Below are 100,178 nucleotides of genomic sequence, written 5' to 3'. Positions count from 1 at the left end.
GGGCGGGGTGGGCCCCCTTCGGGGTGCGCGGCTTTTGTGGTGCGCCGCCTTTGTGGTGCACGGCCTTTGTGTGTCCGGCCCTTGTGGTGCCCGACCCCCTGCGGTGCCCGGGGGAAGGCCACAGCCCAGCACCATCGGGCTGCGACCGCCGTCCTCAGGCGAGCACCAGGTACACCGCGGAGACGACCACGAAGAGGGTGACCAGGCGGGCGAACCAGACATCGTCCAGCCGGCCGACGACGATCCGGCCGACCCAGGCGCCGAGCCAGACGACCGGGACGAACACCAGCCCGGTGAGCAGCACCGGACGGGTCGCCATCCCCAGACCGATCATCACCGGCAGCTTGAGCGCGAGGTTGACGGTGGCGAAGAACCACGCCGTGGTGCCGAGGAAGGCCAGCTTGCCGTACCGGGCGCCGAGCAGGTAGAGGCTCATCGCCGGCCCGCCGGCGTTGGCGACCATGGTGGTGAACCCGGCCAGGCCGCCGTACGCCCGGGCCGCCCAGCTCCCCGGGCGGTGGCTGCGGGTGAGCAGGCCGACCAGCAGCAGGACCAGCAGGATCACCCCGATGGTGCGGCGCAGGAGGTGGTCGTCGACCCGGCCGAGGAACACCGCACCGGCGGCCACGCCGACCACCACCGGCGGGATGAGGCGGACCAGCAGGCGCCAGTCGGCGTCGCGACCGTACGTCCACAGCGCCCAGGCGTCGCCCGCCAGCAGCATCACCAGCAGCACGGCGGTCGATTCCTTCGCCGGCAGGGCGAGGGCGGCGAGCACCACGGCGGCGGTCGTGGCGCCGGAGAGGGCGGTCTTGGAGAAGCCGCCGATGAACGCGGCGGTCGCCAGCAGCAGCCAGCCGACAAGCGTGAGGTGAAGCATTCCCCCATTATGTCTTTACAAGATTTTCACTTGTAAGCACATGTGATGGAGCGTACGCAGCGGTGGAACGCCGCTAGAGTGACCTGAATCACATGTCGTGTCGAGGAGGAACCGCCGTGAGCAGTCACACCTATCGGGTCGTCGAGATGGTCGGGACCTCCCCCGACAGCATCGAGGACGCCATCAGCAACGCCGTCGCCGTGGCCGAGACCTCGCTGGGCAACGTGGACTGGTACGAGGTCGTCCAGCTCCGCGGGCACGTGGTCGAGGGCGCGGTCGCCCACCACCAGGTCACCCTGAAGATCGGCGCCCGCCTGCCGCAGGAGTGACCTGGGGCAGGCGGGCGCAGACCGGCGGACGACGTCAGGGCTCGACGGTGACCTTGATCGCCTCGCCCTTACGGACGATCTCGAAGGCGTCCAGCACCCGTTCCAGCGGCAGATGCGCGGTGATCAGGTCCTTGACCGGGACCTGACCCGAGGCGATGTACTGCAGCGCCCGCTTGTTGTGCTCCGGCGCGGAACCGTTGGCCCCATGGATGTGCAGCTGGCGGTAGTGCACCAGGTTGGAGTCCAGGGTGATCGTCGGGTCGGTCTTCGGCAGGCCACCGAAGAAGGAGATCCGGCCGTTACGGGCGGCCATCGCCACCGCCTGCTCCTGGGTGAGGTTCGCCGGGGTGGCGGTGATCACGACGTCGGCACCGCGACCACCGGTCATCTCCAGCACCCTGGCGACGACATCCTCGGTGGAGGCATCGATCGTCGCATCCGGGTGGACCGCGTCCGCCGACATCTTCAGCCGTTCGGCGTTGATGTCGACCAGCACGATGGTGCCGGCCCGGTGCACCCCCCGGGCGATCCGGATGTGCATGCAGCCGATCGGGCCGGCGCCGAAGACGACGACGACGTCGCCCTCCTCGATGCCGACCTGCTCCTGGGCGTTGATCGCGCAGGCGAACGGCTCGGCCGCCGAGGCCTCGTCGTAGCCGACGCCGTCGGGGATCCGGTTGAGGCCGTCGACCTTGAGGACCTGGGCCGGCACGATCATGTACTCGGCGAAACCGCCGTCGTACTGGTAGCCGACCGAGGTCTGGTTCTCACAGACCTGCATCCAGCCCTTCCGGCACTCGTAGCACTCCCCGCAGGGGACGGCGGCGATCGACTGCACCCGGTCGCCGACCGCGAAGCCGCCCAGTGCGTCCGCCCCGACCTCGACCACCTCGCCGGCCACCTCGTGACCCATCGTCGTGGTGCCGGTGATGTTCGGGTGCCCGTTGTGGTAGATCTTGACGTCGGTGCCGCAGGTGGAGCAGTTCCTGACCCTGATCTTCACCTCATCGGGTCCGCAGACCGGCTCCGGCACATCCTCGATCCGGACGTCCTCGGGGGCGTAGAAGCGCAACGCCTTCATCGTCTTCACTCTCCTTCTTCCGGAGCCAGCAGCTCCATCACTTCATCGGGACTGGTCGCCTTGCGCAGCTTCTCGGCGCTGGCGGGATCGGCGAGCACACCGGCGAGGGCTCCGAGGATGCCCACGTGCTCGTCGCTGTTGGACGCGATCGGGATGGCCACGTACACCGTGTGACCCTCCCACTCGACCCCCTCGGGGAACTGCAGGAAGCCGAGCGCGGTCCGCTTGACATGGGCCCGGGCCTCGTTGGTGCCGTGCGGGATGGCGAAGCCGTTGCCCATGTAGGTGGCCACCTGGAGCTCACGGGCGAACATCGCGTCGGTGTAGGCCGGATCGGTCGCCCCGATGCCGACCAGGATGTCACCGCACAGCCGGATCACCTCATCCTTGCTGCGGGTGGGCAGGCCGAGCCTGATCGCCTCCCGGGGCAGGACGTCGGCGGGCAGCTTCTTGCGGCGCCGCGGACGGGTGGCCGTGCCCGCGGTCGCACCGGCAGCGGCTGCCGCTGCACCGGTCGGGGCCGTGGTCGCCGGAGCGGTGGCTGCCGGAGCGGTGGTCGCCGAGGCTGCGGCCGCGGGGGCCGGCCCGGTCAGCAGGTCGGGCCCGATCGGGCTGCCGGCCCTGATCGCCTGCTCCACCTTCGCGAAGGCGGGATCGCCCATGTAGACCGTGAACGGGACGATGGCCGCGTTCGGCACCTGGCGCCGGGCGCGCTCCGCCAGCCCCTCCTGGGTGAGCACCACCTGCGCATCGGCAGGGATCTCGTTCACCGGGGTGTGGATGACGGTGACGCCGTACGGTGAGAGCTGCTTCTTCATCGCGCTGGCGACCATCACGCTGGAGCCCATCCCGGCGTCGCAGGCGATGACGACCTGACGGACGTCCTTGCCGCTGATCGTCGGGCCGGCGGCGGCGACCGCCCTGGCGGCCACGGTGGCGGCCTCTCCCTGGAGCGGTTCGGCGGCCTCCTCCTCGAGGGCCTCGGGCTCCTTGCGCTCCGCCTTCAGCAGCAGGAACGCCACGATGAAGGCGACCGCGGTGGCGACGGCGAAATCGGCGAGGTTGGCCAGGTACTTGCCCCGCGGGGTGACGGCCATCCAGGCGATGATGGACCCCGGTGAGGCCGGCGCAACCAGGCCGGCGCCGAGCAGGGTGCCGGTGAACACCCCGGACATGCCGCCGAGGATGGTGGCGGCGATCAGCTTCGGCTTCATCAGCACGTACGGGAAGAAGATCTCGTGGATGCCACCGAAGAGGTGGATGATGATGGCGCCCGGGACCGATCCGCGTACCACGCGAGGCCCGGCGACCCAGTACGCCAGCAGGAGGCCGAAGCCGGGGCCGGGGTTGGACTCGACCATGAACAGGATGGAGCTGCCGGCGGACTTGGCCTGCTCGATGCCGAGCGGGGTGAGGATGCCGTGGTTGACGGCGTTGTTGAGGAACAGCACCTTGGCCGGCTCGACCAGGATCGAGGCGAGCGGCAGCAGGTGGTTGGCGACCAGGATGCTCACGCCGGCGGCCATCCAGCCGACCAGGGTGGTGACCACGGGCTCGATCAGCAACCGGCCCGCGATGGCCAGCAGCATGCCGAGGATGCCGAGTGAGAAGTTGTCGATCAGCATCTCGAAGCCGGTCGGGATGTGGTCCTGGATCAGCTTGTCGAACCGTTTGAGGATCCACGCGGACAGCGGCCCCATGATCATGGCGCCGAGGAACATCGGCACCGAGGAGCCGACGATGACGCCCATCGTCGCGATGGCGCCGATCACGGCACCGCGCTGGCCGTGGACCGTACGGCCGCCGGTGTAGCCGATCAGCAGCGGGAGCAGGTAGGTGATGATCGGGTCGACCATCTTGGCCAGGTCGGCGTTCGGGGTCCACCCGGTCGGGATGACGAAGGCGGTGAGCAGGCCCCAGGCGATGAACGCACCGATGTTCGGCATGATCATCCCGGCCAGGAACCCACCGAACTTCTGCACTGTTGCCCGGAACCCGTGACCTTCGAGGTTCTTGTTGACACTTGCGTCGGGGAGAGCGAAAGACATCTCAACTCCGTTGGTATGGCTGTCCGCCGTGGCGGACAGGATCGTCTTTGATCGTGTTACCCAGACTCCGCTGCCCGTTTGTGTTTGTCAAGGGCGCCCGTTTTCCTTCGGTTCTCGACATCCTTGCCACATTCCGGGAAGGCTCCTCATTTATCCCACACAATCGGGCATCAGCTGAGGGCATCCTTCCCCGAATGGCGGAACGGCGGCCCGGGAAGCGGGCATCGGGCGGTCGACCGACGTCCCCATAAGCCGATTTGCGGCGACCGATAACCTCCACTAATCTTCCGTCCGGGCCATCAGGCCCCAGCAGGAGGAATGATGACCGTGAGCTCCGCCCCGCGTCCGCAGCGCCGCCGTGCCACCGGCACGGTGATGTCGAGCTGCCACGCGATGTCGCGGCGAATGCTCATGCGCTGAGGACCCCGCTCCTCAGCGCATCCCCGCCAGCCCGGTCCGGGCGTCGGCGGGTCCCGGCCACGCCCGGACCGCACGCTGGCCGCTTCCAGGCCGTGGGCGGTGGGATCGCGGGTCCCGGCCACGCCCGGACCGCACCCACGGCCCCGGACGGCCCGTACCGCGGCCTCGACCGGCCCGCCTCGACCCGCCCGGCCACGAGCTGGCATTCTTCTGACCGTACCTACCCCCTGAGGACAGACACCCATGACCTTCCGTTTCCGCACCGTCACCGCCGCGTTGGCGGCCCTCGCCCTGTCGACCGTGGGCCTGTCGGGCTGCGCCAACAGCCGGGAGACGCTGACGATCTCCGCCTCCGCCACCCCGCACGCGGAGATCCTGTCGTACGTGCAGGACTCCGGCCAGCTGAAGAACGCCCGGATCAGCGTCCGGACGATCTCCGGCGAGGTCGACCCGAACCAGCTGCTGGAGTCGGGCGACGTGACGGCGAACTTCTTCCAGCACAAGCCGTACCTGGACGACTGGCAGCGTCAGCACCGGACCGACAACCTGGTGATCGTCGCGTCGACGCACCTGGAGCCGATGGCGCTCTACTCGCACAAGTACAAGGCGATCGCGGACATCCCGGCCGGCTCGACCATCGCCGTGCCGAAGGACCCGACGAACTACGCCCGGGCCCTGTACGTGCTGCAGACCGCCGGGCTGCTGACGATGAAGCAGCCGGCCGCGCAGGCCAACCTGTCGACGATCACCGAGGCCGACATCGCCACCAACCCGAAGGGGCTGACGTTCGTCGAGCTCGACCGCCCGCAGCTGCCGCGGACGCTCGACGACCCGCAGGTCGCCGCGTCGGTGATCAACTCCAACTACGCCATCGAGGCCGGGCTCAACCCGGCCAAGGACGGCCTGGTGATCGAGTCGACCACCGACAACCCGTACGCCAACATCCTGGTGACCACCACCGCCAAGCAGAACGACCCGGGCATCAAGGAGCTGGCGGCCGCGCTCGAGTCCCGGCAGACCGCGGACTGGATCAAGCAGAAGTACGGCGACGCCATCGTCCCTGTCCATGAGAGTGCCAAGTGATCGAGATCGACAGTCTCGCCAAGACGTACACCACCCGACAGCACGGTGACGTCGAGGCGCTGACCGGCGTGACGCTGAGCGTGCCCGACGGTGCCGTCCAGGGCATCGTCGGGCCCTCGGGCGCCGGCAAGTCCACCCTGCTGCGCTGCCTGAACCTGCTGGAGCAGCCCACGCGTGGTCGGATCGTCCTGAACGGGGACGACCTGACCACGTTGTCGTCCGCGGACCTGCGGGCGGCCCGGCGTCGGATCGGGACGGTCTTCCAGCACTTCGAGCTGCTGCACTCCCGCACCGTCGCCGACAACATCGCCCTGCCGCTGGAGCTCGCCGGGACGCCCGACCAGGAGCGCCGCGACCGAGTGGCCGAGCTGGTGGAGCTGGTCGGCCTGCAGGGCCGCGAGCGGTCCTATCCGTCCCAGCTCTCCGGCGGCCAGCAGCAGCGGGTCGGCATCGCCCGGGCACTGGCCGCCCGGCCCGACGTGCTGCTCTGCGACGAACCGACCAGCGCCCTCGACCCGGCGACCACCACCCAGATCCTCGACCTGCTGGTCCGGGTCAACCGGTCGGTCGGCGTCACCATCGTGCTGATCACCCACGAGCTGTCGGTGGTCCGCCGGATCTGCACCCACGCCGCGCTGCTGGAGCACGGCCGGATCAGCGAGTCCGGGCCCGTCGTCGACCTGGTCACCGACGCCGGCTCGGCGCTCGGCCAGCTGATCTCCCCCATCCCGCCCACCCTCGGCGGGCGGCCGGGGGTCGCGCTGATCACCGCGCTCGACGAGACCGCCGACCAACCGTGGCTGAGCGAGCTGGCCCGTACGTACGATCTGGACTTCTCCGTCGTGGCGGGCGGGGTGGACCGGATCGGTGAGCGCCGGGTCGGCAAGATGGTGCTGCAATTCGCCCCGGACGTGGACCGCGGGCTGGTCGAGGGCCACTTCGCCCGCCACCCCCAGGTGCACCTGACCTGGCTGGACCGGGAGGACCACCGATGACCGACAAGATCACCTGGATCCAGGCGCTGCCCGAGCTGTGGACAGCGTTCCTGGAGACCGTCTACATGGTCGGGGTCTCCTTCCTCATCGCCTTCGCCGGCGGGGTCGTCCTCGGGGTGCTGCTGCACGTCACCGACCGGCACGGGCTGCGGCCGAGCGTGGCCGTCAACCAGGTGCTGGGCACCATCGTCAACATCGTCCGGTCGATGCCGTTCATCGTGCTGCTGATCCTGCTGCTGGGGCTGACCCGGCTGATCGTCGGCACCGCGATCGGCCCGACCGCCGCGATCGTGCCGCTGAGCATCGCCGGCATCCCGTTCTTCGCCCGGGTGGTGGAGAGTGCCCTGGCCGAGGTGCCCCGGGGCCGGGTCGAGGCGGCGGCCGCGATGGGCGCCACCGACATGCAGGTGATCCGCAAGGTGCTGCTGCCGGAGGCGGCCAGCGGCATCATCTCCGGGTCCACCCTCACCCTGGTGATGCTGGTCGGATCGTCGGCGATGGCCGGGGTGATCGGCGGCGGCGGCCTGGGTGACCTCGCACTGGTGTACGGCTACCAGCGGTTCAACAACCAGGTGCTGATCGCCTGCGTGGTGGTGCTGATCATCCTGGTGCAGGGCATCCAGATGATCGGCGACGGCTGGCTGCGGGCCCGGGCGCACAAGCGCTGACCGGGCCTGCGCCCTGCCCGGGTCGGCAGCCCTGGTCGGCTCGGCAGCCCTAGTCGGCCCAGAAGCCGCGATCGGCCCAGCCGCCGTACGGGTCCCGGCGCGGGCCGCGTGACCGGGAGCCGAGGTAGCTGCCGACGACGGCCGCGCCGAGGTCGTCCAGTTCCGGCGCGACCGTACGGCCATCGGCGCGGCGTGCCATCGAGTCGACGAAGCGGGCCAGCCCCGGGTCGTCGCCCAGCCGGAAGAAGGTCGTCTGCGCGCCGAGCCGGCGCGACGCGTCCAGCTCCTGCACGGTGCGCGCGATCGTCAACGGGTGCGGCGGGTAGTCGAACCACACCTCGCCGTCCGCCTCCAGGTGCGAGGTCGGCTCGCCGTCGGTGACGATCAGCAGCACCGGCTGGGCGTCGGGGTGCTTGCGGAAGTACCGGTTGGCGAGCAACAGCGCATGGTGCAGGTTGGTGCCCTTCTCCCACTGGCTGTCCAGGCCGATGAGTTCCTCGATGTCCATCACCCGGGCCACCCGGCCGAACCCGATCACCTGCAGCAGGTCGCCGCGGAACCGGGTGCGGACGAGGTGGTGCAGGGCCAGCGCCGTACGTTTCATCGGCACCCAGCGCCCGTCCATCGCCATCGAGAAGCTGGTGTCGACCAGCAGCGCGACCGCGGCCCGGGTGCGGGCCTCGGTCTCGGTCACCTCGATGTCGTCCAGGCTGATCGAGACCCCGCCGGCCGCCGAGCCGCCGGCCGCGACCGTGCGCAGCACGGCGTTGGTGACCGTCCGGGTGGCCGCCCACGGCTCGGTGTCGCCGAACTCCCAGCTGCGCGAGGCGCCGGTCGGTTCGCCGAGCTGGCCGGCGCGGCGCGCGTCACGCTGCCCGGCGCGGGCGGCCAGTCGGGTCGCGACGTCCTTGAGCAGCTGGCGGCCGAGCTGACGCATCGCCCGCGGGCTGAGCCGCAGGTCGCCCTCGGGGGCCCGCTTCAGGTAGCCGGAGTCCCGCAGGGCGCGTTCCAGCTCGGCCAGGGCACGGGCGTCGACGGCCGCCTCGGCGCCGAGCTGGCGGGCCAGCGCGTCGAGGTCGATGTCGTCCGGCCGGGAACCCTCGCGGGACTGGGCCAGCTGGTCGGCGAGGTTGTCGAGGTCGGCCAGGTCCGCCAGCACCCCGGTGCCCTCGCCGAGGCCGAGCCCCTCCTCGCCCCCGAACCGCTCCGAGCCCTGCCAGTCCTCCCCCGGCCGCAACGAGCGCAGGTTGGCCTCCATCCGGGTCAGCTGGTCCATCAGCTCCGCCGACCCGAAGGCCTGCTGGGACAGCTGCATCAGCTCGTCGCGCTGCTCGGGGCTCATCGAGTTGAGCATCCGCTGGGCGGCGGCGCTGCGCTGCGCCAGCGTGTCGAGCAGATCCTCGATGTCCTGGGGCTGTTCGGGAAAGAACTCCCCGTGCCGGGCCATGAAGTCCTCGAAGTCCTCGCGCGTGTCCTCGCCGCGGCGGTGCTTCTCCAGCAGCTCGTTGAGGTCACGGAGCATCTCACCGATCCGCTCCCGGTCCTCGTCGGTGGCGTTCTCCAGCGCCTGCTTCATCCCGGCGAACCGCTGGTCCAGCAGCTCCCGGCCGAGCAGGTCCTTGATCCGGTCGTACGCCTCTTGGGCCCCACTGCTGCGCCAGTCGTACGAGGACAGCTCCTCGACCGCGGCCGAGGTGGCCGCCGGCAGGTCGTCGAGCTGCAACTGGCGGAAGGCCCGGTCGCCCTCGTCCATCATCGGGTCGCGGGCGAGCTGCTTGCGCTCGGCCAGCACGGCCCGGTCGAGCAGCTCGCGGACCTGCTGCAGGGTGCCGTCGAGGGAGTGCCGGTCCAGCAACTCGCGGCGTCGCTGCGCCACCCGGCGGGCCAGGTCGTCGAGACCCGTACGCGGCCGGCCGTCACGCCCCTGGCCACCGCGGCGGAGGAACTCGCGCATCGCCCGCTCGGGCGACCAGCCGGCCATCACATCGTGGCCGATGGCGTCGAGGGCCTCGCCGAGGTCGACCGGCGGAGCGAGGGGGTCACCGCCGGAGTAGCGGATGTAGCGGCTCATCGCGTGCTCATCCGTACAGCGCCTCACCGGCGCCGGACTCCTTGCCGATCCGGCGGGCCAGGTAGAGGCCCTCGAGGGCCAGTTCGATGCCGGCGGCCACCTCGCCGGGGGTGTCGGCGCCGAGCCGGGTGGAGATCTCGTCGTAGAGCGGCGACTCCCCCAGCCCGGGCAGCCCGCCGAGGAACTCCGCCGCGGTCATCCGGACCCCGGTGGCGACCGTACGACCCTCCTCCAGGGCGGCGACCAGCAGGCCGAGATCGACACCGCGCAACCGCTCCCGCACACAGCCGGCCACCGCGGTCCGCAGCAGGTGCTCGAGGACCTCGGCCTCCCGGCCCTCCTCGCCGGTCTCGAACTCGATCTTGCCGCGCAGCACGTCCACCACGGTGTCGAGGTCGACACAGCGGGCGACCGGGTCGGTCTCGCCACGGATCGTGGCGCGGTGCAGTGCCGAGGCGGCGACCGTCTCGGCGCCGGCGATCGCGAACCGGGCGCTCACCCCGGAGCGCTGGTCGACGGCGGCGGATTCGCGCAGCGCCCGGGTGAACCGGGCGACGATCTCCAGGATCGGATCGGGCACCTCGGCGACCAGGTGCGCCTCCTGGCGGATCACCGCGATCTCGTCGGCGAGGGTGGTCGGGTAGTGGGTGCGGATCTCGGCACCGAACCGGTCCTTCAGTGGGGTGATGATCCGGCCGCGGTTGGTGTAGTCCTCCGGGTTGGCCGAGGCGACCAACAGCACGTCGAGCGGGAGGCGGAGCACGTAGCCGCGGATCTGGATGTCGCGCTCCTCCATCACGTTGAGCAGCGCGACCTGGATCCGCTCGGCGAGGTCGGGCAGCTCGTTGATCGCGACAATGCCGCGGTGGCTGCGCGGGACCAGCCCGAAGTGGATCGTCTCCGGATCGCCCAGGTGGCGGCCCTCGGCGACCTTCATCGGGTCGACGTCACCGATCAGGTCGGCGACGCTGGTGTCGGGGGTGGCGAGCTTCTCGGCGTAGCGTTCGCTGCGGTGGCGCCACTCGACCGGCAGGTCGTCGCCCAGCTCGGCGGCGCGGCGGCGCCACTCCGGGCTGATCGGTTCGTACGGGTGCTCGCCGAGCTCGGAGCCGGCGATCACCGGGGCCCACTCGTCGAGCAGCCCGACGAGGGTCCGCAGCAGCCGGGTCTTGCCCTGGCCGCGCTCGCCGAGCAGGACGACGTCGTGGCCCGCGATGAGGGCGCGCTCCAGTTGGGGGAGCACCGTGTCGCGGAAGCCGTGCAGGCCCGGCCACGGGTCCTCACCCCGGCGGAGCATGCCGAGGAGGTTGTCGCGGATCTCCTCACGCACACCCCGCAGCCGGTGCCCGCTGGCACGCAGTTCGCCGAGCGTACGAGGAGTCGGTGGAGTCGGTGCAGCCGATGAGATGCTGGTCACACCGCCGAGGCTAACCCGGGGATGGCCGGGACAAAAGGGCCCGGCGTGGCAAGCCCGTCCCGAGGGGGCGGCAGACCGGTCATAAGGGGACGGCAGGCCCTCAGGGCGGGGCACCATCGACGGGCCGGTGCCCCGGGCAACAGGTCATCCTCGCCCGTCGGACACGGTCGTCAGAGCACCGCCGCCAGGGCGAGACATCCGGTCAGCAGGTTCGCCCCGGCGTGAAGCATCCAACCGGGGATCAGCGAGCCGCCCGCGAGGCGCTCATTGAGGTACCCCAGCAGGGCGCCGATGGCACCGGTCAGCACCCCGATCGCCAGGCCCCAGCCCGCATTCACCACGAGCCCGAACGGCACTGCATGCACGAGCGCGAACACGACCGCCTGGATGGCGTTCGCCGGCCAGAACCCGAGGCTGACCGCCACCCGTTTGAGCAGGAACCCACGGAACAGCGACTCCTCGGCGAACGCCGTCTGCAGCAGGGCGTAGGCGATGACCTCGGGGAGCCCGGCCCATCCGAGCCCATGGAACTGGGAGGTCGCCGCGGACGAGGCGACCCGAGGCGCGATCACGAACGCCGGGACCAGGAACAGCAGGAACGCGCCGACCATCACGGCCACCAGCACCGTCGGCCGGGTCACGACCGGCCGCTTCCACCCCAGCCACGCGAAGAAACCGATCCTCCGGCGCGCGGTCACGGTCCACCACACGAACGGCAGCACCAGGAACAGCACAGCCTGCAGGACCGCAGAGATCACCACACCCATCCGCTGACCCTATCGACCCGGCGGATCCGTCGAACCGGCGACCCTGCCGGCCCCACGACCCTGCCGACCCGAAGGCCCACGACGGATCGACCGTCAGGCGAAGACGCGGAACACCGCGGCGATGTCCTCGTTGCCCTGGCCCTGCTCCTCGGCGGCGGCGTAGAGACTGCGGACCGCATCCAGGATCGGGAAGGCCCCGGCGTCGCCGGTGGCGTCCTCAGCGAGTTCGAGGTCCTTGTGCAGGCCGCGGAGCTGGAAGTTGGCCGGCTGGAAGTCGTCGGCCAGCATCAGCCCGCCCTTGGCGTGCGCGTACGCGGTGTCGGACTGGCCGCCGCTGATCGCGTCGAGGAAGAGCTTCTCCTCCAGCCCGAGCATCCGCAGCATCGCGAAAGCCTGCCCGGTGCCCGCGGTGAGCAGGCCGATCCAGGTGTTGCAGACCAGCTTCAGCCGGCTGCCTGCCCCGACGGCAGGGCCTGCCTGGACGCGCTTCTGGCTGATCAGTGCCAGCAGTGGCTCGAGGGCCGCGAGCCGGTCCGGGTCGCCTCCGGTGAGCAGCACCAGGGTGCCGGCCTCGGCCGGTCCCTTGGTGCCGAGCATCATCGCCTCCACCAGGGCCAGGTCGTGTTCTGCGGCGACGGCCACGACCCGGTCGGTGCCGTCGACGCCGATGGTCGACATCTGCACCCACACCGCGTCAGCCGGAGCCGAGGTGGCGGCCTGGCCGATCACCGAGACGACGGCATCGGCGTCGAACAGGGTCATCAGCACGACGTCGGCGTCGGCGACCGCCTCGGCCGGTGTGGCGGCGACGGTCGCGCCGAGCTCCGCCAGCGGCCGGGCACGCTCGACCGTACGGTTCCAGACCGTCACGTCCACGCCCTGGCCGAGCAGGCGCTCAGCGAGCGCCCGCCCCATGATCCCGGTGCCGAGGATGACGACCTTGCCGAACGCACTCATGCTGACCTCCTGGACATCTGCTTGGACCGCCACCCTACGCGCCACCCTCGCACACCCCGGACCCGCGGAGAGATCCCGCGGACGACAGCGCCGAGACTGCGGAGACCCGGAGCTGCGGAGACCACCGAGCCCGCCGGGACCGCCGTAGATCAGCCCGAACGATCAGGAGTGCGAGGTCGGGCGCTCCGCGTGGCGATGCCGGCGGCGCGAAGGACGCGCCACGGACCCGGAGCCGTCCGGACGGCCGGCCGCCTGCGGCGCGGCCGCCGTCCGCCCCTGCGCCGGCCCCGACCCACCGCGACCGGCAGCCCCCCGACCCGAGTCACCACGACCGGCAGCCCCACGACCGGAGCCGCCCCGGCCGCCGCGGCCGGAACGGGAGGTCGCCCCGGACCTGGCACCGGACCCTGACCGCGCGCCCGAGCCGGACCGCGAGCCGGCGGCCGAGGTGGCCGGCGGCTGCGGGTTCGCCAGAGCGCGGGCCTCGTCGGCACTGAGCACGACGCGCTGCCCCGGCGCGAGCGACTCGAGCACGGAACGCTCCGGCTCGGCCACCTCGGGCGAGATGCCGGCCTTGCGCATCATCTGGCGGACCTCCTGGCGCTGGTCGGCGGTCACCAGGGTGACCACCGTGCCGGAGTGGCCGGCCCGGGCCGTACGCCCCGACCGGTGCAGGTAGGCCTTGTGCTCCACCGGCGGATCGGCGTGCACGACCAGGGCGACGTCGTCGACGTGGATGCCGCGGGCGGCGATGTCGGTCGCGACCAGGGTGGCGACCGTACCCGACTCGAACGCGGCGAGGTTGCGGGTCCGGGCGTTCTGCGACAGGTTGCCGTGCAGGTCGACCGCCGGGATGCCGTGGTCCACCAGCTGCTTGGCGAGGCGCTTGGCGCCGTGCTTGGTCCGGGTGAACAGGATCGTCCGGCCCGGCGCCGACGCCAGGTCGGCGAGCACCCGGCCGCGGGTGTCCTTGTCGACGCGCAGCACGTAGTGCTCCATCGTCGACACCGGGGACTGCGGGGAGTCGGCCTCGTGGGTGACCGGGTGATGCAGGTAGCGCTTCACCAGCACGTCGATGCCGTTGTCGAGGGTCGCGGAGAACAGCAGCCGCTGGCCCGTGGCAGGCGTCCGGTCGAGGATCTTGCGGACCATCGGCAGGAAGCCCATGTCGGCCATGTGGTCGGCCTCGTCGAGCACGGTGATCTCCACCTCGTCGAGGGAGACCGCACCCTGGCCCATCAGGTCGAGCAGCCGACCGGGGCAGGCGACGAGGACGTCGACACCGCGGGCCAGCGCCTGCACCTGCGGCCCCTGGCCGACGCCGCCGAAGACGGTCCGGCTGGTCAGCCCGGCGACCGCCTCGAGCGGCTTGAGCGACTCCTCGATCTGGGTCGCGAGCTCACGGGTCGGGGCGAGCACCAGTGCGCGGGGGCGCTTGGGGCGGGGCCGGCGCGGCTCGGCGACCAGCCGGGCGACGGTGGGCAGGAGGAAGGCGTACGTCTTCCCGGAGCCGGTACGGCCACGGCCGAGGACATCGCGGCCCGCCAGCGAATCCGGCAACGTGGCCGCCTGGATCGGGGTGGGCACGGTGATGTCACGCTCGGCGAGGACGTCGGACAGGGACGCGGGCACGCCGAGGCGTACGAAAGCTGAAGTCAAGGAGATTCCTTCGAGTGTCTTGCCGGGGGATCGCATCGCCCTCTGGGACAGACACGGCGCATCATCGGGAGGGTTCCCGGGCGCCCGGCGGCCCGGGGCAAGACTCAGCGGGCCGACCACACGAACGTACCCGTCGCCCCACCGAAAGCCAACTCGCGGGCCGCCGTGCGGCCCGCACGGACGCCGCTTTTCTCCGGTTAATAAACACGGCTATAGTGTGCAAAAAACCGAACGGAGGACCCTATGTCCAACTCCACCGGGTGCCGCTGCGGCGAGCACAACGAGACCACCGTCCCGTCGATCAACGTGCTCGACATCCCCCACGCCGTCCGCCACGGCGCGGTCATCGGCGCGATCACGCAGCTGCCGGTCGGCGGCGAGCTCGACGTCGTCGCCCCGCACAACCCGCTGCCGATGATGGCCCAGCTCGAGGACCTGGCCCCGGGCCAGTTCGCCCGGACCTACCTCACCGAGGGGCCGGAGCAGTGGACGGTGCGGTTCACCCGGGTCTGATCGGCGGCGCCGCCGACGCGGCACCGCAGCGCACCGACAGGGGTCATGTCACCCACCTAGGCTGGGTGACATGACCCCTTCTGCGTCCGCAGGACCCGTGGCCACCTACGACGTCATCGTCATCGGCGGCGGCGCCGCCGGGGAGAACGCCGCCGACTATGCGATCCGGGGCAGTGACCGCACCGCCGCGCTGGTCGAGTCCGGCCTGCTCGGGGGCGAATGCTCCTACTACGCCTGCATCCCCAGCAAGGCCCTGCTCCGTCCGCTCGACGTGGCCGAGACCGCGGCCAACCTCGAGGGCCTGTCCACCCCGTCGCTGGACCGGGCGGGCCTGCTGGCCCGGCGCGACCGCTGGGTGGCGGACTACCAGGACGCCGGCCAGGTGCGCTGGGCCACCGGGGCGGGTCTCGACGTGGTGCGGGGGCACGGCCGCCTGGTCGGGGACCGCACGGTGGAGGTGTTCGGCCGATCCGGTGACGTACGACACCTGGTGGCCCGCGAGGCGGTCGTGTTGGCGACCGGCAGTGTGCCGGTGATCCCCCCACCGCTCGCCGGCGTCGCACCCTGGACGACGCGCGAGGCGACCGGGGTGACCGCGGTGCCCGACCGGCTGGCGATCGTCGGCGGCGGGCCCGCGGCGTGCGAGGCCGCGCGCTGGATGAGTGCGCTCGGAGCGGAGGTGACACTGCTGGTCCGCCACCGCCTGCTGTCGCGATTCGAGGACTTCGCCGGCGACGACGTGGCCGACGGTCTGCGTGCGGCGGGTGTCCGGGTGCTCCTCGACACCGCGGTCGACAGCGCCGAGCGGGCCACCGACCCGGCAGCCCCGGCCGGAGCCCTGACCCTGCACCTGGACGACGGGGCGGACCTGACCGTCGACGAGGTGCTGGTCGCTGCCGGACGCCGGCCGAACACCGACGACCTGGGGCTGGACGCCCTCGACCTGACCGCCGCCGATCTGCAGGGACGTACGCACGGCGGCACCCTGCCCGACTGGCTGTACACCGTCGGGGACGTCAACGGCGAGGCGCTGCTCACCCACTGGGGCAAGCACCAGGCCCGGATGGTCGGGCGGCGGATCGCCGCCCGCGCCGAGGGCCGGCCGGCCCCCGAGGAACTGCCCGCCCCGGTGCCGACGGTGGTCTTCACCTCGCCGCAGGTCGCCGCGGTCGGCCTCACCTCGCGCGAGGCCGCGGCCCACGGCCTCGCGGTGCGGCTGCTCGACGTCGACTACACGTCGGCGGCCGGTGCGAGCCTGCTGCGCGACGACGCCCACGGTCAGGTCCGCCTCGTGGTCGACGCAGCGACCGACGTGCTGCTGGGAGCGACGTTCGTCGGCCCCGAGGTCGCCGAGCAACTGCACGCGGCCACCATCGCGATCACCGCCGGACTGGACCTGGCCACGCTACGCCGGGCGGTGCCGAGCTACCCGACCGCGAGCGAGGTGTGGCTGCGACTGCTGGAGCAGTGAACCGGGACCACTGGAGCAGCGGAACGGAAACACTAGCGACGGATCACGGGAGCGTCCAGCCCCATTCCCGCGACTGGAAACTTTCGGGCGAAGAGCTTTCTCAGGGGTCCATCTGGGAGAACCATTTCGGTGCACCGACAACGTCGTCGGACACACGAAGGAGTTCCCCATGGTCATCAACGAGACGACGGCTGCGCCACAGGCGGTCAGCCACCCCGACCGGCCAACCCGCTACCGCGTGGTCCTGGCGGCCATCCTCTTCATCACCCTGCTGGTGTCCTACCTCGACCGTACGAACATCTCGGTCCTGGTGGCCGACCCGAAGTTTCTGCACGACATGGGCATCGCCGGGCAGCCCGCCAAGATGGGCATGTTCCTGACGGTCTTCCTGCTCGCCTACGGCGTCGCCAACATCGTCCTCGCCCCGCTCGGCAACGTCATGGGCCCACGATGGGCCATGCTGCTCGCCGTGGTCGTCTGGGCCGTGTCGGTGATCCTCGGCGGCCTCGCCGGCGGGTTCGGCATGATGATCGCCACGCGGGTGCTGCTCGGCGCCGGTGAGGGCCTGCACTGGCCGATGCAGAGCCTGTTCGTCACGAACTGGTTCCCACCGCGAGAGCGGTCGAAAGCGAACGCGGCGTGGCTTCTCGGCCTGATGGTCGGCCCGATGATCGCGATGCCGATCATCACCTCGGTGGTGGCCGCGAACGGCTGGCGGTCGAGCTTCTGGCTGCTGGCCGGCCTCAGTGTCGTCCCGATGCTGTTGCTGTTCTTCTTCACCCAGGACATCCCGGCCGCGAGCAGGTTCGTCGGCCGTCAGGAGCTCGACCACATCGAGACGGGCATCCGCGCCGCCAAGGCCTCGGCCGCAGCCGAGACGGGCGCCCACCGCGCCTTCGTCGCCGACTGGCGATTCTGGCTGATCGTGCTCGGCTTCCTCTGCTCCTCGAGCGTGTTCTGGGGAGTCATCGGCTGGCTGCCCAGCTACCTGAAGTCCGCCCGTGGCTTCTCGTTCGCGCAGCTCGGCACCTTCGCCAGCCTGCCGTACATGCTCGGAGCCATCACGGTGGTGATCTTCGGCTTCGTCGCCGACCGCTACCGGCACAAGGGCGTCTTCCCGACGATCGCCCTGTTCGGCGCGGCGGTGTGCATCTACGCGGGCGCCACGGTGAAGAGCAACATCGCCAGCGCCCTGATCCTGTCCCTGGCGATGGGCTTCATCGGCGTCGGCCTGTCCAGCTACTGGACGATGATGCAGACGATCGTGCACCACGCCCAGATCGGCGCCGCCGCCGGCGTCATGAACGGCGTCGCACAGATCCTCTCGGCGTTCGTGCCGACGATCGTCGGGGCGCTGATCGGGTCCGCTGGGCACTACAGCAACGGCCTCATGTTTCTGGTCGGCGCGGGCTGCCTGGGCGGAATCAGCATGGGCATACTGGCCCTCAAGCGGGTCTGACCGCCCGGTCCGGGGGGATCGGATGGCCGTAGCGGTGCATGGTGATCGAGACGGTCTGCTCGTGGACGTACGGCAGCAGGGCGACCCGTCCGGCGTCGACGACCGGACCTGCGTACACGGCGGTGTCGATCGCCGCCAGCGGGTCGACCGTCCCGGCGAGCACCGTCGCCACTGCTGTCCGGTCCCCGCCGAGCAGGCGGATCCGCCCGTCCGGGCCGAACATCCGCTCCGGGAGGCGGGCCAGGAACGCCGCGTCGGACTCGACGACGACGGGGACGGCCTGATCGGCCAGGAAGCCGGCCAGCGGCGCGGGCAGCGGGATCGCGGTGGAGACCCGGTGACCGGCCCCGGCGGCGCCCGGCAGGGCGAGCGCGGCGGAGAGCTCCCGGACCAGGTCGAGCAGCGGCCGGCCCTCCCCCAGGCGGATCAGCACCGGAGTGGGCAGGTAGCGCAGCACGTTGCGCTCGACGCCCAGGGCGGCGGGGTCGTGACCGACGCCGAACTCCTCGTCCACGGCCCGCTGGTCGAGGCCGACGGCCACCTCGAGCCGGACCGCGTCCTCCGACGGCAGCACCGTACGGCCCACCGTGAGCAGCCGGCGCAGCAGCGGGGAGGTCGGCTCGCCGACGAGTTCGGTGACCGGAGCGGGCACCACCTCGCCGAACCCGAACAGATAGTTCGGCCCGCCGGCCTTCGCGCCGGGACCGACCGAGGAGCGCTTCCAGCCGCCGAAGGGCTGGCGCCGGACGATCGCGCCGGTGATCGTCCGGTTGACGTAGAGATTGCCGGCCCGGACGTGGTCGAGCCAGTAGCGGACCTCGTCGGGGTCGAGGGACTGCAGGCCCGCGGTGAGGCCGTAGTCGGTGCCGTTCTGCACCTCGACGGCGGTCTCCAGGTCGGGCACCGTCATCACCCCGAGCACCGGCCCGAAGTACTCCACCCGGTGGAACTCGCTGCCCTCCTCGACGCCGGCCCGGATGCCGGGGGTCCACAGCCGGCCGTCGGCGTCGAGCCGGCGCGGGATGAGGATCCAGTGCTGGCCCGGCTCAAGGGTGGTGAGGCCGCGGAGGACCTTGCCGGCGGCCGGTGCGGTGAGCGGCCCCATCCGGGCCGACGGGTCGGTCGGCGGGCCGACGGTGAGCGACCGGGTGGCGTCGACCAGCTGGTCGCGCAGCCGGGTGGAGCGGGCGGCCGCCCCGACCAGGATCACCAGGGAGGCGGCCGAGCACTTCTGGCCGGCGTGACCGAAGGCGGAGGCGACGATGTCGTGGACCGCCTGGTCGCGGTCGGCGGACGGGGTGACGACGATGGCGTTCTTGCCGGAGGTCTCGGCCAGCAGACCGAGGTCGGGGCGCCAGCGGCGGAACATCGCGGCGGTGTCGGCCGAGCCGGTGAGCACCACCCGGTCCACCAGTGGATCGGTGACCAGCCGGCGACCCAGCCCGGCGTCGGCCGGCACCACCAGCCGCAGCACCTCGGGCGGCACCCCGGCGCGTCGACAGGCCTCGACCAACAGGGCGCCGCAGCGCCGGGCGGCGGTGGCCGGTTTGAGGATCACCGCCGAGCCGGCGGCCAGCGCGGCGGCCACCCCGCCGAGCGGGATGGACAGCGGGAAGTTCCACGGCGGGGTGACCACGGTCAGGCCGACCGGCCGGAACGTGCCACCCACCAGGCCCCCCAGGTGCAGTGACTCCGCGGCGTAGTGGCGGGCCAGGTCGACGGCCTCGGACACCTCGGGGTCGGACTGGTCGAGCGTCTTGCCGCACTCGGCGGCGGCCACCTCCAGCAGCTCGGCCCGGGCGGCCTCGAGCTCGTCACCGATCCGGTGCACGATCGCGGCCCGTTCGGCCGGGGTGCGGGCCGCCCAGCCGGCCCCGGCCCGGGCGGTCCGCTCGACGATCGCGGCCAGCCGGGCCGGGTCGTCGACCCCGGCCCGGGCCACCGCGGTGAGGCCGAGGCGGGAGTCGGGCACCCGGGCGAGGATCGCCCGGCCCCAGGCCTGGGCGGCCGGCAGCGCCGGGTCGGTGTCCGGGCTGTTGCGGAAGCCGTGGCGCAGGTGGTCCTCCGCCGCGACACCGGTCGGCGGTGGGGGCGTCGTACGGTCCTGGTGACGGCGTGGCCCGACCGCCTCGGAGCCCTGCGCCCAGCGGGCCAGGGCGGCGCGGAACCGGTCCCGTTCCCGGGCCAGGCCGGCCTCCGGGTCGGGGTCGGCGAGCGAGGCGAGGAAGTGGCCCGGGGCGGCGTTCTCCTCCAGTCGGCGCATCAGGTAGGCGAGCGCGACGTCGAACTCCTCGGGCCGGACGACCGGGACGTAGAGCCGCAGCCGGCCGACCTCGGCCCGGACCACCTCGGCCTGGGCCGGGGCCATCCCGGCGAGCATCTCCACCTCGATCCGGTCGCGTACGCCGCGGATCCCGGCGAGTTCCCAGGCCAGCGCGAGGGTGAACAGGTTGTGTCCGGCGATGCCGAGGCGGACCGCGTCGGTGGCCTGTGGGGTGAGGGCCCGGTCGAGCAGCCGCAGGTAGTTGGCGTCGGTGGCCTCCTTGGCGCCGGTGGTCACCTCCGGCCAGCCGTGCAGCACCGCGTCGACGGTCTCCATCGCCAGATTGGCGCCCTTGACCAGGCGCACCCGGATCGGGGCACCGCCGGCGTCCACCCGGCGCCGGGCCCAGCCGGCCAGCTCCTCGTACGCGGGCAGGGCGTCCGGCAGGTAGGCCTGCAGCACCACCCCGCCCGACCGGTCGGCCAGCCCGGGCAGGTCGAGCAGCCGGCGGAACACGGCGAGGGTGAGATGCAGGTCGCGGTACTCCTCCATGTCGAGGTTGAGGAAGACCGGCCGGGGCTGCTCGGCGGCCAGCCGGTAGAGCGGCGCCAGCCGGATCACCGCCCGGTCGACCGCCTCCTCGAGCCCCCACGGGTTGTACGGGCCGAGCACCGAGGAGACCTTGAGGGACACGTACGACACGTCGTCGCGGCGCACCAGTCGCTCGACCTCGGCCAGCCGGCGGGCGGCCTCGGTGTCGCCGAGCACGGCCTCACCGAGCAGGTTGACGTTGAGCTCGGTGCCACGGGTGGCGGACAGGTCGGTGCCACGGGTGGCGGACGGGTCGGTGCCCGGCGAGAGCCGGGCCAGGGCGGCGCCGAGCCGGTCGTCGGTGGCGTCGACGACCAGGTCACCGACCAGGGCGCGCAGCACCCGGCGGGCCAGCGGCACCACGACGCCGGGCGCCTCCGGGCCGGCGGCGCCGCCGGCGTCGAGCACGCCGCGCAGCGCGGCCGGCAGCGAGTCGGGCATGCTCCGGGCCAGCCGGTGCAGGGCGTGCGCGGCGGTGCGGTCGTCCTCGGGGCGGACGACGCCGTCGACGAAGTCGAGCAGGAACCGCAGCCCGGCGGGATCGGCGACCAGCCGGGCGAGCAGCGCTCCCGGCACCTCCCGGAGACCGGGCTGACCGTGCTGACCGTGCTGACCATGCGGGTCATGGCGGCCGTGCTGGCCCTGGTGCGAGGCGCGCCACCAGCGCTCGGCGGTCGGCACGGCGCGCTCGGCCGCGACGGCCAGATCCCCACGCCCCCGGTCGGCAGCCGTCGGCTCAGAGCTCATCGCAGCCTCCCGGTCCGCCGCGGGCCCGCAGGATCCCATCGGCGGCCTGCACCAGGCCGAGGTGGCTGAACGCCTGCGGGTAGTTGCCGGCCAGCCGCCCGGCGGTCTCGTCGTACTCCTCCGACAGCAGTCCCAGGTCGCCGGCGTACGACACCAGTGTCTCGAACAGCGCGTCGGCCTCCGCCAGCCGGCCGGTGTGGGCGTACTGGTTGACCAGCCAGAAGGAGCAGATCAGGAAGCTGCCCTCGTCGCCGGGCAGCCCGTCCACCCCGGTCCGGGTCCGGTAGCGGCGCACCAGGCCGCAGCTGTCGCGCAGCTCGGCCTCGATCCGGGCGACCGTACGCAGCATCCGCGGGTCGTCCCAGGCGACGAAGCCGCACTGCGGCAGCACCAGCAGCGCCGCGTCGACCTCGGTGGTCGCATAGTGCTGGGTGAAGGTGCCCAGGTCGGCCCGGTAACCGTGCTCCTCCACCTCGGCGCGGAGCCGGTCGCGCAGCGCCCGCCAGTGCTCCACCGGGCCGTGCAGCCCGAAGTCCTCCACCGCCCGCACCCCGCGGTCGAACGCGGCCCACATCATCACCCGGGAATGGGTGAACGACTGCGGCTCGCCGCGGATCTCCCAGATCCCCTGGTCGGGCCGGTCGACGTGGGCGGCGGCGTACCGCAGCAGGTGGCGCTGCAGGGACCAGGAGAAGTGGTCCTCGGGGATGCCGACCCGGCGCAGCCGGTCCAGGGCCATCATCACCTCGCCGACGACGTCGGCCTGGTACTGGGCGGCGGCGCCGTTGCCGATCCGGACCGGGCGCGAGCCGGCGTAGCCGGGCAGGTGCTCGAGCTCCTGTTCGGGGCCGAGGTGCTCCCCGGCCAGCCCGTACATGATCCGCAGGTGGCGGTCGTCGCCGGCGATCGCCCGCAGCAGCCAGTCGCGCCACTCGTGATGGGCCGCACCGTGGGTGGCCATCGCCTGGATGGTCAGCGCGGAGTCGCGTAGCCAGCAGTAGCGGTAGTCCCAGTTGCGCACCCCGCCCAGGTCCTCGGGCAGCGAGGTGGTCGGGGCGGCGGCGATCCCACCGGTGTCCCGGTCGGTCAGGGCGCGCAGCACCAGCAGCGAACGGCGCACTTCGGGGCGGCAGCCCTCCAGGGCGATCGCCCGGCTCCAGTCCTGCCAGCGGGTGGCGGTCAGGGCGAGCTCGGCGTCCGGGTCGAGCCGGGCCGGCACCGGTCGGTAGCTGGGGAACCAGGTGAGCGTCCAGCACTCCCGTTCCCCGGCCCGCAGCGGGTACCGGCCGGCGTGGTGGCGGTCGACCGAGTGCGGCAGCGGGCCGTCGAGGACCAGCCCGTTCGGCCCGGAGACGGCGACCAGCCGCTCCCCCGCGTCCCCGGCCAGCCGGTGCACCCACGGCACGCTGGACCCGTAGTCGAACCGCATCACCAGGTCCAGCTCGATGTCGACGTGCCCGCCGGTGCACTCGACCATCCGGACCAGGTCGGTCCGGTCGTCGTGCTCGGCCATGAAGTCGGTACAGACCGCCTCCCCGGTGGGCGTACGCCACCGGGTGCGCAGGATGAAGGTCTCCGGCACGTACGACCGGTCGACCACGGTGCCGTCGACCGGGCGGACCGACCAGTGCCCGTTGCCGTGGTCGCCGAGCAGGGCGGCGAAGACCGCCTCGTCCGCGAACCGCGGCAGGCACAGCCAGTCGACGCTCCCCTCGCGGGACACCAGCGGCCCGGTCCGCCGGTCGGCGAGGAGCGCGTAGTCCTCCAGTCGCGGCTGCGTCATGACCCCATCGTGCCCCCGCGAGGACGATCGCGACAGGGAACCGGGCAGGACGGCTGCACGGCACGACCCGGTGGTCAGCGGGCGAGGTAGCCGCCGTCGACCGGGTAGTGGCCACCGGTGCAGTACGACGCCGCCTCGGAGCAGAGGAAGGCGATCAGCGCGGCGACCTCGGCCGGCGCCGCCCACCGGCCGAGCGGGACGACGTCGCCGACCATCGCCCTGGCCACCGGGTCGTCGGCCTGGCCGAGGTTGGGGCGGGTCAGGGTCGGGCCGGGGGCGACCGCGTTGACGGTGATCCCGTCGGCGGCGAGGTCCACCGCCAGCCCGCGGGTGAGGGCCAGCACCGCGCCCTTCGTCGCGGCGTACGCGGACCGTCGCGGGGCGCCGGCCGAGGCGAGCACCGAGGAGACGGTGACGATCCGGCCCCAGCCGTACGCCCGCATACCGGGGATGACGGCCCGGCAGGCGTGCATCACACCGAGCACGTTGGTGGCCAGCAGGCCGGTCAGGTCCTCGTCGCGGTGGTCGGTGAGGTCGCCCTTGAGCAGGGTGCCGGCGGCGGCGACCAGCGCCGTGGGCGCTCCGGCGCGGGCGCGGATCTCGTCGGCGGCGGCCCGGACACTGTCCGGGTCGGCGGTGTCGCAGCCGATCGCCAGGTGGTGGCCGCCGAGCAGGTCGGCGGCGGAACGGAGCCGGCCGGGGTCGCGGCCGCTGACGACGACCCGCCAGCCGTCGTCGGCGAGCCGGCAGGCGGCGGCCAGGCCGATCCCGGAGGTGCCGCCGGTGACCCAGGCGAGGCGTGGGGTGGTGCTGGAGTCGGTCATCGGGATCCTTCCGGTGGCGGGGCGGCGGGCCAGGGCCAGTGCGGGTCCAGGTCGTCGGCGAGGCGGGCGAGGTTGGCGGCGACCCGGGCGAAGATCCGGCGGCGGGCGGTGCCGGAGCCGCCGGCGACGTGCGGGCTGAGCAGAGTGTTCGGTGCCGCGCGCAGCGGGTGGTCCGGCGGCAGCGGTTCGGTGCCGAAGACATCGAGCGCCGCCCCGGCCAACCGGCCGGTGCGCAGCGCCTGCGCCAGCGCGGACTCGTCGGTGACCGGGCCGCGCCCCACGTTGACCAGCAGGGCACCGGCGGGCAGCCGGGCGAGCTCCGTGGCACCGAGCAGGCCCCGGGTGTCGGGGGTGAGCGGGACGGCCACCACCAGGACGTCGGAGCCGGCGAGCAGGTCGGGCAGCGGGCGCCGGTCGTACGCCAGCTCGGGGCGCGGCCGGCGGGAATGGTAGGCGACCGGGCAGCCGAAGGCGGCGAACAACCGCAGGCAGGCTTCGCCGACGGCGCCGCCGCCGAGCACCCCGACCCGGCGCTCGGACAGGTCGCGGATGTCCGCACCGGAGGTCCAGTGCCCCGTCCGCAGGTCGTGGTCGAGTGCGGGGAGGCGGCGGGCGAGCGCGCCGGCGGCGAGCACGGCCCATTCGGCCACCGAGGCGGCGTTGGCCGCGGGAACGTGACAGACCGCGGCCCCGGCGCGCCGCCAGGCGTCGACGTCGACGGAGTGCAGCCCGGCGCCCGGGTACTGGACCAGCCGGACCCGGCGCCCGGCCCGGGCCGCCGCGGCGTCCAGCACCAGGTGCCCGGTCCAGTCCGCGACCACCGCGCCGGCCACCGCGAGCTGGTCCAGCATGGTCGCCCGGTCCTCGGCGAGCAGCAGGTCGGGTGGCTGCGCCAGGTCGGCGAAGGCGGCGGTCAGGTCCGGCAGCGCCGCCCGGCCGAGGACCAGCACGGGGAGTCGCACGGCGTCAGGCCCGGTCCGCAGCGGCATCCGGCGTGATCGTGATGACCCCCATCCCGGTCAGCCAGTCGGGCACCGGGGCGTACGCGATCCGCTCGGCCGGGGCACCGCCGAGCAAGGTGGCCATCATCAGCCAGGACCGCAGCTCCTGGGAGCCGTTGCCGCCGTCGCGTTCGAGGTCCGCGGTGGTGTACCCGTACAGCTCCTCGGCCCGGCCGGCGACGAAGGTGTCGATCACCGCTTCGTCCCACTCCGGGCTGATCGCCGACGTCGCGGCGCGGATGATCCGGCGCCGGCGGACGTCGTAGTCGGACCAGTTGAGCCTGCCGTCCAGCCAGGCGCGGACCATGAACTCCTCGTCGTCGCCCTCGGGGGCGCGCCAGTCCGGCCAGGGCAGCCGGTGGGAGAGACCGCCGGAGCCGATCACCACCACCCGCAGGTCCTCGGGGTAGCTCGCCACGGCGTCCCGGATCGCCTCGGCGACCTCCCGGCAGCGCTCCAGCGGCGGCAGCGGCTGGGCGAACACGTTGACCACCAGCGGGATGATCGGGACGTCGAGCCCGGCCAGCAGGTACTGGATGGCGTGGCTCTGGCCGTGATCGATCTGCAACCGCGCGGAGAAGGCCAGGTCGCCGCGGCCGGAGCCGACCACATCGTCCAGGATGTGCCGGGCCAGCCCGGTGTGCACCGGCTGGGGGCCCTTCGGGGTGCCGGACTCGCCGCTGGCCAGGCACTCCCCCACCCCGAGGGTGAAGCCGGGGATCAGGTCGAGCCAGAACCCGCGGAAGTGGTTGGACCCGATGATCAGCGCCACGTCCGGCCGGGCCGCCTCGACCCGGCGGCGGGCCTGTGCCAGCCCGTCGCGGAAGGTGACCGCGTCCTCCCTGTGGGTGGTCTCCTCCCAGTGGGTGTTCATCAGCGTGCTGTGGGAGGCTCCCACGCCGAGGACGATCTGTGCCATCAGTGCACCTCCGCGGTGTCCAGGTCGCTCGAGGCGACCTCGAGCGCGAATCGGATCAGGAATCGGGTGAAGGCGACGGCCTCGCGCAGGTCGACGGCGTTCATCCCCATCGCGAAGTCGACCGGGAACGGGGCGTCGGTGATCTTGGGCATGCCGATCCGTACGGTCGGGATGCCGCGGCTGCGCAGGATCGCCGCGTCGGTGGCCCCCGAGCCGTTGTCGGTGCGCGGATGCTCCCGGCCGGTGACCGCCTGCCAGGCGTCGACGGCACGCCGGACGAACCAGGAGTCGGCGTCGGTCGTGCCGCCGGGGACGGCGAGGACGGGCCGTACGTCGATCGTGGTGCCGAGCTCCGCGGCGATCCGGGTGACCTCGGCCGTCAGCTCGCGGCGCACCTCGCTCGGGGTGGAGCGCGGGCTGATCCGCAGGTCGACCATCAGCCGGACGTTCTCCGGGGTGAAGGAGGCGGTGCGGGTCCAGCCGCCGTGGACGGTGGCCACCATGCCCTGCGGGGCGACCTGCCCGTCGGTGTGCCGGGCGGTGTAGGTGGGGAACCAGTCCTCCAGCCGGCAGATCACCTCGGCGGCCAGCCGGACGGTGTTGCGGTAGGGCAGCCGGTGGCGCGAGCCGGTGTAGGTGTGGGTGCCGTGCACGATGATCTCGAACCAGGTCAGGCCGACCTCGTCCCAGGCGACGGTCCAGCCGGGCTTGGCGATCACCGCGTAGTCGGTGTGCGCGCCCTGCTCGAGCAGGAAGGAGCAGCCGGCGCCCTGGCCGGTGGTGAGCCGCGGGTTGTCCACGCCCGGGCGGGCGTTGGTCGGCATGCCGCCGGCGCCGAAGGCGGCGACCAGGTCGCCGCGCAGCGGGATCCCGGCGGCGGCGATCGCCTCGACCGCGGCCAGCACGCAGGCGGCGTGGCCCTTCGGATTGGACGCGCCCAGGCCGATCACGTAGTCGTCGCGGACCTCGGCACGCGCCAGCAGGTCGGGGCGCATCGCCCCGATCCACGGCAGGTCCTCGGCCGGGTCGCCGGTGGTGACGGTGTCGGTCGGCGCGTACAGCATCAGCGACGGGCCGGTGCCGTCGCCGGGCAGCCGGGCCCAGGCGTTGGCCTGCCGGTCGTCGAGCGGCATCAGCTCCGCCGCCAGACCGGCGTCGGTGAGCCGCTCGACGAGGTGCTCGGCGACCGGCCGCTCGTCGCCGGTGGGGCTGGGCACGTCGACCAGCCCACGGACCAGCTCGGCCAGCCGCCCGGCGGTGACGAGGTCGGCGGCGGCCCGGACCCGCTCCCGCAACGCCCCGTCGAGGCCGCGCAGGTGGGCGTCACCGTCGGCCGGGATGGAGGCATTGCCGAAGACCGGGACGCTCGGCGCGGTCATGCCCGGTCCCCCTCGCCGGGCAGATGCTGGGCGAGGAAGCCGGAGACCATCGTGTAGTAGTCGTGCGGGCGCTCCTCCTGCAGGTGGTGGGAGGCCTGGTCCATGATCCACAGCTGGCCGTGCGGGATCATGCTCGCCAGCATCAACGGGTAGTCGGGGGTGAGGAAGGCGTCGTACATGCCCCAGGCCAGCAGCACCGGCACCTGGATCCGGCCCAGGTCACCGGCGATGTCCTGCCAGTCCCCGCGCGGGTTGTCCGACGCGCCGGCCAGCGCCATCTCCTCGGGGTCGAGGCTCTGCCGGTAGCGCATCTCCAGCGTCTCCTCGGGCAGCCGGTCGCCGTCGTACCACTCGAGCCCGGTGATCAGCGTGCGCATCTTCTCCTTCGTCGGGCCCTCGCCGCCGTAGTAGCGGTCCCGCGCGCTGCGGCCACGGTGGCCGTTCTCGGGCAGCGGGCCGAGCGGGCCGCGGAAGACCGGCATGCTGCCGGTGAGGGTGACGGTGCGGACCCGGTCGGGGTGGTCCGCGGCGATCTTCAGGGCCATGTGGCCGCCCCACGAGTTGCACACGAAATCCGCCTGCGCCAGGCCCAGGTCGTCCATCAGCGCGATCAGCTTGGCCGCGTGATGGTCCCACATCGGGCCCTCGATCTCGCTCTTGTCGGACCGGCCGTACTGCAACAGGTCGACCAGGATGCAGCGCCGGTCGGCAGCGAACAGCGGGGCCACCGGGCCGAAGTCGGACCAGGCGGTGCAACCCGGCCCCCCGCCGTGCAGGAAGATCGTCGGCGCCCCCTCGCCGATGTCGTGGTAGTGGTACGTGACGCCGGCGACGGTGCTGAAGTGGCTCGCGGGAGGCTGTGTCATGGCCCGATGGGACCCCATCGGGCCCGGTCCGCACCACGATCCAGGTCCGACCAGCGGACCCCGCCGACGGGTCCGCTGAGCAGTCCGGTGTCCTCGGGGACGGCCGGCCGGGCTGCCTACCATCCGGCCATGACGCCCTCCACGCAGGAATCGACCTCACGCTTCGTCAGCGTCGGCCCGACCCGGATCCACTACCACGAGGCCGGCACCGGCCCGGTCCTGCTGTGCATCCACGGCGGCGCCCCGGGGGCGTACGGCTGGGGCAACTTCGGGCAGAACCTTGACGCCCTGGCCGCCCACCACCGGGTGCTGATCGTCGACCTGCCGGGCTACGGCCGCTCCGACCCGTACGAGGCCGAGGGCGGCCGGTACGCCGGGCTGGCCGCCCTGTTCGCGCGGATGCTGACCGAGCTGGGCATCGAACGGGCCGATGTGGTCGGGATGGCCACCGGCGGCGCGGTGGCGATGAAGCTCGCCGTCGACCACCCCGACCGGGTGGACCGGCTGGTGCTGGTCTCCAGCGCCGGCGGGCTGCCGCTGTTCACCACCATGCCGTCGGAGGGGCAGAAAGCGATCCGCGGCTACTACGCCGGCGAGGGCCCCTCGCCGGAGCGGATGGCGGCGTACCTGAGGCTGATGATGCACGACCGGGCGCTGATCACCCCCGAACTGGTCCGCGACCGCTACCAGGAGTCGATCCGGCGCACCACCTCCGACCGGCCGGCCGCACCCGTCGCGGGTGGCCCGGCGGTCGAGGAGCCGTGGCGGGAGGCCGACCGGATCACCGCCCCGACGCTGATCGTCTGGGGCACCCACAACCGGATCCAGGGCTACGACAACGCCCTGTTCCTGCTCCGGCGGATCCCCGGCGCCCGACTGCACCTGTTCGCCGACACCGGCCTGTGGGTGCCGTACGAGCGGGCCGCGGAGTTCGAAGCGCTGCTCGGGATGTTCCTCGCGGAGGGCCGATGACCATGACGGCCGCCCGCATGAAGGCCGCCCGCCTGCACGCCTTCGGCCGCCCGCCGGTCGTCGAGGACGTCGGGACCCCCGTCCGCCCCGAGGGCAGCACCCTGGTCCGGGTCGGCGCGGCCGCGGTGGGCCACCTGGACCTGACCGTCGCGTCCGGGACGTTCGACGTCCGCCCACCGCTGCCGCACATCGGCGGCACCGACGCCGCCGGCACCGTCGTCGCCTCCGACACCCTGCCGATCGGGCAACGGGTCATCGTCCGCGGCGGCGGGGTCGGGCTCACCCGGCCCGGCTGCTGGGCCGAGTACGTGGTGGTCGGTGACCGCCACCTGATCCTCGACGACGGGGCCCTGCCGCTGCCGACGGCGGCGACCTTCCTGGTGCCCGCCACGACCGCCTGGGTCGCCGTCCACGACGTCGCCGCGGTGCGGGCCGGCGAACGGGTGATCGTCGGGGGCGCCGCCGGCGCGGTCGGCCGGGTGATCGCCCAGCTCGCCGTCCTCGCCGGCGCCGAGGTGATCGGCGTCGTCGGCCGGGAGTCCTCGCTGGCCCGGGTGCCTGACGGGGTGAGAGCGCTGACCGCCGAGGCACTCCCGGACCGGCCCTGGGCCGACGCGGTGATCGACACCATCGGTGGCGAGCCCCTCACCCGGGCGCTGCGCGCCACCGTACGCGGCGGGCGGGCGGCGCTGATCGGCTACACCCGCTCCCCAGCCCTCACCCTCGACCTGCCGAACTGGCTGCTGTCCGAGGTGGCCCTGCTGCCGGTCAGTATGATCCATCGGGCCGAGCGCCAGCAGCAGCTGCTGCCCACCCTGACCGGGCTGCTGGTCGACGGCTCGATCAGTGTGCCGGTCACCACCTTCCCGCTGGACCGGACCGCTCAGGCCTGCGCGGACCTGGCCGCCGGGCGGATCGACGGTCGCGCTGCGGTGCTCCCGGTCGCCTGACCACCCCTCACCCTCGACACCCGGAGATCCTGATGACCCGCATCCTCGTCCTCGCCACCGGCGGAACCATCGCCAGCCGGCCCGGCGCCGACGGCATCGTCCCCACCCTGTCCGGCGCCCGGATCGTCGAGGAGGTGCTGGCCGACGACCCCGGCCTGCGGGACTCGCTGCAGATCAGCGTCGAGGAGCTCTTCCGCCGGCCCAGCTACACGATCGGGCCCGCGCAGATGCTGCAGCTGGCCCGGCGGTGCCGGACGGCCCTCGACCGGAGCCCCGACGACCGGGACCATGACGGGGGCCATGACGGCGTGGTGGTGCTGCACGGCACCGACACCGTCGCCGACTCGGCCTGGCTGACCCATCTGCTCACCCTGCCGGCGACCGGCGGGCCGGTGGTCTTCGCCAGTGCGATGCGGCACGCGGCCGAGCCCGGTGCCGACGGGCCCCGCAATCTGCTCGACGCCCTGCGCGTCGCCGCCCACCCGCAGGCCGCCGGACGCGGCGCGCTGCTCGTCGTCAACGGGGAGATCCACTCGGCGGCGCGGGTGGTGAAGTCCCACACCAGCGCCCTGCAGGCGTTCAGCTCCCCCGGCGCGGCACCGGTCGGGGGGCTCACCGCGGGGGACGTACGTTTCACCCGGCCGCCCGCCGGCCCGTTCGCCGACCCGGGCCCGCTCGAGGCCCTGGCCGACGTCGGCGTGGTCACGGCCTGGGCCGGCCACGGCGACACGGTGATCGACGGCCTGCTGGCCGACGGCGTACGGGGCCTGGTGGTCGAGGGCACCGGTGCCGGGCACGTCCGCCCCGATGCGGTCGCCGGCCTGGAGCGGGCCTTCGCCCGCGGTGTCGCGGTGACGGTGACCTCCCGGGCCGGGGTCGGCCCGGTCCATCGCGGGTACGGCGGCGGTCCCGGCTCGGGGCGCTGGCTGGACACCACCCCGACGCTGGACAGTGGCGAGCTCGGCACGGCCCGGGCACAGCTCGCCCTGGCGGTGGGCATCGCCGCCCACGGGACCGGGGCACCGCTGGCGGACTGGTTCGGCGCGGTGGTCCGCCACCAGGCCGGGCTCGTCTGAGGCCACGGGGCCCCGGAGGCTACTCGGCCCGGGCGACCAGGTCGGCGGAGATCGCGGCGGCGGCCTGACGCAGCTGCGGGATCAACCGGGACTGGGCGGGGCTGAGCCGCTGAACGGTGCCGGTGACGGACAGCGCGGCGACGACGTCGCGCTCCCCGTGGTGGACCGGCACGGCGATGCTCATGTAGCCGAGCCGGGTCTCCTCGACCTCGCGGGCGAAGCCGTCCGCCCGGATCCGGTCCAGCTGGCGCCGCAGCACGGCGAAGGACGAGGTCGTCCGCCGGGTCAGCGGGGTGAGGCCGCGGAAGGCGAGCGCCTCCAGCACGGTCCGGTTCGAATGGGCCAGCAGCACCTTCCCGGTCGCGGTGGCGTGCGCCGGCAGCCGGCCGGCGACCCGGGACACGTCCTGCAGGCCACGGTCGCCCTCGAGCTTGTCGACGTAGATCACGTCGAGGCCGTCGCGCAGCGCCAGGTGGACCGTCTCCTGGGAGAACGTCATCAGCTTGCGGACGTAGGGTCGGCCGACTTCGCGCAGGGTCCGCTGGCGCGGGACGAGCTGGCCCAGCTCGAACAGGCGCAGCCCGAGGCGGTAGTGGATGCCGGTCTTCTCCAGCAGCCCCACACCGACCATCTCGCCGGCCAGCCGGTGGACGGTGGCCTTGGCCAGGCCGCTGCGGGCGGTGAGCTCGGTCAGGCTCTGCTGCCAGGTGTCGTCGTCGAATGTGGACAGGATGAGGGCCACCTTGTCGAGCAGCGTGAGGATGTCACGCCCCGCGACCGGCTCCGCCACGGGCTGGGCCATGTTGTCACCTTCGGGTACGGGTCGGGTCGGCCATCCCCCCACCGGACGGCCGCCCGGCTCAGTCGGGCAGGTCATCCAAGAAGTCCGCGATCATCCCGCCGACAGTAGCCGGTTTTTGTTGCGGAAGGGCCACGGTTCCTCCCTCGACGACGATCGGGCCGCGGACGGTCGTCGCCGTCAGGGCCGCCTCGAGGGGCGCCAGCGCGGGCAGGGCGAACGGGTCGGCGCCACCGGCCATCAGCAGGACGGGCGCGCGCACCTCACCGGCCCGGTCCTCCATCCGGTAGTGGGCGCAGGCCCGGTGGCCCTCGGCCGGGTCGAGGCCCGGGCGCAGCGCATCGGCCAGGAACCGGTCGAGCAGGGCGACGTCGCCGGCCGGATAGTACGGCCGGCGGCCCTCCCACAGCGCTGTCAGGTGGCCCCCGTCGGGGGTGCGGTCGACGTCGTCGACACCGCGGACACCGGCGCGGGCGGCGCGGAACTCCGCGTCGGTCCACGGGCAGGAGGAGAGCACCAGGGCGCGGACGTCGCGGCGGACGGCGGCCAGCTCAAGGGCGACCGCGGCACCGGTGTGGTGGCCGACCAGGGCGACCGGCCCGAGGGCCAGGGCGTCGAGGAACTCCCCGACGCCCTGAGCGTACTGCTCGATGGTCTGCGGGGCGGGCAGCCGCGGGCTGTTGCCGAAGCCCGGCATGTCCACCGCGATCGCCCGGTGCCCGCGGGCGGCGAGCAGTGGCAGCACCTCCCGGAACTCGTCCCAGGACTGCGGGGTCTGATGCAGCAGCATCACCGGGCGGCCGGTGCCGGCCTCGGCACAGTGGATCTGGCCGAGGCCGGTGTCGACGTACGCCATCCGGACGTTCATCGGTGGTTCGCCGCCAGGTCGGTGTCCACCCCGATGACGCCGGTCCTCGCCGCGCCGCCGGGATTGCCGAGCGGCGCGTCGCGGCCGGGCAGGACGACCTCGAAGAAGGCCCGGTTGTCGGCCTTCCACTCCGGGGCGGCCTTGCGGTCGACGGCGATCGCGCCGTGCGGGCAGGCGACCTCGCAGTTGCCGCAGTCGATGCACTCGGTGGGGTTGATGTAGAGCTTGCGGGCGCCCTCGTAGATGGCGTCGACCGGACATTCCTCCATGCAGGAGCGGTCCATGTGGTCGATGCAGCCGTCGCCGATCACGTACGTCATTGTTCAGTCTCCTTCGGTCGAGTGGCCCGGGAACAGGTCGAGTCCGGGGTCGAGCAGCACGGCGGCGTTGTTGACCGCCGTGGCCGCCTCGCCGAAGCCGACCGAGATCAGCCGGACCTTCCCGGGGTAGTCGGTGATGTCGCCCGCGGCGTAGACCCGCGGGATCGCGGTCTCCATCCGCGTGTTGACGGGGATCCGTCGATTGACCAGGCCGAGGCCCCAGTCGTTCATCGCGCCGAGGTCGGCGGTGAAGCCGAGCGCCGCGACGATGGACTGGGCGGCCAGCGAGACCGCCCGGTCCTGCCCGGCGACGCGCACCTCGGCGCCGCTGACCCAGCCGTCGCCGCGGACCTCGGTCACCTCGGCGTTGACGAGCATCCGGACGTTGCTGTCGCGGACCCGGTCGACCGACCCCTTGTGGGCCCGGAACCGGTCGCGGCGGTGCACCATCGTCACCGACCGGGCGATCGGCTCCAGGTGCAGGGCCCAGTCGAAGGCGCTGTCGCCGCCGCCGACGATCACCACGTCCTTGTCATCGTGGACGGTGAGATCGGGGACGAAGTAGCTCACCCCGCGGCCCAGCCAGTCGAGGCCGGGGGTGAACGGGCGGGGGGTGAAGGTCCCGATCCCGCCGGCCAGCACGACCGCCCCGGCGTGGACGGTGCGACCGGCGCTGGTGGTCAGCACCACCTCGCCGGCGCCCGGGGTGGAGGTCAGCCCCTGCACCTCCTCGTCGAGCCAGAACTCCGGGCCGAAGGTCTCGGCCTGCAGCACCAGCGCGTTGATCAGGTCGCGGCCGCGGACCGCGGGATACCCGGCGATGTCGAGGATCGCCTTCTCCGGGTACATCCCGACCACCTGACCGCCGATCTCCGGCAGGGCGTCGACGACCGCGGTCCGCAGGCCACGGAAGCCGGCACAGTAGGCCGCGTACAGCCCGGCGGGGCCGGCGCCGACGACCAGCAGGTCGACATGGGAGGTGGTGGGCCGGTCATGACGCCTGGTTGCGGTGGACATGTCCGCTCACTCTCCTGCCGGGGTCCGGAGCCAGTGCCCGAAGAGATCGGGCTCGTGACGGGCGATCTTCTGGATGATCGTGGCGTACGCGAACCACCCGACGTCCTCGCCACCGACGGCGGCGTACGTCTCCGCGGCGGTCCGCGCGCCCAGCGGGACCGGATCACCGGCGGCGAGGGCGAGCAGCTCCGACTGCATCGAGCGCTCCATCGAGACGAACCACCACACGGCGCTCTCGACGGTGGTGCCGACGGTGAGGTGGCCGTGGTTGGTGAGGATCACCGCCTTGTGCGGGCCGAGCGCCGCGGCGATCCGCTCACCCTCCTCCTCGAGCAGGGCGACGCCGTGGTACTCGTCGTACCGGCCCTGGTCGCCGTGGAAGGCACAGGCGTCCTGGGTGAGTGGTGAGACCGGCCGGTGCAGCGCGGAGAAGGTCCTGCCGTGCAGGCCGTGGGCGTGCACCGCCCCGATCACCTCGGGGCGGGCGGCGTGCACCCGGGAGTGGATGATGAACGCGGCCCGGTTGAGCCGGCCCCGGCCCCCGTCGGGCAGGATCTGCCCGGTGGCGTCCACGTGGAGCAGTTCCTCGGGGCGGACCAGGCTGAAGTGCCGGCCCCACGGCGCGGTCCAGAAGGTGTCCGGATCGTCCGGGTCGCGGCAGGTGATGTGTCCGGAGATGCCCTCGTCCAGGCCGAAGGCGGACAGGATCCGGTAGCCGCCGATGACGGCGTTCTTCCGGCGGGCGAGCTCGTCGGCGAGGGACAGCCCGGTGGGCGGGGCGGGGATCCCCGCGAGGGTGATCACGTCGGCCCCGGTGGTGTCATCGGTACGGGTGGTCTCGATCATCACTTCACCCCGTAGCGGTGGAACAGCCGGTGGGTGACGATCCGCAGCACCCGGTCGAAGATGAAGCCGAGCGTGCCGAGCACCAGGATGCCGGCGAAGATCCAGTCGATCCGGCCGTAGTTGCGCGCCGACCAGATCAGCGAGCCGAGGCCGACGTTCGCGGCGACGATCTCGGCCGAGACGATGGTCAGGAAGCTGTTGCCCATCGCCAGCCGGGCGCCGGTGACGATGCCGGGGATGGTGGAGGGCAGGATGATGGTCCGCAGCAGCTGCCAGCGCCCGGCACCCAGGTTCTGGGCGGCCTGGATCCGCAGCGGGCTGATGGTCACCGTCGCCTGGATCGTGCTGACCACCACCATGAACACGGAGGTGTAGAAGATCAGCGCGACCTTGCTCAGCTCGCCGATGCCGAACCAGACGATGGTCAGGGTGACGAAGGCGATCGGCGGGACGAACCGGAAGAACTCCACGTACGGGTCGAGCAGGTCGCGGACGAACGTCAACCGGCCCATCAGGATGCCGATCGGGGCGCCGAGGACCACGCCGGCCAGCCAGCCGACCAGGATCCGGGCGCAGGAGGCCCCGATCGAGGCGGCCAGGGTGCCGTTCGCCCCGAGCTCGACCAGTGCCCCGACGGTCTGGACCGGGGAGGCGATGATGCTCGGCCCGAACCACCAGGACAGGTAGGTCCAGAACAGCAGCCCGCCGATCAGCGAGACGGTCCAGATCGCCGGGACCCGGGCCCAGGCCGGCAGGGCCCGCCGGCCGGCCGTACGGGTCGCGGGCGCGGTCGGGCGGACCGCGGTGTCGGTGGTGGTGCTCATGACCTCTCCTCCAGGCCCTGGCCGGCCAGGCTGCGCTCCACCTCGACGCTGATGTCGGCGTGGAGCTGATCGAACAGTTCGGTGACGCCCGGGGTGTGCCGCTCGCGCGGTCGGTCGATGTCGACCCGGTAGACGCTCTTGATGCCGGCGGCCGGGCCTGCCGTCATCACCACGATCCGGTCGGCCAGCACGATCGCCTCGTCGATGTCATGGGTGACGAAGACGACCGTGCTGTTCGTCCGCCCGCAGATCCCGCTGAGCTCCTCCTGCATGACCAGCCGGGTCTGGGCGTCCAGGGCCCCGAACGGCTCGTCCATCAGGATCAGCCGCGGTTCGTTGGCGAGCACCCGGGCGATCTGGACCCGCTGGCGCATCCCGCCGGACAACTCGCCCGGGTACTTGTGCTGGGCGTGCCCCAGGCCGACCATCGTCAGGTAGTGGTCGGCGATCCGGGCCCGGGCATCGGCGCTCGCGCCGTGCATCCGCGGGCCGTAGCCCACGTTCTCGGCGGCGGTCATCCAGTCGAACAGCACCTCGGTGCTCTGGAAGACCATCCCGGCGTGGCTGTTGTTGCCGGTGACGTGCTCGTCGGCGCAGTGGATCGAGCCCTCGGCGAGGGGGACGAAGCCGGCCAGGGCGGACAGCAGGGTCGACTTGCCGCAGCCGCTGGGGCCGAGCAGGCAGACGAACTCCCCCGGCTCGACCTGCAGGTCGACGCCGCTGACAGCGGTGAAGTCCCCGAACCGGATCGCCGCGTCACGGACCCGCAGCGAGACGCCCTGGGCCCGCACCGGCGGATCGACGACGGTGCTCATCGGTCAGGCCCCCTTGTACCAGCCGAGGACCAGCGCCTTGTTCAGGTCCGGCCGGGACTTGATCGCGCCGACGCTCTGGTAGAAGTCGACGATCTCGGTGGTGCTCTTCACCGACTCGGCGTCGAGGCTCCGGACCGCGAAGTCGATCTGGTCGATCGCGACCTTGGTGTCGGCCGGCTTGATCTTCACCGCCTTCTCCGTCACCGTGGCGGCCAGCGCGGGATCGGCCTCGGTCTTCTTCGCGGCCTCGTCGAGGACCTTGGTGAACTTCTGGGCGGCATCCCCGTGACCGGAGAGCCAGGCCTCGTTGGTGACCAGCCAGTGGTGGTAGGAGAAGCCGAACGCCGCCGAGGCGGCGTCCACGTGACCGATCTTCTGGTCGAGCGCGGTCTGCGGCCACGGCTCCCACATCACGTAGCCGTCGATGTCACCGCGGCGCAGCAGCGCCGGCATGTCGGCCGGGGCGGCGGCGACCAGTTCGACACTCTTCGGGTCGATGCCGTTGGCCTCGAGGTACTTGTTGGTGGCGATCTGGCTGAGGCCCTGGACGTAGCCGAGCTTCTTCACGTTCTTGGGCCCCGCCACCCCGTCACGCAGGACGGCCTTGACGTACTGGCCGGAGGACTCGTAGCTGGCGATGGCCCGCAGCTTGTCGCTGGAGGCCATCTGGGCGCTGGTGGTGGTGTCGGAGTTGCCGGCGATGTTGATCTCGCCGGCGTTCACGGCGTCGACGGCCTCGCCGCCGCGGCCGAACTGGACCAGCTCGACCTTCAGGCCGGCCTTGGAGAACATCCCCTCGGCGTCGGCCACGAAGAAGGGGGCGTACGCCGCGTCGATGCCCACCCCGACGCGCAGGGTCGTCTGGTCGGCGGCTGCCTGGGCCTGGTGGTCGGCGGGACGGGAGCAGGCGGCCATGGAGACCACGAGCACCAGGCCCGAGGCAGTGACGGCAGCGGTCTTGAATGGACGGAAGGACTTCATTGCGGTCGACTCCGAATCGCTGGGGGGCCCGCCCTTCGACGGGATTGCCGAGAAAGCTAGCCGGGTCCTCCCGGATCGGCCGCGCCCCCCGGTCCGGTCACCGAACCGCATTTGACATCGATCGTTTCCATTTTCGTCACACACCGAGTGTGATACGGATCACCAGGCGACGAAGGCCCAGACCGCGGTGCCCAGACCGATGCCCACCACGGCCCCGCGCAGCACCCGGTCGGGCAGCCGGCGGGCCACCCGGGCCCCCAGCAGACCGCCCGCGACACCCCCCACAGCGATCCCGGCGCAGAGCGCCCAGGGGATGTCGGCGCGCACCATCAGCAGGATCGCAGCGACCAGGTTGGTCGCGGCGTTGGTGAGGTTCTTGACCGCGTTGGCGGCCTGCAGACCACTGCCCAGCACCGCGAGCAGGGCGAGGGTGAGCAGGCCCTGACCGGCCCCGAGCAGAGCGCCGTACACGCCCAGCAGGACGAAGAGCAACGGGGTCAGCCAGCCGGGCAGGGCGTACGCCGATCGACCGAACGACGCGGAGATCCGGGGCTGCAGGGCCATCAGCAGGGCACCGGCGAGGATGAACCACGGCACCACTCCGGCGAACACCGCCGACGGCATCCACACCAGCAGGCCGGCCCCCAGCGCTCCACCGAGGGCGGCCGCGGGCGCCAGCAGCCAGGCGCCCCGGCCGGCGGTGACCAGTTCGCGGCGGTACGCCCAGGTGCCCGAGACGGTGCCGGGCAACAGCCCGACCGACAGCGCGATCACCGCGGCCCGCGGGTCGATGTCGCGGACCACCAGCAGCGGCAGGGCGACCAGTGCCCCCGACCCCACCGCGGTGTTGACCAGGGCGGCGGCGAGCCCGGCGACCCCGCCGACGAATTGTGCGGTGACATCCATGTGATTCCTCCGGTGGCGGGAGCGGTGGACCGGGAATTCCCGGTGCGAATACCCATGGTCGGCAAGGAATTCCGGGGCATCGTCACTTCGGGTTCACTCATCGGACCCGGCCACGGGCCAATTCCCGCCGGCCCGGGCAATACTCGCCGCACCCCCACCATTCGGGAGTCGTCGGAGAACAGACCACGTCGGAGTACGACCACGAGGAGACCAGACATGACAGTGCAGACGGACGCTCCCGCACGGGAGCGGGGGCAGACGGACACTCCCGCACGGGAGCGGGGGCAGACGGACGCTCCCGCGGAGCGGGTGAGCCACGCCGGCGAGGAGGAGAAGCGCCGCCAGGCCCGCTATCCCGGTCGTCAGACCTGGGCAGCCTGGCCCGCGTACGACGCGGCGGAGCTCGGCTTCCGCGGCTACTGGTACCCGGTGGCCTGGTCCAGCAACGTCGCCGAGGGCCGCCCGGTCCGGATCACCCTGTGCGGGGAGAACATCGTCCTGGTCCGCGACTCGAACGGCCTGCACGCTCTGTACGACCGCTGCCCGCACCGCGGGGTGCCGCTGTCGTGCGGCAGCCAGGAGTTCGACGGCACCATCAGCTGCGCCTACCACGGCTGGACCTTCGACACGACCACCGGCCGGCTCGGCGCGGTGATCACCGACGGCCCCGACTCGCCGATCTGCGGCAAGGTGTCGGTGGCGACCTACCCCGTCGAGGAGCACCTCAATCTGATCTGGGTCTACATGGGCGCGGACGGCGAGGAGCCCACCCCGCTGCTCGACCAGATCCCCGAGGAACTGCGGGGCGCCGCGTTCAACCTCGGCGGCCGGATCAAGGTGCGCAAGGGCGACTGGCGACTGACCTGCGAGAACGGCTTCGACGAGGGCCACGCCAAGTTCCTGCACCGCAACGCGATGTGGCGCCGGTTCAAGTCGATGCCGGTGTGGAACCTCACCACGCTGGAGAAGCGCGGCCGGTGGTTGTTCCGGGTGCAGACCGAGCAGCACTGGACCGCCGAGTTCCCCGGCTACGGCACCTGGCCCCCGCAGCGGGAGAGCCGGTTCCGGATCAAGCCGTCGACCGACGGTACGCAGTCGATCAGCAACACCGGCAACCCCAGGGCCCCGCACCCGCAGATCGCCGCCCAGGACTTCCCCGGCTTCGTCTCGGTGTCGCTGCCGGGTGTGCTGCGCGTCGTCTACCCCGACTTCATCCACTACGAGTTCTACGTGCCGTACGACGCCGAGCACCACCGCTACGTGGGCCTGATGGTCAACTTCGACTCGGGCATCCGCAGCCTGCTCTTCAAGGCCAAGTACCTCGGCTTCGTCCGGTGGTTCTTCCACGGCCTGTTCGCCGCCCAGGACGCCTGGATGGTCGACGAGACCGACGCCCCGCCGGAGCGTCTCTACCGCCCGGACGTGTCCCTCACCACCTGGCGCTCGATGTGCGAGGACGCCGCCGAGGAACGCGCCACCCGGCTGAACCCCACCGCCTGAAACCACGCCTGCCCCTACCGCCTGAAGACCCCCACCGCCCGGAACCCCAGGAGACCGACATGACCAGGATCAGCGCCTTCATCCTCCCCGCCGTCACGGTGGCGTTCGCGATCGCGACGTACCCGACGATCCGCAACTTCCTCGCCAACAACACCCGCACCCAGGTGCACCGGATCAACGTCTGAGACCCTCAACGTCCGGGACCACCGGAGCGTCCGGAACACCACCGGAGCCGACCCTCCCCGAAGGGTTGCGTTCCGCGCCTGCGTCGCGTAACGTCATGTTCCACGAGCGGGTCTCCCGCTCACCAGGATTGTTACTCCGCGGAGGCAAGACCTGAAGTGCACACCAGTGCGCTTCAGGTCTTTTTTTGTTTTCCGCCCAGAGTCAAGGAGGACTCCCGATGGGGACCGTGAACTACGCCGATCTGGCCCACCGGATCGTCGACGAGGTGGGCGGCGAAGCGAACATCGCCACCGGCACCCATTGCGCCACCCGGCTGCGCCTGACGCTGAAGGACACCTCGAAGGCCGACACCGGCGCGGTCGAGAAGCTCCCCGGCGTCATCACCGTGATGCAGGCCGGCGGCCAGTACCAGATCGTGATCGGCAACAACGTGCCGAAGGTCTACGAGGAGCTCACCCGCTTCACCCGGATCGGCGGTGATGATGCCGCCTCGGTCGACGCGCCCAGGGGCAACATCCTCAACCGGTTCATCCAGCTGATCAGCGCCATCATCCAGCCGATCCTGTGGCCGCTCGCCGGTGCCGGCCTGTTCAAGGCCTTCCTGGCCCTCGCCACCAACCTGCACTGGCTGGACGCGACGTCCACCACGTACGCCATCCTGAACGCCTCGGCCGACGCGCTGTTCTACTTCCTGCCGATCTTCCTGGCCCTCACCGCTGCGAAGCGGTTCCGGGCCAACCACGTGACCGCGATGGCGCTCGCCGGCGCGCTGGTCTACCCGGGCATCGTCGCGCTGGCCTCCTCGACCGACCCGGTGACCTTCTTCGGCATCCCGGTGGTGATGACGAGCTACGCCAGCTCGGTCATCCCGATCATCATCGCCGTGTGGCTGCAGGGCTACCTCGAGCGCTTCCTCGCCCGGCTGCTGCCGGACGCGATCCGCAACTTCACCACCCCGCTGATCGTCCTGCTGGTGATGGTCCCGCTCGTCCTGCTCACCGTCGGCCCGCTGACCACCTACGCCGCCAACGGGATCTCCGCCGGCGTGAACGCCATCTTCCACTTCGCCCCGTGGCTGGGCGGCGCCATCATGGGCGGCTTCTGGCAGGTGTTCGTCCTCTTCGGCCTGCACTGGGGCTTCGTCCCGCTGATGATGAACGACCTCGCCACCCAGGGCTACACCCTGCTCGGCGGCCCGCTGGTCGCCGCCGTCCTCGCCCAGGCCGCCGCCACCCTCGCCGTCTTCATCCGCACCCGCAGCGCCAAGCGTCGTGAGGTCGCCGGCCCCGCCGCCCTGTCCGGGATGCTCGCCGGCATCACCGAGCCGGCGATCTACGGTGTGAACCTCCCGCTCAAGCTCCCCTTCTACTTCGGCATCGCCGGTGGGGCCGTCGGCGGGGCGATCGCCGCGGCCGGTGGCAGCGCCAACAACGCCTTCGTCTTCCCGTCCCTGATCGGCCTGCCCGCCTACATGGCCGTCGGCAACTTCACCCTGCAGCTGATCGGCTCCGGCATCGCGGTCGCCATCGCCTTCCTGCTCACCCTGTTCTTCTGCCCCCGCGAGGAGAAGGACGCTGCCCAGGCCCCGGTGACCGGCGCCGCGACCACCGCCACGTCTCCGGCCACCGCCACCGCCACCGCGGACAGCGCCGCCGGGTACGGTGACGCCGTCGTCACCGCCCCGGTCGCCGGCACCCCGGTCCCGCTGGCCGAGGTCAGGGACAAGGTCTTCGCCTCCGGCGCGATGGGCCAGGGCGTGGGCATCCTGCCGGCCACCGGCCGGATCGTCGCACCGGTCGCCGGCACCGTGATCGCCGCCACGAGGACCGGCCATGCGTTCGGGATCAAGTCCGACGACGGCATCGAGGTCCTGGTCCACATCGGCATCGACACCGTGCAGATGAAGGGCGAGGGCTTCACCTCGGGGGTGACCCGTGGACAGCACGTGGCGCAGGGCGACCTGCTCGCCCTGGTCGACCTCAGCACCGTCGAGCAGGCCGGCTTCGACCCGACCGTGGTGATGATCGTGACCAACTCCGCCAGCCTCGGCGCGGTGCGCGCGGTCACCGGTAGCACCCTCGCCGTCGGCGACCCGGCCCTGCTGATCACCGCCGGCGCCGCCGAGCCGGTCAACGCCTGACCCCGACCCACATCCGTACGAGCTGAGGAGACCAGCAGATGACCACCGCACGATTCCCCGACGGCTTCCTCTGGGGCGGCGCCACCGCCGCCAACCAGGTGGAGGGGGCGTACGACCGGGGCGGCAAGGGCCTGTCCATCCAGGACGTGATGCCGCACGGCATCGCCGGCGCCCCGACCGAGGAGCCCACCCCGGACAACCTGAAACTGACGGGGATCGACTTCTATCATCGCTACGCCGAGGACATCGCCCTGTTCGCCGAGATGGGGTTCACGGTGTTCCGCTTCTCCATCGCCTGGAGCCGGATCTTCCCGAACGGCGACGAGGAGACCCCCAACGAGGAGGGCCTGGCCTTCTACGACCGGGTGCTCGACGAGCTGGAGAAGCACGGCATCGAGCCGCTGGTGACGATCAGCCACTACGAGACCCCGCTGCACCTGGCCACGGCGTACGACGGGTGGCGCTCGCGCGAGCTGATCGGTTTCTACGAGCGCTACTGCCGCACCCTGTTCGAGCGGTACGGGACGCGGGTGAGGTACTGGCTGACCTTCAACGAGATCAACTCGATCCTGCACGCCCCGCTGCTCTCCGGCGGCATCCGGACCCCACCGGAACAGCTCGCCGAGCAGGACCTCTACCAGGCGATCCACCACGAGCTGGTCGCGTCGGCCACGGTGACGAAGCTGGCGCACGCACTCATGCCGCAGGCGAAGGTCGGCTGCATGATCATCGCGATCCCGACCTACCCGCTCACCCCCGACCCGGCCGACGTGCTCGCGGCGCTGGACGCGGACCACGCCAACCTCGCCTTCGGCGACGTGCACTGCCGCGGCGCCTACCCGGGCTACTTCCTGCGTACGCTCCGGGAGAAGGGGGTCGAGCTGGAGATCACCGACGCGGACCGGGAGGTGCTGCGCAACACCGTCGACTTCGTCTCGTTCAGCTACTACATGAGCGTCTGCGAGACCGCCGATCCGGCCCGGCGGGCCGCCGGCCGGGGCAACATCATGGGCGGCGTGCCCAACCCGACCCTGCCCGCCTCCGAGTGGGGCTGGCAGATCGACCCGACCGGCCTGCGGATCATCCTCAACCAGTACTGGGACCGCTGGCAGAAGCCGCTCTTCATCGTCGAGAACGGCCTGGGCGCCACGGACCGGCTGGTCGAGGTCGACGGACGGACGACGGTGGTCGACGACTACCGGATCGCCTACCTCAACGACCATCTCCGGGCCGCCGCGGAGGCGATCGAGGACGGCGTCGAGCTGCTCGGCTACACCAGCTGGGGGTGCATCGACCTGGTCAGCGCCTCCACCGCCCAGATGAGCAAACGGTACGGTTTCATCTACGTCGACCGCCACGACGACGGCAGCGGCACCCTGGCCCGCTACCGGAAGAAGTCGTTCGACTGGTACCGCGAGCTGATCGCCGCCAACGGCGCGACGCTGAGCTGACCGGGCGCCGGCGCCACGGCCACCGCAGAGGCAACGACACCAGCAGGACGGAGAAACTCACCGTGGAGATCCTCCGCGTGTTCAACAACAACGTCGTGCTGTCGCGGGACGCGTCCGGCCAGGAGGTCATCCTGACCGGACGCGGCCTGGGCTTCCGGGCCCGGCCCGGCGACAGCGTGGACCCGGCCCGCGTCGCGCGGACCTTCGTCCCCCACGACGGCCGCGACCCGGACAACCTGGGCACCCAGATCGCCGCCATCCCGCCCGAGCACATCGTCCTGGCCGACGAGGCGCTGGAGATCGCCCGCCACGAGCTCGACACCGAGCTGCCCACGCACGTGGTGGTGGCTCTGGCCGACCACCTGAGCTTCGCGATCAAGCGGGTGGCCGCCGGGATGGTCCTCGACTACCCGCTGCGCTCCGAGATCTCCCACCTCTACCCCAAGGAGCTCGCCGCCGCCACCCACATCGTGGCGTACGTCAATGCACGACTCGACCAGCCGATCCCCGACGACGAGGCGATCGCCGTCACGCTGCACCTGGTCAACGCCGGGTTCGCCACCGGTGACCTGTCGGAGACCTACCGGATCACCGGCCTGTTCCGGCAGCTGTTCGATGTGCTGGAGCAGGCGTACGGCCGGCCGTTCGACCGCGACACCGTCAGCGCCGCGCGGTTCATCACCCACCTGCGCTATTTCTTCATCCGGATGAAGAAGGGTGAGCAGCTGGCCGAGGGCCACGAGATCCTCGCCGCGGCGATCCAGCAGGCCTATCCCGAGGCGTACGCCTGCGCGCTCAAGCTCACCGCTGTGCTGGAGCTGCGACTGGGCGACGAGATCACCGACAACGAGGTGCTCTACCTGACGATGCACGTCGCCCGCCTGGCCAGTGAGAAGGAGGCCTGAGCCAGGTCACAATCCGGCAACGTCGTTGCCGGCGGTGCGACCCAGGTGTTGTGCTGGAGGTGCGACGTTCCCTTCGGAAGAGCAAGCTCATGACCACGCAGACCTTCCATCTGATCGACCGCCGCCTCGGCGCACCGGAGCAACACGGCTCGAACGAGCACAGCCGGCAGCACCTCGGCCTGCCGGAGCACAGCTGGGCGCGCAGGCAGTCCGGCCTGCTCCGGGCCGGCTCCGCCTGTCTCACCGTCGCGGCCCTCGGGGTCGTGCTGGGCGCGTTCAGCGCCAATGACGCACTGCTCTCGCTCGGGGCCCTGGTCGGCGTGGTCGGCGCCTTCCTGCTGGCCTGCCGGGAGCTCACCGGGCCGCAGCGGGTGGAACCGGGCGCCACCTCGGCACGGGTGCCCGACAGCCAGGATGCACCCCCGGCCAGGATGAACACTCGGTGAACTTCTCCTGAATGCACGTCGCCGGGGCGCCGGCACGTCGCGCCCTCGCCCGGCTCCTCACTGTGAATGCCCCATGAAGCTCCCCGAGGACCCTGGCCCTGGTCGATACAGAAACGCCTCGTGTGGTCAGATGGAGACGGCTCCAGGGAGGGTCCCTCTCTGGCGCAGCGCCGCGCCGAGCTCCTGACCTGGCGCCGCCGTACGATCCCGTACGGCCAGCAGTAACGGAGCCCACGGCCCACGAGCAGCCTGCGCTGCTCGGGTCAGGAAGCAGGAAGCATGTCGACCACGACACTGGACCAGCAGTCCGCCAGCACCCTTGTTCCGTCCCGCACCACCACCCCACGCACCGGCACGTCCCTCGTCGTGGCGTCCACGGCAGAGCGTCCGCCGTCCTCGCCGCACCGGGTCGGCCGGGTCGGGGTGGCCGGTCTGCTGATCGGCGCGTCCGCCGTCCTCGTCACCGTCGGCCTCCTCTCCGGCACGGCGGCCGCGACCGTCACCGGCGTCACCCTCGTCGTCGCGACCGCGTTCGTCCTGGCCAGCCGTGAGATGGGCGCCCTCCGGGACCAGCATCGGACGGAGCCGGGCCCAGGTGGCGAAGATGATCCCGACGATGAGCAGGACGATGCCCGCCCACAGGTTGGCGTTGATGCCGCCGGTCTTGTCCAGGGCCTTGTCGGCGAAGAGCCCCATCAGCAGCAGGATCACGCCGTAGAGGCCGAGGAGCAGCCCGATCACGTTGCGGATGTCGAACAGTCCGGCCTGGTGCTTGGCAGCAGGTGCATTGGTTGCCATGGTCGCTCCTCAGAAGGCGAAGTTGAGTGCGATGACAAGGACCAGAGCGATGCCCGCGAGCGGGACCGGACGGCTGATCCAGGACATCGACGCGAGGGCCGGGTCATGGAAGTGGGACTTCGGGGTCTCGGAGTAGACGAAGCCCACCAGCTCCGAGGCCGGCTTCGGCTTCGTGACCAGCGAGACGAGCACGCTGACCAGGACGTCCATCACGAAGCCCGCCGAGGCCGCCACGAACGCGGTGCCCTGGCCGGGCAGGTGGATCACCCCGCCGAGGCTGAGCAGCCAGACGAAGACCGCGGACAGCGTACCGACGATCAGGCCGACCCAACCGGCGGTGGGAGTCATCCGCTTCCAGAACATGCCGACGATGAAGGTCGCGAACAGCGGGGCGTTGAAGAACCCGAAGAGGGTCTGCAGGTAGTCCATGATGTTCGAGAACTGGCCGGCGATCAGCGCGGTGAAGATCGCGATGACGGTCGCGGCCAGGGTGGCGTACCGACCGACGGTGACGTAGTAGTGATCCGGCTTGTCCTTGGCCACGTACGTCTGCCACAGGTCCACCGACAGCACCGTGTTGAAGGCCGAGATGTTGGCCGCCATACCGGCCATGAAGGCGGCCAGCAGGCCGGTGATGGCCAGACCGAGCAGGCCGTTCGGCAGCAGGTCACGCATCATGTAGAGCAGCGAGTCGTTGTACTGCACGCCCAGGCCGGAAGCGCCGCCGGCGATGTGGGCGCCGTTCTTGACCTGGCCGATCTCGCTCACCAGCACGGCGGCCAGCATGCCCGGCAGGATGGTGATGAACGGCACGAACATCTTCGGGAAGGCGCCGATGATCGGCGTCTTGCGGGCCGCGGTCATCGACTCCGAGGCCATCGCCCGCTGGACCTCGACGAAGTTGGTGGTCCAGTAGCCGAAGGACAGCACGAAACCGAGACCGAAGACGATGCCGATCACCGACAGCACCGGGGAGTGGAAACCGGACAGCGCCTGGCCGGGCCAGGAGTTCAGCTGCTCGACGGCCGGGGCCACGTGGGCGCTGGCCGGGGCGGCGGCCGCAGCCTCGGTGATCTTCTCCTTCAGGCCCGACCAGCCGCCCACGCGGTGCAGGCCGATCAGGGTCAGCGGCAGCAGCGAGGCCACGATCACGAAGAACTGCAGGACCTCGTTGTAGATCGCGGCGCTCAGGCCGCCGAAGGTGATGTACGCCAGCACGATGACGGCGGCGATCAGCAGCGCCACCCAGAGCGGCCAGCCGAGCAGCGCATGCACGATGCTGCCCAGCAGGTAGAGGTTGATGCCGGCGATCAGCAGCTGGGCCAGCGCGAACGACAGCGAGTTGACCAGGTGTGCGCCGGTGCCGAAGCGCTTGCGCATGAACTCGGGGACCGACCGCACCTTCGAGCCGTAGTAGAAGGGCATCATCACGACGCCCAGGAACAGCATCGCCGGGATGGCGCCGATCCAGAAGTAGTGGACGGTCGGCAGGCCGATCTGGGCCCCGTTGGCCGACATGCCCATGATCTCCACCGCCCCCAGGTTGGCGGAGATGAAGGCCAGGCCGGTCACCCACGCGGGGAGTGAACGGCCGGACAGGAAGAAGCCGATGGCATCCGATGCCTGCCTGCGGGCGATCAGGCCGATGCCGAGTACTGCCACGAAGTAGACCCCGATGATCAGGTAGTCCACCCAGTGGGCTTGGATGAGTGTTGCCATCCTCGTTGATGTCCTCTCGAACGCTTGGCGCCACACTCGACGGGAGACTCCCCCGGCGCCGAATGTTCACGTCAACATTTTCGCAATGGAACGATGTTGACAAATCTCGACAGCGCTGTCAACCGACTTGCGCAGCGCAGATGTTTACGTCACCATTGTCGGCAGTACGGGGCACAGCCGCCCGCAGGTCGCCGTTTCGGAGCGCCCCGGGCACCGAGGATCGCCCCGCTCCAGGAGGCACACGACAATGACGACAGGGACGATGACGACGGGCATCCCCAGCTGGTCCGGCGAGGAGGGCGTACGACGCGCCCGGGACCTCTTCCGCGAGGCGTACGGTCAGGAGCCCGACACCGGCGCCGCACCCGACGGGGTCTGGGCGGCGCCCGGACGGGTCAACCTGATCGGTGAGCACGTCGACTACAACGGCGGCACCTGCCTGCCGATCGCGCTGCCGCACCGCACGTACGTGGCGCTGCGCCGCCGCGACGACCGAGTGGTCCGGCTCGTCTCGGCCGACGCCGACCCGGCGCGCTGGGAGGGCACCCTCGACGACGTCCGGCCCGGCGGTGCCATCCCGTCCTGGGTGGGCTACGCGGCCGGCCCGGCCTGGAGCCTGGGTCAGCAGGGCGAGCAGCTGGGTGGCTTCGACGTCGCCATCGTGTCCTGCGTGCCGTGGGGGGCCGGACTGTCCTCCTCCGCCGCGATCGAGTGCGCGATGGCGCTCGCCCTGGACGACACCTTCGGCCTGGGCCTGGCCGGTGACACGACCGGCCGGGCGAGGCTGAGCGCCGCCTGCGTACGGGCCGAGAACGAGGTGGTCGGGGCACCCACCGGCGGGATGGACCAGGCCGCGGCCCTGCTCACCACGGAGGGCCACGCCCTGCTGCTCGACACCCTGGACGGCTCGGTCACGCAGGTGCCGTTCGACCTGGGCCGGGTCGGGCTGGCGCTGCTGGTGATCGACACCCGCGCCGAGCATGCCCTGAACGACGGGCAGTACGGCGCCCGGCGGGCGACCTGCGAGGCGGTCGCCGCCCGCGAGGGGGTCCCGACGCTGCGCGAGCTGCCCGATCCGCAGGCCGTGCTGGCGCGGCTGACCGACCCGGTGGAGCAGCGCCGGGTCCGCCACGTGGTCACCGAGATCGACCGCGTCGGCCGGTTCGTCGAGCTGCTCCGCGCCGGTCGGTACGACGGGCTCGGCCCGGTGCTCGACGCGTCCCACACCTCGCTGCGCGACGACTACGAGGTGAGCTGCGCGGAGCTGGACGTGGCGGTGGAGACCGCCCGCGCCGCCGGGGCGCTGGGCGCCCGGATGACCGGCGGCGGCTTCGGCGGCTCGGCGATCGCCCTGGCCCCGGCCGACCGGGTGGATGCGATCGCCGCCGCGGTGACCGCGGCGTTCGCCGGGCACGGCTGGACCCCGCCGCAGTTCCTGGTGGCCCTGGCCGCCCCGGCCGGTGGGCGGGCGGACCGATGAGCGCCGACGGGCTCCGGCACGCCACCGACCGGATGCGCGCGGCGGGCATGCCCGACCTGGCCATCGAGGTGTTCGCGCACTACTACGCCCAGCTCGAGGAGGGCCGGACCGGGCTGATCCCGGAGGACTCGATCGAGCCGGTGCTCGACGTCACCGACATCGCCGAGGTGGAGGTCTCCCCCCAGCAGCAGCGCGAGGCGCTGGCCCGTACGGTGATGATCAAGCTCAACGGCGGCCTGGGCACGTCGATGGGGATGGACCGGGCCAAGTCGCTGCTGCCGGTGCGCGACGGCCTGAGCTTCCTCGACATCATCGCCGGCCAGATCCGCCACACCCGGGCCTCCAGCGGAGTCGACCTGCCGCTGCTGCTGATGGACAGCTTCCGCACCCGGGACGACTCGCTGGCGGCGCTGGCGGCCCACCCGGACCTGGCGTACGAGGGGCTGCCGCTGGACTTCGTGCAGCACCGGGAACCGAAGCTGCTGGTCGACTCACTCGAGCCGGCGGACTGGCCGGCGGACCCCTCGCTGGAGTGGTGCCCGCCCGGCCACGGTGACATCTACGTCGCTCTGCTCAGCACCGGGCTGCTCGACGAGCTGATCGCCCGCGGCTACCGGTACGCCAACACCTCCAACGCGGACAATCTCGGTGCCGCCCCCGACGGGCGGATCGCCGGCTGGTTCGCGGCGAGCGGGGCACCGTACGCCCCGGAGGTGTGCCGGCGGACCCCGGCGGACCGCAAGGGCGGCCATCTCGGCCGGCGGAAGGCCGACGGGCGGATGATCCTGCGTGACACGGCGCAGACGCCCGAGGACGACATGCGCTGGTTCACCGACGAGCACCGCCACCCGTACTTCCACACCAACAACCTGTGGTTCGACCTGGTCGCGCTGCGCGACGCGCTCGCCGCGCGGGGCGGTGTGCCGGGGCTGCCGCTGATCCGCAACCGCAAGCACGTCGACCCGACCGACCCCTCCTCGCCGGAGGTGTACCAGATCGAGTGCGCGCTGGGGGCGGCGGTGGAACTCTTCGACGACCCGGCGCCGGTGCTGGTCGAGCGGGCCCGGTTCCTGCCGGTCAAGACGACCGACGACCTGTTGCTGCTGCGCTCCGACGCGTACGACCTGGGCGCGGACTACCGGCTGCGGCTGGTGCCGGAGCAGGCCTGCCTGGTCCGGCTGGACCCGGCGCACTACCGGCGGATCGCCGACTTCGACGCGCACTTCCCGGCCGGCGCACCGTCGCTGCGGACGGCCACCCGACTCACCGTCGAGGGCGACTGGACCTTCGGCGCCGGCGTCGTCGCCACCGGTGACGTACGTCTCCCCGACACCGGCGAGCCACGGACCGTCCCCGACGGCACCGTCCTGGCCTGAGACAGGAGGCCCAGATGACCCTCTCCCCCAGCCCTACCGGGCGCCAGTTCACCATCACCCACGGCGACCAGGAGGCGGTGATCACCGAGCGCGGCGCGGCGTTGCGGTGCTACCGGGTCGGTGACCGTGACGTGGTGGTGCCGTTCGGTGCCGATGAGCTGCCTCCCTCGATGCACGGCGCGATCCTGCTGCCGTGGCCGAACCGGCTGGCCGACGGGCACTACCGGTTCGACGGCGGGACCTACCAGCTGCCGATCACCGAACCGGCCCGCCACGTGGCGAACCACGGGCTGGTGCACAGTGTCGCCTGGCGGCTGGTGGGGCACTCCGACAGCCACGTCGAGCTCGCCCTGGATCTGCTCCCGGTGCCGGGCTACCCGTTCCGCCTCGACGTGCACCTGCACTACCGGCTCACCGACGACGGGCTGACGGTGCGGCTGTCGGCCACCAACGACGGGGAGCGCCGGGCGCCGTACGGGGTCGGCTTCCATCCGTGGCTGTCGCCGGGCACCGCGAGCGTCGACGAGTGCCGGCTGCAGGTGGACGCGGCCAGCTGGCTGCGCACCGACGACCGGCTGCTGCCGGTGGCGGCCGAGGCCCTGCCGGCGGACCGGGACTTCTCCACCGCGCGGGTGCTGGGCGCCATCCGGCTGGACGACGGGTACGGCTCGGCCACCTACCGCGACGGGAAGTCGTGGGCCCGGCTCACCGCGCCGGACGGCTCGACGGCCGCCGCGTGGATGGAGCGGCCGCTGGGGTACTGGCAGGTCTGCACCGGTGACTTCAAGGAGGCCGGCCGCTACCGGCGCACCGGGGTGGCGACCGAGCCGATGTCCTGCCCGGCGAACGCGTTCGTCAGCCGCCAGGACCTGGCGGTGATCGAGCCCGGTGCGACGCACACCGTGTTCTGGGGGCTACGCCTGGAAGGCGGGTCCCGAGGGACGCCGGCATGAGCGGCGCGTCCGTCCGCCGCCGGGTGGACGCCGGACGGACGGTGTCGATGGCCGACGTCGCCCGGGTCGCCGGGGTGTCGTCGCAGACCGTGTCCCGTGTCGCCCGGGGCGAGCAGTCGGTCCGGCCGGCGACGGCGGAGCGGGTCCGGGCGGCGATGCGCCAGCTCGGCTACCTGCCGAACCGGGCCGCCCGGGCGCTGCGGTACGGCTCGTTCCGCACCATCGGCGTGGTCGGTCACCAGTTGTCCCGGACCGGTGAGGCGCACATCACCGAGGCGGTGATCGAGGCGCTGCGCGACGAGGACTACGCGGTGATGCTGATCGACACCCCCTCGACCAGCGCCGAGGACCTGCTCGAGGCGTTCACCAAGCTGGGCCAGTCGGTCGACGGCATGGTGGTGCTGCGGCTGGAGACGCCGACACCGGCCCGGGTGGAGCTGCCGCCCCGGATGCCGATCGTGGTGGGCGACTTCCGCTACGCGGACAGCCACACCGCGGTCGGCACCGACCAGGCGGGCGGGACCCGCCAGGCCGTCGAGCACCTGCTCGGTCTCGGGCACCGGACGGTCCACCACGTGGCGGGGCCGACCACCTCGGTGCAGGCGACCGCACGTGAGGAGGCGTGGGTGGCGGCCCTCGGGGCGGCCGGACGGGCCGTCCCGCCGGTGCTGCGGGGTGACTGGACGCCGCGGACGGGATACGCCGCCGGGCAGGTGCTGGCGGCGGACCCGTCGGTGACGGCGATCTTCTGCGGGAACGACGAGATGGCCCAGGGGGTGCTGCGCGCCCTCCACGAGGCGGGTCGGCGGGTGCCGCAGGACGTGTCGGTGGTCGGCTTCGACGACCTGATGGCGGAGTGGCTCTGGCCACCACTGACCACGGTGGCCCAGGACTTCGTCACCATCGGTCGGGAACTGGTCTCGGCGCTGATCGAGCAACTCGACGAGCCGGACACCAGCGTCACCAAGCGCATCCTGGTGCCGACCCGGCTGGTCGTCCGGGCCAGCACCGGCCCGGCGCGGTGAGGGTGGGGCCGCCGGACCCACCCTCGCCGGGGCCAACCGGTGCCGCCGTCACCCGGTGGTCCGCTCGACGCGGAGGTGGGCGGCGCGGGCCCGGCCGAAGACGTAGAGCGCCAGTTCGATGGGGTGGCCGGTGACCGTCACCAGCCCGGGGCCGCTGCCCACCACGACCTGCCGGCCGCTGCGCTCGTCCACCAGGACCGTACGGACCCGCCGCGACCGCAGGGTCAACCGGGCCGGCCCGACCAACCGGGCCACGATCTCCGCGTCGTCGGCCGCGGTCAGCTCCCGCTCCGGAACGTCGTACGTCGCGCCGCGGCGCAGGTCCTCGTGGTGGATCAGGTATTCCAGCGTGTTGATCATCCGGTCGGCGGGGCGCAGCAGCGCCGGGGGGCCCTGACGGACCCGGGCGACCAGGTCGTCGTACGTGTGGCGACGCCGGGCCCGGGCGATCCGGGCGTCGTGCAGCCACCCGAGCGCGGGCACGGCGATGCCGAGCCCGGCGAGCGGGTCGGTGTCACGGACCCACAGGTGCGCGACGAGGTCGTACGCCACCCAGCCCTCGCAGAGCGTGGGAAGGTGCGGATCGACCTCGAGGAACTGGTCGCACAGGGCGTGGCGTTCGCGCTGCGCCAGGGACTGGGGGTCCATGGTGGTCCTCTCCGGAGGTGGTGCCTCCAGGGTAGAGGGCTATCGTCGGTCGGCCTCCGCCAGCGGCAGGCGCATCGTCACGACGGTGCCGGACGGGCGCTGACGCTCGATGGTGACCGTGCCGGCGTGGCGCTCGACGATCCGTTCGGAGAGCACCAGGCCGATCCCCGATCCGTCGACCTTGTTGGAGAACGCGCTGGAGAGCAGCCGGTCGCCGGTGACGGCTGCCATCCCGCGGCCCCAGTCGGTGACGGCGCAGCAGGCCCGGCCCTGCTCGCGGCGGCTGGTCACCCGGATGCGCTTGTCGGTGTTCTCCGGCCGGGAGACCTCGTCGATCGCGTTGAGGCAGAAGTTCAGGATCACCTGGCCGATCAGCACGCTCTCCCCGTTGATCGGCAGTGACTCCCCGCAGAGCTCCTCCTCGACCGTCACGCCCCGTTCGGCGGCGCGCAGCCGGACGAAGTAGAGGCTCTCGGCGATGATCGCGTTGAGGTCCTGGCGCCCGGCGGTGCTCTCGATCCGCTGGACGTAGCGCTTCACGCTCGCCACGATCTGGGCCGCCCGGGCGAGCTGGCGTTCGGCCCGCTCGACGGCGTACCGGGCGTCGTCGCGATCGAGGGTGTCGGCCGTCAGCCGGGACCTGATCCCGGTGAGGAAGTTGCCGGCGGCGGCGAGCGGCTGGCCCAGCTCGTGGGCGATCACCATCGCCATGTCGCCCATCGCGTTGTACCGGCTCAGGTACTGCAGGTTGGCCTCCTGGTAGGCGTGTCGCTGCTCCGACTCGACCTTGGCGGTGATGTCGCGCAGGGACAGCAGGCGGGACTCGATCCCGTCGTGGGCGACGTCCTCCAGCTGGCCCGACAGCCACACCGGCCCCTCCGCACCGGCCACTTCGAGGCGGAACTCCACCGGGCCGCCGGATCCGGTGCCGCCAGCCGGTGCGGCGTCGGCGAGCGGAGGGTCGAGCACGGCGATCTCGGAGAGCCGGCGCCCGACCAGGTCCGCGGCGGGGGTGTGGAACAGCCGGGCGGCGAAGTCGGAGATGTCGACGATCCGGTTCTGCTCGTCGAGCAGGACGATCCCGGCCGAGGCGTACGCCATCAGCCGCTGCAGATAGTCGGTGGTGCGGGCCAGCTCCGAGGCGACCTCCACCTCGGCGTCGATGCTGCGGAACTGCACCAGCACCGCCGGGCCGTCCCGGAAGTCGACCAGGGTGGCCACCGCGTCGGTGAGGAAGTCCCGGCCGTCCTTGCTGCGGTACTTCCAGCGTCGGTGGCTGCTCCCGTGGTCGACCGCCTCCTGGAGCCAGGCCACGCCGATCTCGCGGCGGAACTCCTTCTCCCGCCCACTCATGTGGTGGGCCTTGAGCGGGCGCAGCTCCTCGAGGGTGAAGCCGAACATCCGGCAGGCCGAGGGGTTCGCCCAGATGATGTTCTTCGAGACGGCCTCATGGACCAGGATGCCGGTCCTGGTGTGCAGCGCCATCTGCTCGTAGTCGTCGCAGCTGGGGAACATCCGGGCCTCCTCCGGTCGGCCGGGCCTCCTCCGGTCGGCGCAGCCTCCATCGTCCCCGATCACCCAAGTCACCGGGCAATAGGGAATACCTTCAGTGACCGCCGGGGAAGTACCGATGGTGCCTGCCGGGGCGTCCTCCGTACGTTGGCAGCACCTCGGAAACAGACACGGAAACGGAGACCCGGATGCGCAACAACCGGAACCTGGCCGCACCGGCGGGACCGGCTCGCGAACGTGCCTTCCAGGAGGCCCTCGAGGTCCTCCGGGAGCGCCGCGACGAGTTCAACGAGCAGGGCTATGTCCCCCGCGACTACATCGACCTGCTGAAGAAGGCCGGCATCTACCGCGCCTCGACGCCGACGATGTTCGGCGGGGAGCCGCTGCCGCCGGCGGAGTTCCTCGACCGGATCGAGCAGATCGCGGCCGTCGACCCGGCCACCGGCTGGGTGGCCAGCTTCGGCTCGGCGCTGGTCTACTTCGGCGCACTGCCGCTGGAGTCGCAGGCCGAGATCTACGCCGACGGCCCCGACGTCGTCTTCTCCGCCGGCCAGTTCCCGATGCAGGAGGTCGAGGAGGTCGACGGCGGCTATCGGTGCACCGGGGTGTGGCAGTTCGCCAGCGGCTCGGCCGGTGCGGATCTGCTCGGCATCGGCCTGAAGGGCGGGCCGGAGGCCCAGGGCCGGCCGCGCACCGCGGTGTTCGACGCGGAGGACGTCCGGATCGTCCCGAACTGGGACGTCTCCGGGATGCGGGCCACCGGCTCCAACGAGCTGCACCTCACCGATGCCTTCGTGCCCGCCGGGCGCACCTTCATCCGCGGCTCGGCGTCGAACATCGACGAACCGCTCAACCGCTACCCGGTGGTGGCGTACGCCGCCCAGGTGCTCGCCGTGGTCGCCCTCGGGGCGGCCCGTGGCGCCCTCGACCATCTCCACGCCGTCGGCCGCAGCACCAGTGTCACCGGCGGGCGCCGGCGCGGCGCCCAGGGCACCTTCCAGATCGGCCTGGCCCGGGCCGAGGCGCAGCTGCGCTCCGCCCGCGCCTGGTTCTACCAGGCCAGCCGCGAGGTCTACGCCCTCGCCGAGGCCGGGACCGAGATCAGCGACGAGACCACCGCGCTGCTCCGGCTGGCCGCGACGAACGCCGCCCATGTCGGGCGCGCCGTGGTGCTGGCCGTCTTCGATCTGGCCGGCACCGGCGCGATCTACACCACCCACCCGCTGCAGCGCTACCTGCAGGACGGCCTGGTGCCGCCGCAGCACGCGATGTTGGCCTCGGCGACGTACGAGGCCGCCGGCGCGGTGCTGCTCGGCGAGCAGCCCGCGGTGCCCAGTTTCCCGTGACCGACTCGATCCCGATGGAGTGACCGATGACCGACCAACCACTGCGCGTGCTCTTCTGCATGGGCATCAACCAGAACTTCTTCGACCTTCCCAAGAGCCAGATCGGCATGGTGTGGACCGCCTTCGCCGGCATGCTGGCCGAGTTGGCGGCCACTGAGGGCGTCACCGTCCTCGGCACCATGGACGACGACTCCCACCTGGTCGGCCCGTCGGCCGGCTGGCCCTGGACCTGCTACGTCCTCGCCGACGTCGTCGACCAGCCGACCGTCCGCGACGTCTGCAACCTCTTCCGCACCACGATGATCGGCGAGCACGCGCTGTGGCGCTACGCCACCATCGAGGCCCGGATCGGCCGGGAGCTGACCATCCGGTCGGACGTCCCCACCGCCTGACGATGGCCACCCTGGAGACCCGGCTGGCGCGACTGGAGGCGATCGCCGCCGCCACGTCCTGCCTCACCCGCTACCTGGACCTGTGCGACGTGCCCGGCCCGCTCACCGACCTCGACCGGATCGGCGCCCTGTTCACCCCGGACGCCATCTGGGAGGGCCTGGGCCCCGAGTACGCCGGCACGTACGGCCGGGCCGAGGGCCGCGAAGCGGTCCAGGCACTCGTCGGCAGCTACCTGCCGCCGGCCGACCACTTCGTCCGCAACGCCCATCTGCTGGGCACCGGACAGGTCGACCCGGTGGGCCGGGAGCGGGCCGAGGGCCGCTGGCTGATGCAGCAGCTGTCGCTGCACCCCGACGGGCGCGCCGAGCTGCGCTGCGCCCGGCTGCGCATCTCCTTCGCCCTGACCGCCGAGCGGCACCAGCCACCCACGGCCCTGATGCACCACTTCACCACCGAGCGCCTCTTCGCCACCCCGGTCGCCGCCGAGGCGATGGCGCACCTGCTGTCCTGACACCCGACCAGATGGAGCCGACATGACCACCACACCCCGGGTCGTCGACACGTACCCCGACCTCGCCGAGGCCGACCGTGTCGCCGGCCAGCTCTACACCGACCCGGCGATCTTCGACGAGGAGATGGAGAAGATCTTCTACTCGACGTGGGTCTGGGTCGCCCACGAGAGCGAGATCCCCGAGGCGGGCTCGTTCAAGACGACCTACGTCGGGCGCCAGCCGGTGATCGTCACCCGTGACCGCAAGGGTGGCTTCAACACCCTGCTGAACCGTTGCCGGCACCGTGGCGCCACGGTCTGTGACCAGTCGAACGGCAAGGCCAACGGCTTCACCTGTCCGTACCACAACTGGTCGTACGCCCTGGACGGCAAGCTGCGCGGCATCCCGTACCCGGAGGGCTACGAGGGAGTCGTCGAGAAGGAGGACTTCCCGCTGCAGCGGCTGCGCACCGAGTCGTACGCCGGGATGATCTGGGCGACTTTCAACCAGGACGCCGAGCCGCTGGAGGACTTCCTCGGCGATGCGAAGATCTGGATCGACCGGTTCTTCAAGCAGACCAACGGGTACCCGACCAAGGTCACCGGCATCCACAAGTTCCGCTTCCGGGGCAACTGGAAGATCCAGCTGGAGAACACCACCGACGGCTACCACTTCCCGATGGTGCACAAGTCCTGGATGGCCTCGATCGACGCCGAGACCGCCGAGATGATGTCGTTCATGAACGACCCGGCCGCGGTCACCCACGACCTCGGCAACGGGCACAGCGTGGCGGTCATGGCGCCGGCCAACGCCGACCTGGACATCGACGACGGCGCCCCGCTGCAGCCGCGGTTCGACGACCTGGTGGCGGAGCTGGAGGCCTCCGGGGAGTACACCCCCGAGCAGATCCGCCGGTTCGTCCGCTCCATGCACGGCTCGGGGTTCAATCTCAACACCTTCCCGAACGTGTCCTTCTCGCTGGCCTTCTTCCGGGTGCTCATCCCGATCTCCGTCGATGAGACCGAGATCTGGCACATGTCGCTGGGGATGGACGGCGGACCGGAGTGCGTCAACCAGGAGCGGCTGCGGATCCACGAGCACTTCCAGGGCCCGTTCGGCTTCGGCAGTCCCGACGACGCCGAGGGCTGGGAACGGGTCCAGCTGGGCGCCGCCGGCGCTCCCCGGATGCCGATCCTGGTCAACCGTGGCCTGAACCGGGAGACCCCCAGTGCCGAGGGCTGGCCCACCTCGCACGTCACCGACGAAACCGGCATGCGCGGGGCCTATGCCATGTGGAAGAAGATGATGAGCCATGACTGAACTCGCCCTGACCGACGTCCGCGCCGGCTCGCTGGCCGATCCCCGGGTGCTGCGCGCCGTCGAGCTGATCTGGCGTGAGGCCCGGATCCTCGACGAGAAGGACTACCTCACCTGGGAGACGCTGTTCACCGACGACGGGATGTACGTCATCCCGATCGACCCGGCGACCGAGGACTTCGCCGCCTCGCTCAACATGATCTACGACGACGCCCGGATGCGGCGGATGCGCGTGGAGCGGATGATGCAGGGCTACTCCCCCTCCGCGGTGGCCGCGGCCCGGACGGTCCGGACGATCTCCCGGTTCACCGTGGACGAGGTCTCCGACACGGCGGTGACGCTGACCTCCGCCCAGGTGCTGGTGGCGTACAAGCGGGGTCGGACCGACACCCTCGGGGCCGCCCTCAGCCACACCATCGCGTTGTCGGATGACGGCGACCGGATCGCCCTGAAGGTGGTCCGGCTGCTCAACAGCGACGACCCGGTCAACGCCTCCGGGTACCTGCTGTGAGCGTCGCCACCACGCGGATCGCCGTCGTCACCGGCGCAGCCGGCGGGATGGGTGAGCTGATCACCCGCCGGCTGCACGGTGACGGCCACCGGGTGCTGGTCACCGACCTGGCCGAGGACCGCGCCGAGGCGCTGGCCCGCGACCTGGATCCGGCCGGCCGTACGGCGCTGCCGCTGCGTCTGGACATCGGCCGCAAGGCCGACTTCGAGGCCGCCCTGGCCCGCGTCCGGGAGGCCTGGGGAGAGCCCACCGCCCTGGTCAACAACGCCGCGATGACCCAGGCGGCGGATCTGATGACCCTCCCGGTCGAGGACTTCACCCGGGTGCTGACGACGAACACGAACAGTGTCTTCCTCGGCTGCCAGGTGTTCGGCGCGGCGATGGCGGCGAACGGCCACGGCCGGATCGTCAACCTGGCCTCGCTGGCGGGTCAGAACGGCGGCACCGCCACCGGCGGCCACTACGCGGCGTCGAAGGGGGCGATCCTCACCCTGACCAAGGTCTTCGCCCGCGAGCTGGCTGCCGCCGGGGTCACGGTGAACGCCGTCTCCCCCGGCCCGCACGACCTGCCGGTGGTGCGTCGTACGGTGCCCGAGGACAAGCTGGCCGCCGTGGTCGCCGGCATCCCGGTCGGTCACCTGGGCGATCCGGCGTTCATCGCCGACATGGTCGCCCTGCTGGTCTCCGACCGGGCCGGCTTCGTCACCGGCGCCTGCTGGGACGCCAACGGCGGCCTCTACCTGCGCTGACCCCACCCCCACCCACCAGATACCCGACCCACCGAAGGCCCACCCCACCGAGGCCCCCGTCCCAGGAGGATCCCCACATGGCACTCATCGACGTACGCATCGCCGAGATCATCGACGAGACGCCGACGATCAAGTCGTTCCGGCTGGTCCGGACCGACGGTCGCCCCTTGGGGGTCTACCAGGCGGGGGCCCACGTGGACGTGGTCGGCCCGACCGCGATCACCCGCCAGTACTCGCTGTGCAGCAAGCCCGAGGACCCTGACGCCTACACCGTCGCGGTCAAGCGGGAGGAACACTCCCGCGGCGGCTCCGCGGCGCTGCACGCCCTGCAGGTCGGCGACGTGATCTCGATCAGCGAACCGCGCAACCTGCTGGGCATCGACACCGATGCCGCCCACCACATCCTGATGGCGGCCGGCATCGGGATCACGCCGATGCTCAGCATCGCCCGGTACCTGGACCTGCACGGCCGGGACTTCACCCTGCACTACTTCGCCCGCAGCCACGAGGAGGCCGCCTTCATCGGCCTGCTGGAGGAGAAGTGCCCGCAGAAGCTGCACACCCACCTCGGCATCCCGCGGGCCGAGCACGAGCCGATCATCCGCGCGGCCCTGGCCGATGCCCCGACCGGCAGCCACGTCTACCTGTGCGGACCCGAGGGGTTCATGGACACCGTCGCCGGGATCGCCGCGGAGACCTTCCCCGACGACCGGATCCACCAGGAGGCGTTCACCGCCGCCGAGCAGCCGGGCCCGGAGGGCAATCGGCCCTTCGAGGTGGAGCTGGAGGGGGAGGTCTACCCGATCCCGGCCGACCGCAGCATCGTCGAGGTGCTGCAGGAGGCCGGCTGCGGGGTGGACACCTCGTGCCAGGAGGGCATCTGCGGCACCTGCATCATGACGGTGCTGGAGGGCACCCCCGAGCACCGCGACAACGTGCTGACGAAGACGGAGAAGGCGGCCGGCGAGACGATCGCGGTGTGCGTCTCCCGGGCGCTGACCGACCGGCTGGTGCTGGACTACTACTGAGCTGCCGCGGGGCTCACTCCCGGATCCGCGCCCCGTACCGCAGCACGTCGCGGACCAGGGTGCTGATGCTGTCCGCATCGGTCTTGGCCTTGATCCGGGCCCGGTGGACGTCGACGGTCTTGACGCTCATGCTGAGCCGGCGGGCGATGTTCTGGCTCGGCAGCCCCTCGACGACCAGGCGCAGGATCTCCCGCTCGCGCGGCGTCAGACTGTCCACCTTCTGCTGGACCTCGGTCCGGGCCCGGAAATCCTCGAACCGTTCCTTCGCCCGGCCCATCGCCTCCTGGACCACGTCCAGGAGGCGTTGCGGTTCGTACGGCTTCTCCAGGAAGTCGATCGCGCCCCGCTGCATCGTCCGCACCGACATCTTGATGTCGCCGTGGGCGGACACGAAGATGATCGCCACGTGCGGGGCGACGGCGTTGAGATCCTCCTGCAGCCGGGTGCCGCTCATCCGGGGCATCCGGACGTCGAGGATCACGCAGGCGGGGTGGCTGCCGTCGTACGCCGCCAGGAACTCGTCAGCGGCGTTGAACACCACCGGGTCGACCCCGATGCTGCCGAGCAGCCAGGCGACCGACTCACAGACCTCGGGATCGTCGTCGACAAGATAGACGACGGTGGCCGGGGTGGTGTCCGGGGTCGCCATCGGCCCATCTCCTTCTCACGACGTTGTCGGGGACCAGCCTAGGCGGATCACGCAACATCGAGACGGTGTTCGCGTCGGTGTTCCGCACCGGCGCAAGGAGAGCGGGAGACGAGCGTGCGGCCGCAGGTGCTCAGGCGGCCGCTGCGGTCCGCCAGCGGGCCTCGGCGGTCCAGTACTCCATCCCGGCGGCGCTGACCCCGTGCTGCCACGAGGTGGTGCGCTCCAGGTCCGGCTCGATCTTCGCGATGGAGCGGTCGGCGGCGTCCGGGCCGTCCTCCGGGACGCCCCAGTGCACCCAGTTGACCTCGCGTCCGTACTCGTCGTGGACGAACAGGTCGACGTGGTGCCAGCCGTAGCCGAAGGTGTCGAGGTAGCAGGTGAGGAACATCCGGTGGTAGTGGGTGGGCCGGGGATCCATCGGTCCGCCTTTCGTCAGGTCATCGGGGATCAGCAGAGTCAGATCAGAGAGGTCGTGCCCGGTCGGGGCTGTGTCGCGGGTCCGGGGGCCGCGGCGGGCGGTCGGAGGCGGGACGGGCGGTCAGCCGGCCAGCAGGCCCTCGAGGAGGCCGGCGACGGCGAAGAGGTCGGCCTCCCGGCCGGGCCGGCCGATCAGCTGCAGGCCGAGCGGGCGCCCGTCGTCGGCGCGCCGGCCCGGGACGGTGATCACCGGCCGGCCGCGGGCCGGCCAGGGCCGGCTGAGCAGCGGGGAGCCGGTCGCCGCCAGGCCGGCGGGGGCCGGGCCGAGCGCTGCCGGGCCGAGGATCACCGCGCCGTCGCCGAGCAGGGCGTCGAGGTCGTTGCGGGAGACGTCGCGGCGGACCTTGGCGTCGTGGTAGTCGCTCGCGGAGGTGGCCACGCCGGCGGCCAGCAGCTCGCGCAGTGGGGCGCTGATGTCGTCGGGCCGGTCGAGCAGCGCGCGCCGCTCGCGGGCCGCCTCGTACGCCATGATCACCGGGTGGTCACCGAGCAGGGTGCGCAGATGGTCGTCCCACTCCAGCGGACGCACCGGGCTGCCCGCCGCGGCCAGCAGCCCGGCGGCACGCTCCACGGCCCGGTCCATCGCCGGGTCGAGCGGCTCGCCGACCTGGGGTCGCCAGGCCAGCACCGGCACCGGGCGGTCCGCCGGCCCGGGCCGCTCGAGCCGGTCGCCGGTGAACGCCCGGTACACCGGGGCCAGGTCGGTGACCGTACGGGTCAACAGGCCCAGTGAGTCGAGGTCGGTGCTCAGCCCGGTGACGCCGGCCAGGTCGGCCGTGCCGTGGGCCAGCACCATCCCGACGACACCGCAGTAGGACGCGGGTCGGGTGAGTGAGCCGGCGGTCTGGGTGCCGAGCGCCAGCGGCACCATGCCGGCCGCCACCGCGGCCGCCGAGCCGCTGGACGATCCGCCGGGGGTGTGACCGGGCGCGGCCGGGTTGTCGGTCGGGCCGGGCGCGAAGTAGCCGTACTCGGTGGTCACCGTCTTGCCGATGACCACCGCGCCGAGGTCCTCGAGGCGGCGTACGCATGCCGCCGAGGTGGCCACCGGGTCGGGGGCGGTGGTCCGCGGTGATCCGCAGCGGGTGGGCAGCCCGGCGACGTCGATGATGTCCTTCACCCCGACGGTGAGGCCGTGCAGCGGGAGCGGGCCCTGCTCGGCGGCCCGCCGGTCGGCCGCCTCCGCGTCGGCGAGCGCCCGTTCGGAGAGGGTGACCCAGGCGTGCACCGTGTCCTCGACGGCGTCGATCCGGGCCAGCGCCCGCTCGACGGCATCGCGGGCGCTGTGCCCCGCAGGGGTGGTCGTTGGCGCGTCGTGCACGGGCACTCCTCATCCTCGGCGTCGTTACCCAGCTCACATAGTGCCCGCTGCGGTGGCGCGGGGGAAGTAAAGGTTTCTCGCCTGTGCCGGTAGTGATCCAGTTCATACGCTCGGGCCTACTCGGCGACCCCCCGGTCCGCCGCGACCACCACTGTCACCTCCCCCGAAGGACCTGAATCGATGGTCATCACCCAGACGCAACGTCGCGTCCGTCCCAGTTTCAAGAACATGACCGTACGGGCCTGGATCGTCACGGCCATGCTGGTGCTGTTCCAGATCGTCGCGTTCGCGGACAAGGCCGTCCTCGGCCTGGTGGCCCGCGACGCCATGGCGGACCTGGGGATCTCCCCGGTCCAGTTCGGCTTCATCGGAAGCGCTTTCTTCTTCCTCTACTCGATCGTCTCGATCGTCACCGGCTTCCTCGCCAGCCGCTACTCGGTGAAGTGGATCCTCTTCACCATGGGCGTGATCTGGGCGGTGATGCAGTTCCCGATGCTCGCCGGTGGCGGCGCCGCGGTGCTGCTGATGACCCGGATCGTGCTCGGCGGGGCCGAAGGGCCGGCCACCGCCATGTCGCTGACCGCGGCCCACGGCTGGTTCCGCCCGCAGCACCGCGCGCTGCCCAGCAACCTGGTCGCCGCCGGCTCGACCCTCGGCCCGGTGATCGCGGCGCCCGCCCTGGCCGCCGTCATCGTCACCGCCGGCTGGCGCTGGGCGTTCGGCATCCTCGGCATCGTCGGCCTGCTCTGGGTGCTGGCCTGGCTGTTCCTCGGCGCCGACGGCCCGTACGCCGGCACCCGCAAGCCGGAGGCCGCACCGGTGAACGTCGAGCACGACGCCGCCGAGACCGCCGCGGAGGAGGCCTTCGACGACCGGATGGTCGACGTCGACAACCAGAAGCCGGTCCGCACCTGGGCCGCGCTGCTCAACCTGACCGTGCTGGCGGCCGTCATCGGCGGCTTCTCCAACTTCTGGGTGCAGGGCTTCCTGACCACCTGGCTGCCGCAGTACCTCAACGGGGTCGTCGGACTGCCGATGCAGCAGGTCGGTGTCGTCACCACCTTCCCCTGGCTGATCGGTGCCGGCGTCCTGCTGCTGCTCGGCCTGCTCGGCCAGACCATGATGAAGCGTGGCCGCAGCGTGCACCTGGCGATCTCGCTGCCCTTCGGCATCTCGGCGATCGTCGCCGGTGCCGCGTTCCTCGCCGTGCCGCACGCCCACGGCGCGCTGTCCGTCGCCCTGCTGTCGATCGCCGGTGGCTGCAGCCTGGTCTACCCGATGACCGCCTCGGCACTGGGCTACACGGTCGGCGCCAAGCAGCGGCCGATCCTGATGGCCACCCTCGGCGGCGTCGCCTCGGTGGGCGCGATCATCTCCCCCACCCTGGTCGGCTGGCTGATGGGCAACGCCGGCTACGTCGCCCCGCCGAAGGGCAAGCCGATCTCCCCCGAGATGGTCGCCCACATGGCCACCGGCATGCACCAGGCGTACACGGTGACCGGCATCGTGCTGCTGGTCGGCGGCGTGATGGCCGCGCTGTTCCTGCGCCCCGGCCGCACCGGCCGCCGCCTGCAGCGCGACCACCTGCGCCCGGAGGGTGCGCGGGTCATCTGACCCGCACCCGTACGCCCCGACCGCGTACGCCTCACCCCGTACGCCTGACCGACCCAGCCTGACCGACCCGTACGCCCGACGGATCCGACCCCTACGGAGCACACCATGACCCAGACCGCAGTGACCTTCGACGACCGACTGTTCCGCGACGTGATGGGCCACTACCCGACCGGGGTGGTCATCGTCACCGGGACCCACCCCGACGGTGAGCAGCTCGCGATGGTGGTGGGGACCTTCAGCTCCGTCTCGCTGCAGCCGGCGCTGGTCTCCTTCCTGCCGATGAAGACCTCGCGGACCTTCCAGCGGCTCCGCGAGTGCCCCTCGATGTGCCTCAATGTGCTCACCGGGCGCCAGGAGCACGTCGGGCGCACGATCGCGGGGCGGCGGGCGGACAAGTTCGAGGGTCTGGACTGGTATCCCTCACCGTCCGGTGACCCGATCCTCGCCGGGTCGCTCGCCTGGATCGACGTCCGTCTGCAGGACACGATCGAGGCGGGCGACCACTGGATCGCGCTGTGCGAGGTGGTCGACCTGGCGGTCACCAACCCGGAGGCGCCGCTGATCTTCTTCCAGGGCGGGTACGGGCGGTTCGCCGTCCCGTCGCTGCTGGCCCGGATCGACGAGGAGATCATCGGCGCGGTGCACCAGGCCGAACGGGCCCGGGAGCTGCTGGAGTCGATCGCCACCCGGCACGGCTGCGAGGCCTCCCTGCTCACCGTGGTGAACGAGGACGAGCTGGTCGTCCTCGCCTCGGCGGTGGCACCCGGGGTGGACCTCGCCGACGGTCTGGGGGTCCGGGTGCCGATCGCGCCGCCGATCGCCGACGTCTGGGTGGCCGAGCAGCCCGCCGAGGTCCAGGAACGCTGGCTGGCCAAGGCGGTCACCTCCGACACCATGCGGGAGGTGTTCCGCGACCGGCTGGCCTGGGCCACCGAGCGGGGCTACCTGATGTCCTTCCTGCCCGCGGGACAGCTCAACCCGTACACCGAGCTGACCCGCGCCACCCGGCGCTACGCCGCCGGGGACCTCACCCCGGCCGAGGAACGCGACATCCGACGCAGCATCGCCAGCTCCGAGGTCAGCTACCGGATGGCCGACCTGGACCCGGCGGAGACGTACGACGTCGGGATGATCGTCGTCGCCGTCCACGACCCCGAGGGGCGGGCGGTGCGGATGCTGCGGCTGGCGCAGTTCCCACGGCAGGCCTCCGGGGCCGAGGTCCTCGGGTGCATCGCCTCGGTCAGGGCCGCGGCCGTCGAACTGGAGAGCACGCTGTTCGGGCCGGCTCACCACCGCGGCCCGGGACGATAGGGAGTGCCCGGCTCCTGCGGCGAGGCGTACGCGGAGATCGGCTCGGGGCCGGCCAGCACCCGACGCTTGACGTGCAGGTAGCGGTTCGCGTCGGGCTCGATCCGCCAGCCGATCAGCTGGATCTGGTCACCGACCAGCTCGATCCCGGTGATGTACGCCGGGAAGGTGCAGCACCCGGTGTTGAAGTACGGCACACCGTCGCGGGGGAACTTCTGCCGGTGGGTGTGGCCGCAGATCAGCGCCGTCCCGTGCTCCAGGATCCACTTGCGGTAGTTCCGCTCGACCTTGTGCCGCTTGAACAGGTTGCGGGTCGGGCTGGATGGGCTGCGGATGCCGAACGCATGCATGTACTTCCAGAAGACCCGGAAGGTCCACATCGTGAAGGGCCAGATCTGGTCGTTGGCGAAGTCGCCCTGGTGGCCGTGCACGACGAGGATCTCCTGGCCGGTGGCGCGGTGGCGCAGCACCAGTGACTCGATCGGTGTCAGGCCCGGCATGAACGGGGTGGGTCGGCCGAGGTCGTCCGGGATGGTGTCGAAGCAGGCCCGGGCCACCCGCGGGTCACGCAGCTGGATGTTGTGGTTGCCGTAGAGGTAGATCAGCCGGTCGTCGTCGAAGAACCGCTTCAGCCGCCGGTAGGGGGAGCCGTTCGCCCAGAGGATGTGCTTCCACTGCTGGTTCTCCCACAGCTCGTCGCCGTCGCCGACCTCGACGTAGGTGTAGCCGTGGGAGTGGTACCACTCCAGGGCGGCGATGTAGATGTTCTTGTTCTTCGCGAACTCGTCGGCCATGCTGCCGTCGCCGCGGTGCACGTCGCTGAGGAACACGTACTTGGAGTCGTCGCCGAACTCCTCGACGCGGGCCCGTTGATAGGCCTCGGTGAGCCGTCCCATCGTCTGCATCCGGACCTCACTGCATCCTCTCCCGGCCACGGCGGGCGCCGGGCCGGATCAACAGTCCCACTCCGCCGAGGACCCCGGCGAAGCACCCCACGATCCCGAGCACCAGGACCACCCGGACGACACTCGCCCACGGAAATGAACTCCCGGCGACGTCGAACGGGAACACCCGCCACAGGGCCAGCATGGCCGCCAGGCCGACGGCCGCAGTGACCAGGGTGCCGAGCGACCGCAGCCAGCGTGGCTCCGCCAGCACATAGACGAGCTCGACCACCATCCCCACGATGATCGACGCGTTGACGAGCGGAAGCACCTCGGTGGTCGCCGGGGTCAGGAACGGCACCGCCTGCCAGCCGGGGCGCACGTTGACCAGGTAGTAGATCACTGCGCTGACCAGAGCACTTGTCAGGTGACCGCCGCGGCGGGCGGCACGGTTCGGGGCCGCGGATCGCGGCGTACGAGTGGTGCCTGGCATCGGGCCTCCCTGAGGTCACCCTGCCTCCCCAGCCTAAGCCCCGGCGGCCGTCCCGTCACGGTCCGGAGGTGTCACAGGGTTCTCCTAGACTGTCGACCGCGGTCGCACGGGGACGGCCGACATGGGGAAGCACAGGGGGAAGAGTGGCCGCACCGGATCCGATCGTTCTGGAGTACGAGCAGGACGTGAACACCGCGTACCTGTCCAACCTGGAGCGCCGCTGCGGCGGCTACGAGATCGACGACCGCACCCACTGGGCACCGAAGATCGCCATCGGTCCGCTGATCGGCCGGGTACGGATGCGCTATGACGGCGACGACGCGGACGAGGAGTTCTACGTCGCTGAGACCTCCGCCGACCTCGACGGCCTTGAGGTGATCAGCTGGGCCGCCCCGGCGGCCGCCGCCTATTACGGCAAGCGGTACGGCGCCGAATCCGGACTGAAGGTCCGCCGCCGCTTCGTCAAGGGCCCGTATCACGGCATCGCCGGGTATGTCGACGAGTGGATCACCACCCCGGACGGCGCGGAGTTCAGCACGCCGCGGACCGGATCGTCCGCTCCCGACGCCGACGCCCCCGGCGCCGGCGTCTCGGGCGACCGGGCCGGAGGGCACGACGTCCTGCCCGGGACCGAGCAGGAGCTGCGCAAGCCCCGCACCTCGCTCACCGCCCTGCTGCGCACGTTGCAGCCCGAGCAGTACGACCTGGTCGCCGCCTCCCCCACCGAGTCGCTGACCATTCAGGGCTGTGCCGGCACCGGCAAGACGGTCGTCGCGACCCACCGCGCCGCCTGGCTGACCCACCCCGACCGCCCCGAGCCGCTGAAGCGCGTCGCGTTGATCGGGCCGACCCAGACCTGGGGCCGCCACATCGGCCCGGTCATCGACGAGCTCGCCACCCCTGGAACGGTGAGGATCACCTCGCTGCCCGACGTGATGCGGACGATCATCGGCGCCCCGGAACGCCGCGCGTCCAGCGACGACTTCATCGACGCCTACTCCGCCCAGCTCGGCACCACACTCGCCCGGATCGTCAACGCCCAACGCGCGGCCGATGCCGGCCTCACCCCGGCCCGGGCGTACGAGGTGTTCCTGCGCACCAACAAGGTGGCGATCCCGCCCTCACGGCGCCACGAGTTCTTCGGCTGGCGCGACACCCTGCCGCAGACGTACGACGGCGCCCTCGGGGATCGGAAGCTGTGGCCGCTGTTGGCCTACCTGACCGTGTTGCTGGTCCCGCAGGCGACGTACGACCATGTCATCGTCGATGAGTCACAGGACCTGCGGCCGCTGGAATGGCTGATCCTCACCCACCTCAATCACGGCGCTTGGACGCTGGTCGGCGACATCCACCAGCGGCGCACCAGCCACTCCGCCCGCGGCTGGAAAGACATCCGCAAGCTGCTCGGCCTGGCCGCGGGGGACGAGGAGGCACTGCTGGGCGGCTATCGCACCACCCGGTCGATCATCGACTTCGCCGCCTGCCTGCTGCCGGGCTCGGCCGGCCACCGTGCGTACGACGTGCTCGGCGAGGGCACGCCACCGGTCCTCCTCGATGCTCGGGCACTGCGCCGGCCGCTGGAGGACCTCGCCCTCGACCAGGCCGAACGCCTCTCGGCCGCCCATCCCCAGGGCAAGATCGCGATCATCAGCCCGTTGACCCGCCAGATCGGCGTGTCTGCCCAGAAGAGGAACTGGGCCAAGGGCACCGACCACTACTGGTCACAGGCCGGTGGGCGCCGGTTCACGCTACTGACCTCGGAGGAGGCCCGCGGCCTGGAGTTCGACGCGGTCGTGGTGGTCGAGCCGGCGGCGTTCAAGGCGCTCGCCGGGGACAACGGGCCGCTCTACACCGCGCTGACCCGGGCCAACCTCGAGCTGGTGGTGATCCACGACCGGTCACTGCCCCCGGCGATGGTGATGCACCTGCGCAAACATCCGCTGAGCTGATCCTGAGCGGCCCGTACGTCCCCGACCTCGTCCACTCCGAAGGAGCATCGCCCCCGCAATGACGCACGTCATCTCGATCCTGAACATGAAGGGTGGGGTGGGCAAGACCACCACCACGGTGATGCTGGGCGAGTTCCTGGCCGGGGAGCATGGCAAGAAGTTGCTGCTGGTCGACATGGATCCGCAGATCAGCCTGTCGATCACCATGCTCGGCGAGCAGCAGTGGAGCCTGGTCAACGACGCCCAGCGCACGCTGGTGCCGATGTTCCGTGATGCCCTGGACGCCGGGCGCCAGGAACGACGGTTCGACGTCTACTCTGCGGTCCAGCGCAACGCCTCGAATGTGAAGTCGATCGCCGACGTCGACCTGCTGCCCTCGTCGTACGACGTGATCCCGCTGCAGCGCCACCTCGCGGTGATGAGTGTCGCCAAGCGCGGGGCGGTGAAGGCCTGGGACATCCTCGGGCCGGGCATCGCGCCGATCCTGGACGACTACGACTACGTACTGATCGACTGCCCGCCGAGCCTGGAGGTGATGACGATGAACGCGCTGCGGATCTCCGAGGGCTACGTCATCCCGACGATCCCGGACGTGCTGTCGACGTACGGCATCCCGCTGATCCAGGAGCAGGTGAAGGCGTTCGCCGACGAGGTGGGGATGAGACCCCCGGCCGAGCTCGGCGTGATCGTCACCAAGCACCTGAAGAACTCCCCCGTGCACCGCGGCCAGCTCGCCCGACTGCGCAACAACCACACCATCCCCGAGCTGCTGGCGCCGTGGGTGCCGGAGACGAGCAAGGTCTCCGCAGCAGCGGAGTGCCAGCCGTACTCCACGCTGAAGACGAAGTACGGCCACACCAACTTCCAAGGCCTGTGGCAGCTGACCGAGGCGTTCCGCCAGCGGGTCGAGGAGGGCGAATGAGCGGCGTGACACACACAGACGTTGTCAACGCCGCGGCGTCGGCGCTGCGGGCGCTGAGCGAGACCGAGGGCGGGGACAGACTCGCCCGGCAGCTGTCCCGACTGGTGATGGCGATCGCCGACGAGGCCGCCCGGACCAAGCGCTTCCGCGGTGACTTGCTGGCCGCACTGACCCTCGAGCCGCCGGCCGATCCCGCGGCATCCGGGCCGCTGACCCGCACCCGACTGCAGCGCCTGACCAAGGCCGACCTGAGCAGGCTGATCAACCGTGACCGGATGGACCCGGACCGTACGCTCAAGTCCCGCTCCACCAAGGGCGAGATGATCGAGCTGATCCTGGCCTTCCAGGCATCACAGGTCGAGATAGCCGTCTCGACCGACGACTCGGTCCAGGACGCTCCGATGGAGCCGACGGCCGCGGCCACGCCGGCAGCGACCAGCGTGCAGGCAAGCCCGCCCCTCGCCCCGGAACGTGTAGCGGAACAGGCTTCGGAGTCCGCCCCCGACGAGTCCACTGCCCCGTTACCCCCGACCAACCCGCCGAAGCGTCGTCGTCAGCCGAGCCCGCTCGACCCGTACGCGGTCGCGGCGGCCGATGGTGCCGACGGGCTGCGCGATCAGCTGATGCGGCTGGACATCGAGCAGCTGAAGGACGTGATCGCCGAGTACGGGATGAACTACGACGGACGCGCGATGAGCTGGCACGACCAGCACCGGCTGGTGAACCGGATCCTCGAGAAGACCGACTTCGGGGCGACCCAAGGCGCGGTGTTCCGATCAGGCACGACGTTCAGATCGGGCACGGCGTTTGGTGCAGAGAGGTCATGATGGCCGAGGGTGAACCGCTTCCGGAGGGGATGTACGACGCCCTGGTGACCACCGCGCTCCTGCGCGGGCTGCACGTCAGCCCGCTGGAGGCGAAGCTGATCACCCTCACAGCAGCGGACCTCCCCGCCCGGCTGGCGGATCACGTCGAGCGCGCCCTGGCGCGCCGTCTCGACGACCAACGATCGGCTGACCAGGTCTCCCTCGTGAACGACCTGCTGGAGCGGCTTGGCGACAGCGATGCCCGGGTGGCGAGCGAGCCTCAGCTCCTCACCTCGCTGTTGCGCACCCCCGGCCCCGGTCAGCCGCCGCGCTACACCGGCCTACCACGTACGCCCCTGTCACAAGCCGATCTGATGACGAACGGCATCGGGGAGCCGTCGCTGGAGGCCGAACTGACCTCGGAGCTCGCCAGCGCCGACGCGGTGCTCCTGCTGTCGGCCTTCATTAAGTGGTCCGGGCTGCGGACGATGAAGCGAGCGCTCAGCGACGCTGCCGCCCGTGGCGTCCCGCTGCGCGTCATCACCACGACCTACATGGGCGCCACCGAACGCGGTGCGCTGGATCGGCTCATCCGCGAGTACGGTGCCGAGGTCCACGTGTCGTACGAGACTCGCCGCACGCGCCTCCATGCCAAGGCCTGGCTCTTCAAGCGCAACACCGGCTTCGACACCGCCTATGTCGGGTCATCGAATCTGTCGGCCCCTGCCCTGCTGGACGGCCTGGAGTGGAATGTCCGGCTGTCGACGCACGCCACACCCCAGTTGCTCCGCAAGTTCGAGGCGACGTTTGCGCAGTACTGGAATGACCCCTCCTTCGAGCCGTACGATCCCGATCGCGACGCCCAGCGTCTGGATGAGGCGATCGCCGTCGCCGGTGGGCGCCGCGCCGCGAGCGGGCAGGTCATCAGCGTGTCCGGCCTACAGGTGCGGCCCTTCCCTTATCAGGCCGAGATGCTCGAAGCGCTGCAGACCGAGCGAGAGGTGCACGACCGGCATCGGAACCTTGTGGTGGCGGCCACCGGCACGGGCAAGACCGTGGTGGCCGCGCTGGATTACCGCCATCTGTGCGACACGCTGGGCAGCGGCTCATCGCGCCCGTCGCTGCTGTTCGTGGCGCACCGCAAGGAGATCCTCGCCCAGTCGCAGCGTACGTTCCGAGAAGTGCTGGGCGACGGCAGCTTCGGCGAGTTGTGGGTGGACGGCCGGCGTCCACGGGACTGGCGTCACGTCTTTGCCTCGATCCAGTCGTTGTCGACGGGCGATCTTCGCCGGATGCCGGCCGATGCTTTTGATGTGGTGATCATCGACGAGTTTCACCATGCCGCGGCGCCGAGCTATGAACGGCTGCTGAAGCATTTCCACCCGCGGGAACTCGTGGGTCTCACCGCCACACCGGAACGCACCGATGGGCTGGATGTCCGGTCCTACTTCGGCGGGCACATCTCGGTCGAAATGCGCCTGTGGGAAGCCCTCGAGGCGGAGCTGTTGAGCCCCTTCCACTACTTCGTCATCGCGGACAACACCGATCTGACCCAGCTCTCCTGGCGGCGCGGGGCGTACGACACCGCAGAGCTCGACCACCTCTACACCGGCAACGAGGCCAGGGCACGGCTGATCCTTGAGCAGGTCCGCGACCTCATCGACAATCGGCTCGGCATGCGTGCGATCGGCTTCTGCGTGGGAGTCGGCCACGCGGAGTGGATGGCCGACGTGTTCACCCGGGCCGGTATTCCGGCCAAAGCCGTGGCGGGCAACATCTCGATGGCCGAGCGGGAGAAGGCACTCAGCGATCTCCGCGAACGTCGGATCAACGCGATCTTCGCCGTCGACATGTTCAACGAGGGCATCGACCTGCCCGACATCGACACGGTCTTGTTCCTGCGCCCCACTGAATCAGCAACCGTCTTCCTTCAGCAGCTGGGCCGAGGCCTGAGGCGTACGCATGACAAGGCCGTGCTCACCGCGCTGGACTTCGTCGGGCACCAACGCAAGGAGTTCCGATTCGATCAGCGCTTCCGCGCGATCACTGGCTCCAGCACGGCGAGGCTGCGCCACGACATCGAAGAGGGATTCCCCTATCTACCGTCCGGGTGCCAGATCGTCTTGGACCGTACGTCGCAGGAGCGGGTGCTCGAGAGCCTGCGACGCCAGATCGGCGGACGCTGGAACGAGGTTGTCGCCGAGCTGCGCCGGATCGGCGACGTGCCGCTCGAAACGTTCCTCGAGGAATCCGAGATCGACCTGGTCGATGTCGTCGGCAAGACCGGCCGGAGCTGGACCCGCGCACGCCGCGAAGCTGGGTTTGCACTGCCGGTACCAGGGCCCCATGAGGCGGCACTTCTCAAGCGAACGCGAGTATTCGTCCACGTCGATGACCCGCTACGCGCCGACGCCTATCGGCGCTTGTTGGCCGACAACTCGTGGCGTTATGCAGACCTGGCTGAGGCTGACCGGCGGTGGGCCCGGATGCTCTACTTCTCGCTCTGGCCCGGGCAGAATGCCTGGCCGTCGTACGAGGCTGGTTTCGCGGCTCTCACCGCTGAGCCCGCCGTACGTGCCGAGATCATGGCACTCATCGATCGTGGCGCGGCCCGTGCTCAGCACCGGACGCGGACGCTGGACGGGCCCCTGGCCGCGACCGGCCTGCGGTCTCATGCTCGATACTCACGCGAAGAGCTGGCGGCCGCGCTCGACTACGCCACGCTGGACCGTACTCCCAACGTGCTGCGCCAAGGCGTGTTCTACGCGGCGGACTTCACTACCGACGCGCTCCTGGTCACGCTCCAAAAGTCGGAGCAGGACTACTCTCCGACGACGATGTACCGCGACTATGCGATCAGCCCTGAGCTCTTTCATTGGGAGAGCCAAGCGCAGACGCGGATTGCGTCCCCCACCGGACAGCGCTACCTCCGGCAGCGGGTGGACGGAAATCACATCCTCCTGTTCACGCGCCAGACGAAGAGCTGGGACTTCGGCGGTGGTGCCCCGTACATGCTGTTAGGCGAAGCCGACTACGTCGAGCACCGCGGGGAAAAGCCGCTCGCCATCACCTGGCACCTGCGGCGACCGATGCCGGCGGATGAGTTTCGGCTGGCCAGTGTGGCGGCCAGCTGAGCCTTGTCAGCCCTCGGCCCGCCGCCGGGCCAGCGAGCAATTCTCGGCGGACGCAGTCCACGGCCGGAGGCGCGGTATCCACGCAGGGACGGCCCACCGGTAGGCGATGCTGATGGCGGTCGCCGGGGCCCTCTTCATCGGACACCTTCTTCGCGAGGCGGGATCCTGGGCACCATCGTAGGCACCGTCAACGATCGGGATCCGTAGTCGCGTGCCTTCCGGGCCCTGCCACTCAGCGAGTCCGGATCGGTCGCGATGACAAGCTTCGTACGCTTCGTGACCGCGCCGACCTCGAGACCCATCTCACCGGCCAGCACCGCGTCCACGTCCTCGGCGGTCGGGCCCCCGCTGTGGGTCATCTGACGGCCACGACCACGGCGGCTACTGGAGCGCTGACGTCAGTCGGGCCAGATTGTCGAAGAGGCGGGTCACGACGTTGTGGCTGAGGTGCTCGTCGAGGGTGAGCTCGCGGCTGACCTGCCGGTAGTGGTCCTCGACGGCGCGCATCGCGGTGGCGTGGCTCTCCCCGAAGGTCATCATCGTCACCTCCAGGTTGAGCCCGAACGAGCGCATGTCCATGTTGCTGGACCCGATCACCGCCACCTCGTCGTCGATCGTGAAGTGCTTCGCGTGCAGGATGTACGGCGCCGGATAGAGGTGGATCCGTACGCCGGCGCGCAGCAGCACCTCGTAGTACGACCGCTGCGCGTGGTGCACCATCGGCTGGTCACCCACCTCGTTGACGAACAGCTCGACCTCGACCCCGCGCTGGGCCGCGGTCGTGATGGCCATCATCAGCGACTCGTCGGGGACGAAGTACGGGCTGGCCAGACTCACGCGGCGTCGCGCGTGGTAGATCAGCGAGTTGAACAGCTTGAGGTTGTTGTCGTTGTCGAAGCCCGGGCCGCTCGGCACGATCTGGCAGTGCAGGCCGCTGTCCCCGGAGCGCGCCGTGCCGCGTGGCCGCGGCGGTGTCTGGTCGGTCAGGATGTCGCCGGTCTCGCTGTACCAGTCGGTGAGGAAGACCACGCTCATGGACCGTACGGTCGGGCCCTCGACCCGGGCGACGAGCTCCTGCCACTGCAGGCCGCGTTTGACGTTGCGCGGCTTCTGGTAGCTGCGGTCGATCATGTTGAGCGACCCGATGAACCCCACCTCGCCGTCGACGATCAGCAGCTTGCGGTGGTTGCGCAGGTCCGGGCGCTGGTACTGGCCGCGCAGCGGCAGGACCGGGAGCATCAGCCGCCACTCGGCGCCGATGGCGTCCAGGCGTGCCAACGTCCTCCGGTAGCCGGGGTAGGGCCGCGAGCCGATGTGGTCCAGCAGCACGTGGACGGTGACGCCACGCCGCACCGCCCGCTCCAGGGCGGCGAAGAAGGGCTCGGTCGTGGCGTCGACCGACATGATGTAGAATTGGCACAGCACGTGGCGCTGCGCCGCGTCGACCGCGGCCGCCATCTGCGCGATCGAGTCGCCGTAGTCCTCGAGCAGGGTCACCGCGTTCCCGGGGACCATCGGCAGCGAGCCGAGGTTGCGGTTGAGGGTGGCGACGGCCTCCATCCACTCCAGCTCCGGTGGCACCGTCTGCCCCGGTGACGCTGTCCGGCTCAGTGACCCCGCATCTCCCGACACCGCATCTCCCGACACCGCCTGACCCGATGCCGTCTCGCCCGACGGCGCCACCTGACCCGGTGACACCGCCTGCTCCGGCCGCATCGTCTGCCCCGGCGACATCACCACTGCCGGCAGCGCCTTGGTCCCCTCGTCGATCATGGCGTTGACCTCTCGCTGCTGGGCCCGTCGCCGCTTGGGGAGCTTGGGGTTGCCGATCAGCAGGAACACGATCACCCCGACGTAGGGGATCAGGAAGATCGCCAGCAGCCAGGCCATCGCCGAGGACGGCCGGCGGTTCACCGGCACCAGGAGGATCGCCAACAGTCGTACGCCCAGACCGAGGAGGTCCGGCGCCAGCGAGCCGTGCAGCAGGAAGTAGAGGAGACTCATCGGCTATCGGTCCCGAACAGGGTGGACGAACAAGGTCATCTGCTGCTCCCAACGCGCAGTCATGTCAGCCTGAGGAGGCCTTGGGGCCGAGGAGGACTCCGGGTCGCCCCGGTCTGCCCGAGAACGGTCAGACTCGGGACGGCACCCACCTTCACACATAACTCTCGACATCTCTCAACCCTGGTGAAGTTGGGTGTCATGTCGGTGGGGAGCCACTGGCAGCCCTACGAACCGACCGTTCGACCCCGCCAGTGGCCCCTGCTGCCAGTGCGCCAGCAGGCCGATCCATCAGGCAGTGGGAGCAGCCCTCCGGGCGGCCTTGCGCCGGGCCAGCCACCGGTCGACCACGTACGCCATCAGCAGCCACCCGCCCAGCGCGGTGATCAGCCAGACCAGCAGGGCCGTGACGAACCAGGTCGAGAACCCGGTGATGGTCAGCCCGTTGGACACCAGGGTCGCGACGAGGAGGGCCAGCAGCGTGGAGACGATCCCGACGCCGCCGAGGACCGCGTTCGCGTAGCGCCGTGCCAGGTTGAACACGAACGGCGCCAGGATCGCCTGGGCGACGGTGAAGACGGCGACCGCCGTGATGAACCCGCCGATCCGTACGACGACGCCCGGGACCAGCCACCAGGCGACCAGGAAGGCGACCGCCGACACGACGAGGTTGACGACGACGTTGGCCAGGAATCTGATCATTCGGACCCTCCCGAGCGGGGATGCTGCCGGCCGGCCGGCCGACAGCGCTGACTGGTAGTGCTGACTGTGGTGGTGCGAGCCTAACGGTGCGGTGGGCCCCACAGGCGAGGCCGACACGACCGGTCACCTCCGCCGCGTCCCCACGAACAGGAGGCCGCGGCCCCTGTGGGGTCGCGGCCTCGCTCGAGGGCCGACGGTTCAGTGCTGCGGCGCCACCCGGTGGTGCCGTGCGTCCATGGCCGGCTTGAACGCCGCCGCTGTCACCAGGGCGACGATGATGCCGACGATCCACGACGTCCAGGACGCCGAGGAGAAGGACGCGGCCGAGTAGTGCGCGTACATGCCGAGCCACGGGGACACGAACAGCAGGACGCCGAAAGCGCACTGCGCGTATTCGAGCCACGGGGTGCCGGGCATGGACAGGTTGAGGACGCCCGTGACGGCCAGTAGCCCGCCGAACACGATCATCAACGTGGTCCCGGCCGCCGTCATCGGTGACGCCCAGAACAACGCTGCCAGGACCGTGAAGAGGCCGAGTACCAGCGATACGTAGTCCTCCCAACGTGTCCACCTCTTCATGGGAAGTGCTCCTTCCGACTTGCTCTTCCCCCGGTCCCTCCGGGGGAACCGGTCAGTGGTGGTGGTCGGTGCTGGCGCACCGGCCTGTCGCCTCTGGCTGCTTCCAGTAAAACCCCGGCTCTGTACCGGTTCAAGACACACCGAGGTCACGACTCGGGGGTCAGCGTCGGGGCGTACGGATCGGCTCACCGCCCTCCACGACACGGCGCCGACGGTCCAGCGTCTCGAGGGTGGACATCACGACGGCCAGGCCACCGACGATCCAGGCGGTCAGTGCCAGCCCGTTGGCCCCGGCGAAGCCACCGATCCACGGCGAGGCGATGATGAAGGCGCCGGCGAGGGCGACGAAGCCCTCGGCGAAGGCGGAGGCCCGCTCACGGAGCTCCGACCAGGCACCGAAGACGATGAGGACGATCCCCAACGGCGCCAGCCAGATGGCCCGGGGGTGGGTCATCTGCATCCACAGCGGGGACACGACGAGGTACAGGCCGGCCAGCACGCTGACCCAGTCCTCCCAATGGCGCCGCGCCACGGTCCCCAACGGGACGTGCACGGCCGCATGACGTGCGCTCATGGCAAACACCCTCTCCCTTGGGTACTGCGAGGATCGCCACGAGGGACCGGCGGTCCTCGAAGAGTCGCCTCCAGCCTAGCCCGCGGACCTTTGAGTCCCCCGTGAGTGCGCTCCCGGACCGCAGCGCGATCCGGGAGCGCACTCACCGGCGATGTGTTCGCCGACGGTCAGGCCCCGGCGATCAGGGCTGCAACGGGTGGGCGTCCCGCTCGGCGATGATCGCCGACTGCAGCGCGTCGCGTGTCTGACGGTAGGCGGGGAACCGATCGTACGGATACGCCTCCGCCGCGGCCTGCCCGACCGCGGTGATGTCCTCGTCGGAGAGCTGCTGGCCGATGTCCGTCGCCAGCCCCCTGCCGATGTGCTCCAGCAGGTGGCCGAGCCCACCGGGACCGCCGCCCAGGTGGAAGGCGAGCAACGGGCCGATCGTCGCCCACCGGATCCCCAGCGAGTGGGTGACGATGTCGTCCAGCTCGCGGACGTCCACCACGCCGGCGCGCACCAACCGGATCGCCTCCATCACCAGGGCCATCTGGAGCCGATTGGCCACGAACCCCGGCGACTCCCGGTGCAGCTGCACGGGGTACTTGCCGACCTCGCGGTAGAAGTCCAGCGCGCCGTCGATCCGCTGCTGCGGCGTGCCCGGCGCGGCCGAGACCTCGACCAGCGGCAGCACGTGCGGCGGATTGAAGGGGTGGCCGATCACCAGTCTCGTCCGGTCCGTCATGCCGGCGGCCTGGGCGCTGGCGACGATGCCCGAGCTGGACGACAGCAGCAGGGCCTCCGCCGGCGCGGCCGCCTCCACCCGTGGCCACAGGTCACGCTTGAAGTCCACGGTCTCCGGGCCCGCTTCCTGCACCGCGCGGACGCCGGTCACGGCCTCCTCGACCGTTGCGGCCACCCGCACCCGGGCCCTGGCCCGGGCCGGATCGTCCACCGCGCCCGCCACCTGGGGCAGCCACTCGGCGAGGGAGGCGTCCAGCGCCTCGGCAAGGTCGGGCCGCGGGTCCTGGACCGTCACGGAGTATCCCTGCGCCGCATACAACGTCGCCCACGACTGCCCGATCACCCCCGCCCCGATGACCGCGACCGCCCCGCGGGGCGCCGATTCCTGTTCCTGCACCAATGGGTTCACCGACATCTCGGCCTCTTTCCGGGAGGGCCCCTCCCGGATTTCATCCTAGGTCGGGGCGCAGCACCGTCGGGGCAACAGCGCCACCGTCGTCAGGCGCCCGGCGCCGTTCAGGCCTGGAGGCGCCGTTCAGGCCTGGAGGTACGCCAGCACCGCGAGCACCCGGCGGTTGTCGTCCTCGGAGGCCGGCAGGTCGAGCTTCGAGAAGATGTTCGCGATGTGCTTGCCGACCGCCTTCTCGGTGATCGACATGGCGTCGCCGATGGCGGCGTTCGACCGTCCCTGCGCCATCAGTTCCAGCACCTCGCGTTCCCGCGGTGTCAGGGCGCCGAGCGGGGCGACGCGGCGGCGCAGCAGCTGGGTGACCACCTCCGGGTCCATCACCGTGCCACCGGCCGCGACCTGACGGACCGTGGTGATGAACTGCTGGACGTTCGCCACCCGGTCCTTGAGCAGATAGCCGACCGCCCCCTCCTCGGAGGCGAGCAGTTCACGGGCGTAGAGCTGCTCGACGTACTGGCTCAGCACCACGATCGGCAGCCCGGGGCGACGGTGCCGGGCCCGGACCGCGGCCCGCAGCCCCTCGTCGGTCCCGGTCGGCGGCAGCCGTACGTCCAGGATGGCGACGTCGATGTCGGGACGTTCGAGGGCCCGGACCAGGGACGGCTCATCGGCGACGGCTTCGACCACCTCGATGTCGTGCGCCTCGAGCAGCCGGATCAACCCCGCCCGGAGGAGGGCGTGGTCTTCGGCGACAAGGGCTCGCAAGGCATCTCCATCGTCACGAGGGTCGGGCCGCCCGGTGGGCTGGTCAGGGTCAGTGTCCCATCGAAGGCGGCCAGTCGGCTGCGCATCCCGGCGAGCCCGTTGCCGGGGACCGGGTGCGCCCCACCCCGGCCGTCGTCGCGGACGACCGCCCGGAGCACCCCGGGGGCCAGCTCGAGCAGGATCTCACCGTGCGCGGCGCCGGAGTGCTTGACCACGTTGGCGAGGGCCTCGGAGATGACGAAGTAGGCGCAGGCCTCCACCGGTGTGGGCAGCCGTGCCGCCTCGTCCGCACCGAACCCGGAGGCGCGGACGGCGACGTCGAGCGGCAGGTCGAGGGCCAGGGCGCGGACGGCGCCGACCAGTCCGCGGTCGGCCAGCACCGGGGGATGGATCCCGTGGACGAGACGCCGCAGGTCCTGCAGCGTCGCCGTGACCGATGACTGGGCCTCTGCCAGGTACTGGCGGGCCTGCGCGGGGTCGGCGTCGATCAGCTCCTCGGCCAGCCCGATGGTCAGCCCCAGGCTGACCAGATGCACCTGCACCCCGTCGTGCAGGTCACGCTCGATCCGGCTGATCTCCTGGGCCGCGGAGTCCACGCTCTCGGCCCGGCTGCTGGTCAGCTGGGCCACCCGGCTGCTCAGCACCGAGGTCCGCGAGGGGCCCAGCAGACCCGCGGCCATCGCGGCCCAACTGCGGACCAGGGGCGGCGTGGTGGCCCACCAGGCGGCGAGCAGGCCCACGGCGATGAGCCAGCCGATCCAGCCCAGCGCCCACCAGGGCGCCGCCGGTGGCCGCCACGGCGTCAGCGCCAGCACCGGGAGCAGGACGGCGGCGAGGGCGCCGACGAGGAAGACCACCGGCAGCAGCGTCACCACGAGTCCCGCGGTGACGTTGACACCGACCCACAGCAGATCACGCCAGGTGGCCTCGTCGGTGAGCACCGCCCGGACGACCACGAAGAAACCCCGGTGCTGCGCCTGGGACCGGTAGGGGCGGGCCACCTCCCTGCCGAGCACGTAGCCGGCCCCGTACCGATGGGCGTCCAGCAGTCGACGGCCGACCCAGGTGCTCCCGATCAGCAGCGGGATCCCGACCCACAACAGGGTCAGCGGCAGACTGACCAGGGTCAGCACCGCCGGGACCAGGCAGACCAGGGAGAGCAGCGCAGCGATCACGGCCACCAGGGTCAGTTGCAGTCGGCGCTTCACCGCTCCATTGTCCCCGGTGTCGGTCCCGCGCCGGCCACGGTCGGTGTCGTACGCATCGGGACAGGGGTGCTGGCACCCCGGTGGATCCGGGTCCTGCCCCCAGTGCGGATCGTCGCGGCGGCACCGAGACTCAGGATATGACGACACACCTGGCGACGGCGGCACCGGCGGAGCCGGCCCTCGGCGACGCACGACCGACCGAGCGGAGCGCCTTCCGCCCGCTGCTCAAGCGGATCAAGGCCGAGGATCTGATGGGCCCCGCGACACTCTTCTACGTGGTCACCGGCATCACCCTGGTGGTCGCCACCGCGGCAATCGTCGCCGGTCTGGCCCTGCTGTCGGACCAGTGGTGGGCGCTGCTGCTCGCGCCGGCGCTGGCCGTCGTCTGGGGACAGGTCAGCTTCCTCGCCCATGACGCCGGGCACAAGCAGTTGCCCGGCCCGCGCTCCCTGAGCCACCGGGTCGGCCTGGTCGCCGCGAACGTCCTGCTGGGAGTCAGCTTCGGCTACTGGAACGACAAGCACGACCGGCACCACGCCAACCCCAACCACGAGGGGCTCGATCCCGATGTCGCCGACGGGATCATCACCTGGTCGGAGCACCAACGGGCCACGAAGACCGGCCTGCGCCGGTGGCTGGCGCGCCACCAGGCGGGCCTCTTCTTCCCGTTGCTGACCTTCCAGGGATGGCTGCTCCAGCTCGAGGGCATCGCCTGGCTGCGCCGCCGCCCCCGCGCCACCCGCCGGCTCGAGGGCCTGCTGCTGGTGCTGCACTTCGCGCTCTACCTCGGCCTGCTGCTGTGGCTGCTCACCCCGCTGCAGGCCCTCGCCTTCGTGGCGATCCACGAGGGCATCTGGGGCTTCATGCTGGCGTCGGTGTTCGCCCCGAACCACAAGGGCATGGAGATGCCGGACGGCAGCGACGGCCGCCTCGACCACCTGCACCGGCAGGTCCCGACCTCCCGCAACATCATCGGCTCACCACTGGTCGACTTCTTCATGGGTGGCCTGAACTACCAGGTCGAGCACCACCTCTTCCCCTCGATGCCGCGCGCCCACCTCAAGGCGGCCCAGCCGATCGTCGAGGAGTACTGCCGCGAGATCGAGCTGCCCTACGTCAAGGTGGCGATGGCCGACTCGTACGGGCAGATCCTGCGCTACCTGCACGCGGTGGGCACCGGCCGCCGGCCCGAGCGGCTGGTGTGATGCCTACGGAGCCACCGAGGTCATGAATCCGAGGCCGTCGGTGACGACCTCCACCGCCTCGCCGGCCGCGAGGAGGACGGCCTCACCGCTCTCGAGTCGTACGGTCCCCGCCGCCCCGGTCAGGCCGGCACTGTCGCGGACGGTCAGCCCCGCGTCGTCGCGGACGGTCGGCCCCGCGTCGTCGCGGACGGTCAGCACAGCACCGCCGCGGACGGTCAGGAAGATCCGCGGGCTGTCGGTGACGGGCAGGAGCCGTGCGCCGGGCGCCGCGTCGATCCGCCAGAGGGCGAAGTGCGGGGCGGGGGTGACGTAGCGCCCGACGCCGTCGCCGATGCTCTCGAGCGTCACCCGGACGGGCGCCGAGGGGCGCGGGTCGACGACCTCGGTCAGTCCGTCCAGGTCGATGTGCTTCGGCGTCAGGCCGCCGCGGAGCACGTTGTCCGAGGAGGCCATCACCTCGACGCCGGTCCCGGACAGGTAGGCGTGCATCACCCCGGCCGGGACGAAGAGTGCCTCGAGCGGCTCGAGGCGCAGCCGATTCATCAGCAGGGCGACGACGATGCCGGGGTCGCCGGGGTACTCCTGGCCGAGCAGAGCCGCCGTGTCGCGGGCCTGCGCCACCTCGGGGTCCTCCATCGCCACGGGGTCGTCCGCTGTCCCGGGGCCCTCCGCCATCTCGGCGGGAGACGTCGAGGCGGCGGGCGCCGCGCTGGTCAGCTCGGCGACCAGCGCCGGGTCCCCGTCGGCGAGCAGGGTGCGCATGATCGCCACCAGGTCGACCGCCCTGTCCGCCAGCCGATCGGCGAGGCGGGCCGCGGCCGGCCCGCCCAGGGCCCGGAGGATCTCGGCGCTGCGCCGCGGCTCCCGGAACCCGTACAGGGCCTCGAACGGCTCCAGGGCGACCATGATCTCGGGCTTGGGCCAGTCGTCCTTGTACGTCCGCGTCGGGTCGCCGAGGGCGATCCCCGCCTCGTTCTCCAGCTGGAACCCGGCCCGGGCCTGTTCGGCCGTGGGGTGCACCTGCAGGGACAACGCCCGGGCGGCGCTCAGCAGCTTCATCAGGAAGGGCAGCCGGTCACCGAACTCGGCACGCGAGCACTCCCCCAGCACCGACGGGTCCGCCGCGATCACCTCGTCCAGCCCGATGCCGTCGACCGTCGCCGGCCCGGCGGGATGTGCGCCGAGCCAGTACTCGGCGAAGGGCTTCGCGGTCGGTGCCTCCCCCAGGAGCGTCGGGATGCGGTCGGACGTCCCCCAGGCGTAGTTCTTGTCGGATCCGCGCAGGACGTGCATCGGTGGATATCCTTCCTCGGCCAATCGGGTCTCCGGCGATCAGGAGACCACCACACCCTCGATTCCACCACGTCCCGCTCCGTCCGCAAGTCGCGACCGTCCGGCCCGCCGGAGCCATCCGCGGGGCACGGCGTCCGAACCGTACGCGGAACCGTCGACCTCAATACCCTAGGGGGTATGTGCTACGGTGGCGGCACTGTTCACCTGAAGGGGATGACCATGGCCACGCTGCAGCTGACAGCAGACAACTTCGAAGAGACGGTGCTCCGCGAGGGCATCACGTTCGTGGACTTCTGGGCCGCATGGTGCGGCCCGTGCCGCGCCTTCGCGCCGGTGTTCGAGAAGGCGTCGGAGGCGCACCCGGACCTGCGATTCGGCAAGGTCGACACCGAGGCCGAGCAGGGCCTCGCGATGGCCGCCCAGATCTCCTCGATCCCGACGCTGATGGCCTTCCGGGACGGGATCCTGGTGTTCCGTCAGGCGGGTGCCCTGCCGGCGAAGACGTTCGACGAGCTGCTCGCCGCCGTGGAGGCCCTGGACATGGACGACGTCCGCGCCCAGATCGCCGCCGAGCAGACCGAGCACGCCGACGAACCCACCGACGCCTCCACCCGGGCCTGACGGCGACCGCGGCTACCGGACGACGACCTGCGGCAACCGCTCCCAGTCCGTCATCGGCAGCAGGTCGCGATCGAGATCGATCTGACCGGCTGCCGCCAGCATGGTCCGCAGCGTCGGGTCGTCGAGGGCCTCAGGTCCCTCGCACTCGGTGTAGTACTCGGTCACGAACCGGGTGAGGAGATCGGGAGCGGGGTCCCCCTGCTGATCGAGGCGGATCAGGAACATCCCGGGGACCCGCCCCACCCCCGGCTGCAGCTGCGGCTGGGTGAAGGACATCGGCAGCAGCCGGGCGCCGCGGCGTCCGTAGAACCGGAGCCGGGCCACCGGATCGCCGGTGCTCGGGGTCGCCGGCCACACCCGTGGGTCATCGACCTCGGCCAGGACGACCGCCCCCGGACCGGACTCCACCCGCGAGCGGGAGACATCGTCCAGCAGGACCGATCCGATCCCGCCACCACGCGCCTGGGACGACACGGCGAGATAGGACAGCAGCAGCACCTCGCCGCCGACGAACCGCTCGCACAGGTGGATGCCGAGCGGATGGCCGTCGCGCAGCACGACTCCGGAGGGCGCCGGATCGGCACCCGCGTAGACGCGCAGCACTTCGCCGATGCTGAGCAGCTCCTCCGGGCGGAACGACGGCCGCAGCAGTTCGTCGTACACCTCGATGATCCCAGCGGTGGTGAGCGCGGCGAGCGGAAGGACGTCGGCGGCGACCTCCCCTGTCGGGCCATCAAGGTCCCTCGCCGGCGCCGGATCCACCGAGGGATCGACCGGGGTGGTGAGATCCTGTGTGGCGGCACGGGCCGGGGTCTCGGGCGGGTTCACAACATCGGTCCTTCCGTCGGGGCTCCCCTCCACTGTGCCAGCCCCCGCAGACAGCGACCGCCGCTCGGGCGGGCGGACCGGCGCGGCCGGCGGTGTCAGGCGGCCGTACGGACGTACGTCAGCAGAGCGGCCCCGGAGGCGTCGCTGATCGTCAGCGTGTCCCCGACGACGCCCCAGTGTGCGGCGGCCTCCAGGGTCTGCAGATAGTGCGCCTCCTGGGCCATCACCGTCTGCGGTTCGCAGGCCATCATGGTGGAGGCGAGCGGGGAGATCTTCAGGGTGTCACCGGTCGCCGTGGCGGCGCCGAAGTAGCGGTTGCAGCCGCCGGAACCGGCGATCTTCCCGTCGGGGGCGAAGACGGCGGTGACCTCGGGGGTCGCCGCGACGGGCTCGCCGCGCAGGGTGGTGAGCCGCCAGGTGGGCCCGACCAGGGCGGCGGTGTCACCGGCCGCACTACAGCCGAGCACCGGCAGCACCGCGAGCAGGGTGGCAGCCAGGATACGGAGCTTCATCTCAGTGTCCTTCCGGGGTACGGGGAGGGGCGCCGGGCGTCCGGGACGCCCTGGGGCCCCAGCGCTGGTCGGCGACGGCCGGCCGGCGGGACTGCACGATCGTGCCGAGCACGGCGAGGACGACCACGGCCGCGGCCCACCACGGGGATGCCGCGACGGCGTCCCACACGCCGCCCGGGGTCAGCTGGCCGACGCCGAGGCGACCGAACAGCAGCAGCAGGGCCCCGACCATCGCCACCGCCCCCACCACCGCGGCGAACACGGTGAGCAGCAGCCGCGGCAACTCGGTGGCGAGCGCGACCACCGCCAGTCCGATCGCGGCGGCCAGGCCGATCACCCCGGCCCAGGGATCGGGCGCACCGAGGATCGCCGCCAGCAGCGCGCCGAGGCTGAACCCCATCGACCCGACCGACAGCACCACGGCCAGCGCATAGAACGCGTACGCCAGGGAGCCGAGGAAGAGCGCGCCCAGAAGCGCGCCGATCCACCCGCCCGGGCCGGTGAACGGCGGCTGGCCGGTCACCGAGGCGGCGACCTCCGCGCCGAGGACGAACCCGACGAACCCGCCCCAGACCGCGAGCAGGGCGCGCAGTGCCGCTCCGCCGCGGAAGCAGAACAGGGCTCCGGCGATGAGCGTGACCAGCCCGACGACCCCGGCGGTCATGACCGGCTCAGACCGCGCCGACGGCCGGGTTGCGCATGATGGAACAGGCTGATGACGGTCAACACGGCGATCCCGAGCACCACGTCTCAGCCGGTCCTCTTCATCGTGACGGCGGTTGCAGCCATCGTCGTCCCCCTTCGCTCGTCCCCGATGCTCCAGTATCCGTCATGGCGCCCGCGGGCGGGATCCCCCTCGGCGGGTGATCCCGCCGAGGGGTCCGTCGCCGTCACGCACCCCCTGACAACGGTCCGGAACCGGCGTTGGATGGTCCCATGAAGAAGCTCATCAACGCTCCCGACGACGTCGTCGCCGAGGCATTGCGCGGCTTCGGGGCCGCGTACGCCGGCCGGGTCCGGGTCGACCACGAGCTGGCCACCGTCTACCGCGCCGAGCCGCCGCTGCTCGGGACCGTCGGACTGGTGTCCGGCGGCGGGTCGGGGCACGAACCGCTGCACGCCGGGTACGTGGGGCACGGGATGCTGTCCGCCGCGTGCTGCGGACAGGTGTTCACCTCCCCGGTGCCCGACCAGGTGCTCGCCGCGACCCGGCGGGTCGACGCCGGGGCCGGGGTGCTGCACCTGGTGAAGAACTACACCGGCGACGTGATGAACTTCGAGATGGCCGCGGAACTGGCCGCCGAGGAGGGCCGCGTCGAGATCGCCACCGTCGTACTGGACGACGACGTGGCCGTACGTGACTCGACCTGGACCGCGGGCCGGCGCGGCACCGGCGCCACGGTGTTCGCCGAGAAGCTGGCCGGGGCGGCGGCCGAGGAGGGCCGTCCCCTCGCCGACGTCGCGGATGTCGCCCGGCGGGTGAACGAGAACGCCCGCAGCATGGGCATGGCGCTGACCCCGTGTACCCCGCCGAGCGCCGGGAGGCCGACCTTCACCCTGGCCGACAACGAGATGGAGATGGGCATCGGCATCCACGGTGAGCCGGGCCGGGCCACCGTCCCGCTGGCCCCCGCCGCCGAGATCGCTGAGCAGTTGCTGGCGCCGATCCTCGACGACCTGCCCTTCACCCGGGGCGATGCCGTGCTGGCCCTGGTCAACGGCATGGGCGCCACCCCACTGCTCGAGCTCTACCTGATGTACGGCGAGGTGGCCGCCATCCTCGAGGCGCACGGCATCCGGGTGGTCCGACAGCTGGTCGGCAACCACATCACCTCCCTCGACATGGCCGGCTGCTCGGTGACCCTGCTGCGGGCCGACGACGAGCTCGTCCGGCTCTGGGACGCCCCGGTGGACACGCCCGCGCTGCGGTGGGGGCGGTGAGCCCGGTGGCCAACAGCTCCACCCCGCAGACGCTCACCGTCGAGGGACTGACCGCCTGGTTGCACGCGTACGCGGCACTGATCGCCGAGCACGAGGACGAACTGACCGAGCTCGACGCGGCCATCGGCGATGCCGACCACGGCACCAACATGGCCCGCGGGATGACGTCGGTGACGGCCCTGCTCGCCAAGCGGACCTTCGGGACCCTCGACGCGCTGGCGAAACAGGTCGGGATGGCGCTGGTGAGCTCGGTCGGTGGCGCCGCGGGCCCGCTGTACGGGACGTTCTGGCTGCGCTTCGCCCAGCCGTTGGCCGGGCTGACCGAGGCCGATGCGGGCCGGGTCGGCCTCGCCCTGCACGCCGGGGTCGACGGCATCCGGCAACGCGGCCGGGCCGAGCCGGGTGACAAGACGATGCTCGACGCCCTCCTGCCGGCCCTCGACGCGTACGACGCAGCGGTCGCCGACGGCGCGGGCCTCGCCGACGCCCTGGTGGCGGCCGCCGACCGGGCCGACGACGGCTGTGCCGCCACTGTCCCGCTGGTCGCCCACCGGGGCCGGGCCAGCTACCTGGGCGAACGCAGCGTCGGCCACCAGGACCCCGGCGCGACCAGCGCGGCGCTGCTGCTGCGCGCCGCCGTCAGGTGAGCGTGGCCATCGGATGAGCGTCGCCGTCGGATGAGCACAGGACGTACGTCCCGATGATCGGGATCGTGGTGGTGTCGCACAGCCGGCCGCTGGCCGAGGCGGCAGTCGCGCTGGCGACCTCGATGGTGCCCACCGACGGGCCGGTCATCCGGATCGCCGCCGGGATCAACGCTCCGCCGGCGCCGGGGCACGAAACGTACGCGCAGGAGACGTACGGCCACGAGACGTACGGGCACGACGCGTACGGCACCGATGCCACCGCCGTGGCCGCGGCGCTCACCGAGGCGGCCTCCCTCGACGGCGTACTGGTGCTGATGGACATCGGTTCGTCGGTGCTGAGCGCGCAGCTGGCCGTGGAGCTGCTCGGGCCCGAGGCGGCGACCCGGGTGGCGCTGTGCAGCGCCCCGCTGGTCGAGGGGCTGGTCGCCGCGGTCGTGACGGCCGCCGGCGGCGCCGATCTGCCGCGGGTGGCGGCCGAGGCCCGGGCCGGTCTACGGGCCAAGCAGGAGCTGCTGGACGACACCGCCCCACGCACCGACACTGCCCCACTCACCGGCGACGGGCCCGCGTCGGAGCCCCGGCACGTCCCCGCGACGGCCACGCTCTCCCGCGACGTCGCGGTGACCAGCCCGCTCGGCCTGCACCTGCGCTCGGTCGCCCGGTTGGTCGCGCTGGTCGGGTCGTACGCCGCGGACGTCCGGCTCGCCGACCCGGCGCGCGGCAACGGACCGGTCGACGCGACCAGCATCACCGACGTCCTCGCCCTGGCCGCCGGACCGGGCGACACCCTGCGCGTGGAGGCCACCGGCCGCCAGGCCCGGGAGGTGCTCGAGGCGATCGCCGCCTCCGCCGTCACCGGCTTCGGTGATCTCGAGGAGCCCGGCCCGGACCGGATGCCGGCGACCGATGCCGCCGATGAGGGCACCCGGGCGGACCGTTCGACGTAGCATCAGGCATGAAGAGCAGCCAGTCCAGCCACGACATCCGTGAGCAGATCGCCCGGCAGGCGTACGAGGCACTCGGGCCGAGCCCCAGTCAGAAGGCCGTGCTCCAGGTCCAGTGCAACTCGGCGCACCACCTGGCGGCCGTGTACGAGACGGACGCCGGCCGGGTCTATCACTCACAACTCCACTCCAAGGCCCACGGGCGCAAGGACTACGTCGACCTGGGCCACCACGCCTCCCAGCTCGGGGTCGACTGGTACGACCTGCTGGACGCCGTTCCGGGCGCCGACGTCCCGGACGACCTTCCCGCCGGCTGCGAATGCGGCCCCTACACCCTGTCCCGCGACCAGCTGGTCCAGCAGATCGCCGACGGCGAGACCAGGGTGATCGTCGAATAGGCCGCCGGCCCACGTCGCCGGCCCCCCGGTCGGCACCCACCGCCCGGGGGGCCGGTGTCGACCCGCCCCGAGCCGGTGCCGACCGGGTCGGGCCCCCGTCGGCCGTACCGGCACGGACACCCGGGTGGAACAATTGAGCCGGGCCCCGACGGGGGCCCGATCAAGACTTCCGAACCAAGGACCTGCGATGACCATCGGTCTCATCGTCCTCATCACCGTCGTGATCCTGGCCCTCATCCTGCTGTCGGCCGCGATCCGCGTCATCCCCGAGTACCAGCGCGGCGTCGTGTTCCGCCTGGGTCGCGTACGTCCCGTCTACCCGGCCGGCCTGAGGCTCCTGATCCCATGGGTGGACCGGCTCGTCCGGGTGGACCTGCGCGTCATCACCCACACCATCCCGACCCAGGAGATCATCACCAACGACAACGTCTCCGCCCGGGTGAACGCCGTGGTGCTCTTCCGCGTCATCGACCCGGCGAAGGCGATCCTCGAGGTCGAGCAGTTCCAGGTCGCCACCTCCCAGATCGCCCAGACCACCCTGCGATCCCTGCTCGGCCGGGTCGACCTGGACCGGCTGCTGGCCCACCGCGAGGACCTCAACGTCGACCTGCGCGCCCGGATGGACGAGCGGACCAAGCCCTGGGGCGTCGAGGTGCGGGTCGTGGAGATCAAGGACGTCGAGCTGCCCGAGGGCATGCAGCGCGCGATGGCGCGGCAGGCCGAGGCCGAGCGGGAACGCCGCGCCAAGGTGATCAACGCCCACGGCGAGCTGCAGGCCTCGGCCGAGCTGCGCAAGGCCGCCGAGACGCTGTCCGCCAGCCCCGCCTCGATCCAGCTGCGCTACCTGCAGACCCTGCTCGAGGTCGGCGCCGACCACAACTCCACGATCATCTTCCCGATGCCGATCGATCTCTTCCGCCCCTTCCTCGAGGCGGTCCGGCCGGCCCCGACCGTCGGGTTCGCGCCGAGTCGCGGTGCGGAGACCACCGAGGAGGTGCCGGCGGTCCCGGTCACCCCGGAGGCGACGGACCCCGACAGCCCCGTACGCCCGCCGAGCCCCGACCGTGTCGACAGCCCCGGGGCGTACGACATCTGAGCCATCTGAGCCCGGTCCGAGGAGGCGACCGGAGCCCCTTGTGGGCCACGTCACACCGGCCTAGCGTGGTGACCGAGGGCGGGCGGGTGTCCACCCTCGGTCGCCGGCCATCGGCAACCCGGCCCTCCGGCCCCCGACCTTCCGGATTCCGTCCTGCAGGAGGAACTCATGAAGGCGAAACTCATCGGCGCGGCAGCCGTCCTGGCCGCTGTGCTGCTGGCCCTGTCCGGGTGCGGCGGCGGCTCGGGCGGCTACGGCTCCAACGGTGGCACCTCGGGCGGCGGCTACGGGACGACCACCCCGGCGGGTCCGTCCGCCGGCGCCAGCTCATCGGTGCAGACCGTCGCCGGCCTGAAGACCGCGCAGACCTCGCTCGGCACGATCGTCGTCAGCGACACCGGCATGACGGTCTACCAGTACACGAAGGACGTGAAGGGCGCCGGCACGAGCGCCTGCACCGGAGGCTGCCTCAAGGCCTGGCCGCCCGTCCTGACCACCAGCGACACCCCGAGCCTGCAGGGGATCACCGGCACGGTCGGCACCATCACCGCGAACGGCGGCAAGCAGGTCACCCTCAACGGCCTGCCGCTGTACTACTGGGCCTCCGACGCGGCCCCGGGTGACGTCACCGGTCAGGGCGTGCAGGGCGTCTGGTACGTCGTCGCCCCGGACGGTTCCATGGTGACGACGACCAAGTGACGAGGTGATCAGGACCACGTGACGAGGTGATGAGAACCACGTGAGGCGCGGACGCCCCCGCACGGTGACGCCCCCGCGTGAGGTGTCCCGACGACCCGGTCACCGCCAGGACACCTCGGCACCCGGAACCGGGAGCCGAAACCTGTTGACATCCATCAGGGCCCGTCGTATTTTTATGGAAACGTTCCCATGGGAACGTTTCCACCACTCAAGGACGAGGGGAGCGGGCAATGTCAGCGCGCCAGGCGGTCACCATCCGCGATGTCGCACGCCGAGCGGGCGTGTCCGTCTCCACCGCATCCCGTGTCCTCTCGCACGCCGGCCGGACCTCGCCGACCTCGGAACGATCGGTCCATGAGGCGGCCGAGGCGCTCGGCTTCCGTGTCAATGCCCAGGCACGCGCGCTGCGGGCACAGCGGACGAACACCATCGGCCTGCTCATCTCGGACGTCCGCAACCCATTCTTCGGGGAGTTGGCCCATGCCATCGAACAATCGGCCCTTCATGCCCACTACGCGACGCTGCTCGGCAATGCGAACGAGGACCTGGCCCAGCAGGATCGCTACGTCCAGACGCTGCGCTCACTGCGGGTCGACGGCGTCATCCTCGCCCCGCAGGACGGTGGCAGCTCGGCGGTGCAGGATCTGATCGACGACGCCATCCCCACCGTCTTCGTGGACCGTACGGTCGCCGGCATCGACAACCCGTCGGTCACCTCCGACCCGAGCACGGGGATCCGGCAGGCGGTCCGGCACCTGTCCGGGTGCGGTGATCGTCGGGTCGGTTACATCGCCGGGCCCCAGTCGACCTCCACCGGTCAGGAACGACTGGCGATCTACCGCGAGGAGGCGGCCCGGGCCGGGTTCGACCCGTCCACCGAGCTGATCCACTTCGGCGATTTCCAGCAGGCCTCCGGTGAGGAGGGCGCCAAGCGCCTGCTCACCGCCGGTGTCGAGGCGATCTTCGCCGCCGACTCGCCGATGGCGATGGGTGCCCTGGTCGCCTGCCGGGAACGCGGGCTGCGGCCCGGCGCCGACCTCGACCTCGTCGGCTTCGACGACATCGCCCTGTTCCGGCACACCGACCCGCCGCTGACGGTGGTCAGCCAGGACATCCCGCTGCTCGGCGCGACCGCTTTCGCCCTGCTCCAACAGGTGATGGACGGTGACCACCCGGCATCGGTCCGCCTGCCGACGGCCCTGGTGGTCCGCCGCTCGACCCGCCAGCCCGACACCGGCACCTGACCCGGTCCGGGGCGCCCGCCCCGACCGCTGCCCTCGCACTCCCCCTTTTCCGCTCCCACTGCTCCAGGAGGCAGCCATGCCGGACCCGACCCCGGTCCTCAGCCTCGATCGCGTCAGCAAGCGATTCGGCCCCATCACCGTCGTCGACGAGGTGTCGGTCGACCTCTACCCCGGCAGGGTCACCGCCCTGCTCGGGGAGAACGGCGCCGGCAAATCGACCCTGATCAAGATGATGTGCGGCGTCTACCAGCCCGACGGCGGGCGGATCCTCGTCGACGGCCGGCAGACGACGATCCCCGACACCCGGGTGGCCGAGGCCCACGGCATCGCGACGATCCACCAGGAACTCAATCTCGCCCCCAACCTCAGCGTCGCCGAGAACGTGATGCTCGGGCGCACCCCCGCGTCCTTCGGCCTGGTCCGCCCCGGTGAGATGAAGCGGCGGGCCAAGGCCGCCCTGGACCGGATCGGCCTGGACGTCGACCTCGACCGCCCGGTCGGCACCCTCGGCGTCGCCCGCCAGCAACTGGTCGAGATCGCCAAGGCGCTGGCCGTCGACGCCCGGATCCTGATCCTCGACGAGCCGACCGCGGCCCTGACCGGCCGGGAGATCAGCCAGCTCTTCGAGGTCGTCGAGGAGCTCCGCGCCAAGGGCGTGGCGATGGCCTTCATCTCCCACCACCTCGACGAGATCGCCGAGATCGGTGACTCCGTCACGGTGCTGCGCGACGGCAGGTTCGTCGGCCGGGTCCCGGCCAGCACGCCCGAGGACGAGCTGATCCGGATGATGGTTGGGCGCGACATCGACGAACAGTTCCCGCGCCGTCCGGCGCCGCCCGGCGACGTCCTGCTGAAGGTCGACGGCCTCACCGCCCCCGGCCGGTTCACCGACGTCGGGTTCGAGGTCCGGGCCGGAGAGGTGCTCGGCATCGCCGGGCTGGTCGGGGCCGGCCGTACGGAGGTGCTGCGCGCCATCGCCGGAGCCGACGACTACACCTCCGGGACCATCCACCTGCAGGGCCAGCGCCTGCCCCGGGGCCGCGTGGCCCAGGCGATCTCGCTGGGCATCGGCCACGTGCCGGAGGACCGCAAGGCGCAGGGCCTGGTGCTGGGCGGGACGGTCGAGGAGAACCTCGGCTACGCCACGCTGTGGTCCACCGGCCACGCTGGCCTCGCCGACCGGCGGGGCCAGCGGCAACGCGCGGCCGATGTGGCGAAGCAGCTCCGCGTCCGCTTCGCCTCCTTGGACCAGCCCGTACGCGATCTGTCCGGCGGCAACCAGCAGAAGGTCGTCTTCGGCCGCTGGGTGCAGGCCCACTCCCGGGTGCTGCTCCTCGACGAGCCGACCCGAGGTGTCGATGTCGGCGCCAAGGTCGAGATCTACGAACTCATCAACCGGATCACCGACAACGGTGGAGCCGTCGTGATGGTGTCGAGCGAACTGCCCGAGGTGCTCGGCATGAGCGACCGCATCGTGGTGATGAGCCGCGGACGGGTCGCCGGAGAACTACCGGTGGCCCAGGCCACCCAGGACAACGTCATGGCGCTCGCCGTCAGCGCCGTCGAACCCGACAGGAAGGCATCATGACCACCGTCACCGCCACGCCCGAGACCAGAAGCACCGTCGGCCACCGGATCAGCCAGTTCGTCCTGAACAACGGCGCGCTGGTCGGGCTGGTCGTCCTCTGCCTCGCACTCTTCATCGCCACGCCCCGCTTCCTCACCCTGGCCAACATCATCAACGTCGGCATCCAGGCGGCAGTGGTCGCGATCCTGGCCTTCGGCATGACGTTCGTCATCGTCACCGCCGGCATCGACCTGTCGGTCGGGTCGGTCGCCGCCCTCGGCGCGATGACCTCGGCGTTCATGTTCTCCAAGGTGGGTCTGCCCGGCTGGACCACGCTGCTGATCGGCCTGCTCGTCGGGCTCCTCGCCGGCGCCGTCTCCGGCCTCGGCATCGCGTACGGCAGGCTGCCGGCGTTCATCGCCACGCTGGCGATGATGTCGGTGGCCCGCGGCCTCACCCTGGTCGTCTCCGACGGCACCCCGATCAAGACCTCCCCGGCCGTCAACGCGATGGGCGGCGACCTGGTCTTCCTCCCGGTCCCCATCCTGATGATGGCGCTGGCCGGCGTGGTCTGCTGGTTCGTGCTCAACCGTACGGTGATGGGCCGGTCGATGTACGCGATCGGCGGCAACACCCAGGCCGCCCGGCTGTCCGGCCTGCCGGTCCGCAAGGTGCTGGTCACCGTGTACGGCCTGTCCGGGCTGTTCGCCGGTCTCGCCGGCATGGTGCTCGCCGGTCGGCTCAGCTCCGCCCAGCCCCAGGCCGGCGTGTCGTACGAGCTGGACGCCATCGCGGCCTGTGTGATCGGCGGCGCCTCGCTCGCCGGCGGCTCCGGGCGGGCCTCCGGCACGCTCGTCGGCGCCATCCTGCTCGCCGTCATCCGCAACGGCCTCAACATCCTCAACGTGTCCTCGTTCTGGCAGCAGGTCGTGATCGGCCTGGTCATCGCACTGGCCGTCGGCTTCGACGTGCTCCGCAACCGGAAGACGGACTGACCCCTGCGGGACGGTCGCTGTCCCTCCACGGCATGCCCGCTGTCCGGGCCCACCTCGTCGTCCCCTGTCCGGATCCCCCTGTCGGTCCACCTCTTCGTGTCACCCCACCTGTCACCATCACCCAGCTATCACCATCACCATCACCCAGAAGGGAAACAACGATGTTCACCTCATGGAAGAAGGCCCTGGCCGTCGGCGCCGTGCTCGCCCTCAGCGTCGGCGGGACGGCCGCCTGCAACCGCGGCACCCAGTCGGCGCCGGGCGCCGGCACCGGCGCCAGCAGCGGCAAGGTCGTCCTTGCGCTGTCGACCCAGACCAACCCGTTCTTCATCCAGCTGCGCGACGGGGCGACCGCCAAGGCCAAGGAGCTGGGCGTCCAGCTCGACGTCCAAGACGCCTCCGACGATCCCGCCACCCAGGTCAACCAGCTGAACAATGCGGTGACCGCGGGCGCCAAGGTCGTCATCGTCAACCCGACCGACTCCGACGCCGTCACGCCGGCGGTGAAGGCGCTCAACACTGCCAAGATCCCGGTCATCGCCGTCGACCGCGGGGTGAACAACGCCCAGGTCGCCTCGTTCATCTCGTCGGACAACGTCGCCGGCGGCAAGCAGGCGGCGGACGCCCTGGCGAAGGCCATCGGGGAGAAGGGCGACGTGATCCTCCTGCAGGGCATCCCCGGGTCCTCGGCATCCCGTGACCGTGGCCAGGGCTTCACCGACGGCATCAGCGCCTACCCGAACATCAAGGTGGTCGCCAAGCAGACCGCCAGCTTCGACCGGGCCAAGGCCCTCGACGTGGCGACGAACCTGATGCAGGCCAATCCGAATGTGAAGGCGATCTTCGCGGAGAACGACGAGATGGCGCTCGGTGCCATCGAGGCGCTCGGTGCGAAGGCGGGCAAGGACGTCAAGGTCGTCGGTTTCGACGGCACTGCTGACGGCCTCGCGGCGATCCAGAAGGGCACCCTGGCCGCCACCATCGCCCAGCAGCCCGCCCAGCTCGGCTCGCTGGCGGTCGAGCAGGCCAAGACCCTGCTGGACGGTGGCCAGGCGACGGCCCAGATCCCCGTCCCGGTGGTGACCGTGACCACGGCGAATCTCGCGGACTTCAAGAAGTGACCGGATCACCCGGCCGGATCGTCGTGGTCGGCTCCATCAATGCCGACCTGATGATCCGGGTCGACCGCCACCCGCTGCCCGGCGAGACCGTCCCGGGCAGCGGGGGGTCGATCTCCCCCGGCGGCAAGGGCGCCAACCAGGCGGTCGCGGCGGCCCTGCTCGGCGGGCAGGTCGCCATGGTGGGCGCCGTCGGTGACGACGCGTACGCCGCGCCGGCGCTCCACCACCTGCGGTCCGGCGGGGTCGATCTCAGTCGGGTCCGTACGGTCGAGGGGGCCACCGGCCTGGCCGTGGTGATGGTCGACGCCCACGGGGAGAATGCGATCATCGTCGTGCCCGGCGCCAACGCCACGGTCGACGCGGCAGCCGTCACGACAGCCGCCGACACGGTGGCCTCGGCCGACATCGTCGTCCTGCAGGGCGAGGTGCCGCCCGACGGCATCGAGACCGCGGCGGCGCTCACCACCGGGCGTCTGCTGGTCAACCTCGCCCCGGCGATCACGGTCGACGCCGCGGTGCTGCGGCGGGCCGATCCGTTGGTGGTCAACGAGCACGAGGGCGCCCAGGCGTTCCGGCTGCTCTCGCCCGGGACGGACGTCCCGACCGACCACGAGACGCTGGTCAGCGCTGTCCGGGACCGGGGCGTGGCATCGGTGGTGATGACGCTCGGCGCCGCCGGCGCACTGCTCGCCGACGCCGAGGGCGTACGCCGCGTCCCGTCGCCACGCGTCGCTGTCGTCGACTCGACCGGTGCCGGCGACGCCTTCGTCGGGGCGCTGGCCGTACGGTTGGCGGCCGGCGACGACCTCGACGCCGCCGCGGCACTGGCCGCCAGGGTCGGGGCGTACGCCTGCACCGGCGTGGGCGCCCAGCCCTCCTACCCCGACGCCCGGGACCGCCTACCCGGCTGACCCGGCCGCGGGCCGGTCACTCTCCCCCACCCGTGACCGGCCCGCAGGCCACCCTCGTCCATGCTGGAAGGAGCCGTCATGAAGAACCACGGCCTGCTCAACCCCGACCTCAACCGGGCGGTCGCCCGCCTCGGGCACACCGACGTGGTGGTGGTGGCCGACTGCGGGTTGCCCGTCCCGCCGCACGTGCCGGTCATCGACCTGGCGTTGGTGTTCGGGATCCCGCGCTTCACCGAGGTCCTCGATGCCCTGCTCGCCGAGATCGAGGTGGAGGGAGCGACGGTGGCCGACGAGATCCGCGACTCACCCGCCCATCCCTGGATCACCTCCCGCCTCGCCCCGCCGGCGGTCCCGCTGCGCTACGTCGCGCACGAGGACCTGAAGTGCGCGGTCGGCACGGCGGCCTTCGTCGTGCGCACCGGTGAGACCACGCCGTACGCGAACGTCCTGCTGCGCTGCGGGGTCCCGTTCTGATCCGCCCCCCGGCTCCATTTGGGTCCGACCAGGGCCCAGTCCGGTCCGATCCGGATCGGTCCTGATCCGGCTCAGGTCCGTTCTGATCCGAAGCCCGGACCCGTTCTGACCCGAGGCCCGGACCCATTCTGACCCAACCCCATGCTCAGGTCCGACCCGGACCGGGCCGACGCCTCACCACGGACCTCTCACTCCGCCATCGGCACCACGCAGACCAGGCACGGCGCCTCGCGGGCCACCCGGTCAGCGGTCGAGCCGAGCACCGCACGGACGAAACCGCCGTGCCCACGCGAGCCGATCACCAGCACCCGCACCGGCTGTGTCCGGGCCAGGGTCACCAGAGCATCGGCGGCATCCTCGCCGGTCAGCGACAGGAACTCGGTGTCCGGCACCCCGAGGGCGGTGGCGGCCGGGACCAGGATCTCCTCGGCCTCCTCGGCCTGGCGGCGTTCGGCCATCTCTTCGAACGCGCCCTCAGCGGCGACCCGGCGCGGCGCCGCCACCGTGGCCAGCGCCAGGGGCAGATCGCGGGCCAGCAGCGGCACCACGGCCGCACCGGCCCGGACGGAGCGCTCCGAGCCGTCCACGCAGACCACCACCGGGCCGACCGGCGGCACCGGGACGTCCTCACCGCCCACCAGCACCGGGCAGGGCGCATGCCGCACCAGGTGGTCCGACACCGACCCGAGCACGAGGCGGGCGGCGCCGCCGAGGCCACGGGTGCCGGCAATGACGAGACTGGCCCCCACCGCCACCAGGTGGTCGACGACGGCCGGACCAGGCGCCCCCATCAGTACCTCGGCGGCGTCAGGCTCCAGTCCCAGCTGCCGGGCGGCCTGGGTCACGATCGTGTGGCCGATATCGATGGCCTGCTCACGGGCGGCGACCAGGTCAGTGGCGGTCAAGCCGGTGGTGAACGCACCGCCGGGCATCGGCCCCGGCATCCCCGGATCGATGACGATGTCCGGCACCACCGTGACGATCCGGACCGACCACCGTCCGCGGTCGAGCAGGGACAGGCCCGCCCGGATGGCGTCCAGCGAGACCGGCGAACCGTCGGTGCAACAGACCACGATGTCGCTCATGACGACCTCCTCGTCGCAGGGTGTCTCCCGGCCGGACGGTCCCGGCCGAGTCCCGTCCCGACCACGGTAGCCCGAACGGCGCCCCCTCGGGTCGCCCCACACGTTCCACCCCACGGATCGGCCCGACTCACGTTCGGGGCCCCACGCGTTCCGACCCCACGGATCGGCCCGACACACGTTCTGGGCCCCACGCGTTCCGACCCCACACGTTCCGCCCGATCCCGTCGACAGACACCGTGTCGCGCCGTACGTTGGATCCAATCCCGTGGGTCCGGCGCCCGGCCGGACCGCCCGTGCCTGGAGGCATCATGGACGCACCCGTCCCCGGCTCCCCCCTCGTTCCCGAGACGATGCGGGCCTACGGCTTCACCCGCTACGGCGGCCCTGAGGTCCAGGGATACTTCACCGCCCCGGTGCCCTCCCCCGGCCCGGGGCAGCTGTTGGTGAAGGTCCACACCTGCGGTCTCAACCCGGCCGACATCAAGGTCCGGTCAGGTCGACGGGCCGGGGTGTTCGACGTGGTCTTCCCGATGGCGATGGGACGCGAGGTGGCCGGCACGGTGGTGGCACTCGGCACCGACGCGGCCGGCTTCACCGTCGGGCAGGCGGTGTTCGGCAGTCCCAGCGCCGGGATCGGCGGCCTGGCCGAGTACGCACTCCTCGATGCCGACGCGGCGGCCCCCGTCCCTTCGGGGTTGTCGCTGGAGCAAGCGGCCGGAGTGCCGGTGGCGGTGGGCACGACGCTGGACGTCTTCGACCACCTCATCCTCTCCCCCGGGGACGTCTTCGTCGTGATCGGCGCCGGAGGTGGGGTCGGCTCGGTCACGTGCCAACTCGCGGTCGCCCGCGGCCTGCGGGCGGTGGGCGTCGCCTCGGCCGCGAAACACGACCTGGTGACCGGGCTCGGCGCGGTGGCGGTGACCAGCGGAGAGGGCTGGGTCGAGCGGGTCCGCGCCGCGGCGGGTGGACCGGTGACAGCACTGCTCGACATGGTCGGTGGCGAGGTCCTGCACGAGGCTCTCGACCTGTGCGGCGACGAGACCCAACTGGTGAGCATCGCCGACCCGGTCCAGGCCGGCACCGTCGGCGGCAGTGGTGTGGCCCGTCGTCGGACGAGCGAGGCGTACGCCGCCGCCGCACGGCTCCTGCTGGACGGGGCGGTCAGCCCGCTGATCCGCGTCGAGCCGTTCTCCCGCGCCGCCGAGGCGTACACCGAGATCGAACGCGGCCACGTCGCCGGCAAGATCATCGTGACCCTCGACGAGGACTGACCCGGGGCCCGGTCCTGGTCGGGAGGCCGCAGTTCGGCGGTCCCTCGACCGGCGGACTGCCGGGGGTTCCTCATAACTGCCGGTGGTTCCTCATACCGGCCGTTCCTCGGCCGGGGGCCCTTCGGTTGGTAGGTGCCCGGCGGGCGGGTGGGTTGTCGAAGGGGCGGGGGATACCCGTCGGTCTGTGCGGGGTGTGGGGGGCTGTTGTGTAGATGCCGGTCGTGTAAATGCAGAGGTCGTGTAAATGCAGAGTGGGCCGCTACCCC

91 protein-coding genes and 2 pseudogenes are annotated in these 100,178 nt (G+C 71.5%); 48 read left to right on the top strand and 45 right to left on the bottom strand.

Going from position 1 to position 100,178, the window contains the following annotated elements:
• Positions 1-154 precede the first annotated feature (154 nt).
• Entirely contained in the window at positions 155-880 is a 726-nt protein-coding gene (locus VB059_RS11230) for a sulfite exporter TauE/SafE family protein (protein ID WP_323422115.1), read from the bottom strand.
• A gap of 116 nt (positions 881-996) precedes the next feature.
• Here VB059_RS11230 and VB059_RS11225 point away from each other — a divergent pair, with 116 nt between their 5' ends.
• Entirely contained in the window at positions 997-1,209 is a 213-nt protein-coding gene (locus VB059_RS11225; RefSeq protein WP_323422114.1) for a dodecin, read from the top strand.
• Positions 1,210-1,243: 34 nt separating this feature from the next.
• On the opposite strand, the gene VB059_RS11220 is transcribed toward VB059_RS11225, so the two are convergent.
• Both VB059_RS11220 and VB059_RS11215 read right to left on the bottom strand, forming a co-directional pair.
• Positions 1,244-2,290: a zinc-dependent dehydrogenase gene (locus VB059_RS11220; protein WP_323422118.1), complete on the bottom strand. Its 1,047-nt coding sequence runs from the start codon at positions 2,288-2,290 to the stop codon at positions 1,244-1,246.
• A 5-nt stretch (positions 2,291-2,295) separates the two neighbouring features.
• Entirely contained in the window at positions 2,296-4,338 is a 2,043-nt protein-coding gene (locus VB059_RS11215) for a PTS mannitol transporter subunit IICBA (RefSeq protein WP_323422113.1), read from the bottom strand.
• A gap of 663 nt (positions 4,339-5,001) precedes the next feature.
• On the opposite strand from VB059_RS11215, the gene VB059_RS11210 reads away from it, so the two are divergent.
• From VB059_RS11210 to VB059_RS11200, 3 genes are read left to right on the top strand one after another with little or no spacing between them, the layout of a single operon-like run.
• A complete protein-coding gene (locus tag VB059_RS11210) occupies positions 5,002-5,841 on the top strand; it encodes a MetQ/NlpA family ABC transporter substrate-binding protein (RefSeq protein WP_323422112.1) in 840 nt (279 codons plus the stop codon).
• Positions 5,838-6,836, top strand: a complete 999-nt coding sequence (locus tag VB059_RS11205) for a methionine ABC transporter ATP-binding protein (protein ID WP_323422111.1) — start codon at positions 5,838-5,840, stop codon at positions 6,834-6,836. The genes VB059_RS11210 and VB059_RS11205 overlap by 4 nt, the downstream gene beginning before the upstream one ends.
• Complete coding sequence (locus VB059_RS11200) at positions 6,833-7,504, top strand: methionine ABC transporter permease (RefSeq protein WP_323422110.1); 672 nt, start codon at positions 6,833-6,835, stop codon at positions 7,502-7,504. The genes VB059_RS11205 and VB059_RS11200 overlap by 4 nt, the downstream gene beginning before the upstream one ends.
• A 49-nt stretch (positions 7,505-7,553) precedes the next feature.
• Here VB059_RS11200 and VB059_RS11195 read toward each other — a convergent pair whose 3' ends face one another.
• The 5 genes from VB059_RS11195 to VB059_RS11175 all read right to left on the bottom strand — a co-directional run bounded on the left by VB059_RS11195 (position 7,554) and on the right by VB059_RS11175 (position 14,375).
• Complete coding sequence (locus tag VB059_RS11195) at positions 7,554-9,575, bottom strand: VWA domain-containing protein (RefSeq protein WP_323422109.1); 2,022 nt, start codon at positions 9,573-9,575, stop codon at positions 7,554-7,556.
• A gap of 7 nt (positions 9,576-9,582) precedes the next feature.
• Positions 9,583-10,983 (bottom strand): ATP-binding protein, encoded by a 1,401-nt coding sequence (locus VB059_RS11190; protein ID WP_323422117.1) that lies wholly within the window; start codon positions 10,981-10,983, stop codon positions 9,583-9,585.
• Between the two features lie 179 nt (positions 10,984-11,162).
• Positions 11,163-11,759 carry a CPBP family intramembrane glutamic endopeptidase gene (locus VB059_RS11185; RefSeq protein WP_323422108.1) on the bottom strand — a complete coding sequence of 199 codons (597 nt, stop codon included), beginning with the start codon at positions 11,757-11,759 and terminating at the stop codon, positions 11,163-11,165.
• Positions 11,760-11,852: 93 nt separating this feature from the next.
• Positions 11,853-12,716, bottom strand: a complete 864-nt coding sequence (locus VB059_RS11180; protein ID WP_323422107.1) for an NAD(P)-dependent oxidoreductase — start codon at positions 12,714-12,716, stop codon at positions 11,853-11,855.
• A 162-nt stretch (positions 12,717-12,878) separates the two neighbouring features.
• Positions 12,879-14,375, bottom strand: coding sequence for a DEAD/DEAH box helicase (locus tag VB059_RS11175; RefSeq protein WP_323422106.1), 1,497 nt, complete (start codon positions 14,373-14,375; stop codon positions 12,879-12,881).
• Between the two features lie 243 nt (positions 14,376-14,618).
• Here VB059_RS11175 and VB059_RS11170 point away from each other — a divergent pair, with 243 nt between their 5' ends.
• The 3 genes from VB059_RS11170 (at position 14,619) to VB059_RS11160 (ending at position 17,818) form a co-directional block, all read left to right on the top strand.
• The gene (locus VB059_RS11170; RefSeq protein WP_323422105.1) at positions 14,619-14,888 is read left to right on the top strand and encodes a DUF2249 domain-containing protein; all 270 of its coding nucleotides are present in this window, start codon (positions 14,619-14,621) and stop codon (positions 14,886-14,888) included.
• Positions 14,889-14,958: 70 nt separating this feature from the next.
• Positions 14,959-16,359, top strand: coding sequence for an NAD(P)/FAD-dependent oxidoreductase (locus VB059_RS11165; protein ID WP_323422104.1), 1,401 nt, complete (start codon positions 14,959-14,961; stop codon positions 16,357-16,359).
• Positions 16,360-16,528: 169 nt separating this feature from the next.
• On the top strand, positions 16,529-17,818 hold the full coding sequence (locus VB059_RS11160) for an MFS transporter (RefSeq protein WP_323422103.1): 1,290 nt from the start codon (positions 16,529-16,531) through the stop codon (positions 17,816-17,818).
• Here the strand turns inward: VB059_RS11160 and VB059_RS11155 are convergent.
• The 7 genes from VB059_RS11155 to VB059_RS11125 all read right to left on the bottom strand — a co-directional run bounded on the left by VB059_RS11155 (position 17,805) and on the right by VB059_RS11125 (position 28,191).
• Complete coding sequence (locus VB059_RS11155; protein WP_323422102.1) at positions 17,805-21,419, bottom strand: bifunctional proline dehydrogenase/L-glutamate gamma-semialdehyde dehydrogenase; 3,615 nt, start codon at positions 21,417-21,419, stop codon at positions 17,805-17,807. The two genes, VB059_RS11160 and VB059_RS11155, sit on opposite strands and share 14 nt — an antisense overlap.
• Positions 21,409-23,202, bottom strand: coding sequence for a glycoside hydrolase family 15 protein (locus VB059_RS11150; protein WP_323422101.1), 1,794 nt, complete (start codon positions 23,200-23,202; stop codon positions 21,409-21,411). Before VB059_RS11150 ends, VB059_RS11155 begins: the two co-directional genes overlap by 11 nt.
• A gap of 74 nt (positions 23,203-23,276) precedes the next feature.
• Positions 23,277-24,026, bottom strand: a complete 750-nt coding sequence (locus VB059_RS11145; protein ID WP_323422100.1) for an SDR family oxidoreductase — start codon at positions 24,024-24,026, stop codon at positions 23,277-23,279.
• A complete protein-coding gene (locus tag VB059_RS11140) occupies positions 24,023-24,988 on the bottom strand; it encodes an NAD(P)-dependent oxidoreductase (protein ID WP_323422099.1) in 966 nt (321 codons plus the stop codon). Before VB059_RS11140 ends, VB059_RS11145 begins: the two co-directional genes overlap by 4 nt.
• A gap of 4 nt (positions 24,989-24,992) precedes the next feature.
• Positions 24,993-25,946 carry a hypothetical protein gene (locus tag VB059_RS11135; protein WP_323422098.1) on the bottom strand — a complete coding sequence of 318 codons (954 nt, stop codon included), beginning with the start codon at positions 25,944-25,946 and terminating at the stop codon, positions 24,993-24,995.
• Positions 25,946-27,325 carry a M20 family metallopeptidase gene (locus tag VB059_RS11130; RefSeq protein ID WP_323422097.1) on the bottom strand — a complete coding sequence of 460 codons (1,380 nt, stop codon included), beginning with the start codon at positions 27,323-27,325 and terminating at the stop codon, positions 25,946-25,948. The genes VB059_RS11135 and VB059_RS11130 overlap by 1 nt, the downstream gene beginning before the upstream one ends.
• Entirely contained in the window at positions 27,322-28,191 is an 870-nt protein-coding gene (locus tag VB059_RS11125; protein WP_323422096.1) for an alpha/beta hydrolase, read from the bottom strand. The genes VB059_RS11130 and VB059_RS11125 overlap by 4 nt, the downstream gene beginning before the upstream one ends.
• 129 nt (positions 28,192-28,320) lie before the next feature.
• Between VB059_RS11125 and VB059_RS11120 the strand changes: the two genes are divergently transcribed.
• The 3 genes from VB059_RS11120 to VB059_RS11110 are packed head-to-tail and all read left to right on the top strand — an operon-like array spanning position 28,321 to position 31,189.
• On the top strand, positions 28,321-29,163 hold the full coding sequence (locus tag VB059_RS11120; protein ID WP_323422095.1) for an alpha/beta fold hydrolase: 843 nt from the start codon (positions 28,321-28,323) through the stop codon (positions 29,161-29,163).
• A gap of 2 nt (positions 29,164-29,165) precedes the next feature.
• Entirely contained in the window at positions 29,166-30,113 is a 948-nt protein-coding gene (locus VB059_RS11115; RefSeq protein ID WP_323422094.1) for a quinone oxidoreductase family protein, read from the top strand.
• Between the two features lie 32 nt (positions 30,114-30,145).
• Positions 30,146-31,189, top strand: coding sequence for an asparaginase (locus VB059_RS11110; protein WP_323422093.1), 1,044 nt, complete (start codon positions 30,146-30,148; stop codon positions 31,187-31,189).
• A gap of 19 nt (positions 31,190-31,208) precedes the next feature.
• Here VB059_RS11110 and VB059_RS11105 read toward each other — a convergent pair whose 3' ends face one another.
• From VB059_RS11105 to VB059_RS11065, 9 genes are all read right to left on the bottom strand, one after another.
• Entirely contained in the window at positions 31,209-31,991 is a 783-nt protein-coding gene (locus VB059_RS11105; protein WP_323422092.1) for an IclR family transcriptional regulator, read from the bottom strand.
• A gap of 58 nt (positions 31,992-32,049) precedes the next feature.
• Complete coding sequence (locus tag VB059_RS11100; RefSeq protein WP_323422091.1) at positions 32,050-32,844, bottom strand: alpha/beta hydrolase; 795 nt, start codon at positions 32,842-32,844, stop codon at positions 32,050-32,052.
• Positions 32,845-32,852: 8 nt separating this feature from the next.
• On the bottom strand, positions 32,853-33,176 hold the full coding sequence (locus tag VB059_RS11095; protein WP_323422090.1) for a 4Fe-4S dicluster domain-containing protein: 324 nt from the start codon (positions 33,174-33,176) through the stop codon (positions 32,853-32,855).
• Between the two features lie 3 nt (positions 33,177-33,179).
• On the bottom strand, positions 33,180-34,193 hold the full coding sequence (locus VB059_RS11090) for an NAD(P)/FAD-dependent oxidoreductase (protein WP_323422089.1): 1,014 nt from the start codon (positions 34,191-34,193) through the stop codon (positions 33,180-33,182).
• Positions 34,194-34,199: 6 nt separating this feature from the next.
• Positions 34,200-35,039 (bottom strand): class II aldolase/adducin family protein, encoded by an 840-nt coding sequence (locus VB059_RS11085; protein WP_323422088.1) that lies wholly within the window; start codon positions 35,037-35,039, stop codon positions 34,200-34,202.
• Entirely contained in the window at positions 35,039-35,863 is an 825-nt protein-coding gene (locus tag VB059_RS11080; protein WP_323422087.1) for an ABC transporter permease, read from the bottom strand. Before VB059_RS11080 ends, VB059_RS11085 begins: the two co-directional genes overlap by 1 nt.
• Complete coding sequence (locus VB059_RS11075) at positions 35,860-36,678, bottom strand: ABC transporter ATP-binding protein (RefSeq protein ID WP_323422086.1); 819 nt, start codon at positions 36,676-36,678, stop codon at positions 35,860-35,862. Before VB059_RS11075 ends, VB059_RS11080 begins: the two co-directional genes overlap by 4 nt.
• 3 nt (positions 36,679-36,681) lie before the next feature.
• Positions 36,682-37,659, bottom strand: coding sequence for an ABC transporter substrate-binding protein (locus tag VB059_RS11070; RefSeq protein ID WP_323422085.1), 978 nt, complete (start codon positions 37,657-37,659; stop codon positions 36,682-36,684).
• Between the two features lie 159 nt (positions 37,660-37,818).
• The gene (locus VB059_RS11065) at positions 37,819-38,565 is read right to left on the bottom strand and encodes a sulfite exporter TauE/SafE family protein (protein ID WP_323422084.1); all 747 of its coding nucleotides are present in this window, start codon (positions 38,563-38,565) and stop codon (positions 37,819-37,821) included.
• A 216-nt stretch (positions 38,566-38,781) separates the two neighbouring features.
• Between VB059_RS11065 and VB059_RS11060 the strand changes: the two genes are divergently transcribed.
• The 6 genes from VB059_RS11060 to VB059_RS11035 all read left to right on the top strand — a co-directional run bounded on the left by VB059_RS11060 (position 38,782) and on the right by VB059_RS11035 (position 45,193).
• Complete coding sequence (locus VB059_RS11060) at positions 38,782-40,065, top strand: Rieske 2Fe-2S domain-containing protein (RefSeq protein ID WP_323422083.1); 1,284 nt, start codon at positions 38,782-38,784, stop codon at positions 40,063-40,065.
• A 59-nt stretch (positions 40,066-40,124) separates the two neighbouring features.
• Positions 40,125-40,250, top strand: a complete 126-nt coding sequence (locus VB059_RS11055; protein ID WP_323422082.1) for a hypothetical protein — start codon at positions 40,125-40,127, stop codon at positions 40,248-40,250.
• Between the two features lie 218 nt (positions 40,251-40,468).
• Positions 40,469-42,391, top strand: coding sequence for a beta-glucoside-specific PTS transporter subunit IIABC (locus tag VB059_RS11050; RefSeq protein ID WP_323422081.1), 1,923 nt, complete (start codon positions 40,469-40,471; stop codon positions 42,389-42,391).
• 38 nt (positions 42,392-42,429) lie between these two features.
• Positions 42,430-43,842, top strand: coding sequence for a glycoside hydrolase family 1 protein (locus tag VB059_RS11045; protein ID WP_323422080.1), 1,413 nt, complete (start codon positions 42,430-42,432; stop codon positions 43,840-43,842).
• Positions 43,843-43,904: 62 nt separating this feature from the next.
• Positions 43,905-44,747: a PRD domain-containing protein gene (locus VB059_RS11040; RefSeq protein WP_323422079.1), complete on the top strand. Its 843-nt coding sequence runs from the start codon at positions 43,905-43,907 to the stop codon at positions 44,745-44,747.
• A gap of 89 nt (positions 44,748-44,836) precedes the next feature.
• The gene (locus VB059_RS11035) at positions 44,837-45,193 is read left to right on the top strand and encodes a hypothetical protein (protein ID WP_323422078.1); all 357 of its coding nucleotides are present in this window, start codon (positions 44,837-44,839) and stop codon (positions 45,191-45,193) included.
• A 555-nt stretch (positions 45,194-45,748) separates the two neighbouring features.
• On the opposite strand, the pseudogene VB059_RS11030 reads toward VB059_RS11035, so the two are convergent.
• Positions 45,749-45,991, bottom strand: a pseudogene (locus VB059_RS11030) (hypothetical protein); the annotation flags it as partial.
• 9 nt (positions 45,992-46,000) lie between these two features.
• Positions 46,001-47,710, bottom strand: coding sequence for a sodium:solute symporter family protein (locus VB059_RS11025; RefSeq protein WP_323422077.1), 1,710 nt, complete (start codon positions 47,708-47,710; stop codon positions 46,001-46,003).
• A 262-nt stretch (positions 47,711-47,972) separates the two neighbouring features.
• Between VB059_RS11025 and galK the strand changes: the two genes are divergently transcribed.
• Genes galK through VB059_RS11005 form a run of 4 tightly spaced genes read left to right on the top strand, consistent with a single transcriptional unit; the run spans position 47,973 to position 52,544 of the window.
• On the top strand, positions 47,973-49,190 hold the full coding sequence (gene galK, locus VB059_RS11020) for a galactokinase (RefSeq protein WP_323422076.1): 1,218 nt from the start codon (positions 47,973-47,975) through the stop codon (positions 49,188-49,190).
• A complete protein-coding gene (locus VB059_RS11015; protein WP_323422075.1) occupies positions 49,187-50,566 on the top strand; it encodes a UTP--glucose-1-phosphate uridylyltransferase in 1,380 nt (459 codons plus the stop codon). Before galK ends, VB059_RS11015 begins: the two co-directional genes overlap by 4 nt.
• A 14-nt stretch (positions 50,567-50,580) precedes the next feature.
• On the top strand, positions 50,581-51,519 hold the full coding sequence (locus VB059_RS11010; RefSeq protein WP_323422074.1) for an aldose 1-epimerase family protein: 939 nt from the start codon (positions 50,581-50,583) through the stop codon (positions 51,517-51,519).
• Entirely contained in the window at positions 51,516-52,544 is a 1,029-nt protein-coding gene (locus VB059_RS11005) for a LacI family DNA-binding transcriptional regulator (RefSeq protein ID WP_323422073.1), read from the top strand. The genes VB059_RS11010 and VB059_RS11005 overlap by 4 nt, the downstream gene beginning before the upstream one ends.
• Positions 52,545-52,592: 48 nt before the next feature.
• Here the strand turns inward: VB059_RS11005 and VB059_RS11000 are convergent, their stop codons facing one another.
• Together VB059_RS11000 and VB059_RS10995 are read right to left on the bottom strand one after the other, a co-directional pair.
• On the bottom strand, positions 52,593-53,192 hold the full coding sequence (locus VB059_RS11000) for a TIGR03085 family metal-binding protein (RefSeq protein ID WP_323422072.1): 600 nt from the start codon (positions 53,190-53,192) through the stop codon (positions 52,593-52,595).
• Between the two features lie 39 nt (positions 53,193-53,231).
• The gene (locus VB059_RS10995) at positions 53,232-54,707 is read right to left on the bottom strand and encodes an ATP-binding protein (protein WP_323422071.1); all 1,476 of its coding nucleotides are present in this window, start codon (positions 54,705-54,707) and stop codon (positions 53,232-53,234) included.
• A gap of 185 nt (positions 54,708-54,892) precedes the next feature.
• Here VB059_RS10995 and VB059_RS10990 point away from each other — a divergent pair, with 185 nt between their 5' ends.
• The 7 genes from VB059_RS10990 to VB059_RS10960 all read left to right on the top strand — a co-directional run bounded on the left by VB059_RS10990 (position 54,893) and on the right by VB059_RS10960 (position 60,539).
• The gene (locus VB059_RS10990; RefSeq protein ID WP_323422070.1) at positions 54,893-56,050 is read left to right on the top strand and encodes an acyl-CoA dehydrogenase family protein; all 1,158 of its coding nucleotides are present in this window, start codon (positions 54,893-54,895) and stop codon (positions 56,048-56,050) included.
• Between the two features lie 26 nt (positions 56,051-56,076).
• Positions 56,077-56,442, top strand: coding sequence for a hypothetical protein (locus tag VB059_RS10985; RefSeq protein ID WP_323422069.1), 366 nt, complete (start codon positions 56,077-56,079; stop codon positions 56,440-56,442).
• A gap of 2 nt (positions 56,443-56,444) precedes the next feature.
• Positions 56,445-56,954, top strand: coding sequence for a nuclear transport factor 2 family protein (locus VB059_RS10980; RefSeq protein WP_323422068.1), 510 nt, complete (start codon positions 56,445-56,447; stop codon positions 56,952-56,954).
• 22 nt (positions 56,955-56,976) lie between these two features.
• Entirely contained in the window at positions 56,977-58,254 is a 1,278-nt protein-coding gene (locus tag VB059_RS10975; RefSeq protein ID WP_323422067.1) for an aromatic ring-hydroxylating dioxygenase subunit alpha, read from the top strand.
• A complete protein-coding gene (locus VB059_RS10970; protein ID WP_323422066.1) occupies positions 58,247-58,762 on the top strand; it encodes an aromatic-ring-hydroxylating dioxygenase subunit beta in 516 nt (171 codons plus the stop codon). The genes VB059_RS10975 and VB059_RS10970 overlap by 8 nt, the downstream gene beginning before the upstream one ends.
• Complete coding sequence (locus VB059_RS10965; RefSeq protein WP_323422065.1) at positions 58,759-59,511, top strand: SDR family NAD(P)-dependent oxidoreductase; 753 nt, start codon at positions 58,759-58,761, stop codon at positions 59,509-59,511. Before VB059_RS10970 ends, VB059_RS10965 begins: the two co-directional genes overlap by 4 nt.
• A 77-nt stretch (positions 59,512-59,588) precedes the next feature.
• Positions 59,589-60,539 carry a PDR/VanB family oxidoreductase gene (locus tag VB059_RS10960; RefSeq protein ID WP_323422064.1) on the top strand — a complete coding sequence of 317 codons (951 nt, stop codon included), beginning with the start codon at positions 59,589-59,591 and terminating at the stop codon, positions 60,537-60,539.
• A gap of 13 nt (positions 60,540-60,552) precedes the next feature.
• On the opposite strand, the gene VB059_RS10955 is transcribed toward VB059_RS10960, so the two are convergent.
• The 3 genes from VB059_RS10955 to VB059_RS10945 all read right to left on the bottom strand — a co-directional run bounded on the left by VB059_RS10955 (position 60,553) and on the right by VB059_RS10945 (position 62,986).
• A complete protein-coding gene (locus tag VB059_RS10955; protein WP_323422063.1) occupies positions 60,553-61,188 on the bottom strand; it encodes a response regulator transcription factor in 636 nt (211 codons plus the stop codon).
• Positions 61,189-61,318: 130 nt separating this feature from the next.
• Positions 61,319-61,606 carry a hypothetical protein gene (locus VB059_RS10950; protein ID WP_323422062.1) on the bottom strand — a complete coding sequence of 96 codons (288 nt, stop codon included), beginning with the start codon at positions 61,604-61,606 and terminating at the stop codon, positions 61,319-61,321.
• Between the two features lie 120 nt (positions 61,607-61,726).
• On the bottom strand, positions 61,727-62,986 hold the full coding sequence (locus tag VB059_RS10945; RefSeq protein ID WP_323422061.1) for an amidase: 1,260 nt from the start codon (positions 62,984-62,986) through the stop codon (positions 61,727-61,729).
• A 180-nt stretch (positions 62,987-63,166) separates the two neighbouring features.
• Between VB059_RS10945 and VB059_RS10940 the strand changes: the two genes are divergently transcribed.
• Together VB059_RS10940 and VB059_RS10935 are read left to right on the top strand one after the other, a co-directional pair.
• The gene (locus VB059_RS10940) at positions 63,167-64,600 is read left to right on the top strand and encodes an MFS transporter (protein ID WP_323422060.1); all 1,434 of its coding nucleotides are present in this window, start codon (positions 63,167-63,169) and stop codon (positions 64,598-64,600) included.
• 105 nt (positions 64,601-64,705) lie between these two features.
• A complete protein-coding gene (locus tag VB059_RS10935; RefSeq protein ID WP_323422059.1) occupies positions 64,706-65,911 on the top strand; it encodes a flavin reductase family protein in 1,206 nt (401 codons plus the stop codon).
• On the opposite strand, the gene VB059_RS10930 is transcribed toward VB059_RS10935, so the two are convergent.
• The gene (locus VB059_RS10930; protein WP_323422058.1) at positions 65,887-66,813 is read right to left on the bottom strand and encodes a hypothetical protein; all 927 of its coding nucleotides are present in this window, start codon (positions 66,811-66,813) and stop codon (positions 65,887-65,889) included. The two genes, VB059_RS10935 and VB059_RS10930, sit on opposite strands and share 25 nt — an antisense overlap.
• 7 nt (positions 66,814-66,820) lie before the next feature.
• Positions 66,821-67,285: a hypothetical protein gene (locus tag VB059_RS10925; protein WP_323422057.1), complete on the bottom strand. Its 465-nt coding sequence runs from the start codon at positions 67,283-67,285 to the stop codon at positions 66,821-66,823.
• 143 nt (positions 67,286-67,428) lie between these two features.
• On the opposite strand from VB059_RS10925, the gene VB059_RS10920 reads away from it, so the two are divergent.
• From VB059_RS10920 to VB059_RS10905, 4 genes are read left to right on the top strand one after another with little or no spacing between them, the layout of a single operon-like run.
• On the top strand, positions 67,429-69,234 hold the full coding sequence (locus VB059_RS10920; protein ID WP_323422056.1) for a hypothetical protein: 1,806 nt from the start codon (positions 67,429-67,431) through the stop codon (positions 69,232-69,234).
• Between the two features lie 58 nt (positions 69,235-69,292).
• Positions 69,293-70,156 carry a ParA family protein gene (locus tag VB059_RS10915; RefSeq protein ID WP_323422055.1) on the top strand — a complete coding sequence of 288 codons (864 nt, stop codon included), beginning with the start codon at positions 69,293-69,295 and terminating at the stop codon, positions 70,154-70,156.
• 5 nt (positions 70,157-70,161) lie between these two features.
• Positions 70,162-70,983 carry a hypothetical protein gene (locus VB059_RS10910; RefSeq protein ID WP_323422054.1) on the top strand — a complete coding sequence of 274 codons (822 nt, stop codon included), beginning with the start codon at positions 70,162-70,164 and terminating at the stop codon, positions 70,981-70,983.
• On the top strand, positions 70,983-74,096 hold the full coding sequence (locus tag VB059_RS10905) for a DUF3427 domain-containing protein (protein ID WP_323422053.1): 3,114 nt from the start codon (positions 70,983-70,985) through the stop codon (positions 74,094-74,096). The genes VB059_RS10910 and VB059_RS10905 overlap by 1 nt, the downstream gene beginning before the upstream one ends.
• A 381-nt stretch (positions 74,097-74,477) precedes the next feature.
• Here VB059_RS10905 and VB059_RS10900 read toward each other — a convergent pair whose 3' ends face one another.
• The 7 genes from VB059_RS10900 to VB059_RS10870 all read right to left on the bottom strand — a co-directional run bounded on the left by VB059_RS10900 (position 74,478) and on the right by VB059_RS10870 (position 81,060).
• On the bottom strand, positions 74,478-76,100 hold the full coding sequence (locus tag VB059_RS10900; protein ID WP_323422052.1) for a phospholipase D-like domain-containing protein: 1,623 nt from the start codon (positions 76,098-76,100) through the stop codon (positions 74,478-74,480).
• Between the two features lie 288 nt (positions 76,101-76,388).
• Positions 76,389-76,799 (bottom strand): phage holin family protein, encoded by a 411-nt coding sequence (locus tag VB059_RS10895; protein ID WP_323422051.1) that lies wholly within the window; start codon positions 76,797-76,799, stop codon positions 76,389-76,391.
• A gap of 198 nt (positions 76,800-76,997) precedes the next feature.
• On the bottom strand, positions 76,998-77,378 hold the full coding sequence (locus VB059_RS10890) for an SPW repeat domain-containing protein (protein ID WP_323422050.1): 381 nt from the start codon (positions 77,376-77,378) through the stop codon (positions 76,998-77,000).
• A gap of 160 nt (positions 77,379-77,538) precedes the next feature.
• Complete coding sequence (locus VB059_RS10885; RefSeq protein WP_323422049.1) at positions 77,539-77,952, bottom strand: SPW repeat protein; 414 nt, start codon at positions 77,950-77,952, stop codon at positions 77,539-77,541.
• A gap of 181 nt (positions 77,953-78,133) precedes the next feature.
• Complete coding sequence (locus VB059_RS10880; RefSeq protein WP_323422048.1) at positions 78,134-79,093, bottom strand: 3-hydroxyacyl-CoA dehydrogenase NAD-binding domain-containing protein; 960 nt, start codon at positions 79,091-79,093, stop codon at positions 78,134-78,136.
• A gap of 120 nt (positions 79,094-79,213) precedes the next feature.
• Positions 79,214-79,852 carry a response regulator transcription factor gene (locus tag VB059_RS10875; protein ID WP_323422047.1) on the bottom strand — a complete coding sequence of 213 codons (639 nt, stop codon included), beginning with the start codon at positions 79,850-79,852 and terminating at the stop codon, positions 79,214-79,216.
• Positions 79,804-81,060 (bottom strand): sensor histidine kinase, encoded by a 1,257-nt coding sequence (locus tag VB059_RS10870; protein ID WP_323422046.1) that lies wholly within the window; start codon positions 81,058-81,060, stop codon positions 79,804-79,806. The genes VB059_RS10875 and VB059_RS10870 overlap by 49 nt, the downstream gene beginning before the upstream one ends.
• Before the next feature lie 137 nt (positions 81,061-81,197).
• Between VB059_RS10870 and VB059_RS10865 the strand changes: the two genes are divergently transcribed.
• Positions 81,198-82,265 carry an acyl-CoA desaturase gene (locus VB059_RS10865; RefSeq protein WP_323422045.1) on the top strand — a complete coding sequence of 356 codons (1,068 nt, stop codon included), beginning with the start codon at positions 81,198-81,200 and terminating at the stop codon, positions 82,263-82,265.
• Between the two features lie 3 nt (positions 82,266-82,268).
• Here the strand turns inward: VB059_RS10865 and manA are convergent, their stop codons facing one another.
• Positions 82,269-83,558, bottom strand: coding sequence for a mannose-6-phosphate isomerase, class I (manA, locus tag VB059_RS10860; RefSeq protein WP_323422044.1), 1,290 nt, complete (start codon positions 83,556-83,558; stop codon positions 82,269-82,271).
• 219 nt (positions 83,559-83,777) lie between these two features.
• On the opposite strand from manA, the gene trxA reads away from it, so the two are divergent.
• Entirely contained in the window at positions 83,778-84,179 is a 402-nt protein-coding gene (trxA, locus tag VB059_RS10855) for a thioredoxin (protein ID WP_323422043.1), read from the top strand.
• Between the two features lie 12 nt (positions 84,180-84,191).
• On the opposite strand, the gene VB059_RS10850 is transcribed toward trxA, so the two are convergent.
• The 3 genes from VB059_RS10850 to VB059_RS10840 all read right to left on the bottom strand — a co-directional run bounded on the left by VB059_RS10850 (position 84,192) and on the right by VB059_RS10840 (position 86,183).
• Positions 84,192-85,007, bottom strand: coding sequence for a GNAT family N-acetyltransferase (locus VB059_RS10850; protein WP_323422042.1), 816 nt, complete (start codon positions 85,005-85,007; stop codon positions 84,192-84,194).
• A gap of 95 nt (positions 85,008-85,102) precedes the next feature.
• The gene (locus VB059_RS10845) at positions 85,103-85,519 is read right to left on the bottom strand and encodes an META domain-containing protein (RefSeq protein WP_323422041.1); all 417 of its coding nucleotides are present in this window, start codon (positions 85,517-85,519) and stop codon (positions 85,103-85,105) included.
• Between the two features lies 1 nt (position 85,520).
• Positions 85,521-86,183: a hypothetical protein gene (locus VB059_RS10840; RefSeq protein WP_323422040.1), complete on the bottom strand. Its 663-nt coding sequence runs from the start codon at positions 86,181-86,183 to the stop codon at positions 85,521-85,523.
• Between the two features lie 272 nt (positions 86,184-86,455).
• Here VB059_RS10840 and dhaK point away from each other — a divergent pair, with 272 nt between their 5' ends.
• From dhaK to rbsD, 12 genes and pseudogenes are all read left to right on the top strand, one after another.
• Positions 86,456-87,460, top strand: coding sequence for a dihydroxyacetone kinase subunit DhaK (gene dhaK, locus VB059_RS10835; protein ID WP_323422039.1), 1,005 nt, complete (start codon positions 86,456-86,458; stop codon positions 87,458-87,460).
• Between the two features lie 5 nt (positions 87,461-87,465).
• Positions 87,466-88,107 (top strand): dihydroxyacetone kinase subunit DhaL, encoded by a 642-nt coding sequence (dhaL, locus tag VB059_RS10830; RefSeq protein WP_323422038.1) that lies wholly within the window; start codon positions 87,466-87,468, stop codon positions 88,105-88,107.
• Between the two features lie 53 nt (positions 88,108-88,160).
• Positions 88,161-89,054 (top strand): HPr family phosphocarrier protein, encoded by an 894-nt coding sequence (locus VB059_RS14560; RefSeq protein ID WP_416339545.1) that lies wholly within the window; start codon positions 88,161-88,163, stop codon positions 89,052-89,054.
• Between the two features lie 8 nt (positions 89,055-89,062).
• A complete protein-coding gene (locus VB059_RS10815; RefSeq protein ID WP_323422037.1) occupies positions 89,063-89,449 on the top strand; it encodes a hypothetical protein in 387 nt (128 codons plus the stop codon).
• Between the two features lie 187 nt (positions 89,450-89,636).
• Positions 89,637-90,377: pseudogene (locus VB059_RS10810) on the top strand (slipin family protein); the annotation flags it as partial.
• 336 nt (positions 90,378-90,713) lie between these two features.
• Positions 90,714-91,244 (top strand): hypothetical protein, encoded by a 531-nt coding sequence (locus VB059_RS10805; protein WP_323422036.1) that lies wholly within the window; start codon positions 90,714-90,716, stop codon positions 91,242-91,244.
• A 230-nt stretch (positions 91,245-91,474) separates the two neighbouring features.
• Entirely contained in the window at positions 91,475-92,488 is a 1,014-nt protein-coding gene (locus VB059_RS10800) for a LacI family DNA-binding transcriptional regulator (RefSeq protein WP_323422035.1), read from the top strand.
• A gap of 76 nt (positions 92,489-92,564) precedes the next feature.
• Entirely contained in the window at positions 92,565-94,076 is a 1,512-nt protein-coding gene (locus VB059_RS10795; RefSeq protein WP_323422034.1) for a sugar ABC transporter ATP-binding protein, read from the top strand.
• Positions 94,073-95,050 (top strand): ABC transporter permease, encoded by a 978-nt coding sequence (locus tag VB059_RS10790; protein WP_323422033.1) that lies wholly within the window; start codon positions 94,073-94,075, stop codon positions 95,048-95,050. Before VB059_RS10795 ends, VB059_RS10790 begins: the two co-directional genes overlap by 4 nt.
• A gap of 161 nt (positions 95,051-95,211) precedes the next feature.
• The gene (locus VB059_RS10785) at positions 95,212-96,171 is read left to right on the top strand and encodes a D-ribose ABC transporter substrate-binding protein (RefSeq protein WP_323422032.1); all 960 of its coding nucleotides are present in this window, start codon (positions 95,212-95,214) and stop codon (positions 96,169-96,171) included.
• Positions 96,168-97,082, top strand: a complete 915-nt coding sequence (locus VB059_RS10780) for a ribokinase (RefSeq protein WP_323422031.1) — start codon at positions 96,168-96,170, stop codon at positions 97,080-97,082. Before VB059_RS10785 ends, VB059_RS10780 begins: the two co-directional genes overlap by 4 nt.
• 78 nt (positions 97,083-97,160) lie before the next feature.
• Complete coding sequence (gene rbsD / locus VB059_RS10775; protein WP_323422030.1) at positions 97,161-97,556, top strand: D-ribose pyranase; 396 nt, start codon at positions 97,161-97,163, stop codon at positions 97,554-97,556.
• A 188-nt stretch (positions 97,557-97,744) separates the two neighbouring features.
• Here rbsD and VB059_RS10770 read toward each other — a convergent pair whose 3' ends face one another.
• Complete coding sequence (locus VB059_RS10770; RefSeq protein ID WP_323422029.1) at positions 97,745-98,641, bottom strand: universal stress protein; 897 nt, start codon at positions 98,639-98,641, stop codon at positions 97,745-97,747.
• Positions 98,642-98,949: 308 nt separating this feature from the next.
• Here VB059_RS10770 and VB059_RS10765 point away from each other — a divergent pair, with 308 nt between their 5' ends.
• On the top strand, positions 98,950-99,912 hold the full coding sequence (locus VB059_RS10765; RefSeq protein WP_323422028.1) for an NADP-dependent oxidoreductase: 963 nt from the start codon (positions 98,950-98,952) through the stop codon (positions 99,910-99,912).
• Positions 99,913-100,178: the final 266 nt, after the last annotated feature.

The organism is Raineyella sp., assembly GCF_034933565.1.
Lineage (GTDB): Bacteria > Actinomycetota > Actinomycetes > Propionibacteriales > Propionibacteriaceae > Raineyella.
This window is presented reverse-complemented; position numbering and strand designations above follow the sequence as displayed.

Coding starts and splice junctions, on each gene's coding strand:
- VB059_RS11060 (WP_323422083.1), top strand. CDS start 38,782: ATGACAGTGCAGACGGACGCTCCCGCACGGGAGCGGGGGCAGACGGAC.
- VB059_RS10985 (WP_323422069.1), top strand. CDS start 56,077: ATGACCGACCAACCACTGCGCGTGCTCTTCTGCATGGGCATCAACCAG.
- VB059_RS11065 (WP_323422084.1), bottom strand. CDS start 38,565: ATGGATGTCACCGCACAATTCGTCGGCGGGGTCGCCGGGCTCGCCGCC.
- VB059_RS11125 (WP_323422096.1), bottom strand. CDS start 28,191: ATGACACAGCCTCCCGCGAGCCACTTCAGCACCGTCGCCGGCGTCACG.
- VB059_RS10940 (WP_323422060.1), top strand. CDS start 63,167: ATGGTCATCACCCAGACGCAACGTCGCGTCCGTCCCAGTTTCAAGAAC.
- VB059_RS11095 (WP_323422090.1), bottom strand. CDS start 33,176: ATGACGTACGTGATCGGCGACGGCTGCATCGACCACATGGACCGCTCC.
- VB059_RS11085 (WP_323422088.1), bottom strand. CDS start 35,039: ATGATCGAGACCACCCGTACCGATGACACCACCGGGGCCGACGTGATC.
- VB059_RS11005 (WP_323422073.1), top strand. CDS start 51,516: ATGAGCGGCGCGTCCGTCCGCCGCCGGGTGGACGCCGGACGGACGGTG.
- VB059_RS10800 (WP_323422035.1), top strand. CDS start 91,475: ATGTCAGCGCGCCAGGCGGTCACCATCCGCGATGTCGCACGCCGAGCG.
- VB059_RS10890 (WP_323422050.1), bottom strand. CDS start 77,378: ATGAAGAGGTGGACACGTTGGGAGGACTACGTATCGCTGGTACTCGGC.
- VB059_RS11130 (WP_323422097.1), bottom strand. CDS start 27,325: ATGACCGCGCCGAGCGTCCCGGTCTTCGGCAATGCCTCCATCCCGGCC.
- VB059_RS11135 (WP_323422098.1), bottom strand. CDS start 25,946: ATGGCACAGATCGTCCTCGGCGTGGGAGCCTCCCACAGCACGCTGATG.
- VB059_RS10900 (WP_323422052.1), bottom strand. CDS start 76,100: ATGAGTCTCCTCTACTTCCTGCTGCACGGCTCGCTGGCGCCGGACCTC.
- VB059_RS11075 (WP_323422086.1), bottom strand. CDS start 36,678: ATGAGCACCGTCGTCGATCCGCCGGTGCGGGCCCAGGGCGTCTCGCTG.
- VB059_RS11230 (WP_323422115.1), bottom strand. CDS start 880: ATGCTTCACCTCACGCTTGTCGGCTGGCTGCTGCTGGCGACCGCCGCG.
- VB059_RS11150 (WP_323422101.1), bottom strand. CDS start 23,202: ATGACGCAGCCGCGACTGGAGGACTACGCGCTCCTCGCCGACCGGCGG.
- VB059_RS11080 (WP_323422087.1), bottom strand. CDS start 35,863: ATGAGCACCACCACCGACACCGCGGTCCGCCCGACCGCGCCCGCGACC.
- VB059_RS11025 (WP_323422077.1), bottom strand. CDS start 47,710: ATGGCAACACTCATCCAAGCCCACTGGGTGGACTACCTGATCATCGGG.
- VB059_RS10990 (WP_323422070.1), top strand. CDS start 54,893: ATGCGCAACAACCGGAACCTGGCCGCACCGGCGGGACCGGCTCGCGAA.
- VB059_RS11015 (WP_323422075.1), top strand. CDS start 49,187: ATGAGCGCCGACGGGCTCCGGCACGCCACCGACCGGATGCGCGCGGCG.
- VB059_RS11180 (WP_323422107.1), bottom strand. CDS start 12,716: ATGAGTGCGTTCGGCAAGGTCGTCATCCTCGGCACCGGGATCATGGGG.
- VB059_RS10795 (WP_323422034.1), top strand. CDS start 92,565: ATGCCGGACCCGACCCCGGTCCTCAGCCTCGATCGCGTCAGCAAGCGA.
- VB059_RS10950 (WP_323422062.1), bottom strand. CDS start 61,606: ATGGATCCCCGGCCCACCCACTACCACCGGATGTTCCTCACCTGCTAC.
- VB059_RS11090 (WP_323422089.1), bottom strand. CDS start 34,193: ATGTCCACCGCAACCAGGCGTCATGACCGGCCCACCACCTCCCATGTC.
- VB059_RS11035 (WP_323422078.1), top strand. CDS start 44,837: ATGACCACGCAGACCTTCCATCTGATCGACCGCCGCCTCGGCGCACCG.
- VB059_RS11215 (WP_323422113.1), bottom strand. CDS start 4,338: ATGTCTTTCGCTCTCCCCGACGCAAGTGTCAACAAGAACCTCGAAGGT.
- VB059_RS11110 (WP_323422093.1), top strand. CDS start 30,146: ATGACCCGCATCCTCGTCCTCGCCACCGGCGGAACCATCGCCAGCCGG.
- VB059_RS10865 (WP_323422045.1), top strand. CDS start 81,198: ATGACGACACACCTGGCGACGGCGGCACCGGCGGAGCCGGCCCTCGGC.
- VB059_RS11050 (WP_323422081.1), top strand. CDS start 40,469: ATGGGGACCGTGAACTACGCCGATCTGGCCCACCGGATCGTCGACGAG.
- VB059_RS10815 (WP_323422037.1), top strand. CDS start 89,063: ATGAAGAGCAGCCAGTCCAGCCACGACATCCGTGAGCAGATCGCCCGG.
- VB059_RS10995 (WP_323422071.1), bottom strand. CDS start 54,707: ATGTTCCCCAGCTGCGACGACTACGAGCAGATGGCGCTGCACACCAGG.
- VB059_RS10960 (WP_323422064.1), top strand. CDS start 59,589: ATGGCACTCATCGACGTACGCATCGCCGAGATCATCGACGAGACGCCG.
- VB059_RS10915 (WP_323422055.1), top strand. CDS start 69,293: ATGACGCACGTCATCTCGATCCTGAACATGAAGGGTGGGGTGGGCAAG.
- VB059_RS10930 (WP_323422058.1), bottom strand. CDS start 66,813: ATGCAGACGATGGGACGGCTCACCGAGGCCTATCAACGGGCCCGCGTC.
- VB059_RS11210 (WP_323422112.1), top strand. CDS start 5,002: ATGACCTTCCGTTTCCGCACCGTCACCGCCGCGTTGGCGGCCCTCGCC.
- VB059_RS10805 (WP_323422036.1), top strand. CDS start 90,714: ATGAAGGCGAAACTCATCGGCGCGGCAGCCGTCCTGGCCGCTGTGCTG.
- VB059_RS10880 (WP_323422048.1), bottom strand. CDS start 79,093: ATGTCGGTGAACCCATTGGTGCAGGAACAGGAATCGGCGCCCCGCGGG.
- VB059_RS10895 (WP_323422051.1), bottom strand. CDS start 76,799: ATGATCAGATTCCTGGCCAACGTCGTCGTCAACCTCGTCGTGTCGGCG.
- VB059_RS11165 (WP_323422104.1), top strand. CDS start 14,959: ATGACCCCTTCTGCGTCCGCAGGACCCGTGGCCACCTACGACGTCATC.
- VB059_RS11105 (WP_323422092.1), bottom strand. CDS start 31,991: ATGGCCCAGCCCGTGGCGGAGCCGGTCGCGGGGCGTGACATCCTCACG.
- VB059_RS10770 (WP_323422029.1), bottom strand. CDS start 98,641: ATGAGCGACATCGTGGTCTGTTGCACCGACGGTTCGCCGGTCTCGCTG.
- VB059_RS14560 (WP_416339545.1), top strand. CDS start 88,161: ATGATCGGGATCGTGGTGGTGTCGCACAGCCGGCCGCTGGCCGAGGCG.
- VB059_RS11155 (WP_323422102.1), bottom strand. CDS start 21,419: ATGAGCTCTGAGCCGACGGCTGCCGACCGGGGGCGTGGGGATCTGGCC.
- VB059_RS11045 (WP_323422080.1), top strand. CDS start 42,430: ATGACCACCGCACGATTCCCCGACGGCTTCCTCTGGGGCGGCGCCACC.
- VB059_RS10970 (WP_323422066.1), top strand. CDS start 58,247: ATGACTGAACTCGCCCTGACCGACGTCCGCGCCGGCTCGCTGGCCGAT.
- rbsD (WP_323422030.1), top strand. CDS start 97,161: ATGAAGAACCACGGCCTGCTCAACCCCGACCTCAACCGGGCGGTCGCC.
- VB059_RS11100 (WP_323422091.1), bottom strand. CDS start 32,844: ATGGCGTACGTCGACACCGGCCTCGGCCAGATCCACTGTGCCGAGGCC.
- VB059_RS10905 (WP_323422053.1), top strand. CDS start 70,983: ATGGCCGAGGGTGAACCGCTTCCGGAGGGGATGTACGACGCCCTGGTG.
- galK (WP_323422076.1), top strand. CDS start 47,973: ATGACGACGGGCATCCCCAGCTGGTCCGGCGAGGAGGGCGTACGACGC.
- VB059_RS10765 (WP_323422028.1), top strand. CDS start 98,950: ATGGACGCACCCGTCCCCGGCTCCCCCCTCGTTCCCGAGACGATGCGG.
- VB059_RS11055 (WP_323422082.1), top strand. CDS start 40,125: ATGACCAGGATCAGCGCCTTCATCCTCCCCGCCGTCACGGTGGCGTTC.
- VB059_RS10785 (WP_323422032.1), top strand. CDS start 95,212: ATGTTCACCTCATGGAAGAAGGCCCTGGCCGTCGGCGCCGTGCTCGCC.
- VB059_RS10925 (WP_323422057.1), bottom strand. CDS start 67,285: ATGCCAGGCACCACTCGTACGCCGCGATCCGCGGCCCCGAACCGTGCC.
- VB059_RS11200 (WP_323422110.1), top strand. CDS start 6,833: ATGACCGACAAGATCACCTGGATCCAGGCGCTGCCCGAGCTGTGGACA.
- VB059_RS10975 (WP_323422067.1), top strand. CDS start 56,977: ATGACCACCACACCCCGGGTCGTCGACACGTACCCCGACCTCGCCGAG.
- VB059_RS10935 (WP_323422059.1), top strand. CDS start 64,706: ATGACCCAGACCGCAGTGACCTTCGACGACCGACTGTTCCGCGACGTG.
- VB059_RS11170 (WP_323422105.1), top strand. CDS start 14,619: ATGTCCAACTCCACCGGGTGCCGCTGCGGCGAGCACAACGAGACCACC.
- VB059_RS11010 (WP_323422074.1), top strand. CDS start 50,581: ATGACCCTCTCCCCCAGCCCTACCGGGCGCCAGTTCACCATCACCCAC.
- VB059_RS11195 (WP_323422109.1), bottom strand. CDS start 9,575: ATGAGCCGCTACATCCGCTACTCCGGCGGTGACCCCCTCGCTCCGCCG.
- VB059_RS11185 (WP_323422108.1), bottom strand. CDS start 11,759: ATGGGTGTGGTGATCTCTGCGGTCCTGCAGGCTGTGCTGTTCCTGGTG.
- VB059_RS10885 (WP_323422049.1), bottom strand. CDS start 77,952: ATGAGCGCACGTCATGCGGCCGTGCACGTCCCGTTGGGGACCGTGGCG.
- VB059_RS10955 (WP_323422063.1), bottom strand. CDS start 61,188: ATGGCGACCCCGGACACCACCCCGGCCACCGTCGTCTATCTTGTCGAC.
- dhaK (WP_323422039.1), top strand. CDS start 86,456: ATGAAGAAGCTCATCAACGCTCCCGACGACGTCGTCGCCGAGGCATTG.
- VB059_RS10845 (WP_323422041.1), bottom strand. CDS start 85,519: ATGAAGCTCCGTATCCTGGCTGCCACCCTGCTCGCGGTGCTGCCGGTG.
- VB059_RS11220 (WP_323422118.1), bottom strand. CDS start 2,290: ATGAAGGCGTTGCGCTTCTACGCCCCCGAGGACGTCCGGATCGAGGAT.
- VB059_RS11120 (WP_323422095.1), top strand. CDS start 28,321: ATGACGCCCTCCACGCAGGAATCGACCTCACGCTTCGTCAGCGTCGGC.
- trxA (WP_323422043.1), top strand. CDS start 83,778: ATGGCCACGCTGCAGCTGACAGCAGACAACTTCGAAGAGACGGTGCTC.
- VB059_RS11000 (WP_323422072.1), bottom strand. CDS start 53,192: ATGGACCCCCAGTCCCTGGCGCAGCGCGAACGCCACGCCCTGTGCGAC.
- VB059_RS11115 (WP_323422094.1), top strand. CDS start 29,166: ATGACGGCCGCCCGCATGAAGGCCGCCCGCCTGCACGCCTTCGGCCGC.
- VB059_RS10840 (WP_323422040.1), bottom strand. CDS start 86,183: ATGACCGCCGGGGTCGTCGGGCTGGTCACGCTCATCGCCGGAGCCCTG.
- manA (WP_323422044.1), bottom strand. CDS start 83,558: ATGCACGTCCTGCGCGGATCCGACAAGAACTACGCCTGGGGGACGTCC.
- VB059_RS10790 (WP_323422033.1), top strand. CDS start 94,073: ATGACCACCGTCACCGCCACGCCCGAGACCAGAAGCACCGTCGGCCAC.
- VB059_RS11160 (WP_323422103.1), top strand. CDS start 16,529: ATGGTCATCAACGAGACGACGGCTGCGCCACAGGCGGTCAGCCACCCC.
- VB059_RS11070 (WP_323422085.1), bottom strand. CDS start 37,659: ATGAAGTCCTTCCGTCCATTCAAGACCGCTGCCGTCACTGCCTCGGGC.
- VB059_RS11145 (WP_323422100.1), bottom strand. CDS start 24,026: ATGACCGACTCCAGCACCACCCCACGCCTCGCCTGGGTCACCGGCGGC.
- VB059_RS10980 (WP_323422068.1), top strand. CDS start 56,445: ATGGCCACCCTGGAGACCCGGCTGGCGCGACTGGAGGCGATCGCCGCC.